Source organism: Rhodovulum sp. FJ3 (genome assembly GCF_032918305.1).
Lineage (GTDB): Bacteria > Pseudomonadota > Alphaproteobacteria > Rhodobacterales > Rhodobacteraceae > SAT37.
On the sequence record NZ_JAWJUU010000001.1, the window covers coordinates 1 to 115343 of the forward strand.

The 115343-nt window shown below is 61.3% G+C and carries 95 protein-coding genes, 1 tRNA gene and 2 pseudogenes (1 of these 98 running past the window's edge); 35 read left to right on the plus strand and 63 right to left on the minus strand.

What is annotated here, in order from left to right; genetic code table 11:
• The 9 genes and pseudogenes from R1W00_RS00005 to R1W00_RS00045 form a co-directional block, all read left to right on the plus strand.
• A pseudogene (locus R1W00_RS00005) lies at positions 1-546 on the plus strand (hypothetical protein); the annotation flags it as partial.
• Positions 543-941, plus strand: coding sequence for a pentapeptide repeat-containing protein (locus R1W00_RS00010; protein ID WP_317260660.1), 399 nt, complete (start codon positions 543-545; stop codon positions 939-941). The pseudogene R1W00_RS00005 and the gene R1W00_RS00010, both read left to right, overlap by 4 nt.
• A gap of 53 nt (positions 942-994) precedes the next feature.
• Positions 995-1258, plus strand: coding sequence for a hypothetical protein (locus tag R1W00_RS00015; protein ID WP_317260661.1), 264 nt, complete (start codon positions 995-997; stop codon positions 1256-1258).
• The gene (locus R1W00_RS00020) at positions 1258-1440 is read left to right on the plus strand and encodes a hypothetical protein (protein WP_317260662.1); all 183 of its coding nucleotides are present in this window, start codon (positions 1258-1260) and stop codon (positions 1438-1440) included. The genes R1W00_RS00015 and R1W00_RS00020 overlap by 1 nt, the downstream gene beginning before the upstream one ends.
• A gap of 416 nt (positions 1441-1856) precedes the next feature.
• Entirely contained in the window at positions 1857-2231 is a 375-nt protein-coding gene (locus R1W00_RS00025) for a hypothetical protein (RefSeq protein WP_317260663.1), read from the plus strand.
• A gap of 377 nt (positions 2232-2608) precedes the next feature.
• Positions 2609-3829: an NAD-dependent epimerase/dehydratase family protein gene (locus R1W00_RS00030; RefSeq protein WP_317260664.1), complete on the plus strand. Its 1221-nt coding sequence runs from the start codon at positions 2609-2611 to the stop codon at positions 3827-3829.
• A complete protein-coding gene (locus R1W00_RS00035; protein ID WP_317260665.1) occupies positions 3829-4638 on the plus strand; it encodes a glycosyltransferase in 810 nt (269 codons plus the stop codon). The genes R1W00_RS00030 and R1W00_RS00035 overlap by 1 nt, the downstream gene beginning before the upstream one ends.
• Positions 4632-5468 (plus strand): NAD(P)-dependent oxidoreductase, encoded by an 837-nt coding sequence (locus R1W00_RS00040; protein ID WP_317260666.1) that lies wholly within the window; start codon positions 4632-4634, stop codon positions 5466-5468. Before R1W00_RS00035 ends, R1W00_RS00040 begins: the two co-directional genes overlap by 7 nt.
• A 483-nt stretch (positions 5469-5951) precedes the next feature.
• Entirely contained in the window at positions 5952-11150 is a 5199-nt protein-coding gene (locus tag R1W00_RS00045; protein ID WP_317260667.1) for an Ig-like domain-containing protein, read from the plus strand.
• Positions 11151-11271: 121 nt separating this feature from the next.
• Here the strand turns inward: R1W00_RS00045 and R1W00_RS00050 are convergent.
• The 10 genes from R1W00_RS00050 to R1W00_RS00095 form a co-directional block, all read right to left on the minus strand.
• Positions 11272-11348: transfer RNA gene (locus R1W00_RS00050), tRNA-Arg, on the minus strand.
• A gap of 76 nt (positions 11349-11424) precedes the next feature.
• Positions 11425-12645, minus strand: a complete 1221-nt coding sequence (locus R1W00_RS00055; protein ID WP_317260668.1) for a cysteine desulfurase — start codon at positions 12643-12645, stop codon at positions 11425-11427.
• Between the two features lies 1 nt (position 12646).
• Positions 12647-13252 carry a YIP1 family protein gene (locus R1W00_RS00060; protein WP_317260669.1) on the minus strand — a complete coding sequence of 202 codons (606 nt, stop codon included), beginning with the start codon at positions 13250-13252 and terminating at the stop codon, positions 12647-12649.
• 12 nt (positions 13253-13264) lie between these two features.
• On the minus strand, positions 13265-13765 hold the full coding sequence (locus tag R1W00_RS00065; RefSeq protein WP_317260670.1) for a YIP1 family protein: 501 nt from the start codon (positions 13763-13765) through the stop codon (positions 13265-13267).
• Positions 13765-15057: a Fe-S cluster assembly protein SufD gene (gene sufD, locus R1W00_RS00070; RefSeq protein ID WP_317260671.1), complete on the minus strand. Its 1293-nt coding sequence runs from the start codon at positions 15055-15057 to the stop codon at positions 13765-13767. Before sufD ends, R1W00_RS00065 begins: the two co-directional genes overlap by 1 nt.
• A complete protein-coding gene (gene sufC / locus R1W00_RS00075) occupies positions 15057-15812 on the minus strand; it encodes a Fe-S cluster assembly ATPase SufC (protein WP_317260672.1) in 756 nt (251 codons plus the stop codon). Before sufC ends, sufD begins: the two co-directional genes overlap by 1 nt.
• 64 nt (positions 15813-15876) lie before the next feature.
• Positions 15877-16188: a YbjQ family protein gene (locus R1W00_RS00080; RefSeq protein ID WP_317260673.1), complete on the minus strand. Its 312-nt coding sequence runs from the start codon at positions 16186-16188 to the stop codon at positions 15877-15879.
• 78 nt (positions 16189-16266) lie between these two features.
• On the minus strand, positions 16267-17790 hold the full coding sequence (gene sufB / locus R1W00_RS00085) for a Fe-S cluster assembly protein SufB (protein WP_317260674.1): 1524 nt from the start codon (positions 17788-17790) through the stop codon (positions 16267-16269).
• Between the two features lie 59 nt (positions 17791-17849).
• Positions 17850-18893: a cysteine desulfurase family protein gene (locus R1W00_RS00090; protein ID WP_317260675.1), complete on the minus strand. Its 1044-nt coding sequence runs from the start codon at positions 18891-18893 to the stop codon at positions 17850-17852.
• Positions 18894-19355: an Rrf2 family transcriptional regulator gene (locus tag R1W00_RS00095; RefSeq protein WP_317260676.1), complete on the minus strand. Its 462-nt coding sequence runs from the start codon at positions 19353-19355 to the stop codon at positions 18894-18896.
• 156 nt (positions 19356-19511) lie between these two features.
• Between R1W00_RS00095 and R1W00_RS00100 the strand changes: the two genes are divergently transcribed.
• The 7 genes from R1W00_RS00100 (at position 19512) to typA (ending at position 25240) form a co-directional block, all read left to right on the plus strand.
• On the plus strand, positions 19512-20165 hold the full coding sequence (locus tag R1W00_RS00100; protein WP_317260677.1) for an alpha/beta hydrolase: 654 nt from the start codon (positions 19512-19514) through the stop codon (positions 20163-20165).
• Between the two features lie 6 nt (positions 20166-20171).
• Positions 20172-20408, plus strand: a complete 237-nt coding sequence (locus R1W00_RS00105) for a hypothetical protein (protein ID WP_317260678.1) — start codon at positions 20172-20174, stop codon at positions 20406-20408.
• 3 nt (positions 20409-20411) lie between these two features.
• Positions 20412-21002 (plus strand): HD domain-containing protein, encoded by a 591-nt coding sequence (locus R1W00_RS00110; RefSeq protein ID WP_317260679.1) that lies wholly within the window; start codon positions 20412-20414, stop codon positions 21000-21002.
• A gap of 101 nt (positions 21003-21103) precedes the next feature.
• Positions 21104-22318, plus strand: coding sequence for an NADP-dependent isocitrate dehydrogenase (locus R1W00_RS00115; RefSeq protein WP_317260680.1), 1215 nt, complete (start codon positions 21104-21106; stop codon positions 22316-22318).
• A gap of 84 nt (positions 22319-22402) precedes the next feature.
• Complete coding sequence (locus R1W00_RS00120; RefSeq protein ID WP_317260681.1) at positions 22403-23014, plus strand: YitT family protein; 612 nt, start codon at positions 22403-22405, stop codon at positions 23012-23014.
• A gap of 6 nt (positions 23015-23020) precedes the next feature.
• Positions 23021-23356 (plus strand): DMT family transporter, encoded by a 336-nt coding sequence (locus tag R1W00_RS00125; protein WP_317260682.1) that lies wholly within the window; start codon positions 23021-23023, stop codon positions 23354-23356.
• A gap of 63 nt (positions 23357-23419) precedes the next feature.
• Entirely contained in the window at positions 23420-25240 is a 1821-nt protein-coding gene (typA, locus tag R1W00_RS00130) for a translational GTPase TypA (RefSeq protein ID WP_317260683.1), read from the plus strand.
• A gap of 50 nt (positions 25241-25290) precedes the next feature.
• Here the strand turns inward: typA and R1W00_RS00135 are convergent, their stop codons facing one another.
• The 4 genes from R1W00_RS00135 to recA all read right to left on the minus strand — a co-directional run bounded on the left by R1W00_RS00135 (position 25291) and on the right by recA (position 30235).
• Positions 25291-25950: a DUF6928 family protein gene (locus R1W00_RS00135; protein WP_317260684.1), complete on the minus strand. Its 660-nt coding sequence runs from the start codon at positions 25948-25950 to the stop codon at positions 25291-25293.
• 133 nt (positions 25951-26083) lie between these two features.
• Positions 26084-26371: a DUF1330 domain-containing protein gene (locus R1W00_RS00140; RefSeq protein WP_317260685.1), complete on the minus strand. Its 288-nt coding sequence runs from the start codon at positions 26369-26371 to the stop codon at positions 26084-26086.
• Position 26372: 1 nt separating this feature from the next.
• Positions 26373-29036, minus strand: coding sequence for an alanine--tRNA ligase (gene alaS / locus R1W00_RS00145; protein ID WP_317260686.1), 2664 nt, complete (start codon positions 29034-29036; stop codon positions 26373-26375).
• A gap of 128 nt (positions 29037-29164) precedes the next feature.
• Entirely contained in the window at positions 29165-30235 is a 1071-nt protein-coding gene (gene recA / locus R1W00_RS00150) for a recombinase RecA (RefSeq protein WP_317260687.1), read from the minus strand.
• A 190-nt stretch (positions 30236-30425) separates the two neighbouring features.
• Here recA and R1W00_RS00155 point away from each other — a divergent pair, with 190 nt between their 5' ends.
• Positions 30426-31028 (plus strand): gamma-glutamyl kinase, encoded by a 603-nt coding sequence (locus R1W00_RS00155; RefSeq protein WP_317260688.1) that lies wholly within the window; start codon positions 30426-30428, stop codon positions 31026-31028.
• On the opposite strand, the gene R1W00_RS00160 is transcribed toward R1W00_RS00155, so the two are convergent.
• From R1W00_RS00160 to R1W00_RS00190, 7 genes are all read right to left on the minus strand, one after another.
• Positions 31025-33385 (minus strand): ATP-binding protein, encoded by a 2361-nt coding sequence (locus tag R1W00_RS00160; RefSeq protein ID WP_317260689.1) that lies wholly within the window; start codon positions 33383-33385, stop codon positions 31025-31027. The genes R1W00_RS00155 and R1W00_RS00160 overlap by 4 nt on opposite strands.
• 69 nt (positions 33386-33454) lie before the next feature.
• Positions 33455-34627, minus strand: a complete 1173-nt coding sequence (locus tag R1W00_RS00165; protein ID WP_317260690.1) for an RsmB/NOP family class I SAM-dependent RNA methyltransferase — start codon at positions 34625-34627, stop codon at positions 33455-33457.
• Positions 34628-34663: 36 nt separating this feature from the next.
• Complete coding sequence (locus R1W00_RS00170) at positions 34664-35755, minus strand: Hint domain-containing protein (RefSeq protein ID WP_317260691.1); 1092 nt, start codon at positions 35753-35755, stop codon at positions 34664-34666.
• Between the two features lie 135 nt (positions 35756-35890).
• Complete coding sequence (locus tag R1W00_RS00175; protein ID WP_317260692.1) at positions 35891-36283, minus strand: GFA family protein; 393 nt, start codon at positions 36281-36283, stop codon at positions 35891-35893.
• 204 nt (positions 36284-36487) lie between these two features.
• The gene (locus R1W00_RS00180; RefSeq protein WP_317260693.1) at positions 36488-37756 is read right to left on the minus strand and encodes a tyrosine-type recombinase/integrase; all 1269 of its coding nucleotides are present in this window, start codon (positions 37754-37756) and stop codon (positions 36488-36490) included.
• 52 nt (positions 37757-37808) lie between these two features.
• Positions 37809-38069, minus strand: coding sequence for a helix-turn-helix domain-containing protein (locus R1W00_RS00185; RefSeq protein ID WP_317260694.1), 261 nt, complete (start codon positions 38067-38069; stop codon positions 37809-37811).
• Between the two features lie 137 nt (positions 38070-38206).
• Positions 38207-38524 (minus strand): hypothetical protein, encoded by a 318-nt coding sequence (locus tag R1W00_RS00190; protein WP_317260695.1) that lies wholly within the window; start codon positions 38522-38524, stop codon positions 38207-38209.
• Between the two features lie 641 nt (positions 38525-39165).
• Between R1W00_RS00190 and R1W00_RS00195 the strand changes: the two genes are divergently transcribed.
• From R1W00_RS00195 to R1W00_RS00215, 5 genes and pseudogenes are all read left to right on the plus strand, one after another.
• Positions 39166-39987: a DUF6692 family protein gene (locus R1W00_RS00195; protein WP_317260696.1), complete on the plus strand. Its 822-nt coding sequence runs from the start codon at positions 39166-39168 to the stop codon at positions 39985-39987.
• A 10-nt stretch (positions 39988-39997) separates the two neighbouring features.
• Positions 39998-40759, plus strand: a pseudogene (locus R1W00_RS00200) (MauE/DoxX family redox-associated membrane protein).
• Between the two features lie 79 nt (positions 40760-40838).
• On the plus strand, positions 40839-41171 hold the full coding sequence (locus tag R1W00_RS00205) for a hypothetical protein (protein ID WP_317260697.1): 333 nt from the start codon (positions 40839-40841) through the stop codon (positions 41169-41171).
• A gap of 85 nt (positions 41172-41256) precedes the next feature.
• Positions 41257-41685, plus strand: coding sequence for a c-type cytochrome (locus R1W00_RS00210; RefSeq protein WP_317260698.1), 429 nt, complete (start codon positions 41257-41259; stop codon positions 41683-41685).
• 1 nt (position 41686) lies between these two features.
• Positions 41687-43078, plus strand: a complete 1392-nt coding sequence (locus tag R1W00_RS00215; protein WP_317260699.1) for a multicopper oxidase family protein — start codon at positions 41687-41689, stop codon at positions 43076-43078.
• Positions 43079-43298: 220 nt separating this feature from the next.
• Here R1W00_RS00215 and R1W00_RS00220 read toward each other — a convergent pair whose 3' ends face one another.
• The gene (locus R1W00_RS00220; RefSeq protein ID WP_317260700.1) at positions 43299-44039 is read right to left on the minus strand and encodes an alpha/beta hydrolase; all 741 of its coding nucleotides are present in this window, start codon (positions 44037-44039) and stop codon (positions 43299-43301) included.
• 51 nt (positions 44040-44090) lie between these two features.
• Here R1W00_RS00220 and R1W00_RS00225 point away from each other — a divergent pair, with 51 nt between their 5' ends.
• Positions 44091-45023, plus strand: a complete 933-nt coding sequence (locus tag R1W00_RS00225; protein WP_317260701.1) for an IS5 family transposase — start codon at positions 44091-44093, stop codon at positions 45021-45023.
• Between the two features lie 57 nt (positions 45024-45080).
• Here R1W00_RS00225 and R1W00_RS00230 read toward each other — a convergent pair whose 3' ends face one another.
• The 4 genes from R1W00_RS00230 to R1W00_RS00245 form a co-directional block, all read right to left on the minus strand.
• Positions 45081-46415: a type VI secretion protein ImpB gene (locus R1W00_RS00230; protein WP_317260702.1), complete on the minus strand. Its 1335-nt coding sequence runs from the start codon at positions 46413-46415 to the stop codon at positions 45081-45083.
• Between the two features lie 563 nt (positions 46416-46978).
• Positions 46979-48433: an IMP dehydrogenase gene (gene guaB / locus R1W00_RS00235; RefSeq protein WP_317260703.1), complete on the minus strand. Its 1455-nt coding sequence runs from the start codon at positions 48431-48433 to the stop codon at positions 46979-46981.
• Positions 48434-48511: 78 nt separating this feature from the next.
• On the minus strand, positions 48512-49483 hold the full coding sequence (locus R1W00_RS00240) for a tellurium resistance protein (RefSeq protein ID WP_317260704.1): 972 nt from the start codon (positions 49481-49483) through the stop codon (positions 48512-48514).
• A gap of 69 nt (positions 49484-49552) precedes the next feature.
• A complete protein-coding gene (locus R1W00_RS00245; RefSeq protein ID WP_317260705.1) occupies positions 49553-50341 on the minus strand; it encodes an HpcH/HpaI aldolase/citrate lyase family protein in 789 nt (262 codons plus the stop codon).
• Positions 50342-50501: 160 nt separating this feature from the next.
• On the opposite strand from R1W00_RS00245, the gene R1W00_RS00250 reads away from it, so the two are divergent.
• The 3 genes from R1W00_RS00250 (at position 50502) to R1W00_RS00260 (ending at position 53993) form a co-directional block, all read left to right on the plus strand.
• Complete coding sequence (locus R1W00_RS00250) at positions 50502-51593, plus strand: carboxynorspermidine decarboxylase (RefSeq protein WP_317261581.1); 1092 nt, start codon at positions 50502-50504, stop codon at positions 51591-51593.
• A 48-nt stretch (positions 51594-51641) separates the two neighbouring features.
• Entirely contained in the window at positions 51642-52886 is a 1245-nt protein-coding gene (locus R1W00_RS00255; RefSeq protein WP_317260706.1) for a saccharopine dehydrogenase family protein, read from the plus strand.
• 147 nt (positions 52887-53033) lie between these two features.
• Positions 53034-53993, plus strand: a complete 960-nt coding sequence (locus R1W00_RS00260) for an ROK family protein (RefSeq protein WP_317260707.1) — start codon at positions 53034-53036, stop codon at positions 53991-53993.
• A gap of 65 nt (positions 53994-54058) precedes the next feature.
• Here R1W00_RS00260 and R1W00_RS00265 read toward each other — a convergent pair whose 3' ends face one another.
• Positions 54059-55024, minus strand: coding sequence for a hypothetical protein (locus R1W00_RS00265; protein ID WP_317260708.1), 966 nt, complete (start codon positions 55022-55024; stop codon positions 54059-54061).
• A gap of 174 nt (positions 55025-55198) precedes the next feature.
• On the opposite strand from R1W00_RS00265, the gene R1W00_RS00270 reads away from it, so the two are divergent.
• Positions 55199-55777: a sulfotransferase family protein gene (locus tag R1W00_RS00270; RefSeq protein WP_317260709.1), complete on the plus strand. Its 579-nt coding sequence runs from the start codon at positions 55199-55201 to the stop codon at positions 55775-55777.
• A 75-nt stretch (positions 55778-55852) separates the two neighbouring features.
• On the opposite strand, the gene R1W00_RS00275 is transcribed toward R1W00_RS00270, so the two are convergent.
• The gene (locus tag R1W00_RS00275) at positions 55853-59095 is read right to left on the minus strand and encodes an HlyD family secretion protein (RefSeq protein ID WP_317260710.1); all 3243 of its coding nucleotides are present in this window, start codon (positions 59093-59095) and stop codon (positions 55853-55855) included.
• A gap of 373 nt (positions 59096-59468) precedes the next feature.
• Between R1W00_RS00275 and R1W00_RS00280 the strand changes: the two genes are divergently transcribed.
• The gene (locus R1W00_RS00280; RefSeq protein WP_317260711.1) at positions 59469-60410 is read left to right on the plus strand and encodes a hypothetical protein; all 942 of its coding nucleotides are present in this window, start codon (positions 59469-59471) and stop codon (positions 60408-60410) included.
• Between the two features lie 78 nt (positions 60411-60488).
• Here the strand turns inward: R1W00_RS00280 and R1W00_RS00285 are convergent, their stop codons facing one another.
• From R1W00_RS00285 to R1W00_RS00295, 3 genes are all read right to left on the minus strand, one after another.
• Positions 60489-61445 (minus strand): sulfotransferase, encoded by a 957-nt coding sequence (locus R1W00_RS00285; RefSeq protein ID WP_317260712.1) that lies wholly within the window; start codon positions 61443-61445, stop codon positions 60489-60491.
• Between the two features lie 157 nt (positions 61446-61602).
• On the minus strand, positions 61603-62532 hold the full coding sequence (locus tag R1W00_RS00290; RefSeq protein WP_317260713.1) for a sulfotransferase: 930 nt from the start codon (positions 62530-62532) through the stop codon (positions 61603-61605).
• A gap of 5 nt (positions 62533-62537) precedes the next feature.
• Positions 62538-63293, minus strand: coding sequence for a hypothetical protein (locus R1W00_RS00295; RefSeq protein ID WP_317260714.1), 756 nt, complete (start codon positions 63291-63293; stop codon positions 62538-62540).
• 337 nt (positions 63294-63630) lie between these two features.
• On the opposite strand from R1W00_RS00295, the gene R1W00_RS00300 reads away from it, so the two are divergent.
• Together R1W00_RS00300 and R1W00_RS00305 are read left to right on the plus strand one after the other, a co-directional pair.
• Positions 63631-64422: an SDR family oxidoreductase gene (locus R1W00_RS00300; protein ID WP_317260715.1), complete on the plus strand. Its 792-nt coding sequence runs from the start codon at positions 63631-63633 to the stop codon at positions 64420-64422.
• Between the two features lie 180 nt (positions 64423-64602).
• Positions 64603-65622 carry a hypothetical protein gene (locus tag R1W00_RS00305; RefSeq protein ID WP_317260716.1) on the plus strand — a complete coding sequence of 340 codons (1020 nt, stop codon included), beginning with the start codon at positions 64603-64605 and terminating at the stop codon, positions 65620-65622.
• Positions 65623-65682: 60 nt separating this feature from the next.
• Here R1W00_RS00305 and R1W00_RS00310 read toward each other — a convergent pair whose 3' ends face one another.
• From R1W00_RS00310 to R1W00_RS00350, 9 genes are all read right to left on the minus strand, one after another.
• Positions 65683-67563: an NAD-dependent epimerase/dehydratase family protein gene (locus R1W00_RS00310; protein ID WP_317260717.1), complete on the minus strand. Its 1881-nt coding sequence runs from the start codon at positions 67561-67563 to the stop codon at positions 65683-65685.
• Between the two features lie 60 nt (positions 67564-67623).
• Positions 67624-68583, minus strand: coding sequence for an NAD(P)-dependent oxidoreductase (locus tag R1W00_RS00315; RefSeq protein WP_317260718.1), 960 nt, complete (start codon positions 68581-68583; stop codon positions 67624-67626).
• A 64-nt stretch (positions 68584-68647) separates the two neighbouring features.
• Entirely contained in the window at positions 68648-70084 is a 1437-nt protein-coding gene (locus R1W00_RS00320; RefSeq protein ID WP_317260719.1) for a tetratricopeptide repeat protein, read from the minus strand.
• Between the two features lie 57 nt (positions 70085-70141).
• A complete protein-coding gene (locus tag R1W00_RS00325) occupies positions 70142-72709 on the minus strand; it encodes an NAD-dependent epimerase/dehydratase family protein (RefSeq protein WP_317260720.1) in 2568 nt (855 codons plus the stop codon).
• A gap of 81 nt (positions 72710-72790) precedes the next feature.
• Entirely contained in the window at positions 72791-73699 is a 909-nt protein-coding gene (locus tag R1W00_RS00330) for an alpha/beta hydrolase (RefSeq protein ID WP_317260721.1), read from the minus strand.
• A 12-nt stretch (positions 73700-73711) separates the two neighbouring features.
• Positions 73712-75313, minus strand: a complete 1602-nt coding sequence (locus tag R1W00_RS00335; RefSeq protein ID WP_317260722.1) for an alkaline phosphatase family protein — start codon at positions 75311-75313, stop codon at positions 73712-73714.
• A gap of 15 nt (positions 75314-75328) precedes the next feature.
• Entirely contained in the window at positions 75329-75616 is a 288-nt protein-coding gene (locus R1W00_RS00340; protein WP_317260723.1) for a phosphopantetheine-binding protein, read from the minus strand.
• Positions 75617-75635: 19 nt separating this feature from the next.
• On the minus strand, positions 75636-80405 hold the full coding sequence (locus tag R1W00_RS00345) for a polyketide synthase (RefSeq protein WP_317260724.1): 4770 nt from the start codon (positions 80403-80405) through the stop codon (positions 75636-75638).
• Positions 80406-80434: 29 nt separating this feature from the next.
• Entirely contained in the window at positions 80435-88399 is a 7965-nt protein-coding gene (locus R1W00_RS00350) for an SDR family NAD(P)-dependent oxidoreductase (RefSeq protein ID WP_317260725.1), read from the minus strand.
• Between the two features lie 830 nt (positions 88400-89229).
• Here R1W00_RS00350 and R1W00_RS00355 point away from each other — a divergent pair.
• From R1W00_RS00355 to R1W00_RS00375, 5 genes are all read left to right on the plus strand, one after another.
• The gene (locus R1W00_RS00355) at positions 89230-89964 is read left to right on the plus strand and encodes an AzlC family ABC transporter permease (protein ID WP_410901506.1); all 735 of its coding nucleotides are present in this window, start codon (positions 89230-89232) and stop codon (positions 89962-89964) included.
• A complete protein-coding gene (locus tag R1W00_RS00360; protein WP_317260727.1) occupies positions 89961-90290 on the plus strand; it encodes an AzlD domain-containing protein in 330 nt (109 codons plus the stop codon). The genes R1W00_RS00355 and R1W00_RS00360 overlap by 4 nt, the downstream gene beginning before the upstream one ends.
• Positions 90291-90367: 77 nt before the next feature.
• Entirely contained in the window at positions 90368-91744 is a 1377-nt protein-coding gene (locus R1W00_RS00365; protein ID WP_410901520.1) for an FAD-binding oxidoreductase, read from the plus strand.
• 7 nt (positions 91745-91751) lie between these two features.
• Positions 91752-92381 (plus strand): GntR family transcriptional regulator, encoded by a 630-nt coding sequence (locus R1W00_RS00370; protein WP_317260729.1) that lies wholly within the window; start codon positions 91752-91754, stop codon positions 92379-92381.
• Positions 92382-92395: 14 nt separating this feature from the next.
• A complete protein-coding gene (locus R1W00_RS00375; protein WP_317260730.1) occupies positions 92396-93238 on the plus strand; it encodes a fumarylacetoacetate hydrolase family protein in 843 nt (280 codons plus the stop codon).
• A gap of 21 nt (positions 93239-93259) precedes the next feature.
• Here the strand turns inward: R1W00_RS00375 and R1W00_RS00380 are convergent, their stop codons facing one another.
• The 23 genes from R1W00_RS00380 to pxpB all read right to left on the minus strand — a co-directional run.
• Positions 93260-94429: a pyridoxal phosphate-dependent aminotransferase gene (locus R1W00_RS00380; protein WP_317260731.1), complete on the minus strand. Its 1170-nt coding sequence runs from the start codon at positions 94427-94429 to the stop codon at positions 93260-93262.
• An 87-nt stretch (positions 94430-94516) separates the two neighbouring features.
• Positions 94517-95335, minus strand: coding sequence for a shikimate dehydrogenase (gene aroE, locus R1W00_RS00385; protein WP_317260732.1), 819 nt, complete (start codon positions 95333-95335; stop codon positions 94517-94519).
• 83 nt (positions 95336-95418) lie between these two features.
• Entirely contained in the window at positions 95419-96459 is a 1041-nt protein-coding gene (gene hypE, locus R1W00_RS00390; RefSeq protein ID WP_317260733.1) for a hydrogenase expression/formation protein HypE, read from the minus strand.
• Complete coding sequence (gene hypD / locus R1W00_RS00395) at positions 96456-97598, minus strand: hydrogenase formation protein HypD (protein WP_317260734.1); 1143 nt, start codon at positions 97596-97598, stop codon at positions 96456-96458. Before hypD ends, hypE begins: the two co-directional genes overlap by 4 nt.
• Positions 97595-97891, minus strand: a complete 297-nt coding sequence (locus R1W00_RS00400; protein WP_317260735.1) for a HypC/HybG/HupF family hydrogenase formation chaperone — start codon at positions 97889-97891, stop codon at positions 97595-97597. Before R1W00_RS00400 ends, hypD begins: the two co-directional genes overlap by 4 nt.
• Before the next feature lie 2 nt (positions 97892-97893).
• On the minus strand, positions 97894-99381 hold the full coding sequence (locus tag R1W00_RS00405; RefSeq protein WP_317260736.1) for a sigma-54 dependent transcriptional regulator: 1488 nt from the start codon (positions 99379-99381) through the stop codon (positions 97894-97896).
• 2 nt (positions 99382-99383) lie between these two features.
• Positions 99384-100247 (minus strand): hydrogenase nickel incorporation protein HypB, encoded by an 864-nt coding sequence (gene hypB, locus R1W00_RS00410; protein WP_317260737.1) that lies wholly within the window; start codon positions 100245-100247, stop codon positions 99384-99386.
• Positions 100247-100588, minus strand: coding sequence for a hydrogenase maturation nickel metallochaperone HypA (gene hypA / locus R1W00_RS00415; RefSeq protein ID WP_317260738.1), 342 nt, complete (start codon positions 100586-100588; stop codon positions 100247-100249). The genes hypB and hypA overlap by 1 nt, the downstream gene beginning before the upstream one ends.
• Complete coding sequence (locus R1W00_RS00420; protein ID WP_317260739.1) at positions 100581-101456, minus strand: hydrogenase expression/formation protein HupK; 876 nt, start codon at positions 101454-101456, stop codon at positions 100581-100583. The genes hypA and R1W00_RS00420 overlap by 8 nt, the downstream gene beginning before the upstream one ends.
• Entirely contained in the window at positions 101456-102295 is an 840-nt protein-coding gene (hybE, locus tag R1W00_RS00425; protein ID WP_317260740.1) for a [NiFe]-hydrogenase assembly chaperone HybE, read from the minus strand. Before hybE ends, R1W00_RS00420 begins: the two co-directional genes overlap by 1 nt.
• Positions 102292-103131: a hydrogenase expression/formation protein gene (locus R1W00_RS00430; RefSeq protein ID WP_317260741.1), complete on the minus strand. Its 840-nt coding sequence runs from the start codon at positions 103129-103131 to the stop codon at positions 102292-102294. The genes hybE and R1W00_RS00430 overlap by 4 nt, the downstream gene beginning before the upstream one ends.
• Before the next feature lie 27 nt (positions 103132-103158).
• A complete protein-coding gene (locus R1W00_RS00435) occupies positions 103159-103542 on the minus strand; it encodes a hydrogenase accessory protein (RefSeq protein ID WP_317260742.1) in 384 nt (127 codons plus the stop codon).
• Between the two features lie 26 nt (positions 103543-103568).
• On the minus strand, positions 103569-103889 hold the full coding sequence (locus tag R1W00_RS00440) for a HypC/HybG/HupF family hydrogenase formation chaperone (protein WP_317260743.1): 321 nt from the start codon (positions 103887-103889) through the stop codon (positions 103569-103571).
• Position 103890: 1 nt separating this feature from the next.
• Positions 103891-104496 carry a HyaD/HybD family hydrogenase maturation endopeptidase gene (locus R1W00_RS00445; RefSeq protein WP_317260744.1) on the minus strand — a complete coding sequence of 202 codons (606 nt, stop codon included), beginning with the start codon at positions 104494-104496 and terminating at the stop codon, positions 103891-103893.
• A 278-nt stretch (positions 104497-104774) separates the two neighbouring features.
• Positions 104775-105551 (minus strand): Ni/Fe-hydrogenase, b-type cytochrome subunit, encoded by a 777-nt coding sequence (gene cybH / locus R1W00_RS00450; RefSeq protein WP_317260745.1) that lies wholly within the window; start codon positions 105549-105551, stop codon positions 104775-104777.
• A 3-nt stretch (positions 105552-105554) separates the two neighbouring features.
• Positions 105555-105743, minus strand: coding sequence for a hypothetical protein (locus R1W00_RS00455; protein ID WP_317260746.1), 189 nt, complete (start codon positions 105741-105743; stop codon positions 105555-105557).
• A gap of 10 nt (positions 105744-105753) precedes the next feature.
• Entirely contained in the window at positions 105754-107544 is a 1791-nt protein-coding gene (locus R1W00_RS00460; RefSeq protein ID WP_317260747.1) for a nickel-dependent hydrogenase large subunit, read from the minus strand.
• 3 nt (positions 107545-107547) lie between these two features.
• Entirely contained in the window at positions 107548-108642 is a 1095-nt protein-coding gene (locus R1W00_RS00465) for a hydrogenase small subunit (RefSeq protein ID WP_317260748.1), read from the minus strand.
• Positions 108643-108932: 290 nt separating this feature from the next.
• Entirely contained in the window at positions 108933-111161 is a 2229-nt protein-coding gene (gene hypF / locus R1W00_RS00470) for a carbamoyltransferase HypF (protein ID WP_317260749.1), read from the minus strand.
• A gap of 94 nt (positions 111162-111255) precedes the next feature.
• On the minus strand, positions 111256-112686 hold the full coding sequence (locus R1W00_RS00475; RefSeq protein WP_317260750.1) for a nickel-dependent hydrogenase large subunit: 1431 nt from the start codon (positions 112684-112686) through the stop codon (positions 111256-111258).
• Positions 112683-113675, minus strand: coding sequence for a HupU protein (locus R1W00_RS00480; RefSeq protein WP_317260751.1), 993 nt, complete (start codon positions 113673-113675; stop codon positions 112683-112685). The genes R1W00_RS00475 and R1W00_RS00480 overlap by 4 nt, the downstream gene beginning before the upstream one ends.
• Positions 113672-115033 (minus strand): sensor histidine kinase, encoded by a 1362-nt coding sequence (locus R1W00_RS00485; protein WP_317260752.1) that lies wholly within the window; start codon positions 115031-115033, stop codon positions 113672-113674. The genes R1W00_RS00480 and R1W00_RS00485 overlap by 4 nt, the downstream gene beginning before the upstream one ends.
• A 55-nt stretch (positions 115034-115088) precedes the next feature.
• Positions 115089-115343: the final stretch of a 5-oxoprolinase subunit PxpB gene (pxpB, locus tag R1W00_RS00490; RefSeq protein WP_317260753.1), read on the minus strand. 468 nt of this gene lie beyond the right edge of the window; only the last 255 of its 723 coding nucleotides appear in the window; its start codon lies beyond the right edge, outside the window; it ends in the stop codon at positions 115089-115091.

The following is a 115343-nucleotide window of genomic DNA, read 5'->3' on the forward strand; positions in this document are numbered from 1 at the left end:
TTCACGCCAGAACGGCTTGATCAATGGCTTGAAACCTATCCCATTGAAGACTTGGGTCTGCCTAACCATACTGGATCGCCCATCCCTGATGATCCGACCGACAGCATCATCTCTACACCGATCCCAGCAGAGGTGGGGCCGAATATTTTGGCCTCTGAGCGCACGCAGGAAGAGTTGGACGCCTTGGCAAGCGACCCCGCCAGAGGAGGCGTTATTAATGGAAAAACCGAACAAGAACGCAAGATTGGTCTTGGTGCCGAGGAAGCTGGTCTGATTGCAGGCCCCATTGTCCGCGATCCCACTGGTGCAGCTGAGTTTATTGATGCAGATGGTCAGGCCTGGGATGTGAAGGGCTTTCGCAGCGATTTCCCTGCCAGTGCTGGTGGCTTTGACATTGATAAGGACATCTCAAAGGTTGAGCGGGAGTCGGCGGCGGGTCACAATGTAATCATAGATACAGAAAACCTGAGCGAAGCAGACCTTGAAGCTCTTAGGAACGAAATTGAACGCCGAGGAATCTCAGACAGGGTGGGATACTGGCCATGACAAAGCTTGATCTTCAACAGCGCGTAGATGCGTTTAGCGATGGGCAGGGTCGGAACCTTGACCATGGAACTTTCCTTGAAGAGCTTGGATTGGACTTCAGAGATGTACTTCTTGATGATCGCAACCTGGCTGGTGCCGTGATACCCGGTTCGAACTTTTCCGGCATGGTTATGGAGAACGTTGATTTTTATGGCGCAAACTTGGGTGGTGCAAATTTCTCTGGGGCGGTCCTTAAGAATGTCGACTTCACGAAAGCGAATCTTGACAATGCCAATTTCACAAATGCCACAGTTGTTGGAGGTAGCTGGTTCAGAGCAACGTGCATAGGCGCGCAGGTTGTCGGGCTTACATTTTCCGGGACTAATCTGGAACGAACTTTCCCTCAGCTTTCGTAGCTTGATCGCCTGACGATTTCGGTCATGACTCACAGGTCACTCAGAACCTGGTGGTGGTCGAAGGGCCCAAAAACCCCGACTATTTGATCAACGGAGAGATTTACGATCACTACGCGCCCTCAAAGGACCGAGCCCGAAACATTTGGAGTGAAGTAAAAGGCAAAGTCGAAAAAGACCAGGCTGCAAACATCGTCATTGGCCTGCAAGATAGCAGCGTTGATGAAGACGCCCTTCGGCAACAATTTGAAAACTGGCCAATCGAAGGGCTTGGCGATGTGATAATCATCCGCTCTGACGGAACTATCGGGAGGCTGTGATGGCAATCGAGTATCATATTTACACCGATCTGGACATCCAAACGTTGAAGGGTCGAACCGAAGCCGCCGCCAAAAGTACGCAGTGCCTTTGGGAAGGTTGGTGGGTTAACGATGACTTGGGGCCGTTCCACGAGGAGATCATGGAAGATTACGGTGACCGAAAGGGCATAAAACGGCAATGAGATCGCGTCATTTCAAGGATCGCAGCGTTCAGGCGCGTGCCAAATTGCTTGAGTTTTTTGACTCTTTGCCTGGTCGAAAACTCATCCTGAACGGCGACAGCTTTGTCGATTTTCGCGAAGGCTGAGAGTGAGAGCCGCCATTGGACCAGCCGCGGCGAAAGCTCACTTTGTCCGCATTACAGACATTCACACCCCGCCCCTAGAAAACCAACAAACGGGCCGACCCCCGCCGCCCCGCCAACCGACATAAAACTTTTATCAAACCGTCACACTGTCCCCATCACAGCCCGGCCAGGACGATCCAAACAACAGATCAGATTGGGGTGTCCAATGAAAATCGCAGTATTGGGTGGAGACGGGTTTTGTGGCTGGCCCCTTTGAATTAGATAGAAGAGATTCGAGAAGAGGATTTTGATTTGTTGAAGTTTCGACTTATTGCCGCTTCGATGACGTTCGCCCTCATTATTGTCGGTATTGTAGCTCTCGCTTTTGTCGGTTCTGTAGCCCTTTTTGCCATTTCAAAAGCGGCTGGTGAGGGGGCTTTCGATTCGTGTAAATTTGAAACCGAAGAGCAGGCCATAACTGTTGCTCGACGGGAATTCGCTTATTCAGTTAAGAATAGCAAAGAGCTACAAGGGCACAGCTTTGAAGTCAGCGTGCTTCATTTTGGAATTAATCCCAAAGGCGACTACTCGGCACGGCTACTATTCAGGTCTATCGATTCGCCTGAAGTGGCACGAGATATGTTCATATTCGACGACTGCACTCAAGCCCAGACAAAGGTCAAGTAAGCCTCAATTTCTAACTCGTAGAGTTGGGCATGCAATAATGCCATCGTCTCATCTCTGTCGTTGCTGTCGGGTTGCGCTTGCAACTGTCTGACTTGTGGAGAGCAAGGATCAAAGTCGTGGGCACCACGGGACCAGAGCCACGCACAGATACAGTATCGGAGGCCGTAGCGGCGGGACGAGCCTAACCAAAAGCGTACGTTCGCTTATGGCAGTAAAGTCCCGCATTACCGACATGCCCCCCCGCCCCTAGAAAACCAACAAACGGGCCGCCCCCCGCCGCCCCGCCAACCGACATAAAACTTTTATCAAACCGTCACACTGCCCCCATCACAGCCCCGCTAGGACGATCCAGACAAGAGATCAGATTGGGGTGTCCAATGAAAATCGCAGTATTGGGTGGGGACGGGTTTTGTGGCTGGCCGACGTCGCTGCATCTGTCCGATCAGGGCCATGAGGTCCATATCATCGACAACCTGTCGCGGCGCTGGATCGACACGGAACTGGGCGTGCAATCCCTGACCCCGATGGATTCCATCCAAGAGCGCTGTCGTATCTGGAAAGAGATCAGCGGCGAGAGCATCCGCTTTCACCTGCTGGATCTGGCCAAGGATTACGACCGTCTGCGTCACTGGCTGGCCGAGTGTCGCCCCGATGCGATCATCCATTTCGCCGAACAGCGCGCCGCGCCCTATTCGATGAAATCGGACCACCACAAGGTCTATACGGTCAACAACAACGTCTCGGCGACGCATAACCTATTGACCGCGCTGGTCGAGACCGGCATCGACGCGCATCTGGTGCATCTGGGGACCATGGGCGTCTATGGTTACAGCAGCGTCGGCGCCGCCATCCCCGAGGGCTATCTGGACGTCGAGATCGAGAACCTGCAGGGCGAAAAGAAGGGGATGGAGATCCTCTATCCCACCCGTCCGGGCAGCGTCTATCACATGACCAAGTCGCTGGATCAGATCCTGTTCCAGTTCTACGCGCAGAACGACGGGCTTCGGATCACGGACCTGCATCAGGGCATCGTCTGGGGTACGCATACCGAACAGACGCGCCGGCATGAGCAGCTGATCAACCGGTTCGATTATGACGGCGATTACGGCACGGTTCTGAACCGGTTCCTGATCCAGGCGGCGATCAACTATCCCCTGACCGTGCATGGCACCGGCGGGCAAACCCGCGCGTTCATCCACCTGCAGGACACGGTGCGTTGTATCGAACTGGCCCTGTCGGATGCGCCCAAGGCGGGCGAGCGCGTCAAGATTTTCAACCAGATGACCGAAACCCACCGCGTACGCGATCTGGCCAATATGATCGCGGATCTGACCGGCGCGGAAATCGCGAACCTCCCGAACCCGCGCAAAGAGGCCGCCGAGAACGATCTGATCGTCAAGAACGACCATTTCCTTGATCTGGGCCTGAACCCGACGACGCTGGCCGATGGGTTGATGTCCGAGGTGGTCGAGGTCGCGCGCAAATACGCCCATCGCATCGACCGCAGCCGCGTACCGGCGGTCAGCGCATGGACCAAGGACATCGCCACACGGGTCAACCACGACCCCGAGGGGCGGCAGCTGCGCTCGGTCTCGTAATGGCGAATGATCTGCGCCGCGCCTGTGTGACCCTTGTGACGAATGACGACTTTGCGCTTGGGGCGCGGGCACTGGTGCGCTCGCTCGGCCATTCGGGCACGGGCGGCGATATTGTGGTGATGCATACGGCCGGTGTCGGGGCGGACGCCCTGCGCCCGCTGGCCGATCTGGGGGCGATCCTTCACCCTGTCGACCTGTTGCCGACCAGTGACGCGTTCAACGCCCGCCATGCGCGCGGGGCGCTGCACGGTGCGGCCCCGTTCACCAAGGGGACCAAGCCCGATTTCCACACGCCGTTGGACAATTTCGCCAAGCTGCGCCTGTGGCAATTGCCCTATGATCGGGTGGTGTTTCTGGATGCCGATACGCTGGTCCTGCGCCCGCTGGACCGGTTGTTCGACTATCCCGAATTCTGCGCCGCCCCGAATGTCTATGAGAGCGTCGCGGACTTTACCCGTATGAATTCCGGCGTCTTTACCGCGCGCCCGAACCCCGCGACGTTTGACCGGATGCTGGCCAAGTTGGACACGCCCGACGTGTTCTGGCGGCGCACCGATCAGACGTTTTTACAGGCGTTTTTCCCTGATTGGCACGGTCTGCCGGTCTATGACAATATGCTGCAATATGTGTGGTTTGCCATGCCTGACCTGTGGTCGTGGGAGCATATCCGCGTGCTGCATTTCCAGTACGAAAAGCCGTGGCAAGATCACGCCAAGGCGGATCAGCTGCGCCCGCTGATCGACCTGTGGCGCGCCTATGCCGGTGATGGCCCGATCCCCGATCTGTCCGACCTGCCCGCCCCATGCTGATCGCGCTGACGGGGGCAAGCGGCCTTGTCGGGGCGTTCATCCACCGCGATCTGGTGGCGGCGGGGCACCGTGTGGTGACCCTTGGCCGGTCAGGGGATGTGCGGTTTGAGCTTGGCGATCGTCCGGACCTTAGTGGCGTCAACGCCCTAATCCATTGCGCGTTTGACCATCTGCCCGGACGTTATCGCGGGGGTGAGGGCGACGATCCGGGCCGGTTCATCCGCCGCAATGTCGACGGGACCGCCGCGTTGTTCGAGGCCGCCCGCGATGCCCGCGTGGGCCGCATCGTGTTTTTGTCGACCCGCGCGGTCTATGGCGATTATCCGGCGGGGACAGTCTTGACGACCGCCCTGCCCCCGCGCCCCGATACCCTTTATGGACAGGTGAAATTACAGGGCGAACAGGCACTGGCGTCGCTGACCGGTCCCGCCCTATCGGGCCTGTCCTTGCGCGCGACGGGGGTCTATGGCCCCCCCGCCAAGGGTCAGCGCCACAAATGGGCCGATCTGTTTGACGATTTCCGCGCGGGTCGCCCGATCCCGCCCCGTCGCAGTACCGAGGTGCATGGCGACGACCTGTCCCGCGCGATCCGCCTGCTGTGGGATGCGGATGCCGCGTCGGGTGTGTGGAACGTGTCGGATTTCACGTTGGACCACCACGATCTGTTGGGCGAACTGGCGCGGGTTGAGCGGCTGCCCCACACCCCGCCGCCGCCCGCCACGAACGTGGTCAGCGCGATGGAGACCGCCCCCCTGCGCGAACTGGGCTGGACACCCGGTGGTCCCGCGCGCCTGTGGGCCGATCTGCCACGGCTAGCCACGGCGACCTGAAACGGATGCCCCACTGAGTCGCGCGCGACCTTTTTGCTGGCGATTCTGTCGTTCGATCGACAAAACTGTCTGTCCAGACTTTCCATCGCCTCACACAGATATGTGAATATGTGCCTGCTGTGCCGGTTTTGAGCTGGCGATATTTCCCATGAAAATAAGCCCGATCCGCGCTTGTTTCACCGGCCGCCTCACCAAGCACACACCCTTGCCACCTTTCTGCCACAATCAAAAGCGGGGGAAATCCGGCACGGGAATTATACTTTAGCTTACACGCATAACCTACTGTTTTGCATTGTAATATCAAAAGTTAACACTCTTACCATTCGGACAAATTCCACATAGAAACAGATCGTTTCCAGTCTGGAACCACTGACTTTCGCCCCCCAATTCTCACAGGCAGTTTACTCACGCTTCCGTGAGTGGCTGCGGTGATTTCTCACCGATACGTGGGCTGTACGGAGCATTTTCAACGGAGGGCACCCCATGGCCTCGGATAGTAATTCCACAGACACTTCGATTTCTGTCACCACGGCGACCGACCTGAACGCCGACATTCTCGAGACCCTCGAAGGTCTGAATGTCACGGGCGAAGAGACGCTGTTTGGTGACGCGACCCAATCTTTTACAAGCTTTGAACTGGACGCGCAGGACTCGATTATTGACGTCGAAACGCCGGGCGTTTTCGTGGACGCGGGCGACGGTTATGACGCCGTGAACGTCCAGAACGACCAAGGCGTCGATATCAGCGGCCTGTCGCGCTATTCCGCCCTTGGGCGTGAGTTGGGCGTGAGCAGCGACCAGACGGGGTTCGTCATTAACGAACGCGGCGCCACCGCGACCATTGGCGGCCAAGAGGTCACCGCGAACTACTTTAGCCTGTTTGAAAACAGCCTGACCCGTAGCGGCGAGCTGTTGTCCTCTACCGCCCTTGCAACCACGACGCAACTGGCCTCGGTCCTGTTGAACGTCGAGGCGATCCGCGCCACGGCCTTTAACGACCGCTATTTCGGCTATACCGAAGACGCCGATGTCTATCTGGGCGCGGGCGATGACTATCTGCGTTCGACCGGTGGCAACAAGACCATCTTTGGCGAAGACGGCGATGACACTGCCTATATCCGTGGCGGCTATGGCGCCTACTACGACGGCGGCGAGGATGACGATTTCGCCGATTTCTCGGGTGAGAAACAGGGCGTTCGCGTCGAAAACGTCGGTGTGTTCGGTGCGCTGGGACGTGAATTGGGCATCGGCAATGACGACCTTGCCTATTCGATCGCAAGCTCGTCCCGTCAGGTCGAATTCAACGGCGAACTGGTGTCGGCCAACCGCAGTACAATCAACAACAACGCCTCGCAAACCACCGGTCAGCAACTGTCGGATTCGGCCGTGGATACGGCATTGCAGTTCGGTCACTTGGCGCTGAACGTTGAAAAGGTGCGCGGCACGAAGTTCAACGACTCTTTTGTCGGCGGCAACTATGACGACCATTTCCAAGGCGGCGACGGCGACGATTACCTACAGGGTCGTCTGGGCGATGACACGCTGGACGGTGGGGCCGGTAACGACACGCTGATCCTTGAGGGCGGCGCGAAAACCATCATCGGCGGCGAAGGCACCGACACCCTGCGCATCACCTTGGCCGAAGGGAGCTATACCGTCTACGACAACGGCGACGGCACGGGCGATGTCACCATCATCGACAGCATCGGCGCGCGCAGCACCATTTCGGGCGTCGAATTTGCCCGCCTGAACGACGGCACCACGGTCGCTCTGCGCGATCTGGTCGTGGACGCCCCTCTGCCGCCCGCACCTCTGTTCCTTGAGGTCGAGGATGACCGCAGCAGCGTTCTGGAGGATGGCGAGGTTACGCTGAACGTTCTGGGCAATGACAGTGGCGACCGCATCAGCATCGTCTCGGTCGAAGACCCCGAAAACGGCAGCGTGTTCCTGAACGAGGATGGCACGATCACCTATCGTCCCGACGCCGATTTCTCGGGTTCCGAGACCTTTACCTACACCGCGCGCGACAATGATGGGGACCAGAAAACCGCGACCGTCACGGTCAGCGTCCAACAGGTCAACGACGCCCCCGTCGTGACCGTACCCCAAGGTGTCACCGTTCTGGCCAACACGCCGGGCGGCATCACCGTGGCCGAAATCGAGGCCACCGATGTCGAGGGCGACGCCCTGACCTTTGACATCGTGGGAGGCAATGACGACGGCCTGTTCGCGATTGACGAGACCTCGGGCACGGTCACCTTGGCCAATGGCGATGCGCTTGATCCGGCAGTTGATTACGCCATCGACATCGCGGTCAGCGACGGCGCGGCGACCACCGTGTCGACCCTGAACATCGACGTCACCGAAAGCGGCGTGAACTTCCCCTCGGCGGAGGAACTGATCGCGCAAACCGACCGCGCCTTCGGCGTCGACAACGGCTCGGGCTCAATCGGTTTGACGGGTGCGAACGACTATACGTCCGCCCTGCCCTTCCTGAACCTGATGAACGTCAGCCGTCCGGTCAACGCCCACGCGCCAGGTGAGTTCGGCAAGTACAACTACTATGAGCTGGACGAGATGGGCTATCTCGACGATAGCGGCTGGCCCACCGACATCCCCGAAGATGCGCCGACCCTTGGCTTTATCTTCTCGGATGTGATCGGGCGCGAAGGCACCTATGTGCTGCGCTATGAGGGCGAAGGCGAGATCAACCTTGCCCTTGACGCCGAAGTCATCAGCGAAAAGCCGGGCGAAATCGTGTTCCGCCACAACAGCGGCACCTTCGAGGTCCAGCTGACCGACACTGACCCCAACGACACGGGCGATTACATCCGCAACATCTCTATCGTCAAAGAGGAATATGTCGATCTCTATGACTCGGGCGCGATCTTTAACCCCGAGAGCCTTGAGCGCCTGCAGGACTTCCGCGAATTCCGCACCATGGCGTGGCAGCGCACGATCGAAAGCCCGATTGAAACGCTGGACGATCTGACCCGCGTGGACCACTCGACCTATGCCACGACCAGCGGCGTGCCGATTGAGGTTCTGGTCGCATTGTCGAATGAGGCAGGCACCGATCTGTGGCTGACCATCCCGACCAAGGCCAATGACGAGGTCGTCGATTACTATGCCGAATATGTGCGTGATAACCTTGACCCGAACCTGAAGGTCACGGTCGAATACGGCAACGAGCTGTGGAACAACGGCTATCAGGACACCCACGACCTGCGCGCCGAAGCGGTTGAGGTCTGGGGCGTCTCGCCCGAGGATCAGCCCGCCCACTCGGCCTATATCGCGTATAAGGCCACGCTGGTCGCGCAACGGTTCAACGCCGCATTCGACAAGGTTGAGGACGGCGATAAACCGCTGTTGCATCACACCTTGGGATCACAGGCCGCGCGCCCCGCGATCACGGAATACTATCTGGAATCCGAGGCATGGCAGATCAACGATCCCGATAGCTATGTCCCCGTGAACGAGACGTTCGATTCCATCGCGATTGCCACCTACTTTGGCGGCAACACGATCACCGACGACGAAGAGCGCGCCCTGTTGATTGAGGCGATCAACGATCCCAATGTCGATGCGAACGAGTATCTCTTTAACCTGCTACAGGACCCAGAATACGAGTTCTCGATCCCCTACACCGCTGAATTCCTCTATGAACAGCGCCGTTTGGCCGACCAATACGGTCTGGACCTGACGGATTATGAGGGCGGTGCGCACCTCTTGCACTTTGACAACACCGATCTGCCGCAAGACGTGGCCGAGAGCCTTGTCGACTTTTACGAGGGCTTTTATCGCAGCGACTTTATGCGCGTTCTGTTTGAACAAATCTGGGACGTCTGGCGTGAAATCGGCGATGGCGCATTCATGAACCACGGCAGCGTGGGCGAACCGTCGATCTATGGCTTCTTCAGCTTCCTATCGGATCTGGCCGACACCAGCCCCCGTGCGGAATTCCTGTACGAACAGAACGCCAACCAACCGGCATGGTGGGAAGATCGTGGCGGCGAGCATTTCCAACAGGGGATCATCGACACCGGCACCGCCGATGACGATCTTCTGATCGGGACGAACCAAGAGGACCATTTCGCAGGTGGTGAAGGCAACGACTTTATCATCGGCGGCAAGGGGGATGACGGCATCCACGGTGGCGCGGGCACTGACCGCGTGATCTTTAGCGGCGCGCGCGCCGACTATGCGATCTACCGTGAAGGCGAGACGGTCATCTTCCGTGGGCCTGATGGTCTGGATCGTGTGGTTGACGTCGAAATCGTCGAATTCCAGAGCGGTGAGGTCTTTGCCACAAACGATCTGGTCAAACCGGAAGGCAGCCAGAACATCGGCCCCGTCGCGGTGGATGATCAACTGACCATCAACGAGGACGCCCGCACCAACTTTACCACGCTGGAACTGACCCAGAACGACAGCGATGCCGACGGTGGCACCCTTGTCCTCGTCTCGGTCGAAGGCGCGGAACACGGTGTGATCCGTCTGCAAAACGACAACACGGTTCTCTACATCCCTGAAGAGGACTTTGTCGGGACAGATACCTTCACCTACACCGTGTCCGACGGCAACGACACCACCACCGCAACGGCGACCATCACCATTGTGAACCAGTTGGACGCGCCCGACGTGGTCAGCGAACATCTGGTGGTGTTCACACAGGACAGCGGCGTTGGCAAAGCGCTCTATCAGGTTCAGGCGTCCGATCTGGATGGCGACACCCTCAGCTATGCGATTGTGGGGGGCAACGACGACGGTCTGTTCACCATCGACGCGGAAACCGGTGTCATCAGCTCGACTGGCGTTCTGAAACCCGATGCGGCCGTGATCGCCGAGACGTACGATCTGACGGTAGCGGTGACGGATGGCACTTTCACCACCGAGAGCGCCATCACGATCGAGGTGCAGGATGACGCCAACATCCTGGTTGAGGAGGCACAGACCGGTCAGTTGCTGAACGGAGAAGAAGGTGCACACGACCTGTTGCAACTGACGGCCCAAGACGGCCAAGGACGCTATGTCGGTACGTTGAACCAGTTCAACGCGACTTACACCGATCTAGAGACCATCAACAACATCGACGACCTGTCGCCCTATGCCTACACCGTGTACACGCGCGGCTTTACCGGAGAGGTCGACGGCGAGGTGGTGACGGTCGACGGGTTGGTCGTGCGCTCGGGTCTGGAAACGGCGCTGCAATTCGGGAATGTCGTGACCAATGTCGAGGGGATCTCGGGCACCGAGTTCCGCGATGACATCTACGGCAACACCGGCGATGAACTCCTGCTGGGTCAAGGCGGCAATGACGTCCTGAGCGGCAGTGACGGCGATGACACCCTGAACGGCGGCATCGGCAACGATAGCCTGACGGGTGGCGCGGGCGCGGATACTTTCGTGATCGACGACATCAACAGCACCGACCGGATCAACGACTTCTCGGCGGAACAAGGCGACCAAATCGACATCAGCGCCCTGCTGTTGAACTACGATGCGGCCACCGATGATCTGACCGATTACGTCACGCTGGGCGTCAACCAGTTCAACCAGCAAACGATCGAGGTCAGCATCAATGGCGACGGCACCTTTACGGATGTCGCCCGCTTCCAGTCGACCGAATTCCGAACGACGCTGGACGAACTGTTGGACAGCGACAGCCTGTTCCTCGGCTAAACCCACTCACATGACCAACCAAAGGGGCGCTTCGGCGCCCCTTTTTCATGCACGCAGTCCAGATCAAACACAGAAGACCATCCCGCAAACGGGCCGCAACGATCAGAGATGATTGAGAAAGTGGCGCACCCGAAAGGATTCGAACCTTTGGCCTCTGCCTTCGGAGGGCAGCGCTCTATCCAGCTGAGCTACGGGTGCGTCTTGGCCCCGCTATACGACAAAGCGATTTGCCCTGCAAACGCTTTGTCGTCCTGTGCGGGGTTTGTGCGCGCGGTTACGCGAACAGGTCGTGGCAGAGTTCCAGCGCCTCCACCAAGGCGTCGACCTCGGCGGTGGTGTTGTACATCGCAAAGGACGCGCGGCAGGTGGCCGAGACGCCCAGATGCTCCATCAAAGGCCCCGCGCAATGATGCCCTGCACGCACTGCGACGCCCTTTTTATCAAGGACGGTCGAGATGTCATGCGCATGCGCAGCACCTTCGAGCGTAAAGGAGAAAATCGCCCCCTTGTTCGCCGCGTTCCCCTGCACGTTCAGCCAGTTCAGCCCATCCAGACGCGCGCGGGCATAGTCGGTCAACGCGCGCTCATGCGCGGCGATGTTGTCCATGCCCACATCCATCATATAGTTCAGCGCAACGCCCAACCCGATCGTCTGAACGATACCGGGCGTGCCGGCCTCGAACTTCATCGGCGGATCGTTATAGGTCACCGCGTCGCGGGTCACCTCACGGATCATGTCGCCCCCGCCCATGAACGGGCGCATCTCGGCCATGCGTTCCTTGCGGATATGGATCGCACCAGACCCCGACGGACCGTAGAGCTTGTGCCCCGTGATCGCGTAGAAATCCGCGCCCAGTTCATCGACATTGACCGCCATATGGACCGAGCCTTGGGACCCGTCGACCAGAACCGGCACGCCGCGTTCATGCGCGCCGTCAACGATGGTTTTGACGTCCACAACCGTGCCCAGAACGTTCGACATCTGGGTCACCGCGACCAATTTGGTGCGCGGCCCGATGGCGTCCAGAACCGCCTGAGGATCAAGGTTGCCGGTGGCGTCCACGTCCACCCATTTGAGGACAACGCCCTGACGTTCTCGCAGGAAATGCCACGGCACGATGTTGGCGTGATGCTCCATCACCGACAGGACGATCTCATCGCCCGCCTCAAACCGCGGCATGGCCCAGCCATAGGCGATCAGGTTGATGCCCTCGGTGGTGCCGCTGGTGAAAACGATCTCGTCCTCGTCCTTGGCCCCAAGGAACTTGGCCACGATCCCGCGCACGCCCTCGTATTTTTCGGTGGCGAGGTTCGACAGATAGTGCAGACCGCGGTGCACGTTGGCGTATTCCATCGAATAGGCCTGTGTGATCGCGTCGATCACCACCTGCGGTTTCTGCGCCGAGGCCCCGTTGTCCAGATAGACCAGCGGCTTGCCGTTCACCTCACGCGACAGGATAGGGAAATCCGCGCGGATTTTATCGACATCATACATGTTAGACCCCCAAGACAGACGACAGGCCCGTCACCGACAGTAGAATAATTATCAGAAAAATAAGAGCTATGCTCAGCATCAGGGCCGACACAATGATCCCGAACAGGACCTTTGCATAGGACTGAAATCCGTGCAGGACGGCGATGAACACCGTCATCAGCCAAACCAGAATACCGAGGCTGGCGAAGCTCACCAGTTTCGAGAGGATCTGCGACAACGGCAGCAGGATCAGTTCCGCCGCACCGAACAGCAATGACAGCACTTGCAGCCAAATCGTAATCTTCAGAGACCCATCCAAATCGCCGCTTCCGTCGCATCGGATCCCGATCAAGTGGATCGCGTGGACCGTCACAACGGTCGTGCCAAGAGATATGCCTGTGAAAATCAGTGGATTAACCACGACGAACGCCCAGACCGCGTGCCCTTGCAACAAAAATACATACGCAAACAGGGTTTGCAGTATCGCGACCAGCACGACGGCGAGGACCAAGGCCTGCCACAGAACCGGGCGCGGGACCTGTATCGCCAGAACACGCGCCGCCGCCTTGCGCGGTTCGCGCAGGGTTAAACTGGTCAGATCAATGAACAGGGTTTTCAGATCGGGCATCGGACCTTCGCGTTATTGGGCGGGTGACGCTGGGCCGAACTCGGCCTCACGCAGACCGAAGACCGAGAACACCAGAAACACCGCCAGACACAGACCCGAGACGAATGTCGCCTCGGCCCCCTGCCCCATAAACGCCTGAACCAGCCCGTTCAACAGCCACAGAGGCGACGACGCCAAAAAGGCCCAGAACAGACCCATCCGCGCCGTGAACCACGTTCCGCGACCGCCAAACAGACGGGCGATGATATGGGCCACGGCGGCAATGGCGTAAAACGCCAGCGGCACAAAAATGATCCACGCCCACAGGGCCCCGCTGACACGGGCGTCATAGGGGATACTGGGGTCCAGATAGGCCTCCCGCGACAGGCGCGGCAGTTGGGACACGAACACCAACAGGCATCCGACATACAGGATCACAAGCGCGCGGTCCTCGCGCACCGTGTCGCCGATCCGGCGCCGCATGACCTCACGCGGCGCCAGATAGGTGCGGACAATATCCCGCGAAACCGACATCAGCCCAGACGCCGGTCCATCCACGCCGCCAGACGGTCGCGGATTTGCTCGCCCAATGCCTCATCCGCGATTTCTTCAATCGCTTCGGCAAGAAAGGCCAGCGTCAGCAGGTTTTCCGCCTGTTTCTGCGGCACACCACGCGAGCGCAGGTAGAACAGCGCGGTTTCGTCAATCGCACCCGAGGTCGAGCCGTGCGAACAGGCCACGTCGTCGGCGTAGATTTCCAGTTCCGGCTTGGCCAGAAACTGGGCGTCGTCGTCCAACAGCAGGGATTGCGAAATCTGATACCCGTCGGTTTTCTGTGCGCCTTCTTTGACCAAGATCTTGCCTTGGAACACGCCGGTCGCCCCGTTACGCAGCACCTTTTTGAACACCTGACGGCTTTCACAGCGCTCGGCGTCATGGGTGATGAACACGGTATCGTCGTGCAGGAAGTTCGCGCCGTCGCCCATCGCCGCACCCGCCACATGGGCGCTTGCGTCATCACCGGTCAGTTCGATCACGACCTCATTGCGGGTCAGAACGCCGTTCGCGGTCAGGGTAAAGGATTTGAACAGGCTCTCGGTGCCCAGACGCGTAAAGATATGCGTCACAGCACGGCGTTCATGGTCACGGCCTTGGGCACGGACGTGGTGGAACGCGGCGCGGTCTGCGACCTCGACCTCCATCACCTTGTTGAAGCGCGCGGCGGCGGGGCCGTTCTCCAGAACGGTCAGTTCTGCGCCCTCTTCGACCTTGATCACATGGTGCAGGGTCGCGTCCGAGGCCGTGTCCTGATGCAGATAGACCAGACGCACGGGCTTTTCGGCCTTGGCCGTCGCACGGATCAACAAACCATCCGTCGCATAGGCCGTGTTCAGCGCGGCCAGAGGACGGGCCACCGGCGTCTGACCACGGGTTTCCAGAGCACCATACAGGTCCTTGGCCCAATGGATATCGGCCGCGCCGGCACCGGCCAGACGTTCGATTTCCACACCGGCCAGCGTCAGGTCGTCCGAGGCATCTGCATCGAACACACCGTCGACAAAAACGACCTTAACCGCATCGACGTCGTCGAAAATCGGGGTTTCGTCGCCCGCATCGAACACCGCCGCCGAGGCAGGATCGACCGAGACCAGATCGGTCGGGTTGGTGTATTTCCAGTACTCGTCGCGGCGGGTCGGCAGACCCATGTCGGCCACGCGGGCCACAGCCGCCGTGCGCGCCGCGCCCAGCCAGCCGTCACCGTCCACCGGGCCAAGCGCCGCCAGACGGGCATCCGTCGCGTCTTGCTTTACCTTGGGCAGCGCCATTAGTCGACCTCCGCCAGAATGTCGGCATAGCCGTTGTTTTCAACCTCAAGTGCCAGTTCGGGACCACCGGTTTTCACGATGCGACCCTTGGCCATGATGTGCACGACATCGGGTTTGATGTGGTCCAGCAGACGCTGATAGTGGGTGATCACAAGGAACCCACGACCCGCGTCACGCAGGGCGTTCACACCCTCGGACACCAGTTTCATCGCGTCTACGTCCAGCCCCGAGTCCGTCTCGTCCAAGATGCACATCTTGGGTTCCAGCATCGCCATCTGCAGGATCTCGTTGCGCTTTTTCTCACCGCCCGAGAAGCCGGTGTTGACGGGACGTTTCAGCATGTCGGCATCGATCTTCAGCGTCTTGGCCTTTTCGCGCACGACCTTCAGAAAGTCCGCCGCGCTCATCTCTTCTTCACCGCGCGCTTTGCGTTGGGCGTTCACGGCGGTGCGCAGGAAGGTCATGTTGCCCACACCCGGAATTTCGACCGGATATTGGAACGCAAGGAACAGACCGGCGGCGGCGCGCTCTTCGGCCTCCATCTCCAGCAGGTCCTCACCGGCCAGCGTGGCCGAGCCATCCGTGACCTCATAGCCGTCCTTGCCCGACAGGACATAGGACAGGGTCGATTTACCGGACCCGTTCGGGCCCATGATTGCGTGCACCTTGCCGGCCTCGACGGTCAGGTCGACACCTTTGAGGATCTGCTTGTCCTCTTCTTCAAGTTTGACGTGCAGGTTCTTGATTTCCAGCATTTTTCTTTCCCAATATTCCCTAAGGACGATCCGTTGAGCCGCCCCGATTGTTCCCTTGATGACGTCAGCCCAGTTGCACAGCCGTGCCCGAGGCCGACACCATCAGCATGTTGTTGATAACTTCGTAATCCAGATCGACGCCCACGATTGCATTGGCCCCAAGGGCGTGTGCACGGTCCTGCATTTCACCCAGCGCGGTTTCGCGCGCATCGGCCAGTTTCGCCTCATAGCTGCCTGCGCGACCGCCGATCACATCGGTGATCTGGGCAAAGATATCGCGTACGATATTCGCACCCATAATGGCCTCGCCCGTGACGATGCCCTTATATTCCGCGATCTGATAGCCCTCGACCGAGCCGGTGGTAGTGACGATCATGGCCGTAACTCCTCGGATTACTGTTGTGACTTCGTTGGCGTAGCAATCGCCGAACGGCACAGGTGCCGTTCGCCAATTTTAGCCGACCGACCCTTCCAGCGAGATCGCGACCAGCTGTTGTGCTTCCATCGCGAATTCCATCGGCAGCGCCTGAAGGACCTCTTTACAGAAGCCGTTCACGACCAGCGCGACGGCCTCTTCTTCGTCCATCCCGCGCGAGCGGCAATAGAACAGCTGATCATCATCCACCTTGGACGTGGTCGCCTCGTGTTCGACGCGGCTGCTGTTGTTCTTGACCTCGATATAGGGAACCGTGTGCGCCCCGCATTCCGACCCGATCAACAGGCTGTCACACTGGGTGTAGTTGCGGCTGTCCTTGGCCTTGGGGTGCATGGACACGAGACCACGATAGGTGTTCTGGGCCTTGCCCGCGCTGATCCCCTTGGAGACGATGCGCGATTTCGTGTTCTTGCCCAGATGGATCATCTTGGTGCCGGTGTCGGCCTGCTGCATGTTGTTGGTGATGGCGATCGAGTAGAACTCACCCTGACTGTCGTCCCCACGCAGGATGCAGGACGGGTATTTCCACGTCACCGCCGAGCCGGTTTCGACCTGCGTCCACATGACCTTGGCGCGGTCACCACGGCAATCGGCACGTTTGGTCACAAAGTTATAGATGCCGCCCTTGCCCTCTTCGTCACCGGGGAACCAGTTCTGAACGGTCGAATATTTGACCTCGGCATCTTCCTCGATCACGATCTCGACCACGGCGGCGTGCAGCTGGGCCGTGTCGCGTTGCGGGGCGGTACAGCCCTCAAGGTAGGACACATAAGAGCCCTTGTCCGCGATGATCAGCGTGCGCTCAAACTGGCCGGTGTTTTCCGCGTTGATGCGGAAATAGGTGGACAGTTCCATCGGGCAACGCACCCCCGGCGGGATGTAGACAAACGAGCCGTCCGAGAACACAGCCGAGTTCAGCGTGGCATAGAAGTTGTCCGACTGGGGCACGACGCTGCCCAGATATTTCTTGACCAGTTCGGGGTGCTCTTTGATCGCCTCGGAGATCGAGCAGAAGATCACACCGGCCTTTTTCAACTCGGCCTGAAAGGTGGTGCCGACCGAAACCGAGTCAAAAACCGCGTCCACCGCGACCTTGCGGCCTTCGGCGGGCATGTCCTCGGCGCCCTCAACACCTGCAAGGATCATCTGTTCCTTGAGAGGGATGCCCAGCTTTTCATAGGTCGCCAGCAGTTTGGGATCGACCTCGTCCAGCGACTTGGGCTTTTCCTCCATCGATTTCGGACGGGCATAGTAATACTGGTCCTGAAAATCGATCTCGGGATAGTTGACCATCGCCCAATCGGGTTCGTCCATCGACTGCCAGCGCTGAAACGCCTGCAGACGCCATTCGGTCATCCATTCGGGTTCTTCGTTTTTCTGCGAAATCAGGCGCACGATATCTTCGGACAGGCCCTTGGGGGCATATTCCATCTCGATTTCGGTTTCCCAGCCGTACTTGTACTTGCCGGCCATCGCGTTGACGGTTTCAACCGTCTCGCGATCGACGCCTTCGCGCACTTCGGTCTCTTTGACAGGTTCCATTCGCGTTTCCTTCCTACCGCCCGTGGTTCGGGCGCCTGTTCGTCTGTTCGTTGTTTCGTTCACGCCGCGCGGGCGCGGAATTTCTGATGTTGGCTCAGCCATGCTTTGGCGAACCGGTCGATGTCGTCGCGGGTCGTATCGGGCCCCAGAGACACGCGCAGCGCACCGGACGCTGCCGCCTCGTCAAAGCCCATGGCGCGCAGAACCGCACTGCTGCGCACCTTGCCCGAGGAACAGGCGGACCCTGCGGACACGGCAAAACCGGCCAAATCCATCTGCATCACTTGGGTTTCGCCCTTCCACCCCGGGGTGGTGAAATAGGTGGTGTTGGGCAGGCGGTTCGCCCCCGTCCCTACAAAAATAGTATCGGGTGCGCTCGCTGCAATGATCTGCTCTAGCGTATCGCGCAGGGCGCTGATCGGTTCCCACACCCCATTGGCCAGATCGCGCGCCGCCGCCTCGGCCGCCGCGCCAAAACCGGCGATGCCGATGACGTTCTCGGTGCCCGAGCGCCGCCCCATTTCCTGACCGCCGCCACGGATTTGCGCGGCGATATCGGTGCCGCGTTTCAAGACCAGTGCGCCAATCCCTTTGGGTCCGCCAAGCTTATGCGCAGACACCAAGGCCATGGTCGCGCCGGTCCAGTTGAACGCGACGGGAATTTTGCCAAAGGCCTGTGTGAGGTCGGACAGGTACAGACCCTGCGGCAGATCCTGAATCACACCGGTTTCGGAATTCGCCAATTGCAGGGTCGAGGTCGCCGGATCGGTCACGGTCACACGGCCATCACCGTCCACCGGCAGATCGGGCGTGATCCATGCGCCAACCGCGTCATGTTCGACCGCCGCGCCGTGAATGCCCTGCCCGTTCAGGGCAAGAGCCGCGCCCTCGGTCGCCGAGGACACGAACACCACATCCGCCCCATCCGCACCCAAGGCCGCCGCGACCTGACCGCGGGCCCGCTCGATCAGCGACTTGGCCGCACGCCCCTCGGCATGGACGCTGGACGGGTTGCCCGCCACATCCATGGCCGCGATCATCGCTTGCCGCGCCTCGGGGCGCAGCGGCGTCGTGGCGTTATGATCCAGATAGGTGCGGGTCATCTACGCCTCATCCACCACGGTGAACAGGGTCGGCACCGCCGGACAGGGGGCCAGATCGTTTTCGATCACATCCGACAGGCGGGTCTGATGCAAAAAGACATAGACATGGGCGCTTAGGCCTTCCCACAGACGGTTGGTCAGGGATTGCGCCTTACTGCCCGACATGCCACCGCTTGCGCCCGCGCCGGTGTGCATGGCCGACACGGTCTCATCCACCGCGCCAAGGATATCGGCCACACGGATTTCGGAGGGGTTGCGGGCAAGGCGATAGCCGCCCCCCGGACCACGTACCGATTCCACCAGTTCCGCGCGGCGCAGTTTCACGAACAGCTGTTCCAGATAGGGCAGTGAAATGCTCTGGCGTTTTGAAATCTCGGCCAAAGAGGTCAGCGCGCCCGCCGGTTGCAACGCCAGATCTGCCAGCGCAACCATTGCATACCGCCCTTTGGTACTGAGTTTCATATGTTTGCCTCTAGCAAAAGGTTGACTGAACGCGGGTGGCAGCTTAGTCAACAATCCACCCGAAACCGGCGCGAAACCGGACTTTAGAATTGTTCTAGGTTAACCGAGGGATTTAGTCAACAAATCCCTGCAAGCCGCACAACCGAAGAGACGCTTATGCCCGAGGTCATTTTTCCAGGCCCCGAAGGTCGGCTTGAAGGCCGCTATCATCCGCAAAAAGATCGTGACGCACCGATCGCCATTGTTCTGCATCCCCACCCGCAATTCGGCGGGACCATGAACAACAAGGTCGTCTATAACCTGCATTATGCGTTTTATAACATGGGCTTTACCGTGTTGCGCTTTAACTTTCGCGGGGTTGGTCGCAGCCAAGGCGAATACGATCAGGGCGTGGGCGAATTGTCGGATGCGGCATCGGCGCTGGATTACCTGCAGTCGATGAACAACAACGCGAAACATTGTTGGGTCGCAGGGTTCAGCTTTGGCGCGTGGATCGGGATGCAACTGTTGATGCGCCGCCCCGAGATCACGGGATTCGTTTCCGTCTCGCCGCCCGCGAACATGTACGACTTTAGCTTCCTCGCCCCCTGCCCCAGCTCGGGCCTGATCATCAACGGCTCGGCCGACCGCGTGGCCCCGCCCGCCGACACCCGTGCCTTGGTCGACAAGCTGCACGAACAAAAGGGCATCACCATCACCCATGAAGAGGTCGATGGCGCAGGGCACTTCTTTGAAGAGCCGCACATGGACACGATGATTGAATCGGTCGATACCTATGTGCGTCGCCGCATGACCGAAAACACGCGGTAAACCCTTATGAGCGTTGTCGAGGATCTGGCCGACGCATTGGCCAAAGACACGATTGCCGCCGCCGAGGCGATGGGCGATGACAATCTCATCGCGGACGTCGCCAACGTGATCGGCGCGCGCTCAACCACCGCCGAAGAGGCGTTCATGACGGCGGTGCGGATCCGCATCGCCGCCGCCAACGGGCGCAAATACCTCGAAGAGCGCATCCGCAAAGCCGCGGCCGAGCTCGAAAACAAAGCCTGACGCATGCAAGACAATCGACTGATCCGCCAACTGGAGTTTCTGACAGAGGTGGATCAGTTGAAATCCATCCTGCGCGCGTCCCGCCTTGCCGATAACTCCCGTCACGAAAATTCCGCCGAGCACAGCTGGCATGTGATCCTCTGTGCGCTGGTACTGGCCGATCAGGCGGGGCCGGATGTGTCCATCGACCGCGTGATCCGTATGTTGATCCTGCATGACATCGTGGAAATCGACGCCGGCGACGCCCCGATCCATGGCAGTCACGACGCCGAGGCACTTGCCGCCGCCGAAGTGGCCGCCGCCCAGCGTCTGTTCAACATCTTGCCAGCCGATCAGGCCACCCAGATGCGCGCCCTCTGGGATGAGTTCGAGGCGGCCGAGAGCGCGGATGCCATCTTTGCGAAATCCATCGACCGCGTGCAGCCCCTTTTGCTGAACCTTGCCAACGGCGGGGGCAGTTGGATCGACTACAACGTGTCCGAGGCCCAGATCGCAACCCGTGTGGGAACCAAAGTCGCCAAAGGCGCGCCACGGTTGTGGGAGCACATGCGCGCCCGTATCGCCGCATTTTTCGCCGGATCCGACGCGCCCTGAATTTTCTGTATACATTTGCATACATTTGCTTGGGCTAAAGCTGCGACTTTGGTACAAGACCTCATCGACTCAGCATTCAGCGCCAGAGACATGAGGTTGTGATGTCCAAGATCAAAGTTGAAAACCCGATCGTCGAGATGGACGGCGATGAGATGACCCGCATCATGTGGCAGTTCATCAAGGATAAGCTTATCCTGCCCTACCTTGATATCGACTTGCTCTATTACGACCTCGGGATCGAGGAACGCGACCGCACCGAGGATCAGATCACCATCGACGCCGCCGAAAAGACCAAAGAGGTCGGCGTGGCGGTGAAATGCGCCACCATCACCCCCGATGAGGCACGGGTTGAGGAATTCGGCCTGAAAAAGATGTGGCGCAGCCCCAACGGCACCATTCGCAACATCCTCGGCGGTGTGGTCTTCCGTCAGCCGATCATCTGTCGCAACGTGCCCCGCCTTGTCCCCGGCTGGACCAAGCCGATCGTGATCGGACGCCATGCGTTCGGCGATCAATACAAGGCCTCGGATATGAAATTCCCCGGCCCCGGCACGCTGACCATGAAATTCGTGGGCGAGGACGGCACCGAGATCGAACAAGAGGTCTATCAGGCCCCGTCGGCAGGCGTTTTCCTGTCGATGTACAACCTTGATCAGTCGATCATCGACTTTGCCCGTGCGTCGCTGAACTATGGCCTGTCGATTGGCTGGCCCGTGTATCTGTCGACCAAGAACACGATCCTGAAACAATACGACGGGCGTTTCCTTGAGCTGTTCCAGAAGGTCTATGAGGAAGAGTTCGAAGAGCGGTTCAAGGCCGCCGGTATCTGGTACGAACACCGCCTGATCGATGACATGGTCGCCTGTGCGATGAAATGGAACGGCGGGTTCGTCTGGGCCTGTAAGAACTATGACGGCGACGTGCAATCGGACACCGTGGCCCAAGGGTTCGGCTCGCTGGGTCTGATGACGTCCCAACTGCTGACCCCCGATGGAAAGATCATGGAGGCCGAGGCCGCCCACGGCACCGTCACCCGCCACTATCGCCAGCATCAGGCGGGTCAGGCGACCTCGACCAACTCGATCGCGTCGATCTTTGCGTGGACCGGCGGGTTGAAGCACCGCGCGAAACTGGACGGGAACGATCCCCTGATGAATTTTGCCAGCACGCTGGAAAAGGTCATCGTGGACACGGTCGAAAGCGGCTCGATGACCAAGGATCTGGCCCTGCTGGTCGGTCCTGATCAGGGGTGGCTGACGACCATGGGCTTCCTCGAAAAGATCGACGAGAACCTGAACAAGGCCTTGGTGGGCTAACCCCACCCCCGCGCGCCCCGACGAAACGGCTCGGGGCGCGCGATTTCGGCTGGACATTGGCGTATAGGGCGGCAAAGTCGGGCCATGCTGTTATCCTCCCCCCCCGAGCGGCACACGCTCCTAGATGACATTCAGGGCCTGTTGGTCGGCACCGGATTGGTCGCGCTGTCCGTGACCCTGTTGCGGGGCGCGGAATTGATCACGGGCCAGATCGCGGGCGCGTCCCTGATCCTTGGCTATGTGGGCGATTGGTCGTTCGGGACGTGGTTTTTCCTGTTGAACCTGCCGTTCTACGCGCTGGCCATTGTGCGGATGGGCTGGCGGTTCACGGTCAAAACATTCTGCGCGGTCGCCCTGTTGTCGCTGTTCACCGAATTGATGCCTGCGGCGATCACGTTTGAACATCTTTCACGGCCTGTCGCGGGCATTCTTGGCGGTCTGACCGCCGGTGCGGGCCTGCTTGCGCTGTTTCGCCACGGGGCAAGCCTTGGCGGGGTCGGGATTGTCGCCCTCTACCTGCAGGATCGGCACAATATTCGGGCAGGTGTCACGCAATTGATCTTTGATGCGGGGGTGTTTCTGGCCGCCGTCCTTTTGTTTGATCCCGAAACGGTGTTTTACTCACTGATCGGCGCGGTGGTTCTGAACATCATCATCGCCACCAACCATCGTCGGGACCGCTATATCGCGCGCTAGGTTCACATGCCCAAACACTATGTCTTTCTTTTCTTTGCGATTTTGACCGAAACCGTCGGCACGACCCTGTTGCCGCTGACGAACCAGTTCACGCGCTGGATCCCCACGGCGGGGGTCGCGGTGGCCTATGGGATTTCGTTCTATCTGCTGTCGAAAACCGTCCAACTGATGCCCGTGGGGATCATGTATGCGATCTGGTCGGGCCTTGGGATCGTGCTGATTGCGGTGATCGGGTTCTTTGCATTCGGGCAACGTCTGGACCTGCCAGCCATCGCCGGAATTGGCCTGATCCTTGCCGGAATCCTTGTGATTCACCTGTTTTCTGCATCTTCGATGCACTAAAGGCTGGCCTTTTCTGCGGTTGCACGCTATCGCCCGCGCAACCCTCCTGAAAAGGCATGACTTATGGAACTGCGCAACATCGCAATCATTGCACACGTTGACCACGGCAAAACGACGCTGGTTGACGAGCTGTTGAAACAATCCGGTGCGTTTCGCGAAAACCAGGCTGTGGCGGAACGCGCCATGGACAGCAACGATCTGGAACGTGAACGCGGCATCACCATTCTGGCCAAAGCGACCAGCGTGGAATGGAACAACCACCGTATCAACATCGTCGACACCCCCGGCCACGCCGATTTCGGTGGCGAGGTTGAGCGTATCCTGAGCATGGTTGACGGCGTTGTCCTGCTGGTTGACGCGGCTGAGGGCCCGATGCCCCAGACCAAATTCGTGACGTCCAAGGCCTTGGCCCTTGGCCTGCGCCCCATCGTGGTCGTGAACAAGGTCGACAAGCCCGACGGCGAACCCGACCGCGCGCTGGATGAGGTGTTCGACCTGTTCGCCAACCTCGGCGCAAACGACGAACAGCTGGACTTCCCGCATCTCTACGCGTCGGGCCGCACCGGTTGGGCCGACGATAGCCTCGAAGGTCCCCGCAAGGACCTGAGCGCGCTGTTCGATCTGGTCGTCAAGCACGTCCCTGCCCCCAAGCAGGTTGAAAAGCGCGACGAACCCTTCACCATGCTGGCGACCACGCTGGGCTCGGACCCGTTCATCGGTCGTCTTCTGACCGGTCGTGTGGAAACCGGCACCCTGAAAACCGGTGACTCGGTCAAGGCCCTGTCGCGCGACGGCAGCCTGATCGAGAACTTCCGCGTGACCAAGATCATGGCCTTCCGCGGTCTGGCACAACAGCCCATCGACGTCGCCGAAGCAGGCGATATCGTCTCGCTGGCCGGTATGGCCAAGGCGACCGTGGCCGACACGATCTGTGCGCCCCAAGTCACCGACGCCATCCCCGCCCAGCCGATCGATCCGCCCACCATCACCGTAACCTTTGGCATCAACGACAGCCCGCTGGCCGGTCGTGACGGCAAAAAGGTCCAATCGCGCGTTATCCGCGAACGCCTGATGAAAGAGGCCGAGCAAAACGTCGCCATCCGCATCACCGACACCCCCGGCGGCGAAGCGTTTGAGGTTGCCGGTCGCGGCGAACTTCAGATGGGCGTTCTGATCGAAAACATGCGCCGCGAAGGGTTCGAACTGTCGATCTCGCGTCCGCAGGTTCTGTTCCGCGACGAAGGCGGCCAGAAGATGGAACCGATCGAAGAAGTCACCATCGACGTGGATGACGAGTACTCGGGTGCCGTGATCGAGAAAATCACCGGCGCACGTAAGGGTGATCTGGTCGAGATGAAACCGGCCGGTGCGGGCAAAACCCGTATCATCGCGCATGTTCCGTCGCGCGGCCTGATCGGCTATCACGGCGAATTCCTGACCGACACGCGCGGCACCGGCGTTCTGAACCGTGTGTTCCACGAATGGGCCCCGTTCAAAGGTCCGATCCCCGGCCGTCGTGCGGGCGTTCTGATCTCGATGGAGGCCGGCGATGCCGTGGCCTATGCGCTATGGAACCTCGAAGAGCGTGGCCGCATGTTCATCGGTCCGCAGGCCAAGGTCTACACCGGCATGATCATCGGTGAGCACAGCCGCGACAACGACCTTGAGGTGAACCCGCTGAAGGGCAAAAAGCTGACCAACGTGCGCGCCTCGGGCTCGGACGACGCGGTCCGCCTGACCCCGCATATCGAGTTCTCGCTGGAAGAGGCGATTGCCTATATCGACGACGACGAACTGGTCGAAGTGACCCCGAACGTCATCCGTCTGCGCAAACGCTACCTTGACCCGCATGAGCGCAAACGCGCCTCACGCGCCGCAAGCTAAACACCAAAACGGGGCCCCCGCGGCCCCGTTTTTCGTTTCTGGGTCGGGGCTTAGCCGAACAACCCCTTGATCTTGCCCAATATCCCGCCGGATTTCGCCCTACCTATTTTGAACGACAGGATCGGGATATCTGCCGGATCACAGACCCATGTGTTCGGGTCACCCTCAAACCCGAACCCGACAGTCGCGGCCAAGGCCGCCTCGGACAGGTCCAGCGGGTGAAACGGCAATGGGTATTCGTCTTCGTCGTCCATCGCGAACTCACCGTTCCAGAACGGGGACTCAAACGGCATTGGCTGCCCGATGGTTTCTATGATGCCGTTATCCGGCGCCAAACTAAGCGACCGAACCAATTCACCGTTTTTCCACTGACTGATGGCACACCAATCGACCACGGAATGGGTGGCATGCACATAGGTTGTTTCAAATGCGGCCCCCGCAAGCATCGCCCGAGGGATATCGGATGGTTTGTCCTTGGCGAACCCTTCATGCGCAAGGATCACCAGATCGCCGTAAACGCCCGCACGGATTTCTCTTTTTCTGGGATCAAGGTCGAACAGCGTTGTTTCGCCGAGGTCCTCGACGCTCTGATCCGGGAACATCTCCGCCAAAAAGGCGCGTGTCGCCGCCACGTCCAACACCGGTGCATTGGCCAGAACCTGTTTCGGATCGCCGTTCGAAAACGCCGCGAACCATGCCTTTGCCCCCATTTCATCCCCCAATCGAAACACAACCTATGCGAATACTATGGGGCGCCGAAAATCGCGGCAAGTGACAAAGCCACAGAAAAGGGCCGCATCCGGTGGGGATGCGGCCCTATTGGCTCTCTGAAATCCGGTTGGATTATTCGGTGATCTCGACGATCACCAATTCGCGTTCGGACGCGCCGCGGGCGTGGTCCAATGCGGCCTGATATTCGTCGCTGTGATAGCAGGTCTCGGCAGCCTCAACCGAGGGAAAGCGCGCGACGACATTACGCGGACGCTCTTTGCCCTCAAGCTGAACGAAACGGCCACCACGGGCGATGAATTCACCGCCGTGTTTGGCAATCGCGGGGCCGGCCAGTTCGGCGTATTTGCCATAGGCGTCGGCGTCCGTGACGGTGACGTGTGCGATCCACAATGCGGGCATGTTACTCTCCTGCGATCAGGGTTTTGACAGCCGCGATGGCCGCCTCTGCGTTCTCGGCACTTGCGCCGCCGCCTTGGGCCATGTCGGGACGGCCACCGCCGCCCTTGCCACCCAGTTCGGCCACCGCCGTTCGCACCATATCAACGGCGGACAGACGGTCGGTCAGATCGCCGGTAACGCCTGCGGCCACCGCCGCCTTGCCACCCGTGTCCGCGATCAACAGAACCGCACCCGATCCCATGCGCGCCTTGTGCTCATCAATCAGGGGCGGCAGGTCCTTGCCCGACACGCCGCTGAGGACCTGCGCGAACAGTTTCAGACCGCCGACCTCAACCGGTTCGGGGCCTGCACCGCCCGCCGCACCACCGGCCATAGCCAGTTCACGGCGCAGTTGGGCGACCTCGTTGGCCAGCGATTTACGCTCATCCATCAGGGCCTTCACGCGATCCTCAACCTCGGCCGCAGGGGCCTTGAGGACGGTCGCAACCGCGGTCAAACGGGCCTCTTGCGTGGCGAGGTGATCCAATGCCGCCTGCCCCGTCAGGGCCTCAATCCGGCGCACGCCCGCGCTGGACGCGCTATCGCTGAGGACCACACAAAGACCGATATCGCCGGTTTGTTTGACGTGGGTGCCGCCGCAAAGTTCAATCGAATAGGTCTTGCCGTTCGAGCCCTTGCCGGTGTCCGCCGCGCCCATCGACACCACGCGGACCTCATCGCCGTATTTCTCGCCGAACAGGGCCTGCGCACCGATGGCGCGGGCGTCGTCGGGGGTCATGATACGGGTTTCGACCGGCGTGTTCTGACGGATGTAGTGATTGATCTCGGCCTCAACCTGCGTCAGCTCCTCCGCGCTGAGCGCTTTGGCGTGGCTAAAGTCGAACCGCAGACGATCCGCCGCGTTGAGCGAACCGCGCTGTGCCACGTGATCGCCAAGCGCATTGCGCAGCGCCTCATGCAGCAGGTGCGTGGCCGAGTGGTTGGCGCGAATGGCGCTGCGGCGGGCGTGATCGACCCGCAGTTCCAACGCATCGCCCACGTTCAGCGCGGATTTTTCTGCCACAACGCGGTGGGCAAACAGACCACCGGGCATTTTCTGGGTGTCGCTGACCGTGCCGGACCCGTCCGATTTCAGGAAGGTGCCGGTATCCCCGACCTGACCGCCCGATTCACCGTAAAACGGCGTTTGGTTCACGATCATCCAGCCCTCCTGGCCAACCTCCAGCGCCTTGACGGATTCCCCGTCAAGGACCAGCGCGACCACCTGACCTTCGGCCACTTCGGTGTCATAGCCCAAGAAATCGGTCGCGCCATGGGCGTCGGCCAGATCGAACCAGATCGCGGCGTCCTTGGTTTCGCCGGTGCCCGACCATGCGGCGCGGGCCTTTGCCTTTTGCTCGGCCATGGCGGCATCGAACCCGTCGGTGTCCACCGTGCGGCCCTTTTCACGCAGCGCGTCCTGCGTCAGGTCGAGAGGGAAGCCATAGGTATCGTAGAGCTTGAACGCCGCGGCACCGGGCAGCGGGGCCTCGTCGTCGAGACCAGACAGTTCGTCGTCCAGCAGGCGCAGACCACGGTCCAGCGTCTGTTTAAAACGGGTCTCTTCCAGCTTCAGTGTCTCTTCGATCATCGCCTGTGCACGGCCCAGTTCCGGATAGGCCGCGCCCATCTGTTGGACCAGCGCGGGCACCAGACGGTGCATCACCGGATCCTTGGCGCCCAAGAGGTGTGCGTGACGCATAGCGCGGCGCATGATGCGGCGCAGAACATAGCCGCGCCCCTCATTCGAGGGCATCACGCCATCGGCAATCAGGAACGAGGTCGAGCGCAAATGGTCGGCAATCACGCGGTGATGCACGTTGCCGGGGCCATCGGGGTCCTGACTGGTGGCATGTGCGCTGGCCTCGATCAGGCTGCGCATCAGGTCGGTGTCATAGTTGTCGTGCTTGCCCTGCAACAGCGCGCCGATCCGCTCCAGCCCCATGCCGGTGTCGATCGACTGCATATCCAACGCGCGCATCGAGCCATCTTCGAACTGTTCGTTCTGCATGAAAACGACGTTCCAGATTTCGATGAACCGGTCGCCGTCTTCCTCGGGCGAGCCCGGAGGGCCACCCCAAATGTGATCGCCGTGGTCATAGAAAATCTCGGTGCACGGACCACAGGGGCCGGTCGGGCCCATCTGCCAGAAGTTGTCCGAGGTGGCGATGCGGATGATGCGATCCTCGGGCACGCCGACCTTTTTCCAGATCTCGAACGCCTCGTCATCGGTGTGATAGACCGTGGTCAGCAACCGCTTGGGATCAATGTCGAAATCCTTGGTGATCAGTTCCCAAGCGAAGGGGATCGCCTCGGGTTTGAAATAGTCGCCAAAGCTAAAGTTGCCGAGCATCTCAAAGAACGTGTGGTGGCGCGCGGTATAGCCGACGTTGTCCAGATCGTTGTGCTTGCCGCCGGCGCGCACGCATTTCTGGGACGTGGTGGCGCGCACATAGTCGCGGGTCTCAACCCCCGTGAAACAGTTCTTAAACTGCACCATGCCCGAGTTCGTAAACATCAAGGTGGGGTCGTTGCGCGGCACAAGCGGGGAGCTATCCACCACTTGGTGACCATTGCGTTCAAAGAAGTTCAAAAAGGTCGAACGGATGTCGTTCAAGCTCGGCATATGTCTGGGCCTTTCCGTGGCGAAACAAACGGATCAACCTCGTTTATCGCCGTGGCGCGCCCCTGTCCACCGCAACAAAAAACCGGGGCCCGATTGGACCCCGGTTTTTCGCAATTCTGTGGGGCGGCTTAGCCCTCAAGCACGTCTTCGCCCGCCTCGCCCTGCATGTCGAAATCCAAACCGTGGGCCGCGCGAATCTTGTCCTCGATATCGTTGGCGATATCGGCGTTTTCCTTCAGGAAGGTCTTGGCGTTCTCACGCCCCTGCCCGATCCGCTCATCCCCGTAGGAATACCACGCGCCGGACTTCTCAACCACGCCGGCCTTGACCCCGAGGTCCAGCAACTCGCCGGTTTTCGAGATGCCTTCGCCGTACATGATGTCGAATTCCACCTGCTTGAACGGCGGGGCGACCTTATTCTTGACCACCTTGACGCGGGTGGCGTTGCCGACAACCTCATCACGGTCCTTGATCGCGCCAATGCGGCGGATATCGAGGCGTACCGAGCTATAGAACTTCAGCGCGTTACCACCGGTCGTCGTTTCGGGGCTGCCGAACATGACACCAATCTTCATCCGGATCTGGTTGATGAAGATAACCATACAATTGCTACGCGCGATCGAGCCGGTCAGCTTGCGCATGGCCTGGCTCATCAAACGGGCCTGCACGCCGACGTTGCTGTCGCCCATGTCGCCCTCAAGTTCCGATTTCGGCGTCAGCGCGGCCACCGAGTCCACGATCACCATGCTGACCGCGCCCGAGCGCACCAGCGTATCGGTAATTTCAAGCGCCTGTTCGCCGGTGTCGGGCTGCGAGATCAGCAGCTCATCCAGATCAACGCCCAGCTTCTTCGCGTATTGCGGATCCAGCGCGTGTTCGGCGTCCACGAACGCACAAATCCCGCCCTTTTTCTGTTCCTCGGCCACACAATGCAGCGTCAGCGTCGTCTTACCCGAGCTTTCGGGGCCGTAGATTTCGATGATCCGGCCCTTGGGCAGACCGCCGATCCCCAGCGCGATATCAAGGCCCAGAGAGCCGGTCGAGGTCGCCTCGATCTCGGCAATCGGGTTGTCCCCGCCCAGTTTCATAATGGACCCTTTACCGAACTGACGTTCGATTTGGGACAAGGCGGAATCGAGCGCCTTTTGCTTATCGGGATTACGTTTTTCTGCCATAGTCAAAAGATCTGCCGTCGCCATGAATTTGTTTCCTTATTCCACAACTGCCCGAAGGCGGCAATGCTGGGGATGTTCACGTCCTGTTCTGAATTGTATGAGACCAAAAAGAGAACATTTCAAGATAAATTTCTTAACCATTGTTCTATCGCCAATGGTTAACGACCGGTTTACACTGCGCGCGAAGGCGTGTTTTTAAGGGATTTTTTACACAATGATGGCGTTTTGGGCGGCAAAGCTGGTGTTTCTTTCGGTGCCAAAGACCGGAACGCACGCCTATATGGACGCGCTCGGGGACCGCGCGGATGTGGTGTTGCGCCACCCACAGAATCTGAAACACACGAACGCCCAACGCATGCGGAACAAACTCCTGCCCACCCTGTTTCAGGATCAGGCGGGCACCTTTGAAACGCTGGCCGTGATTCGAGAGCCAGTGGACTGGCTGGGCAGTTGGTATCGCTATCGCTCGCGTGACGCTCTAAACGGGAAGCCGAACTCGACGGCGGGCCGGTCGTTCAATGACTTTGTCGCGGCGCATCTGTCTGACGACCCGCCCGCGTGGGCCGTGGTTGGTTCTCAGGCGCGCTTTGTCAGTAACGGTCAGGGTGCGGTCATCGTGGACCACCTATTTACCTATGATCGCCAAGACGATCTGCGGGCATTCCTGTCTGCGCGTCTGGGATTTACCGTTCCCACCCCGCCCGCGCGCAATGTCTCTCCGGAGTTGGCCTTGGACCTATCGCCCGAGTTGGCGGCGCGCCTGCGGGACGAACGCGCAGCGGATTTCGCCGTCTACGCGCGGGCCAAGGGCGGTTAATGGATCTGACCACGCACCGTGCTGGTCAGTTCGGACAGGGAAAACGGTTTCGGCAGGAACACCGAATTCGGGATTTTCGCCTGATGGTCGGAAAAACTGTCCTCGGCATAGCCTGACACGAACACAACCTTGGTGTCGGGACGGGTCAGCAGGGCCTCGCGCACCCACGTCGGGCCGTCCTTGCCCGGCATCACGACGTCCGTAACAAAGACATCCACCGACAGGTCAGGGTCCTCCAGCGTGCTCAGCGCCTGTTCGGCATTTTCGGCCTCAATCACCGTGAACCCCCGCATCCTGAGCGCACGCGAGGCAAAGGCGCGCACCGGCGCCTCGTCCTCGACCAAGAGAACAACCCCTTCGGCCGCGCCGTCACTGTCGGGCAGTCTGGGGGGCGCAGGGTCGATCTTGGGTCGGTGCGGTACCACAGGTGGCATCGCAATCGGCGTTGGCGTGGGGGCGGCTTTATCAGGCGCCAAAGCGCGCCGCCCACCGCGATAGGACGGTAGGTACAGGGTGAAACAGGTCCCCTGATCCGGCGCACTGTCACAAAAGATAAATCCCCCCGTTTGCTTCACGATCCCATAGGCGGTGGACAGGCCGAGCCCCGTGCCCTCGCCGGTTTTCTTGGTGGTAAAGAAGGGCTCAAATATCTTTTGCTGCAACTCCTTAGGGATGCCTGTGCCCTGATCGGCGACTTTAACAATGGCATAATCCCCCGCAGGCACCTGCGTGCGGTCACGGCGCAAGGGTTCGGACAGGCTACAGAACCGCGTGTCGACCTTGATCTCGCCCCCATTCGGCATGGCATCGCGGGCATTCACCACAAGGTTCATGATCACCTGTTCCAGTTGCCGTTTGTCCGCGCGGATCAAGGGCAGGCCGGGATCGTGGCGCACGCTGAGCGTGGTTTTCTCGCCCACCAGACGGTTCAACAGATGGCTGAGCTCGCCAAGGGCGTCGCGCAGGTCAAGCACCTCGGGACGAAGGGTTTGCTTGCGCGAGAACGCCAAAAGTTGCCCGACCAAACTGGCCGCGCGATTGGCGTTCTGGGCGATCTGATCAATGTCGCCAAAGTCCGGATCACCCTTGTCATGCCGCATTAACAAAAGATCACAGTGACCTGATATTGCTGTCAAAAGGTTGTTAAAGTCATGCGCAACACCGCCGGCCAGTTGACCGATCGCCTGCATCTTTTGGCTTTGGACGATCTGCGCCTCTAGCGTCTTGAGCTCGGTGGCGTCCGTCAGGATCGCGACGACCTGCAACCCGTCGGGCGTCGCGACGCGGCTGAGGGCGACGCGCAAGAACACCTCTTTGTCGGGACGGCGCACATGCAGGACCTCGGCCGCGCTTGGGACGGTATCCATGGCGACGTCCATGAACCAATCCTGCAACGACCGCCCCAGCCCCTCAAACAAATCGGAGAGATCGCCCGCCGCCTCAACCGGACCCAGCATGTCGCGAGCGAGCTTGTTGATCGACTGAATCTCCCCTTCGGCGTCCAGCGTAATGATCCCGACCGGTAGGCCCTCTAACACGGACTCTGCGCCCGCGCTCTGTTCAGGCATTTGCGCGGGGATCAGATAGAGATCCTGACGCCCCGCCGCGCCCGTGACCACATGGACCTGCGCACTGACGCGACCTTGGGCGGGACTGTCGATTGTCACGCGCGCGCCGGCGCGGGCGACCTCTCCCAGACCGATATCGCGCAGGTGGCTGACGCGTTGACCGAACAGGTTCCGGGCCGCCGTATTCATGAACAAAACCGTGCCCTTACGTCCCACCGTTAACATGGGCAGACCGACCGCGGCGCTATCTGTCGGTGTCTCCGTCGTATCGGCCTCAACCCGCTCTTCAATCCGCCACAGGAATTGGCCCCGCCCGACGGATTGCACCCGCATCACCGCCGTGCGCGGGCCAAGGCGGCATTCATCCATGGCCGACCCGTCCTGTGCCGCACGTGTCTGCAAACGGTAGATAATGCCCTGCGGCTCAGGCGTCAGCGACGACAGCGCCCGCACCAGAGAGAGCGGCCCCTGCGCGAAAAACCGCGTTTGCGCCGCGACGTTGCCCCATGCGATACGGCCCACCTCATCCGTCAGCAGACAGGGCGCATGATCGCCCTCGACAAAGCGACGCAGAAAATATCGGGAAATCTGGCGCGCGGCGACCTTGGACAAGTAGATCAGGGCTAGGACGAGCACCGCCCCCGCGCCTGCGATCAGGGACAGACCAACGTGTCCGCCCAACACCCACGCCACCGCCACAAGGGCCGCGACCACAGCCAACAGAAGACCGGCGCGCAGGCCATCCGCCTCACGCCGGACACCGCTGGTCAAAATCTCGCTCGACGCCATGGGGGCCCTTTGTCTTTAGCACCTGATCACGTTGCGGTGCGCTTGGGACAAAGGATTGATTATAGGTCGTTAATTTTTGGTTAAGATCGCCACATAGAACCCGTCCCCACCATCCAGCGGGGTAAAAGCGCGGTCCTGCACCAGACGCCACGCGCCGGGGTGACGGTCCATAAACGCGCGGACCTGATCGCCGTTCTCGGCGTTCAGCATTGAGCAGGTCGCATAGGCCAGCGTCCCGCCTGCACGCACAAGGTCGGCGACCTCATCCATGATCCCCGCCTGTGTGCCCAGCAGGCCGTCCAGATCGGCGCGGCTGAGGGCCCATTTGCCCTGCGGGCTGCGCCGCCACGCGCCACTGCCCGAACAGGGCACATCGCACAGAACAAGGTCATAGGGCGCGGATTTGGTGACGGCGGCGCGATCCGGCATCAGGGCCACATCCACCCCCGCCCGCGCGGCGCGATCGGCCAGCGGCGCAAGACGGCGCGGCGCGGAATCATAGGCATAAAACCGCGCGGCCACCCGCCCCGCCATGGCCAGCGTTTTGCCCCCGCCACCGGCGCAATAGTCCAGCACACGCAGATCATCGACCAGCGGTAGTAGATCGACCACCGCCTGTGACGCGGCATCCTGTAGTTCGACCAGACCGATCTGATAGGCGGCGGAATTCTGCACCCGACGCGGATTGCCCGTCACCCGCAGGGCCGAGGGCGACAGATCGCACGGCTCGGCGGTGATCTCATCGCGGGCAAGACTGCGCAGGGCGTCGTTGACCGTCCCCTTGCGCAGGTTCACCCGCAGAAACACCGGCGCACGGTGGCGCAGGGCATCCATCACGGGGTCTAGGTTATCGCCAAGGCTGGCGCGCAGATCATCGAGCAGCCACTCTGGCGCGTCCAGACGTTCGCCATCGCTCAACTCAGGGGGCTGAAAACCGGCCTCATCGGCGCTGAGGGCCGTTGGGGCATAACCCTCGCCGGTAAACATGGTTGCAGGATCGGTGTCAGTGGCACGCAGGGACCCGATCATGATGCCCCGCCCCGTCATCGCACCGCCCAGCGCAGCGTAAGAGCGTTTACAGCGCAAACCGTCGAACACCAGATCACGGATCGCCGCGCGGTCCTTGGAGCCCGCGAACCGGTTCGACCGGCCCCAGTTGGTCAGAACCTGCTCGGCGCTCTCGCCTGTCAGAACCTGATCCAGAATGTCGATTGCCACTGCAATCCGCGCCGCCGGTGTCATCGCGTGCCCCTATTTGACTGTTGGCGCGGTTGTCTCCTATTGCGCTGGGGCGTGCAAGTCCTGCGTCTTATGGCCCTGCGTCTTTGGGCCCAGCGCACCGCCGTCCTGTGACAACAGCCCCGCCAGCACACGCGCCTCGGCCCCCGACAACACCGGACGGGCGATGGGGCCATAGGCGGTCATATCCCCAACCGCAGTGGCAAAGCGGTCAAACGCCCCCTGCCCCAGAATGTCGCGCGCCTGTGGTCCGGGGTAAAAGGTCTCAACCGCCATGTTATGGGCGGTGACGACCTCATGCTGGTTACAGGCGAAATGGACGTAATGGGCAACGGGACGCCGGACATAGGAAATGCCGTTCACCCCGACCAAGTCTTTGGCGCGCACCAGAACCTCGGGCGTATCGAAATAGAGGTCGATCAAGGGACCGCCGACCATCACCCGATGCTGCGGGGACAGTTCGACCAGCCGATCATTGCCCAGCGCCCCCACAGGGATGCGTACAGGCGCGTTTGGACCTTGGGCAGGCACGTGGCTGCTTGCGACCCAGCGGACGGTCTGTGGCCCGTGATCACGCGTCAGAACCGTATCGCCGACCTGCAACCGTTCCACACGCTTGGGGCCATCTGGCGTGTCGACCCGCGTACCGGCGGCGAAACAGACGAACGCCTGATCCACACCGGTGAGGGTCACACCGGTATAATCGACACCATTCCATGTGCCGAGTTGAATGTAGGTGACGTCGGAATAGATACCGGGCGGAATATCGTAATCCATGATCCGCACCGAATAGGTGCCATCGGTGAACAGGGTCACCACCATGTCGATATCGGTATAGGTGGTTCCGGCAATGGTGATCGTTCCATTGGTATAGAGGGCAACCTCGTCAGGGGTCAGAGTCGACGTTGGTCCAATCACATACTCGCCGGGATCGGTCCTGTACCCATCGTCAAAGTCATCGTCGTTGATGATACCGTCATGGTTGGCATCGCGCAGGATGACCTCGACATACCCCGCAGGGTCCACCACTAGCCCGTTCAACGACCCATCTAGGTTGTCTTCCGAGAATATCGAATAGCCCGGAGGGTTCGACGGGACGTACCACCCCCAACTGCTGACATCATTTGTCATGCCACGTGCACTCTTAAAAAACGTTATGCCCCGTTGTTCCAAACGGCAGAGTGCGCGCGGTGTTTAGCCATTATATGCAGGGAAAAACGAAAAAAATCCGACCCTTTGGGGTCGGCTTCGCAGATAGGGCCCCTATCAGGCGGGATGCCCCATAGATTGGGGCGCATCATCACAGATCTCGTACCACGCGGGCTTATCCGAAACGAACTCATGAAACTGGTTTGTCAGCCCGAGATCCCCATCCAGAGCATTTGCCGCGATGGGGAAACTGTCGTCCGGCGATAAGATCTCCCCCAGAGAGGTACCGCATGTCCCACAGAAACAGCGCCCATATTTAAACGGCGGTTGGGGATGGTAGGTCTGGACGTGCTCACGCCCGCTTAGCCATTCCAGATCCTGCCTTTTCACAAAGACGATCGTACTTGCCCCCGCCTTGCGACAGCGCGAGCAATGGCAGGTGCCCATCATGGTCGGCTTTGACAACAGGCGAAACGTCACCGCCCCGCAACAACAACTGCCGTTGATCATTCTGCATCCTCCTATGGCTTAGACGACGAGAACATAACATGAACACGCATGCGGTGACCAACAAAAAACGGGGACCGTTTGGCCCCCGTTCCTGTTCGTTATCCGGCGATCCTTACCCGATGCGGTAGTTCGGGCTTTCGCGGGTGATCTGGACGTCGTGGACGCGCATCACCATTGACGGATTATCACTGACTATCATTGTAATCATTTACTTTTTTCTCTCTCGTGCATCAGTCCCGCCGGATTTGAGCCGAGGTCTACACTCGTAAACGCCTGGATGGAAGGCCACCATTCGGCTTCCAAAACCTTCGCGACCTCGAGGACCGGAGCCAGTTTCCGACGCTTGTAAATCTCCGTCATCGGGCTGCCAGCGTCAAACAGTTGGCTTCTCGTCCGCTTCGTAATGTCGAAGTGGCCCATGACTGCAGAGATTGCAGCATCGCTCACGCGTTCGTCCAGCCAGTCTGCAAACGTCCGTCGGATCGAATACCAGTTGGCTGGCGTCGCGCCGGGTTCCAGATCTTTATCGATCCCCGCCCGAGCGACAAGGCGCTTGAACATCTGCGTCCAGTTTCGGGAACTGAGAGCGAGCGGTGTCGACTTGGCATGGATGAGGTATCCGTCCCCATGTTCAGCAACCAGCCGATCCAAGATGCGCCCCATCGGTCCAGTGATCGGCGCAATGGGCTTGCGCTTGTTCGTTTCGATACCGGCGCCGAGTAAGTCGATCACACCCAGATCTTGGTGGACGAATTCGCCGCGCAGATCAGCCACCGCGCCAATCCGGGCCCCGCACCCCAGATCAAGCAGGAGCAACTCCAGCACGTGAGGCCGCCGGCAAAGTTCGATCAACTTGCCGATCTCTTCGAAAGTGAGATACCGCCCCTTCGGATCGCGATCGGCCGGTGCTGTTGTGCCGGCAATCGTCGGCCTCCTTGGAGGATTATGCGCTGAAACGCCGTCGCTTTTGGCAATCGCACAAACTTCGATCGCGCTCGAGATGATGTCGTTAATTGTGTTGGGATGAAGGGGCTTCGGTTTTCGTGGTTCCCCCTTTCGGCCAGAGTATTTCCGCGGCGCGGTCGTGCCATCTTGGAGCGCTTTCACAAGGTCCCGCAAAGCTGGCCCCATCTTAGACATGCGGACCGACCAAAGATGTGGGCGGAAGTATAGCTCTCTACGGTTCTCCAGTAGCCTGAAACGGTTCTTTCCCAAGCTCGCTCGTTTCTCCTGCTCGAATGCGAGCCAGACCTCGCCGAATGTAGGATCACCATTGCTATCCGCACGAATGGTCTCAGAAGGATCAGTGATGACGCGAATGCGCTCTTTTGCGATGGTCTTTGCTTCTTCGAGCGTTTTAGCCCCGAGTTTTTCGGAGATTGTTTTCTTGGCGTGCGGATTCCACCAACGAAGATATAGCGATTTGCGATTTTCTACGATGGCGAAACGGCCGATTTTCTTGACTGTCTTCATGTTTAACAGCTCCATATGGATGAATTGGAATGGGGGGGGCGAGCGGCCGCCATCAGATGATGTCGAGCAGCGCATCCTGATGCGCTTTGGCGCGGCCGTTTAGCGGTTTGTATTTGGGTGCAGGAGCAGGTGGAGGTGCCTTCGTCGCCTCTGTTCGTCGAGCCGCGAGATAGGCATCGAGATCAGCGCGGCGATAGTAGATCCGGCCGTCTCGAATGAACGAAATCTGACCGTCCCTACGCCGACGCTGGAGCGTCTTCGTGCTGCGATTTAGGTATCGCGCTGCCTGCTTTTCGGTCATGATCTCATTCATGATCAGTAGCTCTGACCGTCGAAAAATTTCGGAAATCACGAAACCGTGATCGATATCCCGATCGGGTAAGGCGCTTAGGCAAGGATGTCATTTTGCAGTGGCGATGCAGGCCCCTTTGCGGGGCCTGCCTTTTCATCTCAAGCCGGAAGCCGAAACGACAAATCAGACAGCCGGGCCCCGTGCCAGCGCAAAGCAGCAAGCTGGTCTCCGGGAAGGTGTGCAGCTTCCATGAGGATTACCCGCATCGCCCGAAAAAGCCGGCCAAGTTGGCTTACGTCAGGCATGTCCTCCTCTTCGAAAATGCGACGGGTTTCACGGAGCAGATCCTCGCCATAATCTCCCCCAGCGATGCGAAGAATGCAGCGCAGGCTGGCGTCATTTGCGCGAACGAATTTCTGAGCGTCCTGAACTGCGCTTACGAAGCCGCCGAAGCGACGCGTTGTCATGTCATTCATGATTTGAACCTCCCTGCGCAGCGCGCGGCCAGCGGGCCGAGCTTTGAAAACTGCGCGGTTCAAGATTTCCGTCTTCGGCAGGGAGGTCGGCCGGGACGGTTCCGCTATGCTCTTTCGTGCGCCCTGAGCGTCGCGGTGGGCTGCCAACAACAACCTTCGGGCGGGGTCATTACTAAGCGGCTATTTTCCTTTCTGTTATCGGTCTTTCAGCTAACCTGGCTGGATCGCGCCTGCTGTTGCTCTCTTTCAGTAGAGCAAGACTACAAATCCTCCTTTCCCCCTCTATCGGCAGGCTGCTGATTGGGCGTGGTCTCACAGAGACGACCACGCGCAAACAGCCGTCCTGCCAATTCGCCCCGTTCTGGCTATCCCGTGCCCTGTCGTTATCGCGATTATTGCCAAGCAGCAGGTCTGTTCGGTGTGCGGTGCTATGCAGTTTACGGCGACTACGTCCAACACATGTCAGCGCGTCCTTGTCAGAGAGGCCCCACTCGAACGCGCATGGCGCCGTTCCATAGGCCGCCGAGGTCAGTTTCAGGCCAGCGCCCTCACGTCCCGCCTCGTCCAATCTGCATGAAGATTTTAGGGAACATCCACCCACTGGAAGGTTGTTAACCCAGTGTTACAGCTGGAGATCCTCGATGGCCTACACACGCTTTTTCCTGATGATCGCGACCTCGACGCTGCTGATGTTCGGTCTGATGTATCTGAACACTTACCTTGTCAGCCATGTTTTCTGGTCCGAAACACGCGCCTATATGGCTGTGGTCATGGGCGCGGTGATGGCCTTTGTAATGCTGGCCTTTATGCTGGGAATGTATAAGAACCGCAGTGCAAACATCGCCATCTTCGCGGGATCGATTGTCGTCTTCGCCGGGGCGCTGTGGCTTGTGCGCGGCCAGGCCACGGTGCAGGACCGTTCTTACATGCGCGCGATGATCCCGCATCATTCGATCGCGATTATGACGTCGTCGCGCGCCAACCTGACCGATCCTCGGGTGAGGGATCTGGCAGACAGCATCGTCTACGCTCAGGACAAAGAGATCGCCGAAATGCGGTATCTGCTGGCCAGCATCGCGGCCGATGGCGAGGCGCAGCCAAAGCCGGCCGCACCCGCACCGGAGCTAAAAGATGCCGCCGAGGCGCTATCAACTGAGGTGGTCCAAACCGTCGATCCAGAGTTTTTGACGGAGGATGACATCGAGAAGGTGTTCCCCGATGGCACCGACTGCCGCTTCACCTATACCCAGACAAGCCCGCCGGTCCTCGTCACCGGTCGTGACAGCGCGCTAATCCGGATCAGCGGCGACCTTATCCGGCTTGAGGCCGATGGCGATGGCTTTACTGCCGATCCGCTGACAGCGCGCGTCAACCGGAGCGACGAAAACCTTCAAGACCTGATCGTGACGGCCGGTCCCGACTATACCGCGGGTTTCCGCGGCCAATTTACCTGCGCAAGCTAAGGAGAATGAGATGCCCAAAGACACCAAGCAAACCGCGGCGCTCTACCGCATGGTCATGCCCGAGCATACCTGCCCCTTCGGCTTGAAGTCGAAACACCTGCTCGAAACCCATGGCTATGAGGTGGAAGACCACCACCTCAAGACCCGCGAAGAGACCGACGCATTCATGCGCGAACATGATGTGAAGACGACCCCGCAGACCTTTGTAAACGGCGAACGGGTCTGAGGCCACGACGAGCTGCGCATCTTTCTTGGGATCGATCCGCCAAAGGAGGAGCAAAGCGACACCAGTTACCGGCCGGTCATCGCGATCTTTTCTGTCTGCGCGCTGTTGGCGCTCGGCCTGGCGTGGCATCAGTATGGCACGGTTCTCACGTGGCAAAGCGTCATCTGGTTCATCTTGTTGTCGATGACGGTCTTGGCGATCCAGAAGCTCCAAGATGTGGAGCAGTTCTCGACCATGTTCCTGAATTACGACCTGCTCGCAAAACGGTGGGTGCCCTATGGCAAGCTCTATCCCTATGGCGAAGCACTGGCGGGCATCCTGATGACCGCAGGCGTGCTGCCTTGGATCTCGGCCCCGGTGGCGCTCTTCATCGGGACGATCGGCGCGGTGAGCGTGTTTAAGGCGGTCTACATCGACAAGCGTGAGCTTAAATGCGCCTGCGTCGGCGGTAACTCGAATGTGCCGCTTGGGTTCATCTCACTGACCGAAAACCTGATGATGATGTTCATGGGGATCTGGATGGGCATTCGTGCCTTCGCCGGGTAAGCTGAAGTGAGATTGTCTGCCGCAGTTGACCTTGCAAAGCGCACCGGGTCATAGTCCGGTCATTCACTCGAAGGTCACCATGCGGCATATCCTCGTCATCATCGCGCTGATCCTAACCGCCTGGGCCTTCCTGCCCGGCGCGGTGCAGGCGCATGACATGCCTCACTCACAGACGGGCGCAATGCCCATGCAAGGTGCCTGCGCTGATTGCCCGACCATGGAGGACATGGCGGGGCATGGCTCGGCGGTCGATTGCCATTACGGCGCGGGCTGCGGTCCGGCGGTTTATGCTTTGCCTGTTTTCCTGTCCTTCACATTGAACCCGGTGACGGTAGGCAACACACGTCCGCATGACATGATCGACCCGCGCTCCGTCTACCCCTCCCAAGACCTGCCCCCTCCCAGATCCTGACGGCATCAACGCCGCGACTGCGATGTCTATCGCAGTTCATTGATTTGGCTGGCCTTGATGGCCGAGACCTTCAGGATCACGAGATATGAACAAGACCATTCCCGCCGCCTTGGCCGTCATCGCCCTTGCAGGTGGCGCTTACTACCTTACCCGGCCCGATGCCCCGGCGCAAAGCGCAGCGCCCGCCGACGGCGAACCGCTCGTCTCGATCACGGTGCCCGAAACCTTGTCCGCTAACGCCACGATGGGCCAGCGGGCTTTCGACGCGACCTGTGCCGCCTGCCACGGGCCCGATGCGACGGGCCTCATGGGTTACGGCCCGCCACTGGTGCACAAAATCTACGAACCAAGCCACCACGGCGATATGGCTTTCGTCATGGCGGTTCAAAACGGTGTGCGCGCCCATCACTGGACGTTCGGAGACATGCCCGCGCAATCCGGTCTGACGCGCGCCGATGTCGGCGCGATCATCGCCTATATCCGCGAGCTGCAACGCGCGAATGGGATCAACTGACATGGCCGCACGCATGACACGACGCGCCTTCTGCGGCGCTTTGGCCGGAACCGCGGGGCTTGCCGCCCTGCCGCTGCGTGCGGCAGGCCCGCAAACACTGACCGCCCGCGTCGCCACCGCGCAGATCGCCCCGCCACACTACGCCGCGACCGAGGTCTGGAGCTATGACAACACCTTGCCTGGCCCCACCCTGCGGGTGCCACAGGGCGGGCGCGTGGTTCGCCGCCTGATAAACGACCTGCCGGTGCCGACCTCGATCCACTGGCACGGCATCCGCATCGAAAACGCGATGGACGGCGTGGCAGGTCTCACCCAGGAGGCCGTGCCGCCGGGGGGCACCTTTGACTACGACTTCACCGTGCCAGATGCCGGAACCTACTGGTATCACGCACATACCAACTCGTTCGAGCAAGTGGCGCGCGGACTTTCCGGCGCGCTAATCGTCGAAGAGGCTGAGGCGCCCGAGGTCGACCGGGATGCAGTGCTGGTCCTTGACGACTGGCTGCTGACCCCCGAGGACGCGCAATTCATGGAACCCTTCGGCCATCCGATGAGCCTCAGCCATGGCGGCCGGTTCGGCAACTTGCTGGGCACCAATGGGACTTTCGACTTCGCCCGTGACGTGAACGCGAACGCGCGCCTCCGGCTGCGTCTGATTAACGCGAGCAATGCCCGGATCTTCGTGCTGCAACTTGCGGGCCTTGATGGGTGGACCGTCGCGCTGGACGGCATGCCCCTGCCTGCGCCGGAGCCGGTCGCGGCAGAGCTGATCCTTGCTCCGGCGCAGCGCATCGATCTGATCGTCGATGTAACGGCGCAGGACGGCGACACCGCGGCGCTCCTCAGGCTCGACGATGATGACCAGTGGCGGCCCCAGGCGCGGTTCCCGGTCCATGGCAAAGCCTCTGCAACCCGGCGTGATCCCCCCTCAGCCCTGCCGCCAAACCCGCACATGACAGTGTCGGGGATCGACAGCGCCCGGCGGCTCGAGCTGGCGATGGAGGGCGGCGCTATGGGCCGGATGTCCGGCGCGATGATGCATGGTCGCTCCATGGGTTTTCGCGAAATGGCGCAGCAGGGCCAATTCTGGGCGCTGGCGGGCCAGGTCGGCATGACCGACACGCCTTTCGCCCAGCTCGACCGGGGCGAGACGGTCCGCGTCAAGCTGACCAACGACACCGCTTTTCCCCATGCCATGCACCTGCACGGGATGCACTTCCGTCAAGTGACCGAGGATGGCAGCCTCGGCCCGATGCGCGACACGATCCTCAGCTATCCAAACGCGCCGCTGGAGATCGCCTTCGTCGCCGACAATCCTGGACAATGGCTGTTTCACTGTCACATGCTCGGCCATGCGGCCTCGGGCATGACCACCTGGATCAATGTGAGCTGACCTTTTAGAAGGGCCAATCCTTGGCCACTCGTGTTTCCCCCCAAAGGCGATTGGCGACAACAGGCCGAAAAACCAAAAGGACGCGGGGCTGCCCAAATTCAGAAAAGCCGCCCGCGCCCTAAAAAACGCTCCACCAAAACCTTGGTGGAGCGTTCATTCTTCAGCGTTCAAGGCATCGGCGGGCGATCCGCCCTGCCCTTTTTCATAGATCGCAACGCGATCAGACGAGGTTCTGGTTGAAGAACGCCTCAAGCTTGTCGAAGGGGATGATGTCGACCTGGTCGTAGAGGTCGACGTGATCCGCACCGTCGATGATCATCAGCTCTTTCGGGCCAGCGGCTGCGGCCACCGCGTCTTCGGAGAAGTAACGCGAATGCGCCTCGGAGCCTGCGATGACCAGCATCGGACGCGGGGAGATCTCGTCGATATAAGTCAGCAGCGGCATGTTCATGAAGGACAGCGGGTTGGTCACGGTCCAGCCGTCGTTCGAGTTCACCGAACGGGGGTGATAACCGCGCTCGGGATCCTTGTAGTAGGCGTGATACATCTGGATCACAGGATCATCGATCCCGTCGAGGCTATCGGGCAGACCGCCCGCAAGCGCCGGGCTTTCCGAGGCCGCGTCTTCCCAGCGTTGACGGCTCATCGCCTCAAGGGCTTCGGCACGCTGTTCGTCGGTCAGGCTGTCGTAGTAGCCCTTCGCCATCACGCGCGACATGTCATACATCGAGGTCGTCGCGACAGCTTTCACGCGCTTGTCCGCAGCCACTGCGTTCAGCGCCATGCCACCAAAGCCGCAGATGCCGATGATGCCGATCCGTTCGCGGTCCACAGCGTCATGCAGACCGAGGAAATCGATCGCGGCCATGAAGTCTTCGGTGTTGATGTCCGGCGACGCGACGGAGCGCGGCTGGCCACCGCTCTCGCCCACGTAGGACGGATCGAAGGGGCGTTGTTGCACATATCGGTGAGAGGGATTCACCTCAGGAATCCTGATGGTTAGATCGATGGCATGCCAAAGCCTGCCAACACCCGCTACCGCACGACCAACTGGTCCGAGTATAACGCCTCCCTGAAGCGACGAGGATCGTTGTCCATCTGGTTCGATCCGGCAATGTCCTGGCAGGCAGACCGAAATGGCAAGCGTGGTCATCCCGAGACCTTCTCCGACTGCGCCATTCAGACCTGCCTGACGCTGAAAGTGCTGTTCGGCCTGCCGCTTCGCCAGACCGTCGGTCTGGTCGCAAGCCTGATCGAGATGGCCGGGCTGGACTGGCCCGTGCCGGATTATTCGACGCTGTGCCGCCGTCAGGCTCGGACTCAGGTGCAGATCCCGTATCGGCGCTCAGGCCAGCCTCTGAACCTGCTGATCGACAGCACCGGGATCCGCTTTCGAGGGGATGGAGAATGGCTTTCGCGCAAGCATGGCGCGACGCGCAGGCGCGAATGGCGCAAGGTTCATCTTGCGATGGACACCGCCACTGGCGATATTCGCGCGGTCGAGTTTACCTCCAGCCGCCAGGGCGACAGCCCGATCCTGCCGGAACTGCTGGCACAGATTCCGGCCAGCGAAGAGATAGAGACAGTCACGGCCGATGGCGCCTACGACACGCGCCGCTGCCATAACGCGATCCTCGAACATGGAGCGGAGCCGATCATACCGGTCCGTCGGAATGGCCGAGCATGGAAGCCGAATTGCCCTGCCGCGATCTCACGAAACGAAATCCTCCGGGCGACGCGATGTCTGGGGCGATCAATTTGGAAAAAATGGACCGGCTACCACGCGCGAAGTCGCGTCGAGGCCCAGATGAACCGTCTGAAGCTCTTAGGCGATCGGATCATGTCGCGAGATCCCGACCGTCAGACCGCCGAAATCCAGATCCGCATCGCCATCATGAACCGTTGCTCGGCCCTCGGACGGGCCGATATCGCAGCTGTGCAATAAGGCTGACAGGGAAAGGGCAAGATCATCCTTGCCTCCGATTAGCGCAACAAGGCCGTCTCAATAAGATAAAAACTGCGTCTCTTTGTCGGCTGTGGGCACTTCACTGAAATCGGCCTCGTCCGGGATCCGGCCAAAGGCGATCTTGGCGCCGACGTAGCCGCCCGCGATCTCGTCTTGCACGCCCAGAGACAGGGCGTTTGCCCCGTGTGACTGGCGCAGCCTGTCCATCAGGTCGCTGACTCTTTCCCATTTCTGCCGCGTGGCCTCATCCGCTCCCTCATCCAGCGCCCCGCCGAAAAGGTCGCCGGTGATCTCCGCATCGGTCACCACCCCCTGCAAGGTCACGCTGACCATACGCGGCGAGAAACGAACGCGACGCCGGGCCTCAGCCAGCCCCTTTGACAGAGAGCGGGTGAAGGTGCGGTCGTCGCGCGCGGCGGGAAAGCTATCGCGCCAATGCCATTGGGCATCCTCGGCGCCCCTGCCCGTTCGAAAGCTCAGCACCAGCTCGGTGGCTCGTAGACCATCGCGGCGCAACCTCCGGGCCGCGCTGAGCAGCAATTGCCGGGCGCAGGCCTCGACCTGATCCGGGCTGCGCCCGTCACGGGGCAGCACGCGACCGTGGCCATACATGCTTTTCTTCGTCTCAGGGCGCTCGGCGTGCAGGCCATGAAACTCGTTCCAGAACCGCTCGCCCTCGACATTGCCCCAGATCTTGCGCGCCTGCTTCGGGGCAAGACGCCATAGACCGTCGATATCGCGCACCCCTGCCGCCGCCAAGCGCGCCCCGATCCCTTTGGAGATGCCGGGCAAGTCGCTGAGCGGCAGGTGGGCCAGACAGCCCGGCAGCGCCTGAGCCTCAATCAGCGCAAAGCCATCCGGTTTGTTCATCTCGGCCCCGACCTTGGCCAAGAGTTCCGTGGGCGCCATGCCGATGGAGCAGGTGAGTGCAGGACTGAACGCCTGCGCCAAAGCCACCTTGATGCGATCCGCCAGCACCCTGCCCTGCGCGGCCTCGCTGGGCGACAGGTGGCAGACAACCTCGTCGATCGAGCGCACAGCCGCCACCGGAAGGATGCTGCCGATGACGGTCAGGATACGCTTGTGAAGTCGAACGTAGGCGTCATGGCGGGCGATCACGAAGATCATATCGGGGATCAGCGCTCGGGCGTCCCGGATCGAGGCGCCGGACTTCACACCGTGCGCCTTGGCCTCACGACTGACGGCGATGCAGCTGGTATGCGGGCTATCCAAAGGCACGACGCCCAAAGGACGCCCGCGCAGGCCGGTGTTGAAGTGCTGTTCGGCAGACGCGAAGAAGCTGTCGAAATCGAGATACAGGCGCTCGACCTTCGGCACTGCACCGGTCTCAATTTCCCAAGGCTTCGACATGGCGGCTCCCTTTCAGCATCGAAGCATAGATCAGCTCATAGCGCGTCCAGTTCAAGGACTGCTCAATAGAGCTGAGGCTTCACCGCAAGGCAAAGGGACGGCGTCTGGAAGCCCCAACTATTGGCCTTGGCAGCAGCTCATGAGACTTGCTGTGGCACGACTGTGAAATCTGCGTTGACGTGCAAGGCCCGCGTCTGATGGTTGTTCGTCCCGGACGCTCATCATCCCGAGCAGATGGTATAGCAAATGTTGATGGTAGGAGGCGCCTCGGGGGATCACGCAAGTCGAGCCGCGAGGGCCCGATTTACAGCATACACCGCTCAGAGGCGTCGCAGGTTCGAGCGCCTCCCTCTATCGTGAAGCATGAGAATTTTGACGAGGGCCTCGACGATCATGTCGACGCCCTCGTCCTGCATCAGTTCGACCCTAATGCTATCGCTTTTTGCATCAGCTGACTCACTGATGCAGAGTCCAGTTCAGGGTATGTTCCGGTCTGTTCCCCGGCCGTTCCAACTTTTTGCAGAAGCCCGGGGAGAAGACTATATCCCTTAGTAATCAGCCACTTAACCGATCCGGTAGTTGGGAGATTCTCGGGTGATTTGAACATCGTGCACGTGGCTCTCCTTGAGGCCCGCGCCGGTGATGCGCACAAAGCTACAGTTCTTGCGCATCTCTTCGACGGTGGCACAACCGGTATAGCCCATGGCCGCACGCAGACCGCCGACCAGTTGGTGCAGAACCGCGTTGGCCGAGCCTTTGTACGGAACCTGACCTTCGATGCCTTCGGGAACCAGCTTGTCGCTGGCGGCGTCCTTCTGGAAGTAGCGATCCGCACTGCCACGAGCCATCGCGCCAAGGCTGCCCATCCCGCGATAGGATTTGAACGAGCGGCCTTGGTACAGGATCACCTCACCCGGGCTTTCGTCCGTACCGGCGATCATGCTGCCCACCATGGCACAGGAGGCACCGGCGGCAATCGCCTTGGCAAAGTCGCCGCTGAACTTGATCCCGCCATCGGCGATGACCGGCACGTCACGTTCGTTCGCCGCCGCCGCACAGTCCATGACCGCCGTCAGCTGGGGCACACCCACACCGGCGACCATACGGGTCGTACAGATCGAGCCCGGGCCGATCCCGACCTTGACCGCATCCGCACCCGCATCAATCAGGGCACGGGTCGCGTCACCGGTGGCGACGTTGCCGGCGATGACCTGCAGCTCGTTGGACAGTTGTTTGGCGCGCTTGACGGCCTCGATCACACCGGCGGAATGGCCATGCGCGGTGTCGACCACCACGATATCCACACCCGCATCGACCAAGGCCTCGGTCCGCTCAAACCCGGAATCGCCCACCGAGGTCGCTGCGGCCACGCGCAGACGGCCCAGTTGGTCCTTACAGGCGGTGGGGTTCAGAACGGCCTGTTCGGTGTCCTTGAGCGTCAGAAGGCCCGTCAGCTTGCCCTGCCCGTCGGTCACCAGCAGCTTTTCGATGCGGCGTTCCTTCATCAGGGACTTGGCCTGATCCAGATCGGCGGGCTCGGTCAGCATTGCGAGGTTGTCGCGCGTCATCATCGCCTTGACCGGCGTGCTGTCCTCGGAGGCAAAGCGCATGTCGCGGTTGGTGACGATCCCGACGACCAGACCGCGCTCATCCACCACCGGAAAACCGGTGACGTTGTATTGCTCGGCCAGTGCCTTGGCATCGGCCAGTGTCTGATCGGGGCGCAGGGTGATCGGGTTATAGACGATCCCGCTCTCGAACCGTTTGACGTGACGCACAGCGGCCTGCTGTAGGTCGACACTCAGGTTCTTGTGGATCACGCCCATGCCACCGGCCTGTGCCATGGCGATGGCCATACGCGCCTCGGTGACGGTATCCATCGCCGAGCTCAGCAGGGGGATGTTCAGGTGGATCGATTTGGTCACACGGGTGCGCGTGTCCGCCGTGCTGGGCAGGACCGAGCTTGCCGCCGGAACCAGCAATACATCGTCGAAGGTAAGGGCCTCGCGAATCTCCATTGGGCGCTCCTTGGGAGTTTTCGTTTGGCGCTTCCCTATTTCATGGCTGGGGCAGAAAGAAAAGCCCTGATTGCGTGATCAGGCGCGCGCGGCGTTGGTTTTTAGCGCAAGGCCGCCTTTGGCCCATGCCTGAAACACCTTTGCCGCGATCACCGGCACGATCATCGTCGCGGCGACCAGCATCACCCCGCCGATCACGCGAAAGATCTCGGCGTGGCCCGAGGACGCCACCAACAAGGCCACCCCCGCATAGGCCGCCAGAGGAAAGGTGAACGCGCCCCACATCGGGCTGAACCCCGCCGCGGTCAGATAGCGCGCCTTGGCCACCATCAGGATCAAAAGACCGCTGGCCACAAAGAACAGAACGGCGGTGATGTTCCAGAGGCCCAGAATACCGGCCACCGTCCCCAACAGACACGCGGGCGCCAGATGGATCGCCAACAACGGGCGCAGCGGCGGCGGCACATCCTGGCGCAGGAACTGACGCAGGCTGAACGCCCAGATGAGGCCCGCAATGACGATCGACGCATAGAGGATTACCGTGCTGAACGTCACATAGCCCAAAGGCACACCGGCCAGCGGTGACACGATAAACCCGACGAAATGCAGGTGAAACACGGGCGTGATCGCGCGTTGTTCAGCCGGACCGGTCAGCAACAGGCGCGCCATCAGCACGACCAGAACGGCGTGCATCGTCAGACCCGCCCAATACAGGACATGCGCAACTCCAGGTGCCATCGGCACCAAGACCGCCGCCAACAGATAGACCGACAGGATCATCGCCGCGATCCCTGCCCGACCGGGCAGAACGCGCAGATCCTCAACCACCACACCCGGACGGCGCACGACCTTGGCCGCATAGGACACAAAGGCAAACAGGAACAGAACCGTCACCGCCCCAAGGATCAGATCAGCAATCCCATGGGGCAGATTGAACACCAGTTCGGCGCGCCGCCACGCAAGGCCAAGGCCGAACAGCCCAAACATCGGGGGAAAGATCGCGGGCGGTGTGTGCGCACCGAACCCTGCACGGGGTTGACCAAGACGCATAACATATTCCTTTTTCTGCAACTGTGCCGCGCGGGCCCACGGAATACGACGTGCGCAAGTGTCGCAGCCCTAGCGCGATGTGATCCCCATCGTCTCGCGCGCTTGTTGTGCCTGATGGCGCAACGTGTTGGCAAGCGCGACCAGATCACAAGTCACGGCCATAAATGTTACATCGCGCGCCGCTGCCCATGCCCAATTGTCCGGTGCCATGCCGATAAACCCCGACGCCTTGCCCGCCGCATGGATGCGTTTGATGGCCTGATCTATCGCCTCGGTCACGGCGGGCGCGGTGTTCTGGCCCAGATAGCCCATATCGGCGGCCAAATCGGCAGGGCCGATAAACACCGCATCCACCCCGTCCACACCGGCAATCGCGTCGATGTTGCGCAGGGCCTCGCGTGTTTCGACCTGCACGATCACCGCGATCTGTTGATCCGCCGTGCGGGTGTAATCGGAATACCCCCCATAGCCCGAGGCGCGCGCCACGCTGGCCCCCACCCCGCGCGTGCCCTTGGGCGGATAGCGGGTGGCGGCGACCACCGCGCGGGCCTGTTCGGCGGTATCGACCATCGGCACCAGAATGGATTGCGCCCCCAGATCCAGCACCTGTTTAATCACCCAGCGCGCATCGGTCGGCACCCGCACCACCGCGTCACATCCGCCCGCGCGCAGGGCAATCAACTGATCTCGGATCACGGTCACATCAAAGGGCCCGTGTTCCCCATCAATCACGCACCAGTCAAACCCGGACCCCGCCGCCATTTCGGCCACCGGACCACTGCCCAAGTTCAACCACGCGCCAAAGCTTTTGCGGCCAGCGGTCAGGTCCTGTTTCAAACGGTTCTCGGGTGCGGGCATGGCGGGTCCTCCTGTCTTGTGGGGCATTCCCCGTTTCGACCTATATCACGGGTCCGGAACTTCACAATTTATTACGGGTCCAACGGGTTCTTGTCCGGTGGAACCGTTTCCCCTATAGGCGGGTTTTCATTGGGACCGCCAACGGCAAGGCAGCGCTATGATTCAGACCCCTTACTACCTGATCGACAAATCCCGTCTGCGACAGAACATGGAGCAGATCGCGACCCTGCGCGAAACATCTGGCGCCAAGGCGTTGCTGGCGCTGAAATGTTTTGCCACGTGGTCGGTGTTCGACATGATGTCGGAATATATGGACGGCACGACGTCCAGTTCCCTGTTCGAGGTCAAGCTGGGCCGCGAAAAATTCCCCGGCGAAACCCACGCCTATTCCGTGGCGTGGGCCGATCACGAGATTGATGAGGTTCTGGCGAACTCGGACAAGGTGATTTTCAACACCGTCGGACAACTGACACGGTTTGGCGACGTCAGTAACGGCCACACCCGCGGTCTGCGCGTGAACCCCGGTGTGTCGACCAGCGGCTTTGACCTTGCCGACCCGTCCCGCCCGTTCAGCCGTCTGGGCGAACACGACCCCGCCAATATCGAACCGGTTCTGGACCGGATCAGCGGCTTCATGTTCCACAACAACTGTGAAAACGACGATTTCGACCGGTTCGACGAGATGCTGAACGGGATCGAGGCGCGCTTTGGCCATCTGATCCGCCAGATGAACTGGATCAGCCTTGGCGGCGGCATCCATTTCACCGGCGCGGACTATCCCCTGTCCCGTCTGGCCGAGCGGTTGAAACGCTTTGCCGGTGAGAACGAGGTTCAGGTCTATCTGGAACCCGGTGAGGCCGCGATCACGAACTCGACCACGCTGGAGGTGACCGTTCTGGACACGCTCTATAACGGCAAAAACCTTGCGATCGTGGACAGCAGCATCGAGGCGCATATGCTGGACCTGCTGATCTATCGCGAAAACGCCAAGATGGCACAGACCGGCCCGCACAACTGGATGATCTGCGGAAAATCCTGTCTGGCCGGTGATATCTTTGGCGAATTCGGCTTTCCCGAACCGGTAAAGGTCGGGGATCGTCTGTCGATGCAGGACGCCGCCGGATATACGATGGTGAAAAAGAATTGGTTCAATGGCGTGAAAATGCCCGCCATTGCCATACGTGAGACGGATGGAACCGAACGGTTGGTCCGTGACTTTGTTTATGAGGATTTCGTTGCCGCCCTGTCATAATGGGGGCGCACGTTGACGGGAAAACAGCACCCAAGGAGATCTCTTGAGTTGAAACAGAACGTTCTTATCATCGGCGCGGGTGGCGTCGCTCAGGTCGTGGCGCATAAATGCGCGCAAAACAACGATGTGCTGGGGGATATCCATATCGCCAGCCGGACGCTCTCGAAATGCGAAGCGATCCTTGAGTCGGTCCGTGAAAAGGGCGCGATGAAACAAGAGGGCGTTCTTGAGGCCCATCAGGTCGATGCGACGGATTCCGCCGCTGTGGCCGATCTGATCCGCAAAACCGGCGTGGACATCGTGATCAACGTCGGCACGGCGTTTGTGAACATGCATGTGCTGGACGGCTGTATCGAAACCGGTGCCGCCTATATCGACACGGCCATCCACGAAGAACCCGACAAGATCTGCGAAACCCCGCCGTGGTATGCGAACTATGAGTGGAAAAAACGCGATCTCTGTGCCGAAAAAGGCGTAACCGCGATCTTGGGCGCGGGCTTTGATCCGGGCGTGGTGAATGCCTATGCGCGCTTTGCCATCGACATGATGGATGAGGTCAAGTCGATCGACATCGTCGACATCAACGCGGGCAACCACGGCAAATACTTCGCGACAAACTTTGACCCCGAAATCAATTTCCGCGAATTCACCGGCACCGTCTATTACTGGGAAGACCAGACATGGAAAGAACTCTCCATGTTCGAGAGCGGCCGCGTCTGGGATTTGCCCGTCGTCGGCCCCTCGCAGGCCTATCAGTCCGGCCATGACGAGGTGCATTCGCTGGCCACCAACTACCCGCAGGCCGACGTGCGGTTCTGGATGGGTTTTGGCGATCACTATATCAACGTGTTCACCGTGCTGAAAAACATCGGCCTGCTGTCCGAACAACCCGTCATGACGGCCGAGGGTCAAGAGGTCGTGCCGCTGAAGGTGGTGAAGGCCTGTCTGCCCGACCCTGCTTCGTTGGCCCCTAATTATACTGGGAAAACCTGCATCGGCGATCTGGTCAAGGGCGTCAAAGACGGCGAAGAGATCGAGGTCTTCGTCTATAACGTTGCCGACCACAAGGACGCCTATAACGAGGTCGGCAGCCAAGGCATTTCCTACACCGCCGGTGTGCCGCCCGTTGCCGCCGCGATGCTGGTTGCGACCGGTGAATGGGACGCCAAAACGATGAAAAACGTTGAGGAACTGGACCCCAAACCGTTCTTCTCCATCCTTGATCGCATCGGCCTGCCCACCCGCAAACGCATCGGTGGCCTGCAGGGCGAAGATACGGCGTGGGACGCCTAAACATCTGGGGGGGCGGTCCGGTTGGGCCGCCCTTTTTCTTTGGGTCTCGACGTAAATATGCGCCTATTGAGCCGTTAACGCTAGCAACGGGCGCTGACTTCCTGTTATGAATGATGCGCTATCCCCTCGGGATTTGAAGTTTCTAGAATGGCAAAGCGCACCATGACCGACCGTCTGTTTCTTGTCGCCGATATCGGGGGAACCAACACCCGCGTGGCCCTTGGGTCCGGCGATGGTGTGGATTTGAACAGCGTTCGCAAGTTCAAGAATGCCGAGCACGCCGATCTGGAAACCATCTTGCGCGCCTATCTGGATGACGCGGGTGCGCCAGCATTGGCCGCGACCTGCATCGCGATGGCGGGCCCCGTGCGGGATAATCTGGGCACGATGACCAACCTGAACTGGACCATCGATGCGCGAACGATCGCACCGATCACCGGCGGACCGGTCACGGTCCTGAACGACCTACCTGCGCAGGGCTATGCCATTGATATATTGCCGGAAACGGCGTTCACGCCCCTGCGACAGGGCGCGGAAAATGGCGGCGGATCGCGGTTGGTCGTGGGCCTAGGAACGGGGTTCAATATCTCGACCGTGGTCGAAACCGACGCGGGACCGATCGCCACACCGGCCGAGGCGGGGCACGTGTCCCTGCCCGTCGAAACGACCGAGGATCTGGAACTGGCGACCTATCTGCGGGCGCATTTCGGGTTCGCCGCACTTGAGGACGCGTTGTCCGGTCGCGGCCTGTCGAACCTGCACGCATGGCACAGCGGCAGTCACAGCCGCCTACCCAGCGACACCATCATGGCGCGCCTTGCCGATGGAGACGCGGACGCGGCCAAGGCCATGGCGAGTTTTGCGCGACTGCTGGGGATCGGGGTTGGAAACCTTGCCCTGACGGTGCTGCCATATGGCGGGATTTACCTGTGTGGCGGCATGGCCCGCGCGGTCGCGCCCCACCTGATGGACAACGGGTTTGAAACTGCGTTCCAGAACAAGGGACGGTTCGGCGGTCTGTTAAAACAGTTCGGCATTTCGGTGATCAACGACGACTTCGCGGCCTTGCACGGCTGTTTCGCCTATTTGTCACAGGCCTCGGCCTAAACGCAAAACGGGCCCGACCATGTCGGACCCGCCTGCAAGATGGATCGGGCAAGCACCCGTAAATCTTAGGATTCTTCTTTCTTTTTGGCATCCTGACGCCAGTTGACCCAACCACCAGCCGGTGCCTTGGATTCTAGCGTCTCGGCGTCTTCGATGTTGTCGGGCTCTTTCGGGGCCAGACCGGCACCGAGGCCACCCTGTGCTGCACCGCCGCCTTGTTGACCGCCACCAAAGCCGCCACCTTGACCGCCGCCCATCATGCCGCCGCCAAAGCCGCCGCCCATGCCACCTTGACCACCGCCAAAGCCACCTTGGCCGCCGCCCATCATGCCGCCCATGCGCCCGCCGCCAAAGCCGCCGCCCATGCCGCCACCTTGGCCACCGCCCATGCCGCCCATCATGCCGCCAAAGCCGCCACCTTGACCGCCCTGACCGCCTTGGCGGTTCTGCATCATTGCGCGCATGAATGCCATGCGGCCGATCTGTTCACGGGACATACCGCCCATCATACCGCCGCCTTGGCCACCACCTTGGCCGCCGCCGCCCATCATGCCGCCGCCCATGCCACGACCCTGACCACCGCCAAAGCCGCCCATGCCGCCGCCTTGACCACCTTGGCCCTGACCGGCTTGGCCGCCACCAAAACGACCCTGACCACCGCCAAAGCCGCCGCCCATGCCGCCACCTTGACCGCCGCCCATCATACCGCCGCCAAAGCCACCGCCTTGGCCCTGACCACCCTGGCCACCACCAAAGCGACCCTGACCGCCGCCAAAGCCGCCGCCCATGCCGCCACCTTGACCACCGCCCATCATGCCGCCGCCGCGCTGACCGCCGCCCATCATGCCGCCACCAAAGCCGCCGCCCATGCCGCCTTGGCCTCCTTGACCGCCACCAAAGCGGCCTTGTCCGCCAGCACCGGCACCTTGACCCCCGCCAAAGTTACCGCCCTGACCGCCGCCAAAACGCCCTTGGCCGCCACCAAACCGGCCACCGAAACCGCCACCAGGTTTGTTGTTATCGTCAGCCATCCCCAAACTCCTATTCACCATAGAAAAACATTATCGCCGTAATACCCAAAACTGCCCAACTAAAAGGCAACACTTCGCTCTAGGTCATTGCATAAGCATTCCGACATATTCCGCAAAGCAACGCAACATGCGATAACGTTTATGAGAGTATTATAGCACAAGGTCTGTCATTTAATGGGCACTAGTAAGAATTTTGTTACGATCGTTTCCGGTCTGCCGCGCTCGGGCACGTCCATGATGATGCGCATGTTAGAGGCAGGCGGGATTTCACCCGTGGTAGATGGTGAACGAAAGGCGAATGCCGATAATCCAATGGGCTATTACGAGTTCGAACCGGTCAAGGCGTTGAAAGAGGATTCGTCCTGGGTCGCCGATTCGACCGGTCACGCGGTCAAGGTGATCTACAAGCTGGTCTATGATCTGCCCAACAACGTCCCCTATCGCATCGTGTTCATGCAGCGCGACATCGAAGAGGTCCTGTCCTCGCAGGAAAAGATGATGCGCCGCGACGGGCTGGACCCCGACACGATCGGGCGCGACCTGCTCTACAACCTGTTCCAGACCGATGTGATGGATTTCCGCCGCTGGGCCGAGGTGCAGGGCAACATCCAGATCATGTATGCCGATTACCGCCGCATGGTCGACGAACCCGAAGAGATGTCGCGCCACATCGCCGAGTTCTTGGACCAAGATCTAGACATTCAGGCAATGGCGTCCGTGGTCGATCCCGACCTCTATCGCAACCGCGCCTAAGCGCGCCCTGCCCCCCGAAACGACGAACGCCGCGCCCATCTGGACGCGGCGTTTTGTTTTCGGAGGCGACCGTCCTTAGGGGATCCAGCCCCAGACCTCGATCCGGAAGAACCGGTCGAACAGGCGGGTAAAGGCCTGCCACGCGTACATCTCATCCCCGTCGATTTTGGCAAAACCGGTCATGCCCGGACGGAAAAAGCCATTCTCGTTCTCGAACTGTGTCTTCACCCGCACCACGCGACCGAATTCCATGGTCTCGGCGGTGGGCACGATGGAAATCACCTTGCCGACCCGTTCGATGTCCGAATTGGCCCAAGCCTTGAGACGCACCTGATCGCCCACATTGACCAAACCGATGTCGGTTTCGGACACCAGAACCTCGGCCCGCGCGGTTTCGTGGTTCTCGATCTCGATGAACAGATCGCCCGCATCCATATATTTCCCGCGGATAAGGGACACGTTTTCCGTCACCACGCGGCCCGCGACGGGCGCTTTGATCTCGGTCGCCGCAAGCGAGGCGGTCGCGAACTGTAGATCCGCCTCAAGCCCCTTTACGTCCGCCTCGGCCATGCGAATGTCGGCCTCGGTCGCGGGCGCGCTGACCTTGGCCAGATTGGCCTCGGCGGTTTTCAGGTCCTGCTGGGCCGCCATATATTCCTTTTGATAGCGATCCGCCTCAGCCTCGGACATCGCGCCACGCTCAAGCAAGGTCATCGCACGGGTCGCCTGTGCCTCGCGATAGGGGATGTCTGCGGCGGCACCGGCCACCTGTTCTTGGGCCAGCGCGATATCTTCGGGCGCAGCGCCTGCAAGCAGTTTGTCCAGACGGGCCTGCGCCTTTTCCAGATTGTTCTGAACCGAGGCCACCTGATGCTTGGCGTTCAGGTCGGACAGTTTGGCCACCTGTTGACCGGCCTCGACCAGATCGCCCTCATCCACGTAAATCTCGATCAATTCCCCCGGAACGCGGGCGTTCACCGCCGTGCGCTGATCGGGCAGGATCGTGAAATCGCCGCCCACCTCATAGCCATAGGGCAGGAACGCGAGATAGGCCAAGGTGCTGAGCGCGGCCACAATGATCATCCGCGGGAACCAACGGCGGCGATGACGCTCGCCCGTGTTGCCCGCATAGACACCGGCCAAAGGTTGCTGGCGCGGGCGGTCCACGTCGAAATTGCCGCGCTTCATCAGGGCACCGCCCATGCCGCCGCCGCCCATTCCGCCGCCCATGCCACCCATGCGCGCGGCCATCATACCGCCACCCATGCCGCCCATGCCGCCGCCCATCATACCGCCGCCGCCCATGCCGCCCATCATGCCACCCATGCCACCGCCCATCATGCCGGCGAAACCGTCATCGTCTCCGGCGGGGGCTTGGGCGCGCGAGGCTTGGCGTTCGGCCAGACGCTCGGTCATCATTTGCTTCATCTTGCCTTTGCGGGCCTCTTTCTGACCCTTTTTCATGAGGCTCAGCCACAGCATGATCGCGCCCACGATCCCCACAAGGATCACAAGGCCCGCCCCGCCATAGCGCCCCTCAAGCGCGGTGGTCAGATGGATAAGCAACAGCGACAGGATCAATGCCGTCACCAAGGCCGAGCCGATCGCATAAAACGCAAAGGCCCATTTTTCGCGCGAGGTCGGTTCGGGCATGAACTGGGCAATCTGCTTGTTCGTGCCAAACACATAGTTATATGCGCGTTGACGCAGCAACGGCTGATCGAAATAGGTCGACATCCATTTATACCCGTCGCCCTGCATCAACGGGAACGCCCCGATCAGGAAGGTCAGCAGGGCAAAGCTCTCAACGATAATCGCGATATCGGGGATCATCGTCTGGCTCTGGCGGGTGATCGCCCAAACGACCGTGGCCGTGGCAAACAGGAACAGCTTGACCTTTAGACCGGCTGCATAAACCGCCAGCTTGCCCTCTTTTTCCAGCTTTTGAACGCCACTCAGGTCGATGGCAAAGCGCGGGATCACGAACAACAGGAACGTCAGACCCGCGTCATGGATTTTTGCCCCATGACGATGCGCCACGGTCGCCACCACAAGCCGACCGAAAAAGTTCACCGTCAGCAGCGAGATCAGCATAAAGCCGATGCGCGACACCGACTGGAACCCCGCAGAGACGCCCAGACCGAATTCGGACATCCGGTTGAACATGACCAAGGCCGCAAAGATCACCAACGGATAGAGCAGCCACTGCACATGCCGATACCAGCCGAACAGGTCGTTCAGCGTCTCCAGCATCCCCGTCGGATCGAACAGGCGGATCATCCCCGGGGGGGCTTTGTGCTCATCCCCGCCACGGTTGCGCGCGAATTTCACCTTACGGTTGGCGATACGCGGATCGGACAGGCGCGCACTCTCGTCCGCGGCGGCCTCATCAGGTTCCGGTGCCGCCTTGGCCTGATCGCTGTCGGGGGCCTCTGTGCTGGCAAAGGTGTCGGTCTTGGGCGCCTGTTGCGCGTTGTCCGTCTTGGCCTGATCTTTGGCGGCCTCGGGCGCGGCGGCCTCCGGTTCGGCCTTGGCCTTGGGCTTGGCGCTTTTCTTGGCGGGCTTGGCGGCGGCGGGGGTCGATTTCACCTCACGCAGGCGCGGACGGCGACGGAAACCACCACCGCCGAACACCATGCCCTCAAGCTCATTCAGGTCGGTGTCGCCACCGGCGTCATCCTCCTCCACAAGAGCATCATCAAGCGCCGTATCAAACGGCGACATCGTGTCATCGCCCTGCCCGTCTTCCGGCGGTTCTGACTTGAATGTCGCCTCATTCTCAGGAACGACAGTGACCGGCTTGTCAGATTTGGCCGTGTCGGGCGCAGGCGTGCTTGGGGCCGGTTTGGCGGCCTTGGGCTTGGTGGGCTCTTCCGCCTTGGCCTTGGCCTGTGCGGGCTTGACCGGCGTCGTTTTGGCCGGTGTGGGTTTGGTGGCTGCGCCCTTGACCTGTTCGGGGGTCGGCGAACCGGTGCCAGAGGCGTCCTTCACCTCGGCCTCATCCACGGCCTGCATGAAATTCGCGCTCACCATCTGGCGCGCAAAGCTTTCTACCGTGGCAGGACGCACCGCGCGTCCGAATTTCGTACTAAAGATCGCGGCAATCTCCTGCGGGGATTTACCACTGTCGAGCTGGTCCAGCAAAAAGCCGTCTTCAGGGCCGATCCGCAACAACCGCCCTGTTTCCCCATGCTTGAGAAAGCTCCAGCCTGCGTTCTTCTCTTCACCTGTCGTCCGCGAGACAGTCACCTTGGGGTGCAGACGATAGGATCCAGACTGGGACGCGCCGGTTTTGGCTGCGGCATTGCTCTTTTGCATCAAATCCACTCGCTCTTTCGACCAACGGGGTCGATACGTTTTGATCGCATAATTTTGATTTTTTCGCAATGAGTTGCACCAGATATGCCTCTTTTATCACAGGGGCGTTACAGGAAAACACCGCCCAAGCGACAGTTTGCCCATTGCACAGGCAAATGGCGCGTTTCTGCCGATCCCCCTCGAAATCCCGACAAATCCGTCAATTCCCCTTAAACCACGTGGTTTTTGAGCCATTTTCGCGCTATGGCAAAAGAGATCGCGACGGAAACCGGACGACGGCGCGTATCACGCTGACCGGAACCATACGGCGCGTGGCGGGTTGTCCCAAAGATACCGATCACGTTTTTTAGAGTTTGAGCAGGATACCAGTCCAATGAAACCAATCGCATCACGCCTTGCACGGGCCCTGACCCTCGGGATGAGCGGCCTTGCCCTGATCGCCGGGATGATCCTTGTGGCCCCGAGTGCCGCAGACGCCGGCGAACGGATGGAACGCAAAATCCGCATCGACGGGCGCGCGCGCGAATACACCGTCTTTATCCCCGATGGCGCAAGCGGCAAAGAAATGCCGGTCCTGATGGCATGGCACCCCGGCGGCGCGACCTCGGAATGGATGGAGGAAAACGGCCTCTTCCACGCCAAGGCGGGCGGCAACAACTTTATCGTCGTCTACCCCAACGGGTTCCGCCGCACCTTTAACGCCGAGGTCTGCTGCGGCCTTGCCGTGGAACGCGGCATCGACGACATCAAGTTCTTCCGCGCGATCATGTCCGATCTGGCCACCGTCACCCCCATCAAACCCAAAGCCTATGTGACCGGCTTTTCGAACGGCGCGATGATGAACTATCGTCTTGTGTGCGAAGTGCCTGAAATGATCGCCGCCGCCGCGCCCTTTGCGGGTGCGGCCCCGATGGACAACTGCAAAAGCGGTCAGGTCCCGATCATGCACCTGAATGGCGCCGAGGACACGGTGTCCCTGAACGGCGGTGAGCGTGAAACCAAAAGCAAATTCGGCGGCACCTCCAGCTATCTCACCCCCCCGACCGAGGCTCTGGCCGATATCGCATCGCGCAACGGCTGCTCCAGCAGCCAGTCGACCGTGCGCATCTCGGACATCGATTCCAACTGTAAATCCTACAGCAGCTGTGGAAACGACGACGTCCTGTTCTGTGTGATCCCGAACCTCGGCCATATCTGGCCCGGCGCACCGGAAAGCTCGGGCCGCCTGCTGGCGAAACTGGGCGACCGGTTCGGCCCCACCCGCCCCGACCTCAACGGGACCGAAGCGATCATCGACTTCTTTCTGGCGCACTAATCGCCAGAGCCACTAAAAACGCAAAACGCCCGCTTCTTGCGGGCGTTTTTCATTTTACCAACTGGCGCGGCGGCGGGGTTATTTATAGCCCATGGTCGCCGCGAACTGGATCGTCTCCTCGGGGATTTCGACCATGTCACGCTTCATCGTGATCAGCTTCTCCAGATCCTCGGGCGATTTCAGCTTCAGCTTGGGTTCCTTCAGAAAGTTCGGATTGTTCCCGAACCGTGCACCGCGCGGACCAAGGTTGGCATAGACCGAGCGTTCAGGATGGTGCAGCTCGGCCATGGATGCATCAGACGTGTCGAGGTTCAGAAACTCCAACACGCGCTTCATCTGCGGATCGAAATCGGTCAGAACATCCTCACCGCGCACGCGGATCGATTGCTCGGGCGGCAAATCGGCCAGAACGGCGGCAATGCCCTCATTCGCGGCATGCCAGATTTCGATCGGATCGGGTTGGCGTGCCAATCCCTGTTCTTCGTTCCGGAACAGACCCAATAAGACCTCGCCAAACATTCTCCAATCCGCAATGGATTTAATCCAGCTGGTCGGGTTGCGTGTCAGGTGAATGAACTTGGCGTTCGGATAGGCCTCGAGCAAGCGGAAGATATGGCGCGGCGAGGCGGTATAGGGCGGGCTCTGGTCCAACAGGATGCTGGGCGCGGACAGCTTGCGCAGTTCTTCAAACACATCGCGGATCGGCCAGTCCACGCGATCCACCAGCCATTGCTCGGCCTGCGCCACGGTCTGTTCGGTCTGACCGCCGAATTTCAACTGCGCCAACGTGCGCAGCAACCCGTCACGGAATGCACCGTTCAATTGCTGGTTCGCCGGCTGATAGGCCCAATCGTGGACGGTATCGCCCACAAACATGTTCAATTCAGGGACACCCATAATGCCCGGGTGTTGGCCAAGACAGCTGCCGAACACGGACGTAAAGCTCTTGGGAAGGGCGAGAATAAAAAGCGGCTCCGGCATATCGTTGCCAGTCGCCTGAGGCTCGATTTGGTTCATACCAACTTGATAATTCATAATTTGCCTGTGTGCGAGCAAAGCCGATGGCTTCACCCAAAAGTGAGTTTGCTGTGATAAAGAGCGGGCCTTTATACACGACGTATAACGACAAAGCCGAGTGACAACCTTGCGTCAGCTCAAATCGCGGAACAGGCCCCAGTGTCACGCGAACGTGTTACTGGTAGCCTAACTCGCGGGCAAATGTAAGGGCCTCGGGTGGCACATTCATGGCATCGGTCTGTATCTTAAGTAGACCTGGAAGTTGATCTACCGTCTTTAGTTTAAGACGCGGATCGCTCAGGAAATCGGGGTTATTGCCGCCCCGCGCACCGGGCGGCCCCCATCCGGCGAACACGGAATTTTCCGGATGCATCATCTCCTCGGTCTCGGCCGGACCCATCGACAGGCCAAGGAATTCCACCACGCGGCGCATAGCGGGCACTGTATCTGTGATAACCGTTTCGCCCTGCACGCGAATCCATTGATCGTCGGGCAGTTGGCTCAGCAGCCCCGCAATCCCCTCATGCGTGGCGTGCCAGATTTCGACGGGATCGGGTTTGCGCGACAGGCCCTGTTCCTCTTGGGCGTACATGTCCAGCAACACCGGACCGATCCGTTGCCAGCCCAGCATGGATTTCACCCACCCCGTCGGGTTGCGCACCAGATGGATGAACTTGGCATCCGGATAGGCGTCAAGAATGCGCAGGATATAGGCCGGCTTCATCGTGTAAATCGGGCTCTGATCCAACAGGATTTTCGGCGCACTCAGCGCGCGCAGATGTTCGAACACATCGCGGATCGGCCAGTTCTGGCGATCCACCAACCACTGTTCGGCGGCCTGCACGGTCTGGACCGTCTGCGCCCCGAATTGAAGTTGCGACAGCGTGCGCAACAACCCGTCGCGAAACACGTTAAACAGCACATCATTGGCCGGTTGATAGGCCCAATCATGCACCGTTTCGCCGACGAACATGTTCAACTCGGGCGTGCCCATGATCCCCGGATGCTGGCCCAGCATCCCGCCAAACACGGACGTATAGGTTTTCGGCAGGGCCAGCACAAAGACCGGCTGCGGGGCATCCGTTGCGGGGGTCAGCGCGTCCATGGCCATTACTTCAACCGCACCGCCGCATAGCCCAGCTCAATCGGGTCGGTCTGCCCCGAGGCGCGCAAATCTGCCGGACGCACCAGCGGCCCGTTGATCCGGTTTTCCAGATCGGGGTCACGGCGTTGCACCCACGCGGGCACGCGGAAATGGTTGCCCTGATGATAGATGGTCGAGCGCACGTTCGGGATATCCTCGATATAGCCCGATTGCGCCACGTCAATCGGATCACCCTGCCCGTAATAGACGTCGATCAGATCGGTTTTATGCCAGTTCTCTTCCATATAGGGGCGCAGGGATTGGTACGGATAGCCCTGATTGATCATGTTCTGAAAGTGATCAACCAAAGGCAGGAACCCCTGCTGGGTCGCGCGCTCGCTCTGCAGCATCGACGCCATATCGGTGACGGGCCCCAACAGGTGAATATCCGTGACGCCCAGTTCCAGCCCCCAAACCACCGTCGGGTGCGACCCGACCGAGCCCGACACGAAGGACACACGCTGTGGTGCCAGCTTATCGATCATATAGCGCAGGAATTCGACGTTCTCTTCAGGCGTGTCCGTGACGCCCTTGATCCCTTCCATGTACTGGGTGCTGGTGTGATCGCGCAGGAACAGTTTAGTCTGGCGGAACCGCTGGGAATATTCGGCAAAGTGGAACTGCTGATGCTCGGGACGGCCAAAGCCAGAGATGAACACCACCAGATGATCGGGATTGCCCTGCTCAATCGCGGCGCCCCAGCCAATCATTTCAACACTCATGCTACCCCCAAAACCATCGCCATGGCGCGCGGTGGCGCCGATAAAATACCATTGCGCCGCACCCGAACGGGACGGCCAGTTACCCCTAGGCAACCACAGGCATGGGGGTCTCTGCAAGCCTTTGCCTCACACCGCTGTGATATGGGCGACAGTTGTGCCCGAGGTGACACTGGATTGTTCACGCTGCGGCAAAACTGTGATGTATCCCAATGTTTTATGGGCCGAAGGTGCGGAAATCGGGGGCAAAGACTGGACGCATCAAACCCCTGCCCTTTAGAACGGAATGAGGCGTGACCCGGGCGATTCTGATCCGGGGGTAAAAGGGGATTGGTTCGGGATGACACCATTTTTGAACGGGGCCGTGGCCCTGATTACGGGGGCAAGCGACGGTCTGGGCGCGGCGACGGCGCGTCTGTTTGGTAAGGCGGGCGCGCGACTGGTCGTAACCGCACGCCGACAGGACCGGTTGGACACATTGGCGCGCGTGCTGGCCAACGACGGGGTTGAGGCCCTGCCGGTCGCCGCCGACCTGTCCAGCGACGCGGATGTCGCCGCCCTGACCAAGGCCGCAATCGACCGGTTCGGGCGCATTGATTTCGTCCTGAACATCGGCGGATCGGCGGGCGCCATCGGCACCAACCTGTGGGAGGTCACGCCGGAACAGTGGTCCGACATCCTCGCCGCGAATTCGACCGGTCCCTTCTACCTGATCCGGCATATCCTGCCCCATATGATGCAGGCGCAAACGGGGCGGATGTTGTTCCTGTCCTCGTCCGCGACCGTGCGTCCCGTGGCCAAAACCGGTGCCTATGCCGCCAGCAAGGCCGCCGTGAACGGGATGGTGCATACCTTGGCCTTGGAAATGGGCGGCCTGCCGATTGCGTTCAACGCGTTCAACCCCGGTCCCATCGACACGGCCACCTATCAGACCGTGACGACCTCCCTGAACCAGCCGCAACAGATGCGCGACATGCACCAATCCCCCGAAGAGGCGGCGGTCCTGCCGCTCTGGCTGTGCTCGCCCCAGACCTATGGCGTCAGCGGTGAGTTCATCCATTGGCGCGACCAAGACGTCTATCCCGCCGTGCGTCAATTCGGCGCGGAAATCGGCGTCAAGATGCGCCTCTAACGTGAAAACAACGCGCGAGTTCCGTTTGACTGCGTTCTCGCGCGCACATAGTGGGTGACTTTTCACCACCCCCCTCGATTTTGTCACTCGCGCGACAGTTGCGCCATGGGATCCTTGGTGACTGAACTTCCCTATTTTTATGCTCTCACCACTTAAACGAGTATAAAAGGGATAATCGCGATGCCACGTCTAAAACAAGCTGCGGCCGCGCTGGGTGCGGCGGCCTTGCTATCCGCCTGTAGCCCCCAAGGGGTTGGTGCTCTTGATGATCTGACGACAAGCACAACGAATGATGGCGGTTTACGCAAGCCGATCAGCCTGAACTACCCCCTCCAAACACGGTTTTTGTCGATTAACGGCCAGTTGCCGGTACCGCATATCGGCAGTTCCTGTCTGGCCAGCAGTCAACGGGTCGCGAATTCGATCATTTGCTTTAGCACAACCGGAACAACGCGGGTTCTGACAAGATCCTTTAAGTACGACGGCGGTGAAGATGGCGTAAAAGCGTACCGCGCAAGTCTGGAAGACCTACAGTTATCCGTCGCTCAGTTGATTGAGATCGAAGCGGCAAATAACCAAATGGAGAACGACCCAGACACGCCCCGACAGGACCTCATCGACAGCCAAAACGCGGCCAAGGCACTTGCAGATGAAGTGGCCGAAAAGTCCGCCGAGCTGGCTGAAAAGTCGACCGACCTAAACATTTTCGTCTTCCGCTGGACCGGAACAAGATCTGGAAATACAGGCGGAAGTTTGGGTGGAAGTTTCCTGTCTGGCTCGGCCGCCGCGGATAGTACGACTGGCGGGTTGGTGATCGTTGGCGGCCTTCATGTTTCGCAACTATTGATCGGCAATGACTTTGAAACCACTATCGGCACACAACCAGACGCCGCCAAGGTTGCGACATTGACGATGGCCGCCGATTACCTGCTGTACGCCGCCGACAGCAGCCTGAGTGCGGCGTTGGAGGCCAGTTTGGACACAGACCTAGAGGCGCTCAGCGAGAAACTAAGTCCGGAAACAAAGGTTGCCCTGCGCGCCTATGCCGCCATCAGTCAGGCCGAAGAGAACCAAGGGTTCTTCAAACGTCCGACCTACACCTACAGGGACTTCACAACGGGGTATCAAGACCAAGATCCGGGACAGGTCTTTTACGCCACACTGACCGATGTGGAGACCCTTAAAAAGTCGATCAAGTAACTAAAACGCGCCCCGATGGTTCATCAGGGCGCGTTTTTTGATGAGCAAATCGGGTGGCGATCAGGCCGGTTCGGCCTCTTGTCCGCCGGTGATTTTGGTGCCGGTGGTCTGTTCGATCACACCCTCGACATAGCGCCACAGTTTCAGCGCCAGCGGGCGGTCATAGGTCGCCTCGGACGATTGGGCGCGGTCGTTCTTGTCGAAATAATAGCCCGACGCGCCCGCGAATTCCGGTGCCATGGCGAGGTTGACCAGATAGCCCGCGCTTTCCAACGGCGAGATCATGTTCATCCGCATCCGGTCGCGCATCGCATTGCGCCGCTGCAATTGCTGCGGGCCAAGGTTCGACGTGTCCTGATCATCCTCGAACCGCCAGATTTCGGTGCGCACCGCCCCCGGCGAGACGACGTTGATGGTGACGTTGCTGCCCTGCATCAATTCGGCGAACAGGTAGGTCACCATGATCAATCCCGACTTGGCCTTGCCATAGACAGGGATCGCGCGATAGCTCAGCTCGGACTGCATATCCGCAAGGTCGAGGGCCGAGTTCTGGTGCGCCTCGGACGAGACGTTGATCACCCGCGCCTCCCCCTCGGCCGCGCGCAGCGGATCGGCCAACAGATGCGTCAGGTAGAACGGTGAAATCAGGTTCAGGGCCAGCGTGCGCTCAATTCCCTCAGACGTCACCTCACGCTCATTGAACACGGCACCGGCGTTGTTCAGCAGGATGTCGATCTGCGGGAATTCCTTGCACAGATCGGCGGCCAGATCGCGCACGGCAGACAGTTCCGACAGGTCGGCCTGTTTGAAGACACCAGGGGTGGTCTGGCTGTGTGAACCTAGTTCATCCATCAGGGCCTTGCCCGCCTCGGCACTACGCGCGACGGCGACCACTTTGGCCCCCAGTTTCGACAACAGGACGGCGGCAGATCGGCCAATACCGGCGGTCGCACCGGTGACGACGGCGACCTTACCGGCCAGCGGCTTTTCACCGGTCTCAATCGCCAGCAACGCGGCGGGCATCTGGAACTTGCGCGGATCGACCTTGCCCTCGGCGCGGCCCTTGTCCACAGCGGCCTGTGCCAGCGTGGACAACACCCCCCAAACGGGACGTTTTGCGCGGTAGTGCAACAGCGTCTGCGCCTTGCCCAGCGACAGAACCGGCGGCGCGGGGGGCGACGGCGGACGGACCTGAATTTCCTGTTGTTCGCAATCGGACAGGACCAGACGCAGACGGCGGAATTCCTGAAGCGCGACGTCAATCGTCACCGCCTGTTCGGAGGCGACGTTGAACGCGTGCCCCGCCGCACCGGGCGTGCGCAGGGCCATCATCACCGCATCGCCCAGATCAGAGGCCGCAATCGGGTGCAGACGGTCGCCATCCCATGTGGCCCCGCCCCCCTGCATCACCGACCATGCGCGGTCGATCAGATGGGTCTGATCGCGGTCAATCACCATCAACGGGCGCAACACGACGCATTCGACCTGATCGGCCACATCGCGCAGCGCGCTTTCCAGCGACAGGGCCGCCTGACGCACGGCCACATTGCCGCCCTCATCCCCGCCCAGCGGCGTGGTTTCGGTCACCATCCCGCGCACAAGCGCCTCGGGTGCGTAGACATGTGCCGAGCTGACCAGCACGATCCGCGCGACACCGGCCTTGACGGCGGCGGTGATCAGACCGGTGGTGCGTTTGACCTGTGCGTCGAAATCCGCGTCGCCCTGCACCGGTTCGCACAGCAACAGCGCGTCGATCCCGTCCAGAGCCTTGCCAAAGGCACCGGCCCGTTTCGGCCAGACCTTTCCCGTCACGCCACGGGGCAGCGCGGTCGCCTCGGCGTCCGATCCCACAATCCCCAAGACGTCCCAACGCAGATCCAGCAATTGCTCGATCACCCGCTGGCCGACATGTCCTGCAGCGTCACTGACAACAGCTCGCATGACAGTTCCTTCCGTAAACGCGCGCGCCCGTGTTCGGGTTCACGCAGTGTTAGTGTTACCCTAGTCCAGCATATAGGCGGGAATGTTCACCGCCGCTGAGGAGTAGAATTCAAGACGGCCCAAGACCTCGGCGATACAATGTTTGACGCCCACCTTGGGACGCCACCCCAGCGCGCGCAGCTTGCGCGGCTCGAACTTGGGGATGCCGATGTTGTTCTGGGCAGCGATCTCTGCATAGGGATTGTCGGTCTTTCCGACGTTCATGATATCCCAGATCAGCTTTTGCACATCGTAGATCGTGATCGGTTCCTCGCCCGCGACAAGGAAACTTTCGTTGCGCGCGCGCTCATCCTCACCGACCAGCATTGCCGCATGGCCGATGTCGCTGCCGTGGGTCCATTGCATCATGTCCCACATGCGGCGCTGCATATCGAGGTTCTGCTGGTTTTGCAGGATGCTGACCACCATGTTCTCGATGAACTGGCTTTTGCGGCCTGCAACCACCGTGGGACGCAGGATCGCGTATTCGATCTGATCCTTGGCGGCGGCCTCAAACACAATGTCCTCGGCGGCGATCAGGCTCTCGCCCAAGGCCGCCTGTTGCGGGTTGCCGTGGGCCATGCGCGGCGCATCGTCCAGAACCGGCCACAGGGCCGAGGACCGGTGCGGCGTATAGACGTTGTTCGAGCTGGCCATCACCAACCGTTTCACGCGCCCCGCACAGGCGTTCACCAGATTGCGGGTGCCCTCAACGTTGATGGCGTCCATGGTTTCGGGCTTCATCGCGGGGGGCGGGCTGACGACGGCGGTGTGATAGACGATATCCACGCCCTCGACCGCCTCGGCCAAGGCGATTTTATCCGACAATTGCCCCGGCACCATTTCGATCCGGTCACGGAAATTGATCCGGTGCATAGAGTCGGGCAAGGCAAACACACGCACATCGTGGTCTGTGGTCATCAACACCTCAAGGACGTATTGACCGATCGCACCCGAGGGGCCTGTGACAAGTACTTTCACGCAAATTCTCCGATAGTTCCGGCCCGCGGGGATGCGCGGACCGGACAGATCAATCGTTCAGGGCTTAGTTGTCGCCGCGACGACGGGCCATCATGGCACGCATGAAACCGGCACGCGGGTTCTGGTCGCCATCACCGCCACCTTGCATCATCGGGCCACCTTGGCCGCCCATGTTGCCACGGTTCTGGGCCATACGCTGACGCATGCGTTCGCGCATGTTGCCGTTGCCGGGGCCGCCTTCGCCGCCACCGCGCTGTTGGCGACGTTCGCGCAGACGTTCGCGCATCCCGCCCGAGCCACGGTTTTCGCGGCGGCTCTCGCGGCGGTCCTTGAACGAGTCCTTGTAGAGCTGAACCAGAGCTTCGCCCTCGGGGTTCTGCGCGGCCTTGGCGGCGTCGATCTCTTTGAGGATGTCCTCGCCGTTATCGTTGCGCTGAATCGCGGCGCGATAGCTCTCTTCAGCGGCCTTGAAGTTGCCCTCCATCGCGTAGGCATCACCGTACAGGCGCTGAACCATCGGGTTCGGGCGACCGTTGCGGCGCATCTTGCCAAGGATTTCGCGCGCTTCTTTCAGCTTTTTCTGCGGGATCAGCGACTGAACCAATGCGATCTGGGCCATGGCGTTCGGGCGGTCGCCACGGTTCTGGCGCATCGCGGCCATCGGGCCGTTGCCACCACCGGGACCACCGGCACCACCGCGACGGTTGGCCATCGGGCCTGCGCCACCTTCGGGACGGCTGCGCTTGGCCGTCAGGGCACGGCGGAACAGGCTTTCTGCACCGGTGTAGTCCTCTTTGGCCAGTTTAGCGCGGCCGCTGGTCATCAGCAGGCGCAGGTCGTTCGGGGCCGCCTTCAGCGCGCCGTCCAGAACCTTGGTTGCCTCATCCGTTTCGCCCAGTTGCGTGCAGATATTGGCCAGCATCACCGTCGCGCGCTGATCGCCCGGCTTGATCGCCAGAACCTGCTCCAGCTGCTCCTTGGCCTCTTCGCGGCGGCCTTCGCGGGCATAGATCGTGGCCAGCTGGCTGCGGACGCGGTCCGATTGCGGGTCAACACCCAGAGCACGTTCCAGAACCTCGATCGCCTCATCGGGCTTGTTCTGGCGTTGGTGCAGGCGGGCCAGACCGGTCAGGGCCTGCATCGAGGTCGGGTTCGCCTCAAGCGCCTTGTGATAGTTCGTTTCCGCGTATTCGGGGTTGTCGCCTTGCAGACCGGCGCGCGCCGCCAACAAGGGCGCCGTGCCATTTTCGGGGTCAACCGCCATGGCCTGTTCAAAATACGACGTCGCCTCTTCGAGACGGTTGTCGCGCATCAGCGACATGCCATAGGCCATAATGGCGCGGCTGTTTTGCGGGTCCTGATCGATCAGCATCTGCAGCTCGCCACGGGCCTCGTCGGTGCGACCCTCGTTCATCAAGCTGCGGATATAATTCATAGCCTGCTGGCCATCTTCGCCGCCGACCTGTTCAACATTGGGGATCCATTCGTCCGAATGTGCCATCTCTATCTCCCTCGTAAACTCCGCTCATCCCAGCGGGTAAAAAGTTACGTTTTACAATTAACCAACCGATGTAACCGAATTATCCTGCTCGGCACTGTCGTCATTTACCACATCTGGTTGAGATTTTTGCGCAAAATCTGCGCGGTAGACATCCGCACCAAAGGTCGTCGCCCCCGCCGTTTGCGGCGCGATTGGCAGTTTGCCTTCGGATTGGGCCTGTTCGATGATCTGGCGTAGACCTTCGGCAAAGGGCACGGACGGGTAGAAGCCCATCTTGTTCTTGCCCTTGCTGACATCGTACTGCTGAACATAGCGACGCCAGACGCGTGTGCGTTCGGGTTCCATGTCGTCGGGCGAGGCCTTGCCGATGTTGATACGGGTCATGCGGCCCATGTCGCGATAGCTGATCACATCGGGGCCTGCGACGTTGAACGTCTCGTTGCGGGCACCCTCGTGGAAACAGGCGCGCATGATCGCCTCGACCGTGTCGTCGATATGGACGAACTGGCGCGGCTGTACCCCGCCCTCGCCCTTGCCGAAATCGGGTTCGGGCGCGTTGCTGCGCACCATCGGATCGACCATCGGATCGCCAATCCCGTAAACCAGCGCGAACCGCAGGATCGCGTGATCATAGCCGTCCTTTTTGCCGTAATGGCGCACAAGGTTCTCGCCGCCGATCTTGGTCATCCCGTAATCGGCCAGATCGTGCCCCCCGTCCACGCGCAGGGCGTGGCTCTCATGGATGGGCCATTCCTTTTCGGTGAACTGGTTCTGATAGGCCGCGACCGAGCTACAGAAAACAAACCGTTTCAGCGCCTTTTGACCCGAGCACGCGCGGATCAGGGCATGGGTGCCCTCGACGTTGGTTTCGCGCAGATCCTCAAGCGTGCATGCCCCCGCCAGACGCGCGGCCATGTGCAGAACGATCCCTGCCCCATCGACCAGCTGTTCCAGCTTGTCCACATCGTCAAGCGTGCCCTCGATCACCTCAAGGTTCTCATGGGGCGGAATATCCCCCGTCGTTCCGGGCAGGGTCAGCAGGCGCATCGAATAGCCCGCCTTTAGCAACTCGGGCACCAGATGGCGACCGATGTAACCGGTGGCACCGGTGGCCGCGATATCGACCTTTTTGTTGGGGTCTTTTTCCGGCGCAGGCGGCACATAGGGCACGTGCGAGGGATCGCCGAGGAACACCTCGGTCCCGCCATCGGGGTTCTCGACATATTCCCAGCGCGAGGCGAATTTCGCGGGCGACTTGCCGCCAAACACGTTGGCGGTGCCCACGGCCAGACCCTTGGGCGTCGAAACCATCGTCCGACCACCATAGTTATAGGGGTTGTTCATGCCGTTGATCGTGACGGGCATCCAGTTGACGCCATCCTTGGTGCGCCACATCTCGAACCCGCCGCCGACTTCGGCCAGATGCTCATAGCTGAGACCGTTCAGCAGTTTCTTGGCGGTGGGCGACGGACGGTGGGCGTATTGCAGGAACACCGACCAATCGAAGGTCGTGGTGTAGAGCCACCCGTCATGCACGCACATGCGCCATGTATAGCCCGAAAAGATGTTATCGAACCCCGGCCCGATCCCCGACAGCGGGTATTTCATCCCATCAGGGGTTTCGCGCGGGTTACCGATCAACAGGTCCCAACTGCCATCGGGCCAGATGCGGATCACCTCACCCGCCGCCGGACCGACCAGATTGGTGCGATCATAGCCGCCGTTCTGGATCGAACTGCCGACGTAAAGGGCACCGTTGAATTCCACCATGCCCATGGCGATTTCCGACAACGGCCCGCGATAGGCCCCTTTATCGATCACCTTGCGCCATTGCAGCGGGCCATCGCCACAGGGCGGCGTGGTCCAGATCTGATAGCCTTCATAGTTGTTGAACGTGCCGGCGTAGAGCTGCCCGTTGGCAACCGTCATCATAAAGATGCCGTTGTTCGTCGGATCGCCGAAGCCGAGGTCACAGGCGACCTCCCAATTGCCGGGCTTGGGATCGTTCGAGCGCATCAAAACGCCCGTCCGGTTCGAGTTGAACTGGATCCCCTCGCCCGCGGGCGGCGCATAGAGATAGCCGTCGAACGCCACCAATTCGCGGAAGGTCGAGATGTTATCGTTGCCGATACCCGGCTCACACGCCGGTTCGAAATTCAACCCGTCCTCGGAGCGCAACACATGCGCCGCACAGCCGCGCAACACCGTCGACATGGTTGACGCATAGAGCATCGGTTTTTCGTCCGATTTGCCCTGAAACACGGTCATACCGCGATAGCCCAGATCGCGCGGGGCCGGTTCGCCGTGTTTGCCGGGGATCATGGGCGAGCGATACGCCATTTCCCATTCATCCGTTTCCGGCGTCCAGCGCCAGATCTGTCCTTGCATGTCCAGATCCTGCACCTTGGGCGGCACATCCACGGGCCACGGGTCCAGTGCGGGCGGATCAATCGGCGGGAAAAGTTTCAGCAGTTTGAAAGAGTTACGGGTCATCCCGCAATAGAGACGCCCCTCGTACCAGCCCATGCCATGGACATACGCGTTCGCCGGATCGCCGATACCGTTTTTTGCCAACTGCCGGAAATTTCCGGCGGTCATTGCCGGTCCCGCTGTCTTGTCTGTCACGCTCTGCTCTCCACCTCTTGCCTGCGATATGGCGGGGTTTTGGTCCCGCGCTCAGGCAACTTCCAATCTCTACCACGCCCCTTAGGGCAAACGTTGCACAGGGGTTTTGGCCACCTGCGCCTCAATCGGGGCCTCAAGCGCCCCTAAAAATGCGTCCGGTCGCAACAGCGGGAAATAATGCCCCGCCTTGGGCACCTCCATCGGGTGCGCGTCCGGTAAAACCTTGATCAACTCATCGCGACTTTCAAGGTAGCGGGAGCGCGCCCCATAGACCAGCTTTACCGGTCGTGTGACGCGACGCAACTTATCCCGCGTCAGACCCTCAGGGTCGCGGAATTCCGCGTGCGCGGGGGTGCGCTCCATCAACTCACGCCACCGGCGCATGGCCCGAGACGGGCGTTGCCGCCCGCCCCCGCCGGCCTGAAGCCCCGCAAACGCACCGGCACTGGCCGCCGCGCCGCCCATGGCGCCGGGATTGTCATCCTCGGCGTCCAGCAGTTCCTCAAAGAACCCCTGTGCCACGCGGGGCAATTCGCCCTGCACCTGAATGCCCCGTTTGGACAACCGCCCGCGCAGGGATTCCCACGCGGAATTGTCGTTCAACGGTGGCATTTCCTGTAGCGACGGCACCCATGCATCGGCCAGCGTCAGGTTCTCGATCTTGTCCGGCGCCTTGACCGCAAGGGCCAAAGCCACCGCGCCCCCGAAACTATGCCCTATGACATGCGCCTTTTCGATACCCAGATGCTCCATCAAGGCCGCAACATCCTCGGCCAGATCGCAGGCGCGATAGCCGTTGCCGGACATGGCCGAAAACCCGTGCCCGCGCAGATCCAATGCCGTCACACGGTGGTTTTCCGCAAGCTTGGGCGCCACGCGGAACCACCAAAAGGCGATGTTGCAAAACAGACCGTGGATCAGGACCACATCGGGGCCTTGACCGGTCTGTTGGAAGTGGATCACCTGCCCGCGCAGGGATGCTCTGGGCATAATCGCCGTCCCTTACAGGTACCCGAGCGATTTCAAACGCTCTTTGATCTGCGCCTGTGCCTCGGCGTCCAAAACGGTGCCGTCTTGCGTGCCGCTGCCCTGTTCGGTGTCGCTATAGCGCGGGGTGTTCTCGGCCAGATAAGCGTCCTCGAACGTGGCCTCGCACAGCTTGCCCTCCATCTCGGACGGGATGTCCAGACCCAGCGAATAGATCGCGGTCGGGGCCACGTCGGCGATATAGAGCGGTTCCAGCGCCTTGCCCTTGGCCATGCCCGGACCCGTGGCGACGAAAATCCCGTCGGGGTGGTGGGTGGCATAGGGCACCTGGCGGTCCTTGATCGGCTGATCCGCACGCAGCACCGAGAGGAAGCTGAAATCATGCAGCATCAGCGTCAGATCGGGCGCGCGGTCGCTATAGGCACCGGGGAAGGCGTCTTCGCGTTTGAACACGTGCTTGATCACCGGCATGCCCGTATCGGGGTCGGTGACGGCCAGCAGGTCGGCGATCAACTGATCGCGGAAGGCCTCGTATTCGCTGGGCGGAACGCCCGGTTCGCCCGGTGCGTTGGCCTTGCGGATAAAGATCGCGTTGGACGAGGACGACAGGGCATAGGCCTTGGTCTTGTCCCAGTTGATCAGCGTGCTGGCCTCGGTGTTTTCGTCCAGCGCCACGCGGCCCTGATCGTCCATCGGCGTGCCTTCGACCCAATCCAGCAGGCCCTGATGTTCCAGCCATGTGTTGGCATAGAAAATCCGGCGCCCCGACCGGGTGAACCCGTGATCGGACACGATCATGACCTGCGCCTGCGGGCCGGCCTTGTCGATCATTTTCTGAACGTAATCATCGACATCGCGATAGTACTGCAGCACCAGTTCGCGGGTCTTGTCCGCCTCGGGGCCGGTGTATTGATCGCGGGTTTCGGGGTCGATCAGGTGCCAGCACAGGTGCTGAATCCGGTCGACACCGTCAAACAGAACGGCGGTCAGTTCGGACGGTTCTTCCTCGATCAAGGTCATCAGGATTTCGAACCAGCGGCGCTCGCGCACGATGTGGAAGTTGACCCAATCCTCAAGCTGGTTTTCCGACAGACCCTGCACGGCCTTGCGTTCGTGCTGCCAGTCGGTGGACATCTCGGAGGCCTTAAAGACGCCCTTTTCCTTGAGCATCTTGAACACGGGGCGCGGGTGGATCGCACGGCCCAGATAGGACCACGGCACGTAACCCGGGATCACCACACCGTCGATCGGTTTCGCGGGGAAAGTCACCGGAAAGTTCAACGTGGTCGCGCGCATGCCGCCGTTGCTCGCGATTTGCCAAATCGTGGGCACCATCACATCCGACGAGGTCGCAAGCGTATAGGTCGGTTTCGACCCGTCGCGATCCACGCGGATAAAGTCAAAAATGCCATGCGCGCCGGGCGTGCGACCAGTGGTCATCGTCGTCCACGCGGGCGGCGTCAGCGGGTGAATGGTGGACCGCAGAATGCCCCGCGCGCCCTCTTTCATGATGCGCCCCAGATTGGGCATGATCCCCTGCTCAACCAACGGGTCGAGCATATCATAGGTCGCGCCGTCCAGCCCGATCAGCAGTGTTTTGACTTGTGTTTTACCCATAATACCAATCCCAGATTAAGCCGAAGCCTTTTGGCCCAGCTCAACAACCGATTTCAAAATATCATCAACGCTCATATCTTTGAGCAAACGGTCCTCATCACGGACCTTGCGGAACAGGGCATCGCCCAGACCGTAGTGCTGTTGCAGCTCGGAAATCAGATAGACCAAGCTGATCGATTCCATGCCCAGATCCAGAATTTTCGCATTCGGATCGAGGGTCTCATCCTCCAGATCCAGATCATCGGCCAGATCTTCGAAAATTTCCTGCAGAACGCTCATTGCGTCGTCGTATGTAATGGCCATCCCAAACCTCTTTCTGTGATCACCGGCCGGATTTCCGGCGTACTGCCAAAGCGGCGACCATCTGCTCGCCACTGTTTTCTACTGTGTTCACGAAAACAAGAGCACCGCTTGATTTTTCCGTGATCTCGAACGTTTCGGGGTCGGTTTGTGACGGCTCTGCCGCAAAGCGGGCAAAGTCGCCCAAACCCACACCAAATGATTTTGCCGCCGCCTCTTTGGCGCACCACATCCGCGTGATGAACAGGTCGCGCGCCGCGCCCTCGGGCTGGGCGGCGATATGGGCCTGCTCGGCGGGGGCAAAGGCGGTTGTGATGAATGCCTCGCCGCGCGGGGCGATGGTTTCGACGTCGATCCCGACCCCGTCATAAAGGTCCGCATCCGCCGCCGCCGCCAAGGCAAACTCGCCCTTATGGGTGATCGACACATGCGGCGCACTGCCCCATGTCGCGGGCCAGATCGCGCCAAGGCGCGGGCCGTCGTCCTCACCCGGCGCGATGACCGAGACGTCGGCGGGCAGGATCGCGCCCTTCAGGAACCGGACCGCGTCCTTGGCCGCCACGCGACCGCGCAGCCATTCCCATTTGCGTTTCGCCGTTGCATCGCTAAGGGCGGCCCAATCGGCGCGTTCCTCGGCCGACAGGGTCAGGTTCGCCAGAACCTTGGCCCAGATGCCGCCGCTGCCGTCCAACAAATCCGTGCTGATCCCGTCCAGACGCGTCAGGCGCACGCCCTCGGGCAGATCGCCAAAGGGCGTAATCGGGGCGGACATGCTGTTGTTTGCGGGGTCCAGACGCGCGCGATAGAAATTATCGGGCAGGTTGAACCGCTTGTCCCACCAGCCCTCAATCCGGCATTGCAGGCGCCCGTCCTCAGTCACCACGTCGATATAGCTGCGCATCTCGTCTTCGCCGACCAGCGCAATGCCACACCGGCACCGCGCCCGTTCGCCCGGACCAAGGGGCGCGCGGAAAATCTCGACCCGTTCGACGCGGAACGGGAAGATGTGGAACGCCTCGTCCAACATTTCCGCCGACCACACGCCGACCAATTGCCCCACCGCGTCCAGCGTGATCGCATCGGTTTCAAACCGCGGCGCGTTGGTGGTGGTCAGCAGGCCCTCAAACGGCATCCCGCGCAACACGCCCTCGGCCCCGTCGGTCGCGGCCATGTCCATGTTTTCAACGGCTTGCAGCTTGGGTCCATGGAACATGATGCGCGAATAAACATCGTCCAGCGTCCAGTGACAATCGCGTTTCGCGCCATAGGACATCGGGTCGGCCTTGGGCGCGGTTGGCAGCGCGGGGCGCAGTTCCACGTCAGCCTCAACCAGAATGGGGCGCAGTTTCGGCCCCTCGGCGTCGCGCAGGCGCACGCGGATCACGGTCGGATCGCCCTCGCCCTGCAATTCCGCCGTGGCCTCAACCGCCAGAACCGGTTTGTCCAGCGCCAGCCAGCGCGACGCGCGCACCTCGCGCATGCCGGTGACGACCAGATCGGGACGCAATGCCGCCGCCGCCTCGGCCAAAATCTCCATCGAGAAGGTCAGCGGCACGACCGCCAGACCCTCAATGTTCGGGTCCAGTTGCGAAATGCCCCGCCCGAACGAATGGTCCTTGAGGAACGGCGCGCTCTGGGTGTCAAACCGGATTTGCGCGGTCAGGCTGACGTTATCGGGCGACCGGTCAACCGAGGCCAGCAGCGGGAACCGCGTCCCCGCCGTCGGCGCAGCCACGGACGCAGGGGCCACGGGGGCCGTCGGCGCGGGGGCGGCGTCACTTGAATAGGCCCCGAAATAGGCCTGCATGATGTCGCCCTCGGTCGAGACGAACCGTTCCATCGTGTCGAAATAGGACGCGACGACAGCCTCAACGCCGGTCGGGGCCGGTGTCTGGTTCGGTGCGGGCACGGGATCGGGTTTCGGCGTGATCACCTCGGCCTTGGCCGGTTTCGGCGCGCGCTTGGGCATCTCGGTCAGTTCCATCGGCTGAATGCCCATTTTCAACACCTGCGGACGGCGCGGGCCCTTGGGTTCGGGGCGATCCACCAGTGGCGCGGCAATGGCCGACAGGTCGAAATCGACGCCCTCGACCGCCAGTTGGGCGGCGAAATGGTTGAACTGATCCAGCCCCGTGCGCCCCGCCGTGTCGACGGACAGCGACAGATGCGCGTCACGGCGCAGGATGTCGTCGACAAAGGACGCCAGATTGTTGCGCGGCCCGCATTCGACGAAAATCCGCGCGCCATCATCATGCATCTTGCGGATGGTTTCGGTGAACCGCACGCGCCCCGCCCATTGATCGGCGGTCAGTTTGCGGATCGCGTCGGGCGCATCGTCAAAGGTGCCGGTGCTCAGGCAGGAATACACCGGTGCCTCGGGCGCGGCGATCTCCATATCCTGCAGGAAGGTGTTCAGACGGTCGGTGAAGCCTTGGAACGCAGGACTGTGATAGGCGCGCTCAAACGGCAGAGCCTCGGCAAAGCCACCCAGTTCACCGGCGATCTTCAGAACCCAATCCCGCGCCTCGGGCGAATAGGCCGCGATGACCTTTTGGTTCGGGCAGTTGTCCATCGCCAGATAGACGTCGTCGCGAGTCGACAGATGTTCGTTCAGCTTGTCCCCATCGACCGCACCAATGGCGATCAGGGTGCCCCATGTGATCACCCCGTCGCCCGACATCACCTCATAGGCGTCGTTCAACGCGCGCATTTCCGATTGCAACTGTGCGGGATCGTCGCGCCGCGTCACACCGGCGGCGTAAAGGGCGCTGTATTCACCGGTCGAATGCCCGACCAGCATATCCGCCGACAGACCGATCTGATCATAAAGGGCGGCAACCGCTTGATTTGCAGCGAAAATCGCCTCGGGCCCGATGTCCATGCGCCAGATCGATTGGCCCTCGGACGCCTCGGTCGGCGGAGGGAAAAACACCTGACTGGGCAACAGGTTGCGCGGGTGATCCTTGAACGCGCCATCGACCAGATCGAACCAGCCGCGCATCACAGGAAAATGCAGCATCAATTCGCGCAGCATTCCGATATGCTGGCTGCCCTCACCGGGGAACATAAAGGCGACCTTGCCCTCACGGGCCAGAGGTTCGGCGGTCAGGTAAACACCCTTGCGGTCGCGCAGCTTGGTCTTGCCCTTGGCCAGACGGGCGGCGATTTTGTCCAGCTTTTCAACGGCATCCGCCACGGAGGTGGCCACCACGGCCCCACGCAGATCGCCGTCGCCCAGTTCGGCATTGGTGGCGCGGGCGATTTCGGACAGATCGGCGCCCTCAACCAGGCGCGCCTTGACCGCGTCGATGCGCGCCACCAGACCCGCCTGATCGGCGGCGTCAATCGCGATGACCTCACTGCTGCGGGTTAACAGGGGCGCGGGCTCAGCCGCGCCGGTATATTCCTCTAGCACCGCATGGGCGTTAATCCCGCCAAAGCCGAACGCGTTCACTCCCGCGCGGCGCGGCGTGTCTGCCCCGTGAATCCACGGGCGCGCCTCGGTGTTCAGATAGAACGGCGACTGGTCCAGACCCAGTTTCGGGTTCGGCGTATCGACCAGCGTCGGCGGCAAGGTTTTGTGATAAAGCGCCATCGCGGTTTTGATCAGACCCGCCGATCCCGACGCAGGCAAACAATGCCCGATCATGGATTTCACGGCCCCAAGGGCGCAATCGGGCGCGGTGCTGCTGCGGCCCCCGAATTGGGCCGACAGGGCCTCAACCTCGGTCGCGTCGCCGACGGAGGTCGCGGTGCCATGCGCCTCAATCAGACCGACGGTTTTCGGGTCGACATTGGCGTCCTCATAGGCGCGCGACAGGGCAAGGCCCTCGCCCTCAATCCGCGGGGCCAAAATGCCAAGCCCCTTGCCGTCCGAAGCGACCCCGACCCCACGCACCAGCGCATAGATACGATCGCCCGCGGCCTCGGCGTCCGACAGACGCTTGATACAGAGCAGACCCACGCCCTCACCCAACAGCGTGCCATCGGCCTCTTCGGAAAATGGCTTGATCGAGCCCTTTTTGCTAAGCGCCTCAAGCTGGCAGAAAATCTGATAGATCGGCGCAGGTGTGGAGGCATGCACGCCCCCCACAATCGCCATGTCACACCGCCCGTCACGCAGGTCCACAACCCCGCGTTCCAGCGCGATCAGGGACGAGGCACAGGCCGCATCGACAATGTAATTCGTGCCACGGAAATCCAGACGGTTCGAAATCCGCCCCGTCACAAGGTTCGGCACCAGCGCGGGCGCAATTTCCGCGTTGAACGGCGGCAGCGATGCCTTGAGGGTCTTTTTCACCTCGGCCAGCTCTTCTGGCGCGGTGTCGGGGTGCAGCTGTTTCAGGATTTGCAAAAACCGGTCGACCATGATCCCGTGCTGCACCACGCTGGTAAAACCGCGGTTGATATAGGTCCCGCGCCCTAGGATCACCGCCACACGGTCGCCGGGCACGGGGCGTTGATCGAACCCTGCGTCCTCAATCGCGTTGGCCGCCATTTCCAGCGCCAGAAACTGATCCGGTTCACCGCCGTTGATCGCGGTCGGCATCACCCCGTGGCGCAACGGATCGAAGGTCGCCAGATCGCCAAGGAACCCGCCCTTGGTCGTGTAAACGCGGTCGTTTTCGGAACTGTCAGGGTCCAGAAACAGGTCGCCGTGCCAATCGGCGGGCGCCTCGTCCACCGCATCCACACGGTCGAGGATGTTTTTCCAAAACGTATCCTTGTCGGGCGCCTTGGGATAGACGCCCGCCATGCCAACAATGGCAATCGGTTCGTGGTCTGCAGTCATCTGTTCGTCGTTCTGTCCAATGGACCCCGTCATTCCGCCGCCTCACGCGACCGGTCAGTCGCGTAGGTGGTGCGGTAGAGTTCATCGTCGTCTTCCCACGGGCCACGGCCCCAAACGACCTCGGGTTGGGTGTCGTCGCTGTGGGTGATTTCGAACGTGCAGGCCTGAACGCCCAGTTCCGGCGGGATCGGTTCGATCCGCATCTCGGCGAACTGCGCCTTGATCTCGTCGTTGACCATGCCGCCGCTGTCCCACGGGCCCCAGCTTGTCGCCTTGATCACACCGGGCCAGCGCGCGTTAAGAAGGCGCGCCAGTTTCGACACGGTTTCATTCGCCGCGCCGTAATCGCCCTGCCCGCGGTTGCCAAACCGCCCCGCGACCGAGGTGAAGAACACCGCGAATTTCAACGTCTCGGGGTTCAGCGCACGGGTCAGCGTAAACGCGCTCTCGGTCTTGGTGCGCATCACGCGATCAAAACTGTCGACCTCTTTGTCGAGGACCAGCTTGTCCTCAATCACACCCGCACCATGCAGCACGCCGTCGATTTTGCCATAGCGCGTGGTGACATCCCCGATCAGCGCGGCAAAGCCCGCATCATCGCGCACGTCGCATTGCAGATACTCGACCTCGGCGCCCAAGGCCGTCAGTTGCGCCATCGCATCGCGGATTTCGCGCGCTTTGATGACACCCCAGAACTCGGCCTCGACCGCTTTGGGGTTCAGGGGCTGACCGCTTTCCTTAGCTGCCGTGATCAAGGCTGCCTTGATCTGTTTCTCATCCGTGATCCCCGCGACATGGGCGGGTTCACTGCCCACCGGCACGGGGGACGATCCCAGCAGGACAAAGCGCAGTTTCGCGCGTTTCGCCATGTCACGGGTGATCTTGGCGGTGATCCCGCGCGCGCCACCGGTGACCAGAACCACATCGCCATCGACCAACGGATTCGCACCCGCGCCTGCCGTCGGAACCTTGATCAGTTCCGCAAACAGACCCACACGGCCGCCTGCCCCATGGCCGATCTCGGTCAGGCCATCGCGGCGACCGCCCTCGGCCATCAGGATTTCGGCCCGCGTCGCCGGTGTGATCTCAGCCGCGAAATCGACCGCGCGGCAATGGGCATGCTCCCATTCCTTGGCCACGGTTTTCAACAGTCCGGGCGCGCCGCCATCGGCAGGGCTCAGAACCCCCGCCCCGTCAAAGCCAAACGCGCCGCCCATGGCCGTGGCGCACATCACCACGCCATCGCCGCGCTCGGAAATCACCGGACCCAGCGCGTTCAGCAGGCTATAGAACCCACGCGTCGCGCGATCGACAGAGGCGGTCCATTCGGCCCGTTCCATCGCATCGAAATCGGTCGTCTCGGCCAAGGGCGCACAGTGGATCAGACCGGCCACATTCGTGCCCAGTTGCGCCACGGTCGCGCGCAGGGCCGCGTCATCGGACATCTGTGCGGGGGGGATCAAGGTGACCTCACCGCCTTGGGTGATGATCGCGCCGGCCACGTCGCCGGCCACGCCGGTTTCATCGTCGGTCAGAACATAGGTCGCGCCAGGCGTGACCCAGACCTGCGCCTCGGGGTAATCCAGAGCACGGGGAGCCATCACAAACCGCGCGGGCCAATCGGCAAACTCGGGCAGATCGGCGGCGGGCGTGCTGTCCACAGCGGCCAGCGGCGTCATCGCCACAGGCGCGGTGCCGGTGAATTGCTCGGCGACCTCCATGAACTTGGCGACGATGCCACGCACCGTTTTTTCGCGGGATACGGGACCCATCTGTTCGCGCGCGGCCTCACCCGCGTCGGCCAGAAGATCGCCGCGCAACGCGCCAAGGATTTCGACGCGCTTGATGCTGTCGATGCCAAGATCGGCCTCTAGGTTCAGGTCGAGGTCCAGCATATCCGTCGGATAGCCGGTCCGGTCCGAAATCAGGGTCAACAGGGCCGATGTTACGCCGTCCTCGGACAGGCCAACGTGGGCCGGTGCCGAGGCTGCAACGGGGGCCGCAGCAACCGATGCGGCGGCGGCGGTCGGCGCGAATTGCTCGGCGACCGCCATGAACTTGGCGACGATCCCGCGCACGGTTTTTTCGCGGCTGACGGGGCCCATCTGTTCGCGCGCGGCCTCACCCGCGTCGGCCAACAGATCACCGCGCAGCGCGCCAAGGATTTCAACCCGCTTGATGCTATCGATGCCAAGGTCGGCCTCAAGGTTCAGGTCGAGGTCCAACATATCGGTCGGATAACCGGTCCGATCCGAGATCAGCGTCAACAGGGCCGAGGTCACACCATCCTCGGACAGGCCAACGGGGGCCGGTGCCGAGGTTGCGGCGGGGGCCGCAGCAACCTGTGCGGCGGCGGTTGGTGCGAATTGCTCGGCGACCTCCATGAACTTGGCGACGATGCCACGCACGGTTTTCTCGCGGGATACGGGGCCCATCTGTTCGCGCGCGGCCTCACCCGCGTCGGCCAGCAAATCACCGCGCAGCGCGCCAAGGATTTCAACCCGCTTGATGCTGTCGATCCCCAAATCGGCCTCAAGGTTCAGATCGAGATCCAGCATATCGGTCGGATAACCCGTCCGATCCGAGATCAGTGCCAGCAAGGCGTTGGTCACCCCATCCTCGGACAGGCCAACGGGGGCTGGCGCGGCCACGGGGGCCGCGACCGGTGCAGGCGCGGGGTCCACCGCAACGGGCGCAGGTGCCGGAGCAGGCGCGGCAACAGGGGCCGGAGCCGCAACCGGAGCCGCAGCAACAGGCGTCGAAACCGGCGCGGGCGCCGCGGCGGGCATCGGCATGCCGGCGGGCAATTCCTGACCGCTGGTCCCCAGCCAATTCATCATCACCGCGCGGTTGTTTTCCAAAAACTGCGCCATCAATTCCTGATGGCGGCGCATGATGTCATCGGACACAGGTCCCGACACGGGCGCGCCCTGAGCGCGCGCCACAGGCGTTGCGGGGGCCGCCGTCGCAGCCGGTGCAGGGGCCGCAGCGGCCGGTTGGGCCACAGGTGCGGCGGGCGCGGGACGTTCGGGTTGGGACACGGGATCCTCTTCAATTCGGGCAGCAAAACCACGGCGCGCCGGTTGCCCGTCAATCGGGCGGGCGTTGGCCGCATCAATCATCCATTTCATCGCACGACGCGGATCGGGGGCCTCGCTGAGGTCCCAGGTTTTCACGTCGATCTTGGCCTCCACACGGCCTTCAAACACCCGCGCAAGGTTCAGCGGCAGACCCGCCGCCATGGCCCCACCCAAGAGGCAGAGCAGCTGTTGCGCGCCGGGGCGACCTTTCATATCAGCGCTCAGCGACAGGTGTTCACGATCCCCCAAAATACGGTCGGACAGGCGCGCCAGAACGGCCCCCGGCCCGATCTCAAGGAACAGGCGCACGCCGCGTTCATAAAGGGCCTCAATCCCGCCGGTGAAATTCACCGGATCGGTCAGGTGGCTGGCCAGTTGGGCGCGCACGCTGTCGGCGTTATCGCCATAGGGCGCGGCGGTGGCGTTGCCGATTACGGGCAACGCAGGCGCGGAAATGGCGGCAGCGTCCAGAGCACCGGCCAACAGGTCCTTGGCGGGCGCAACACAATCGGAATGGAACCCACAGGCCACCGGCAGACGTTTCGCCGCCAGACCGGCCTGCTCTAGCACGGGCAGGACCGCCTCAATCGCGGGGGTGGGTCCGGCAATCACGGTCTGTTCAGGCGCATTCATGTTCGCCAGAGTCACACCCGAATTATCGGGCAGCGCGGCGGAAACCGCCTGTGGCCCCGCGTTGACGGCGGCCATCGCGCCAAGGTCATCGCCACCGGCGCGGATGATCGCATCGCCGCGCGCATGGGCCAGATGAACCAACGTATCGGCATCAAACGCCCCCGCCGCATGCAGGGCCGTGTATTCGCCATAGGAATGACCAATCGTGGCCGAGGCCGACAGGCCCATATCGCGCAGCAATTCATGCAGGGCGACCGACACCGCGCCAATCGCGGGTTGGGCCACATCCGTGCGTTTCAGCGCCTCAACCTGACGGGCCTTTTCCGCCTCATCCAGCGTCGGGCGCGGGTAGATCAGATCACCCAGCGGTTCGGGCGTTTTGTCCATCAGCGCGATCGAGGCGTCTTCGATCACCTCGCGCACCTCGGGGAAGAGCATCGCCAGATCGCCCGCCATGCCCGGATATTGCGAGCCCTGACCGGGGAAGAGGAACGCCACCTGATCAGCGTTCAGCGCAGGTTCACCGGCATAGAACGCGCCCATCGGGTCCAGCTGCGACAGGGCCTCACCGCCCTGCTCAATCATATCAATCGCGCGAAGGATACGGGATGCGGCGTCGCCCATCGACGGGGCCACAATCGCGAAACGCGCACCGGCGGCGGCATCATATTGATCTGCCAAAGCGGCGGCGACATCGGCCGCGCGCACGGACGCAGGCGCGGACGCCATGGCCGTCGCGGCGGCGCGCAACGCGTCCTGCAACGCGGGTTTATCGGCGGCGGAAAACAGATAGAGCTCATGCGTCCAGTTCTTGCGCAGGGGGCTGCGATGTTGGGGCAGATAGCCGCCGTCATATTCCTCAAGCACGGCGTGGAAGTTCGTCCCGCCAAAGCCGAACGCACTCACCCCCGCGCGGCGCGGGGTCTGGCCGTAATTCATCCACGGGCGCGCCTCGGTCACCACGTAAAACGGGCTCTCGGGGAAGTTCGCGCCAGGGTTCGGCGTTTCCACATGCAGGGTCGAGGGCAACACACGGGTATGCAGCGCGGTTGCGACCTTGATCATACCGGCGCAACCGGCGGCGGCCTTGGTGTGGCCGATCATGGATTTGACCGAGCCCACGCCGCAGAACTGTTTATCGTCGCGGAAATCGGCGAAGGTCTTGGAAAGGCTCTGGATTTCGGTGCGGTCACCGACCACGGTTCCGGTGCCATGCGCCTCAACCAGACCGACGGTCGCGGGCGACACGCCGGCGCGTTGATAGGCGCGGATCAGGGCGGTTTCCTGTCCTTCGGGACGCGGCGCGGTCAGCGACAGATCCTTGCCATCCGACGATCCCCCGACCCCGCGCAGCACGGCGTAGATGCGGTCGCCATCGGCCTCGGCCTGATCCATCTTGCGCAGGACCAGCATCGCCAGGCCCTCAGAAATCGCGATCCCGTCGGCGCCCGCGTCAAACGTGCGGCAGCGACCGCGTTGCGACAGGGCGCGGGTTTTCGAGAAGGCCAAGAAATCGAACGGATTCTGGAAACTGTCCGCCCCACCGACAACCGCCATGTCCGAGGTGCCGTTTTCGATCTCACGCGCGGCCATCATGACGGCGGCAAGGGACGAGCCACAGGCCGCATCGACGGTAAAGTTCACCCCGCCAAGGTCAAACCGGTTCGCAACCCGCCCCGCAATGACGTTCAACAGAATGCCCGGGAAGCTATCCTCGGTCCATTCGGGCAGGCGCGCCTCGGCGGTTTCGGTCATGCCGCCGTTGATCGCCGGCATGGACGAGCGCACGGCATAGCGTTGCCCCAGCGGCCCCGCACCACCGCCCACCCCGATGATCACCGAGGTGCGCTTGCGCAATTCCGGATCGGCGATATGGCCATCCTTGAAGCCCGCGTTTTCCAAGGCCTCACGCACGGTTTCCAGCGCCAACAGTTGCAGCGGCTCAATCGAGGGCATGGAGTTGGGCGGAATGCCGTATTTGATCGGGTCGAATTCCATCTCATCAAGGAACCCGCCCCAACGCGAATAAATCTTGTCCGGCGCGTCACGGTTTTCGTCGTAATACCGGCGCCAGTCCCAACGACGCTCGGGCACTTCTTCGATCGCGTCGATGCGGTCCAGAATGTTTTCCCAATAGGCGTTAAAATTCGCGGCCTTGGGCAGTTTGGTCCCGAAACCGGTGATGGCGATATTCGCGCCCGGCCCCTCAGCAATGACCGGCGCGACGCGCGGCTCGGCCACGGCGCGGTCCAGCACCGCACCCGAGGCGACGCAAATCCCGTCATGCAGATCGGCAATCGTGGTCGCCTGATCATGCAGGTTCGCCACCTGCCCGATCATGTAAACGCCCAGACGTTTTTGATCCTCATCCGAGACGGCGATCAGGCGCGGCGCGCCGTCAACCTTGCCGAACTCGGGGTTGCGATCCATGCCCTTGGACGCGATGCGCGACCGGCCCACGTTGAATTCCTCAAGCGCGTCCTTGATCGCGTCGGGGTCCATGTCCTGTCCACGCAGGTCGGCCTTGACCGAAAAGAACTCATCCACAATCGGGCTTTCAACCACGCGGGTCGCGTGACCGGGGCCGGATTCAAGCAGCATGGTGCGTGAAGATTTCAGCGCAAGCTGTTGATATGTAGGAAGAACCGCGCCCGCCTCAATCGCCTCTTTGGTCAGGATATAGGCGGTGCCGACGACCACGCCGATCTTGGCACCGCGCGCGGCCAACTCGGCACCCAACGCCGAGACCATCGCGCCCGACACGTCGTCATGAACGCCACCGGCAAACAGGATTTCACAGTCGATATCGCCCGTCGGACCATAGTGATCCAGAATGGCATCGACCGCCTGCTGCCACAAAACGGCGGATGTCCGCGGACCCACGTGGCCACCGCATTCACGGCCCTCAAAGATGAAACGACGCGTGCCGCTTTCCAAAAACAGGCTGACCAGCCCCGGCGACGGGACGTGCAGATAGGTCGGAATGCCCTGTTTTTCCAGCGACAGCGCCTGATCCGGACGCCCGCCCGCAATCAGGGCGAAATCCGGTTTGTGTTCCAGAATGACATCCGTCTGCTCGGCGCGTAGGTCGTCATCCACAAACCCAAGGATGCCAACACCCCACGGCGCATCGCCCACCTTGGCCTTGGTCGCGGCCAGCAGGTCCGACGCCGCGTCCTTGCGCATCAGGGCCAGTGCCAAGAACGGCAGTGCGCCGCCATCGGCCACGGCCTTGGCGAACTCTGCGGTGTCAGACACGCGGGTCATCGGCCCCTGAATGATCGGGAAACGGGTGCCGTTTGACGCGGCCAGCGCGCTGTTTTCCGATAGCGGTTTCGTCTCTTGCGCCAGTGCTACCAGTTCACCCGACTTGCGCGCAATCGCGTCCAGAGCCGCGCCAACACGGCCATAGGTTTTCGCAAACCGGTCGGCGAATGCGGCGTCCTGCCCGACCAGCCAGACGCTGGTCTCGGGCGCAGTCGGATCAACGGCGGCGTCCAGTTCCCGCAAGAAGGTCGCCGGATCGGATCCGGGAATATCATGGGCCTGCAACGCCTGCGCGGCCTTGTGATCGGCGCGCCAGAACACGCGGGTCGCAACGCCCACATCATGGCCCAACAGGTTGGTTTCGGACCCGTCCATGCGCGAAATCGCGCGGGCAATCGGGGCCGGCGTGGCGGCCTCGGGCATCAGGGCCAGTTGCCAATCCAGAACAACGCCCTGTGCCCCCGCAACGCGCAGCGCAGCCGCCGAATGCGGACCGACACCGCCCATGGCGATCACCGGCAGGGTCGTCTCGCGCACCATGCGCTGGGTCAGCAACAGCGAGGTCTCATCGCCGACGCGCCCGCCCGCCTCGTGACCCTTGGCGATCACGCCACTCACGCCTGCGTGCTCAACCGCAGACAGCGCCGTGGCGTCGGTCAGTTCGACCCAAATCTCGGCATCGGGGTTCAGGGTGCGGATATGGGCAACCGCACCATCCAGTGCAGAATCATCGTCCAGAATCAGCGCGACAACCGGCAAATCCGCCAGAATCGTCAGATCGGCGGGCAGCAAACTCTCAACCGCACCGGCCCGCAGTTTGACGCCCCACGATCCGCGCGCATGTTTTGCAAGACGAAGGATTTCGCGCCGCACAGCCCCGTCCGAGGCGCGCGAAAATTCCAGATTGAGCAAACCCGTGTGTCCGGCACGGCTTGCCGCAATCGCCACGTGCGAAGACAAATCATTCGCGAGGCTGGTTCCGAAAATGCGGAAACTGCGGCTTGGTGTACCCATTATAAACTCCTGAACTTGCCCAATTTTCCGGCAAACCCTGCGGCATAACCGGGCAAAAACCTCTAACCCTACAACGCAATCACGACACGGTGTCGGGCGGTCAATTCATGACCGTTTCCTGCCCGATAACGCCTGACGTGATCCCCATTTTTCCGGCCAAACTCATGATCACTGTTTTGTGAGCTTTGACCAGCTAAGACCCTGCTTCTGTTACCTTTACCTTACCGCCCTGCCCATGTGGCGGTCACACTTAGAACTCAACGAGACCACAAGGTCATATTTAGCATAGCAATCACATGGAAGTGTAACAAGTTGTATGGCCTTTTTGTGGCGCGGGCCCTTTTTGCAGAAATGCGCCCAATTATGAGGCACCTCTCCGTGGGTGTCTGCACGCGGAATGACCAAGTTTTGTTAGCCTTCCCATTTGCACCCCCTGTCGCGGCGCACCCAAAAGGGTACAGACACCGGGACCATCGGGCAAACAAGTCAATCACTTGTCTGTGTATCACGTATTTTACACTTTAACGAATTTTCTGTCGCAAACAGCGACCTTTCACTCACGTTAGCGGGATTTCTGAGAGAGGTTTGTCAATCGACCGACAAACTTGGGCGGCTTCCTCTGTCCACTTGGCCACATTTCGCCGACGCAGCATTTCCGCCACATGTCCCCTGCCCGCGGAATTTGCCCGATATCGCCTGCACACCGATCTGTGCATTAACGCGCTTGGCCATGGACGCGCTTGACAGTAGGTTGGCCATATTGACGCACTCTGATCGCCCGCACCCGTCAAAGGCACGGGTTTTCAATGCGTTAGACCAAACACCCATGGATGAGACCAATGGACCGCTCCACCTCTGCCGCGTTTTGGCGCGGCTTGCTTGATGTTTTGCCCTTTCTGCTGATCGTCGTGCCCTTTGCGGTTCTGTTCGGCGTGGTCGCGCGTGACGCGGGTCTGAACCTGTTCGAAGCGATGAGCATGTCGGTCCTTGTGATCGCCGGTGCGTCCCAATTCACCGCGCTGGCCCTGATGCAGGATAACGCGCCGATCCTGATCACCGTGGCGACGGCACTGGCGGTGAACCTGCGGATGGCGATGTATTCGGCGGCCTTGGTGCCCCATGTGGGCAAGGCCCGCCTCGGCACCCGCGCGTTGATTTCCTACCTGATGGTCGATCAGGCCTTTGCCGTCGCAGTCAAGAAATACGAAGAAACCCCCAGCATGACCCTGCCTGAAAAGCTGGCCTATTATTTCGGGTGCATGTCGATGCTGGCGCCGCTTTGGTACCTCTTTTCCCTGATCGGGGCCTTGGTGGGTCAGGCGATTCCGGCGGAACTGTCGCTCGATTTCGCGATGCCGGTGTGCTTCATCGCCCTGACCGCCCCCCTGTTGCGCAGCGCGCCGCATGTGGTCGCGGCGATTGTGTCGGTTGTGATGGCTGTGGCGTTTGCATGGTTGCCGTGGAACCTCGGTCTGTTGGTTGCCGCCGCCCTTGCCATGATCGCGGGCGCGCAGACCGAACTGTACCTCAACCGCAAACGCGCCGCCCAAGAGGTGACGGTATGATTGACACCACCACCTTCTGGACCGTCACCCTCCTGATGGCGATTGGCACGTTTCTGATCCGGTTTTCGTTTCTCGGCATCCTTGGCGGACGGGAATTGCCCGCGTGGCTGATGCTGCACCTGAAATACGTGGCCGTGGCGGTGTTTCCCGCCCTGATCACGCCGATGGTGATCTGGCCGGACGCCACGGGCGGCGCGATTGACCCTGCCCGCCTGATCGCGGCGGCGGCGGCGTTTCTTATCGGCTGGCGCTTTTCGGTTTACGGCGCGATTTTCGCGGGGATGGGGACGCTTTACCTAATGCAGTTCGTCTTGGGCGCGTTCTAAGCCTCTGTTAGGGCTTGCACATCGGGGGTCAGACCGGTTAGGGCCAAATGGTATACCATTTGACGACCGAGGCCCCCATGACCATTCCCGCCGCGCTGGACGCTTTGTCCGCCCTTTTGTCCGACCGTCTGGACACCGGCACCGCCCTACGTGAGCAACACGGCCAGAATGAGGGCTATTTCCCGATCACGCCCCCCGATGCGGTCGCCTATCCGATCAACACCGAGGAAGTCTCGGCGATCATGCGCATCTGCCACGAACACGGCTGTCCGGTGGTGGCCTATGGCACGGGCACCTCGCTTGAGGGGCATCAACTGGCCATTTACGGTGGGATCGCGTTGAACTTCGCCAAGATGAACAAGGTTCTGGCGATCAATGCCGAGGACATGGATGCAGTCGTCCAACCGGGCATCACGCGTGAGGACCTGAACACCGAGTTGCGCACCACCGGCCTGTTCTTTCCGGTCGATCCGGGCGCGAATGCCTCCATCGGCGGGATGGCGGCCACGCGGGCCAGCGGCACCACCGCCGTGCGCTATGGCACGATGCGCGAAAACGTTCTGGCGCTTGAGGCGGTTCTTGCCGATGGCACCGTCATCCGCACCGGCACCCGCGCGCGCAAATCCAGCGCGGGCTATGACCTGACCCACCTGTTGGTCGGGTCCGAGGGGACGCTGGCCATCATCACCGAACTGACCGTCAGGTTGCAGGGCCAGCCCGAAGCGACCTCGGCCGCAACCTGTTGTTTTGAAACCGTGGATGACGCGGTCAACACGGTGATCGCCACGATCCAGACCGGCGTTCCCATGGCGCGGATCGAACTGATCGACCCCATGATGGTGCGCGGGTTCAACGTCTATAACGGCAGTGACCTGCCCGAAAAACCGCATCTGTTTGTGGAATTCCACGGCTCGGAAACCGGCGTGGGGGAACAGGCCGAAACCTTTGGCGAGATCGCCGAGGGCTTTGGCGCCACCGATTTCAAATGGGCCACCAAGACCGAGGACCGCAACGCCCTTTGGCGGATGCGCCATCAGGCGCACCATGCGGCGGGGTCCCTGGAACCGGGCAAGCGGACCCTGACCACCGACGTCTGTGTGCCGATTTCCCGTCTGGCCGAGGCCGTGGGCAAGGCCGCCGAGGACAGCAAGGCGATGGGCCTGACGTGTGTGATCTTGGGCCATGTGGGCGACGGCAATTTCCACACCGGCATCCGGTTTGACCCCGATAACGCGGATGAACGCGCCCGCGCCATGGCGTTTAGCGCGCAGTTGAACGAACAGGCCATCGCCCTTGGCGGCACCATCACGGGCGAGCACGGCATCGGCATCGGCAAGATGAAATACATGCAGGCCCAGCACGGCCACGGCGTCGATGTCATGCGCACGATCAAGGTGGCGATGGACCCGACCAACATCCTGAACCCGGGCAAGATCCTGCCCCCTGCCGCCTGAGGTGCCGATGGCCGATCACACCCTTGCCGACCAGATCGCCGATCAACTGCGCCGCGACATCCTGCGGGGCAAGCTGAACCCCGGGGACCCGATCAAGGAACGCGACAACGCCGCCGAAATGGGGGTCAGCCGCACCCCCATGCGTGAGGCGATCCGCATTCTGGCCAAAGAGGGTCTGGTCACCCTGCGCCCCGCCCGCAGCCCCGTCATCGCCGCGCCCAGTGCCGCCGCCATCCGTGACCACCTAGAGGTGCTGATCGCGCTGGAAATCCTGTCGGGCCGTCTGGCCTGTGCGCGCGCCAGCAGCGACGAGATCGACGCCATCGCCCTGATCCACGACGAACTGGTCGATGGCTATGACGATATGGACCCGCTGGAGGCGTTTGAGCTGGACATGCGGTTTCACCGCGCAATCGCGGCGGCGGCGCATAATGACGCCCTGATCCACACGCATTCGGCCTATCTGGCGCGGATGTGGCGGGCGCGGTTTCTGGCGGCGCAATCGCGGCGCAACCGCGACCGCGTCCTTGGCCATCACGGCGAAATCGTCACCGCCCTGCGCGCCCGCGACGCCGAGGCCATCGCCCGCACAATCGAAACCCATCTGTCCGACCTGATGTCGGCCATTGATACTTAACCTGAGGGAAACGCATGAAACTTCTCCGCTATGGCCCCGCCGGTCAAGAACGCCCTGCCCTGATGGATGCGGACGGGATTGTCCGTGATCTGTCCGCCCATGTCAGTGATTTTGCAGGCGACACCGTCACCACCGCCGCCCTGTCGAAACTGGCCGAGATCGCCCCGACCACCCTGCCCCCCGTGGACAATCCGGGCCGGATCGGATCGCCGGTTGCGCGTGTGCCGAACTTTTTCTGCGTCGGTCTGAACTATGCCAAACACGCGGCAGAGTCGGGCATGGACCTGCCCACCGAACCGATCCTGTTCTCCAAGGCCGCCTCGGCCCTGTCCGGTCCCAACGACCCGATCATCCTGCCCCGCGGGTCGGTGAAATCGGATTGGGAGGTAGAGCTTGGCATCGTCATCGGCGCCCCCGCCCATTACGTATCCGAGGCCGACGCCCTGTCCTATGTCGCGGGTTATTGCACCATCAACGACGTGTCCGAGCGCGAATACCAGATTGAGCGCGGCGGCCAATGGATCAAGGGCAAATCCGCCCCCACCTATGGCCCCGTCGGCCCCTATCTGGTCACACCGGATGAGGTGGGCGATCCCCAGAACCTCGACCTGTCGCTGTCCCTGAACGGTGAGATCGTGCAGAACTCGAACACGTCTGACATGATCTTTGGCGTGGCGGAAATCATTTCCTACATGTCGCGGTTCATGCTGCTGCAACCCGGTGACGTGATTGCGACCGGCACGCCCTCGGGCGTGGGCATGGGCATGTCGCCGCAACGGTTCCTGCGCGCGGGCGATGTGGTTGAGCTTGAGGTCATCGGCCTTGGCCGTCAGCGCCAAGAGGTGCGCGCGTCCTGATCCCTTGCGCGGGCCTGTCCCTCAGGCCCGCAGCAAATCGGCGATCCGGTCCAGCGCACGTTCGATGTTGGCTAGGCTATTGGCATAGGAAAACCGCACAAAGCCCTCGCCCATGGCACCGAAACTGGTGCCCGCAACGGTCGCGACATGGCCCTTGGTCAGGAACAAATCCTGTGCCTCGCGCGCGGACATCCCTGTGCCGGAAATGTTCGGAAACGCATAAAACGCCCCCGCCGCATCGGCGCAGCGCACACCGGGCAGATCGTTCAGACCCGCGACGATGAACTGACGACGGCGGTCGAACTCGGCGACCATCTCATGTACCGCATCCATCGGGCCGGTCAGCGCGGCCAGACCCGCGAATTGCGCGGACGCATTCACACAGGAATGATCGTTGATGCACAGGCGCGTCACCTGCTCCACCAATTGATCCGGCCAGACCGCATAGCCCAACCGCCAGCCCGTCATCGCATAGGTTTTCGACCACCCGTCCAGCACGATCAGACGATCGCGGATTTCGGGATATTGTAGCAGGCTGACATGCTCGCGCCCGCCATAGAGCATCTGGCTATAGATTTCGTCCGACATCAGGGCGACATGCGGGTGGTCCTGCAAACCTGCGACCAACGCGTCAATCTCGGCCTTTGGCGTCACGCCGCCGGTGGGGTTGGCAGGGCTGTTGATGATGATCAAACGGGTGTTTTCGGTGATCTGCGACAGAACCTTTTCGGCGGAAAAGGCAAACCCCTGATCCTCGGACAACTCAATCGGCACGGGCGTTGCGCCGGCGTATTTGATCACCGATTCATAGATCGGAAAGCCGGGGTTGGGATACATGATCTCAGCCCCCGGTTCGCCGAACATCAGGACGGCAAAGAACATCGTTGGCTTGCCCCCCGGCACGACCACGACATTGTCGGGATGTACCGGTGCGCCGTGGCGGGCTTCCAGATCCTGCGCGACCGCCTCACGCAACTGGGGCAGACCGTTCGCGGGGGTATAGCCGTGATGCCCGTCGGCCAGCGCCTTGATCCCCGCCTGAACGATATGATCGGGGGTTTTGAAATCCGGCTGACCGATGCCAAGGTTGATGATGTCATGCCCCTGTGCGGCAAGCGCATTGGCGCGCGCCAGAACCTCAAACGCGCTTTCGGTGCCCAGACGCGACATGGATGCGGCCAGTTTCAACATGCGAAAATCCCCCCGTTCAAATCGGCAATGCCCGATGTATCGCCGATAAAACGGGGAAATGGTATACCGAAATGACCAATACGGGGATCAGTCCAGAGGGACCTCAATCGCCTTGATCACCGGCGGCGTGTCGGGGCGCACGCCGCGCCACCACAAAAACGCCTCGGCCGCCTGTTCGACCAGCATCCCCGCCCCATCGACGACCTGCGCCACGCCAAGGTCTCGCGCGGCCGCAAGAAATGGCGTCAGACCTTTGCCATAGACCATGTCATAGGCCAGCGTCACGCCCTCAAACGCACTGTCCGGCAGGGGCAGTCGATGACCACTTAGCCCGGTTGAGGTGGCGTTGATGATGACGTCAAATCCACCCGCCACATCGTCATAGGCACAGCCGGTGATCGGCCCGTGCGCGCTCAGACGTTCGGCAATCGCGCGGGCCTTACCGACGGATCGGTTCGCGATGACCAGTTCGCTCACCCCCGCCTGCGCCAAGGGAAGCGCCGCGCCACGCGCCGCACCGCCCGCACCGGCGATCAGAACCCGCTTGCCCGCCAAGGGGGTGTTCAGGTTGACCTCAATATCGCGCAGCAAGCCGATCCCGTCGAAATTCTCGGCCACGATGCGCCCGTCGATCACCGACAGGCAATTGGCCGCACCGGTCAGGGCCGCGCCCTCACGCAACTCATCAGCCATTTCATAGGCATCGACCTTGAACGGGATGGTGATGTTGATCCCCAGGCCACCGGCGTCAAAGAAATCGCGCGCCGCATCGGCAAAGCCGTTCAACGGGGCCGAAAAGGCCTCATAGCTCATGTCCTGACCGGTTTGCGCGGCAAAGGCCTGATGAATGACAGGCGATTTGGAATGGGCAATCGGGTTGCCGAAAACGGCATAACGGTCGGTCATAGGATCAAACCTTGGCGCAAAACAAACGTGTCACGGACCCAAATCCGCGCAGGGCGGGGTTAAACCACCCTGCGCGCAATTGATCAACAGATACGCGGCAGTTGTTCGCCAACCAGCATATCGACGATGCGCGCGCCCCCGAACAGGGTGCGCATGGTGACGCGACCGGCCTCACCCGCGTGGGCGCGCCCGATCACAACCGCATCGCGGCCTGCATCCGTGGCACGCATCGCGGCCAGTGCGGCGTCGGCCTCATCCGCCGGAACGAAGACAACCAACGTGCCCTCATTCGCCAGATAGAGCGGATCAAGGCCCAGAATTTCGCACACGCCCTTGACCTCGGGCCGTAGGGGCAGTGCGGTTTCCTCAATCTCGATGGCCAGTTTCGCGGCCTCTGCCATCTCGTTCAGGGCCGAGGCCACGCCGCCACGGGTCGCATCGCGCGCCGCGCGGGTGTTCGGTGCGGCGGCCAGAACCGTCTGCATCAGATGGCCCAGACCCTGACAATCCGACACGATATCGGTGCTCAGCGCCATGTCGCCCCGCGCCGCCAGAATGGCCGCCCCGTGATCGCCCAGAACGCCGTTCACAATCGCCACATCACCCGGTTGGATCAGATCGGCAGACAGGTGGACATCGGGCGCAATCACGCCCACACCCGCCGTCGTCACGAACACCTTATCCGCGCTGCCGCGCCCGACGACCTTGGTGTCGCCGGTGACGATACGCACGCCAGCCTTGTCGGCCTCGGCCTTCATGCTGGCGACAATGCGTTCAAGCAAGGCAATCTCGGTGCCCTCTTCGATGATGAACGCCGCCGACAGCCACAGGGGTTTCGCGCCCCCCACGGCCAGATCGTTGACCGTGCCACAGACCGCGATTTTGCCGATGTCGCCACCCGGAAATTCAATCGGATCAACGACAAAGCTATCCGTGGTGAACGCCAGACGCGCGCCCGTCTCCTGAATGGCATCGTTCATCAGACGCGCCTGATCCTCCATCGAGGCGGGTTCGAACACGGATGTGAACACATGTTCAATTAAATCGCGCATCGCCTTGCCCCCGCCCCCATGGGACAGGGTCACCCGTTGATCGCGCAGCTTGGGTCGGGACATCATGTTCATTCCGCCACCTCGGACACGCGCGCGCCACCGTATTGATAATAGGCGGCACAGGCGCCCTCGGAACTGACCATCAGCGCGCCCAGCGGCATTTCCGGCGTACAACCCTTGCCGAATTGCGGACAGGCCACGGGCTTGATCCGGCCGGTCATCACCTGACCACAGGCACAGCCCTCAGGCTCCTCAACATGGCGTGGACCCGCACCATAGCCTATGCCGAACTTCTCCTCGGCGTCATGCGCGCGGTATTTCTCACGAATGCGCAGACCGCTGACGTCGATCTCGCCCAAACCGCGCCATTCAAACGACGGGCGGGTTTCATAGACGTCTTCAATCGCCGCAATCGACACGGGGTTGCCGTGATCGGGCACCACGCGGGAATATTGGTTTTCAATCTCGGCGCGGCCATCGCGGATTTGTTCCAGCACCATCAAAACCGATTGCAACAGGTCCAGCGGCTCAAACCCCGCCACGACCAACGGCTTGCCGTAATCGCGCGCGATGAACTGATAGGGTTCGATCCCGATCACCATCGACACGTGGCCCGGCCCGACAAACCCGTCAAGGATCATATGCGGATCGTCCAGCAGCGCCTTGAGGGGCGGCGGCACCGTGATGTGGTTACAGAAGACGGTGAAATTGGTCAGACCTTCGCGCGCGGCCTGTTGGATCGACAGCGCGGTCGAGGGCGTTGTGGTCTCAAACCCAAGGCCAAAGAACACGACCTCCCGATCGGGATTGCGCCGCGCCAGTTCCAGCGCGTCCAGAGGTGAATAGACCATGCGGATGTCCGCGCCGTCCGCCTTGGCCTGTAGCAGGCTCTTGCGTGTGCCGGGCACGCGCATCGCGTCACCAAAGGTGGTGAAAATCACCTCGGGGCGTTCGGCCAATTGCACGCATTCGTCCACACGGCTGATCGGTAGAACACAGACGGGACAGCCCGGACCGTGAATGAATTCAATGCCTTCGGGCGTCAGTTTGTCCAAGCCATAGCGGAAAATCGCATGCGTGTGCCCGCCGCAGATTTCCATGATGTAGACCGGTTTTTCCTTGGTCGCGCCGATCTGATCGACGACGGCACCGATGCGGTCCAACAGGGCCTTGGCGGCCTTGGGATCGCGAAATTCGTCTGCGTATTTCATGCCTCTGCCCCCTCCTTCATGGCCTCTTGACCGGCGGCCATCGCCTCAAGCTCTTCTTGCACCTCGCCCAACGCATGCAGCGCCTCAAGGGTCGCGGCCGCCTCGTCCTCGTCGATGCGGCTCATGGCGAAACCGACGTGGATCAACGCCCATGCGCCGATCAAATCCGTCAACGGGCCGTCGGCGATACAGGCGACGCTGACCTCGCGGCGCACGCCCGACACGTCGGCCATGGCCATCAGGCGGCTTTCGTCCGTGATTTCAACGATTTGCCCAGGGATGCCCAAACACATGCCTATTCCTCCTCATCATCGGCGCCTGCCGAGGCGCGACTTGGTTCCGCAATGCCATAGCGGTCGATTTTCGCCCGCAGGCCGACCCGCGACAGGCCAAGTTCATTGGCCGCGCGGCTTTTGTTCCATTTCAGACGGGTCAGGGTTTCGCGCAGGATGCGCATCTCGATCTGTTCAACCCGATCCTTCAGCGTCCCCTCACCGACCAGAACGGTGTCCAGACGTTCATCCGTCCCCTCATCCCCCGGTGCGGCCTGTAGGATGTGGCGCGAGATCAGTTCGGGACCCAGAATGCTGGCCTGACTAAAGATCAGCATGCGCACCATCTCGTTTTCCAACTCGCGCAGGTTGCCGGGCCAGTCGTAGTTCTCAAGGAACTTGACCGCATCGTCGGACAGACCATGCACGGGTTTGCCGTGGGTCGAGGCCGCGTCGAACAACAGGCTCTGGGCCAACAAGGGCACATCGCACCGCCGCGCCCGCAGCGAGGGCACCGCCAGAACCGCCATCGACAGCGCATAGTAGAGATCGCTGCGGAACGCTCCGCGCGCGACCTCTAGGCGCAGGTCCTTGGACGAACCGGTCAACAAGCGCACATCGGATCGCAGCACCTCATGCCCGCCGACGGGCCGGAAACTGCCGTCCCGCGCGAAGCGCATCAGCGCCAGTTGCAAGCGCGGGCTGAGGTCCGCGATCCCGTTGATGAACAACGTTCCGCGATCCGCCTTTTGCAGCAACCCGACCTTGTTCGTCTGGATGCCCTGCACCGCCCCGCGCCGCGCGCCGAACAGTTCCAGTTCAAGGATCTCGTCCTCAACCCCGATACAGTTGATCTCGTGAAACGGCCGATCCGAGCGCAACGAGCCGTAATGCATCGCCCGCGCCAGCGCGGTTTTCCCCGTCCCCGGCTCGCCCGAAATCAGGACTGGCACGTCAAAGCTTGCGAATTGGCGGGCCTGCGCGATCACCGCATTCATCGGCGAATTGGGACCGCGCAGCACGTTTTCGAACCCCAAGCCCTCGCGCAGCGCCTTGCGTTGCTCTTCGAGCTTGGTTTCCACGTTGCGCGACAGATACCGCATCTCCAGTGACAGCCGTTCGTGATCGCGGTTCAACCGGAACAGATCGGCCGCGTTTTTCGCCGCCATGACCAGTTGATCGGGATGCCACGGTTTCGTCAGGAACTGATAGATGCCCGCGTCATTGATCGCAGAGATCATATCGCTGGTCTCGGTATAGCCGGTGATGATGACGCGGATGGTTTCGGGCCACCGGTCGCGCACCTCGGTCAGGAATTCGACCCCGCTGCGCCCCGGCATCCGCTGGTCGCAAAAGATCACCTGCACGAAATGCTCTTCCATGATCTTGGTTGCCTCATCCGCGTTCAATGCGGTCAGACAGTCAAAATCATCCTCCAGCGCCATGCGCATCGCCTGCAGCGAATGCGCCTCGTCATCGACCAACAGGATGCTTGGCAACGGGTCGGACATGGTTATTCCGCCGCCTGCGCATTCGATTTCGCCGCAAGGTTCGTGCGCAGCCACGCCAGCCAGTCCTGCATGCCCTCGCCCGTGCGGGCCGAAACGCGGATCACCTCAATCGTGGGGTTCACGCGGCGCAGGTTGGTTTCATAGAGGTCCAGATCAATGTCGCAATGCGGTGCCAGATCGACCTTGTTCAACAGGGCCACCCGCGCGGCGGTGAACATATCGGGGTATTTCAACGGCTTATCTTCGCCCTCGGTCACCGACAGGATCGCGATCTTGCAATCCTCACCCAGATCAAAGGCCGCCGGACAGACAAGGTTGCCGACGTTTTCGATAAACAGGATCGAGCCCGCCTGAAGGTCCAGATGCTCCATCGCGTGGCCGACCATATGGCCGTCCAGATGACAGCCCTTGCCGGTGTTGACCTGAACCGCAGGGGCACCGGTCGCACGGATGCGGTCGGCGTCATTGGCGGTCTGCTGGTCGCCCTCGATCACGGCCAGCGGTTGATCGCCAAGCGCCTCAATCGTTTTGCACAGCAGGGTCGTTTTCCCCGAACCCGGCGAGGACACAAGGTTCACCGCCAGAATGCCACGCCCGCCCAGAACCGCGCGGTTCGCATCGGCATAGCGGTCGTTTTTCGCCAAGATGTCGGTCTCGATCTCAATCAACCGGTCCTGCGTCATACCGGGCACTTCGGTGCCGGCGGGACCTTGGCCGAAATGGATGTCGCCGCCGTGGAGATGGTGGTGATCATGGTGATGATGATGATGCCCGTGGCTATGATCATGGGAATGATCGTGCCCGTGATCATGGTTATGGGCGTTGCCCTCGACGCTTCCGGTTCCGCATCCGCATACAGTGCACATCAGACCACCTCCAAATCTTTGATCCGCATTTCGTCACCGGCGGTCGGCATCAATTTGCCCCCGCCGCAGGTCGGACAGGGATCCAACCTGTCCTGAATTTCCACCTCGGCCACGCAATCATAGCACATGGCCCGCCCCGGCAGGTCGATCATGATCAGCTTGGCCCCCTCGGCCACACTGCCGCGCATGACGACGTCAAAGGCGAATTCCAGCGCGGGTTTTTCCACGCCCGAGAACCGGCCGATTTCCACACGCACGGTCTTGATCGCCTTGATCTCGTGCTTGGCGGCCTGATCCTCGATGACTGTGCGAATACCCTCGCACAGGGACATCTCATGCATCCTCCAACCCCTTTATCGTCAGTGGCACACAGGGATCCATCAGTGCCAGCGCCAGCGGCGCCAGTCCACGTTGCCCATTGGACAGGCTGTCCATGGTCTGATCAATCGCGCCGCCCGTTGCCAGCATATGATCGGTGGGCGTGATGCGCGAAAACGCGGTGACACGCCCACCGTCGGTGCGCGCCCGCACCGCATAAACCCCGCGCGCTGCGGGAACAATTGCCACGCCATCCGCGCCCATGCGCATCACGGGCACCGTGCCAATCAATGCCGATTGCACGTCCAGCACCCGCGCCACGGCCCGCCACAGGGGGGCACGACCGTGCGTCTGCGCAATATGCGTCAGGACCGGATGATCCGCGTGACGCAGCGCGGGGGAATTTTCGACCGCGCCTGTGTCCATGACCGTGGCGTCGGTCACATCATTCAGGCCGCTTACCGCCGCCACACCAGGCGCGAACCGGTCATTGATCGCGCGCAAAACCGGCGCAACCCCTTGATCGGACGCCAGAAACGCCTGAAACCCCGCGACCGTGTCCGGAAACGCCCCCGCATCGCCAAACATGGCACGGCGCGGGGCCTGCATGTCGGGGCGTGTGGGTGTCAGGCCCAGCATCTGCGGCCACATCACACACAGGCGCATCATGCCCTCGCGCAGGATTTCCTCGGCGATGCCATCCATGCTTGCCGGACGATCAAACGCCAGACGCAGCGCGGTTTCCTGCGCCGCGCGGCACAGGTTAAAGATACGGGGCAAGGTCGCGATCACCTCATCCACGTCACGCCCCAGCACCAGCCGTTCAATCGGCACCGGTGCCGGACGCGTGACCGTCAGACGGTCCATCGCGATGGCCTGCCCCGTGGTCATCAGCCCGCCTCGCCCTGCGGTGCGGCCTCTGCCCCCTCGGACAGACCACCGGTGATCACCTGACGGCGCGTCGGGGTGGCGTCGATCGGGGCCTCATCGGCCTCTGCCTCGGCGGCGGCGGCGGCTTCGGCCTCTTCGACGGCGGCGACCTCGGCCTCACGCGTGGCGCGGATATCGGCGCTGCGGTCGGTTTCGGCGCGGTGTTCCTCTTGGAAGAGGGCCACCATCACCGCCGCCGCAACATCCACGGCCTGCGCTTGGGTTTTGAAATCGTTCATCGGCGAGAACAGCGAGCAGGCCTTATAGCCCCCCACCATTTCACGCGAGTTATGGATGAACTCATATTCGCCCGACGGGAAGGACATGTATTCCTTTTCCCCCGCCTTCAGGTCCGACCAATCCTCACCCTCGGCGGGCAGTTGGATCAGGTTCATGAACCATGGCGAAATCAGCACGCCCAACGGACGCCCGTCGACCATCTGAAACCCGACGGCCTGAACGTGCAACAGCTTGTTCACCAAGGGCACATCGCGCATTTTGCCGTGCCAGACCTCATTGAAATCGGAGACCAGCAATTCGGTGCGCCGCTCGATGATCGAGGCCTCAATCACGCTCTGCGCGCCGGGGTCCTCGGACACAAGGAACTGTTCCTTGGGCGCATCGCAATTGGGGCATTTCCAATCGTCAGGCAGGTCCAGAAACGCGGTGCCCGGCAGAACCTGACGGGTGTCATCGCCCTCGGCCGGATCGTAGGGCGTCCAGCAGATTTTGCACTCCATGATGGCCTGTGCGCTGATCTTGTCATTGGCGCCCAGAAACGAGCCCTCAAAGCCGCTCATCGGATGGCCTCCAGAACTTCGACCAGACGCTCACCGCTGTCTTGCAGGTCCTCGCTTGCGGCCTCGACCACGGCAGGCAGGGTGGTGATTTCGAACGTGTCCAAAATCAGCGTGTCCATCGAGTTAAAGAACTGGACCCGCCACACATGATCCAGCGCGGTCGCGGTCACACGGCAGTTGCCATAGCCGCGCGACAGCATCGTGACCGAGCCCTCGCCCAGTGCCTCATCCAGCCAGACCAGATCGGCCTCGGTGTGGGGCAACAGGGTCAGGTTGATCACATGCGCCTCGGCGGAGGGATCAAAGTTCGCGGATTTGTCCAGCATTTCCACCAAAAGGGGCGGTGCGTTCACCACCTGCGCGTTCTTGGGCGCATCGTGGCCTTGGCCCGCGCGCTTGGCGACAAAGGCACGGTCGCGGGACAGTTGCGGCACCGGACCGACCTCAATCGCGTCCATGTCGGCGCTGCTCAGGACCCAGACGCCTGCAAAGACGCTTTCCTGTGCGGCGACGGCGGGGACGCCCTGCATGCGGATCGATACCTCGCCCTGCCCCATGGTTTCGGCGATCAGGGCGCGGTTGGCGGTGTCCAGTTCGCGCAGGTCGAATTGCACGTTCGGCATGCCTTGGGCGACCGACAGACAGGCCGCCGAAATCTCGGCCAGCATCCCCAGCGCGGGCGCCAGTTCGGGCGAGGCCTCGACCTCGGGGATGTGGTGCGAATAGGACCGCATGTCCTGCGGCATTTGCAGATACTGCAGTTCTGCGCCGTCCTCTTCGGGCGGTTGCGAGCCCGGACCATAGCCGGTGGGCGGTAGGTGAAAGTTGCTTACCATCTGTGTTCCCTCTCCCTGATGTGGCGCTTATTCGGCGGCGACGGGCATTGACAGGATTTGCGTGATGCGCGCGACGTATTCGTCCCAGTCGCGCACCTTGGCGATGCCGCTGACGAACTGGCCATCGCGGTAAAACAGCAGGCTGGGGGTTTTCAGAACCTTGACCCCTTCGCGCAGCTTGGTTTCCACGGCGTCACCGGCCACGGCGCAGTCGAACTTGCCCTGAAACGCCATTTTCAGTTCCGGCAGGATCACCGCCACATCGGCGGTTTCCAGATTGCGTGCCGCATCGCCCGGAATGAAAATCACATGGGCGCCGTCGCGGCGGGTGAATTCGGTGATGTCGTTTTCGTTGTCCAGAACCGGCCAGCCGAATTCGGTGGTCAGTCGGTCAATCAATGGGTGTGTCATTGGTTGCGTCTCCCTAATCTGTGTGCTCAGCCGGTGCTGCGCCCTGCGGCGGCAGCGGCGGCGAGATGTGGCGGTAGTTGCGGCCCGCGGGCCTCAAGGTCGGCGAAAGCATCCCCAAGCTCATCGCCCTGCATCAGCGCGCGCAGACCATCCAGCGCCTTGCTGATGTTGTGCGCCTCGGCCTCGGTGATTTCTTCGCGCGCGGCCCCAAGAAACGTCAGAACCCACGCCCCCACCGGCACGGGGCCGGTCAGCGACAGGTCGATCAATTCCTCGGTCCGGCCATCGGTGGCGCGGGCGGCGATCCCGTCCACCGACAGGATCTGCATCGGAACCCCAACGCACATGTCAGGCGCTCTCGGGGAAGAAACGGTCGTCGCCCGTGCGACAGGCCTCTTCCTCGCTGGGACGCCCGTCTTCATAGGCGCTGCGCAGGATCGACGCATCGGCCAGCAGGCTCTGGTCGGCGCGGCCTTCGCTATGCGCCACACCCCAGTCATCAAGAATGCCGAGCGCGACTTTGATCGCGGGATCGATCTGTGCGGCCACGATGTCGCGCAGGCCCCCGCCGTAATCCTCAAGCTCTTCGGGCTGACAGCCGATCAGGACCATGGTTTCGGGGCAATAGCCCATCAGTTGCGCCGTCGCGATCACGTCCTGAAAACCGGTCTGGTGCAGGCTCATCTTTTTGGCGCCCATGAACGAGGGAACCTCGTCGTTGTGCACGATCTTCATCTCGCCCGGTTGCAGGCCGTAATCGACCGCATCGAACACGATCATGCGCGATGCCTCTTCGAGGAAGGGCAGCAGGTACAGCCCCTGTGTCCCCCCATCCAGCAAACGTACATTGTCATCGAAACTGCGCAGTTCGGACAGACGCTCGACGCAACGCACGCCAAAGCCTTCGTCTGCCCACAGGACATTGCCGATCCCAAGGATCAGTGTCTCAGCCATATTTTCCTCCCTACCCGGTCTTTATTTCGGCATGCGGCTTTCCGCATTGGGTACAGAGTGACAATATCCCTGCCAGTTTAGAGCATGACAGAAAATTAACACCTGAGAGTCAGTTTTGGCATGCCTTTGAATACAATGCGTTTTTACCCCTTTTGCGACCTATACGGGCATAGGTATGTGAAAGGATGATAACCACTTTTCCACATTTTCGGAAACCAAAATGACAAAAGGCGCACCGAGCGGTGCGCCTTTTGCCTAATTTAGCGACTGATTCAGTCTTACTCGGGGCTGTCGTCCTTGAACGTCCGGTGACCCGAAATCATGGTCGAAACCATCGACTGACGGCTCATGATGTCCTCGCGGATGGCCGCGTAGATGTGGACGATCATAAAGACCACGATGAACCACATGCCCAGATGGTGGTAGGTGTGCAGGATCTGCGTGTTCCCCACCAAACCGATCAACCAGCCCATGACCTGATCAGGGAGCGAACCCTGACCTGCGCCTTCGGCATAGAGCGCCCAACCGGTCAGCAGCATGAACGTGGTGCCCAACGTCATAAAGAAGAACATCGCGATCTGTGCCAGCGGGTTGTGACCCACGTATTTCTTGGGCTGCTTTTCGATAAACATGTACCAGCGCAGCTCAAAGAACACCTCTTGCCACCAGTGTTTGTTCAGGATCGGAACATAGAACAGCTGGCGCGCGTGGTGGTTGCCGACAAAGGCCCAATAGATACGGGCAAAGAACCCGACCGTCAGGATCTGGGCCGCAGCAAAGTGCGCGAACCGGATATAGCCCATGACGAACTGATGGGTCGCCTCGGCAAAGTTCATGGTGGGCAGCGGGCTGGCGATGAACCACCCCGTTACGCACAGGACCAGAATACAGGCCGCATTCACCCAGTGCCACAGACGGACCGGCCATTCGTAAACGAACACAGAGGTCCGTTTACGGATGCTTTCGATATCGTCCGCCGTTGCGTCACCCGTCAATTGCGCGGTCGGCAGCGGCTCAACACCGGGGTTTGGAACGTGAATCGTGTCCTCGGCCATGGCTCACTCCTTGCGGCGCAGAGTGCGCAGCCCAAAGAGAGCGCCCGCAAGGGCCAGAACGCCAACGCCGTGCAGCGGCGACAACAGCCAGTGCGCAACCCCGTTGCCCAGCACCGGATCATGTCCGGTGTGAGCCATTACGGGAGCGGCGGCCAGCGATGCAAAAGTTACAGCAAACGCAAGTTTCTTCATGGTGGCCTCCTTAGCGCACTTTTACGTTGGACAGCTCTTCACCGTCCGGCGACATCACGTGGGTCGAACAGGCCAAGCAGGGGTCAAAGCTGTGCAGGGTGCGCAGGATTTCGACCGGCTCGTCAGGACGCTCCATCGGGGTGTTCATCAGGCTGGCCTCAAACGCACCGATGTTGCCTTTGGTGTCCCGCGGGCTGCCGTTCCAAGTGGTGGGAACAACGCACTGATAGTTCTCAATGCGGCCGTCCTTGATCTTGATCCAGTGACCCAGAGCACCGCGCGGTGCCTCGGTCATGCCAACGCCCTTGGCTTCTTTCGGCCAGGTCGAGGGATCCCACTTTTCAATGTTGGCGGTGCTTTCGTCGCCGTTCTTGATGTTGGTCACCAGCTTGTCAAAGAAGTGCTTTTGCAAGCGGCCACAGTATTCGCTCTCCAATGCACGCGCAGCCGTCCGGCCCAGCGTCGAGAACAGCGCATCAACGGGCAGGTTCATGCGGCCAAGGAAGCCGTCGACCTGATCCTTGATGTCTTCGTGACCTTTGGCATAGCCCACGATGTAGCGGGCCAGCGGGCCAACTTCCATCGCGTTCCCACGCCAGCGCGGTGCCTTGATCCAAGAGTATTTCGCGGCTTCGTCCAGCTCTTTGATGTTGGTCTTGGTGCCTTTGGCGTTCGGACCCAGTTCAAAGTTCGGCTCGGTGATACCATCCCACGGGTGCAGACCCTTGCCAGCCTCACCATAGGTGTACCACGAGTGATCCACGTATTCCTGAACCTGCTCGGGGTCGCGCGGATCAACATCGTGAACTTCGTTCATGTTGCCGTTGATGATCGCGCCACGCGGCAGGTGCAGCTGCTCGGGGCTAAAGTCGTTCGGGTTCTCGGGGATATCGCCATAGGCAAGACATGCCTTGGACGACAGACCGCCCCCATAGAGCCAGTTCTTGTAGAAGCTGCCGATGGCGGCAACGTCGGGCAGGTACACGTTCTTGTTGAACTCGATACATTTGTCGATGATCGAGCTGACAAGGTTCAGGCGTTCCATGTTGATCGCGCCAACCGCACCGGTCGAGTGCACGTTGATCGGGCACGGAACACCGCCCACCAGCCAGTTCGGGTGCGGGTTCTTACCGCCAAAGATCGTGTGGACCTTGACGATTTCTTTTTGCAGATCCAGCGCCTCAAGATAGTGGGTCGTCGCCATCAGGTCCGCCTCGGGCGGCAACAGATAGGCGGGGTTGTCCCAATAGCCGTTCTTGAACAGGCCCAGCTGACCGCTCTCGACGAATTTCTTCAGACGGTTTTGCACGTCACGGAAATACCCCGGCGAGCTGAGCGGGTGGTTCGGGCTGACCTTTTGCTGCAGTTCCGAGGTCGCCTTGGGGTCAGCGCGCAGAGCGTTGACCGGGTTCACCCAGTCCAGAGCGTGCAGGTGATAGAAATGCACGACGTGATCGTGGATTTCGAGGTTCAGCTGCATCATGTTCCGGATGCTGTTGGCGTTGTCGGGAATGGTGATCCCCAACGCGTCCTCAACCGCACGAACCGAGGTCAGAGCGTGCGTACCGGTGCAAACGCCACAGATGCGCTCGGTAAAGGCCCAAGCATCACGCGGGTCACGACCCTTGAGGATCACCTCAAGACCGCGCCACATCGTGCCGGTCGAAACCGCGTTACGGATCACGTTGTTCTCGTCAACGTTCACTTCGCAACGCATGTGCCCCTCGATACGGGTCACGGGGTCAACGACGATACGTCGGCCCGTGTTGTCGAGGTCAAAGCCGTTCGGCGTTACTGTCATGGCTTATGCCTCCTCTTTGCTCGGCGCGGATTGTGTTTTCTTTTGCGCCGCCTTCAGCGCGGATACGGCGGCATGTGCGGCCACACCGGCCCCCACGACACCAGCGGCAGCAAGGCCGACCTCATCCGCGTTTTTCTCGACCCCGAATTGGGTCAGATCGGTCACCCGATCATAGAAGCTGCCCTGATCCCAGAACCCGTCTTCGGAACAGCCGATACAGCCGTGGCCCGATTGGATGGGGAAGGACACGCCTTCGTTCCAGCGTACGGTCGAACAGGCGTTGTACGTGGTCGGGCCCTTACAGCCCATCTTGTACAGGCAGTAGCCTTTGCGCGCGTTCTCGTCGTCCCATGCCTCGACGAACTGACCGGCGTCAAAGTGCGGACGGCGGTAGCATTTGTCGTGGATACGCTGGGAATAGAACATCGCCGGACGGCCCTGACGGTCCAGTTCGGGCAGACGGTCAAACGTCAGCATATAGGTGATCACGCCGGTCATCACCTCGGCGATCGGCGGACAGCCAGGCACCTTGATGATCGGTTTGTCGGTGATGACCTTGTGCACGGGCGTGGCTTGGGTCGGGTTCGGCTTGGCGGCCTGAACACAGCCATAGGACGCACAGGCCCCCCAGCTGATGATCGCCTTGGCGTCTTTGGCCGCATGGCGCAGCTTTTCGACAAAGGGCTTACCGCCGGTGATGCAGAACATCCCGTCTTCGTTCAGGGGCGGGTTGCCCTCAACGGCGAGGATGTAGTTGCCTTTGTATTTCTCGATGGTCTCTTCAAACGCGGCCTCGGCAGCGTGACCAGCAGCGGCCATCAGAGTGTCATCGTAATCAAGGCTGATCATCGACAGAACCACATCCTTGGCCAGCGGGTGGGCCGAGCGGATAAAGCTCTCGGAACAACAGGTACATTCCAGACCATGGACCCAGATCACCGGCGTACGCGGCTTGGTTTCCATGGCATGGGCAATTTTCGGCACAAAGCTGGGCGAAAGGCCCAGAGCTGCCGCTGTCAGCGAACAGTATTTCATGAAGCTGCGACGGGTGATCCCCTGGCGTCGCATGACATCATAGAAGGTTTCAATCTGGCTCAATGCTGGCCCTCCCCAATGCGGTTTCCCGTTCGGGATGCAAATGCATACATCCGTACAGGATGCAGTAAGCCACCGGAGCGCCCTGAATCGCAAAACTATGATGCAAGTTTTGGCGAAATTAAAATTGGTCTTTAAATCAGGATGTTACGGGGATTTCAGACAGCCTGACGCGGATGTGACCGGATGGGTTGCAACCGGCTTTGCACCCTTGTGGTCAATGGCTTTTCACCTGCGACAAATACTGCACTGCGGCAATTGCGCCGGACCCTCGCGTGGTTCGTTTGCGACGCCTAAAGGCACCGCGCCGCCGCGATCACCGCCTGCCCAAGGGCCAAACTACCATCATTGGCGGGCGTTTTTTCATGGAGCATGACGATGGTGTCCGACATGGCTTCAATCACCATATTCAACAGCACCCTGTTCTGGAAACACCCGCCCGACAGAACAACCGCTTCGGCCCTGCTGCTGACCAACGCTCTCAGGGCGGCAACCCCAAAACCCCGCGCCACCCACAGATGAAACGCATAGGCCAGATCGGCGTCCTTGGCCCCCGCCGCGCGCTGGGTCACGATGTGGCGGATCATCTCGGACGGATACAACCCCTCAAAGGGCGTCGCGACACGCCTGAGATCGGATGAGCGCGCCAGCGCCTCCAGACGCATCGCCGCCTCCCCCTCATAACTCTGCCCATCGGGACAAATCCCAAGGATCGCCGCAACTGCATCAAACAACCGCCCCACACTCGACGACATCGGCGCATTCACACCCCGCTCTGCCGCCATCCGCGCCATGGCCAGCGGTTTATCCCCGAACAACCGGTCGGCCTCCTGCGCCAGACCCGCCTGATCCAACCGCGCCAGCGCATTGCGCCACGGCTCGCGCGCGGCCATATCCCCCCCGATCAGGGGCGCAGGTTTCAAATACTCAAACCGGTCAAACCCGTGGTAATCGCCGATCAGAACCTCGCCCCCCCACAGGGTTCCATCCGCGCCCAAACCGGTCCCGTCGAGGATCAGCCCGACCACCTTGCCGCCATCTAGGGGCCAGCCTTTCTCTGCCATACAGGCCGCCAGATGCGCATGGTGATGCTGCACCTCTTCCAGCCGCAAACCCTCCCGATCCGCCCGCGCCCGCCCGTGCTTGGTCGCGCGGTATTCGGGGTGCAGATCGACCGCCACAACCTCGGGCCGGTGATCGAACAGGGCCGCGTAATCCGCATCCGCCTCGAGAAAGGCATCCCACGTCAGGGCCTCATCCAGCTCGCCCAGATGATGCCCCAGCAACGCCTGCCCGTTCTTGATCAGACAGATCGCCGATTTCATCTGCCCGCCATAGGCCACCACCTGCGGTGCGCCCTCAAACCCCGGGGGCAGCGGGATCGTCCCCGGCACCTGCCCCCGCGCACGACGGAGCACCATCCGCCCCCACCGCATCAGGCCCTCGACACTATCATCCAACCGGCGCGCAATATCGCGGTCGTGCATGACGAACCCGTCGACAATCGGGGCCAGCTTCTCGCGCGCCTCTTGGTTGCCGATCACCTGCGGCTCGCCCGACAGATTGCCCGAGGTCATCACCAACGGCCCGCCCACGGCACGGATCAACAGATGGTGCAGCGGCGTATAGGGCAGCATCCACCCCACCATCCCCTGCCCCGGCGCGATCCCGTCTGGCAGGCGCGCCTCGCCCTCCTCCAGCACCACAATCGGCGCCGCCGGATCGCAAAGCGCCTCCCGGCCCCAGGCATTTATCAGCGCATAGCGCTCAATCGTCTCCATTTCCGCCATGACGGCCAAGGGCTTTGCGGGCCGGTGCTTGCGCGCCCGCAACGTGGCAATCGCCTCGGCGTTCAGCGCATCACAGACCAGATGAAACCCGCCGATCCCCTTGACGGCCAAGATCTGTCCCGCCCGCAACCGCGCCGCCGCCTCGGCAATCGGATCATCCCCGCCCTCGGGCTCCACCCAAACACGCGGACCACACTCGGCACAGGCCACGGGTTGTGCATGGAACCGTCGGTCGGCGGGATCCTCATACTCCGCACGGCACGCCTCACACATGGGAAAGCGCGCCATACTGGTCATCGCCCGATCATAGGGTAGACCCGAAATGATCGAAAACCGCGGGCCACAATGGGTGCAATTGGCAAACGGGTACCCAAACCGGCGATCACCGGCATCCATCACCTCGCCCAAACAGGCCTCGCACACCGCCGCATCCGGCGTCACCCGCGTCTCTGCCCCCGCGCCGCCACTGGCGACAATCTCGAACGGCCCCGCGAACGCGCCCTCTACCTCGACCACCTCAACCGCATCCACCCGCGCCAAGGGCGGCGCCTCAGCGGTAATCGCCACAATAAACGCATCGACCTGTCCGCCAGAGGCCCCGATCAACACCCCCTCGGCGTCATTCTTGACCCAACCGGACACCCCGAACCGGCGCGCAATCCCCCAGACAAAGGGGCGAAAGCCCACGCCCTGCACCTGCCCGCGCACACGGATTTCCACGGCCCCGCTCATCCGCGCGCCTCTTCAGCTTGGTCAAAATACTCGGGGGGGGGCCGCAGGCGGGGGGCAGCGCCCCCCAGCACGACCAGACAAACGCGCACCGCCATCAATGCACCGTACAAACCATACAGGGGTCGAAACTGCGCACGATGTGCTGAACCGACAGGGGGGTATCTTCGCCCTCTTGCACCACCGCCCCAACCAAGGCCGCCTCGACCGGCCCCGCCACACCACCCGCATCGCGGGGGCTGAAATTCCACGTGGTGGGCGCAACGATCTGATAGCTGCTGATGACACCGCCCTCGATCCGGATCCAATGCCCCAGCGCCCCGCGCGCTGCCTCGACCAGACCGACGCCTTCGCCCTCACGGGGCAATTCGACCCGATCCATGAACCGCGCCTCGGGGTGGATGTCGGCCAACAGGCGCTCCATCTCGATCTGTGTCAGGGCCAGCTCCAACAACCGCCCGCCAACACGTCCGACCACCCCGCCGCGCCGCGCAAGGTCGCGGGCCAGCGGATGACCGACCACAACCTGCCGCGCCAGCGCGCCGGTCTCAAACACCTGCCCGTTCAGGCGCGGCGCCTTGCACCAGCTATAGGCGTCCTCGCGCATGTCCTCATCGGGCAATGTCTCGCCCCGTTCGGGATGGGCGCCCTCGCCCAGAACCCATGCGTGGCTGTGATCCTCAACCATGCCCGTCAGGTCCAGCGGCGACAAAACACCGTTGTCCCATTGCCCCGAGGCAAACAGCGGCCCGTCATTGGTCGGATAGGCCCCGAAGGACAGATACCGCCCCTGCCCGCATCCATAGTCAGCCAGACCCAAATCCCGCGCGACCGTGGCAAACAGACCCGCATCGCCACGATCCCAGTTCAGGAACGCCTCTTCCGAGCTCAGGGCGGCAAACTCCTCAACCCCCGCGCCGAACACGGTGTCCTCCAGATACCGGCGGAATGCGCGCAGGCTGGCCCCGATGCGTACCTTGTCGCGCGCGCTCGGGGCGCGGGTCACGCCGCCTGGCTGAATGGCCAAGGTATGGGGCCACTTACCGCCCAGCATCCCGACAATATGCAACAGTTGCGCGCGCGCCTCGGTCGCTTGGCGCAGGGCCGAGCCCTCAATCGCCGTGAACCGGCGCACCACCTGATCGTGCCACGCGCGCCCCTGATAGCCTATGCGCGCGAAATCGGGCATGAAGAACAGGTTGAAATGCACCAGATGGTCGGACACGTTTTCAACCGCGTGCAACAAGGCCGCCACCCGCGCCCCGTCGGGCGGGGGCATCACACCGGCGGCGTCGGCCAAGGCACGCGCGGCGGCGGCGGATTGGCTGATCGAGCAAATCCCGCAAATGCGCGGCGTAATGGTCAGCGCATCGCGCGGCCCCTTGCCCAGCAACATCCGCTCAAACCCGCGAAACAGGGGCGAATTCACAAAGGCCGAGGCCACGCGCCCCTCGGCCACATCCAGACGGATTTCCAGATCGCCCTCAACACGGTTAAAGGGTCCGACCAGCAGCTGGGTTTCGCTCATGACTTGGGCTTTCGCAAGGTGGGGGGCACCGAAATGCGGTCGGCAGTGGCGTTGACGCCGATCCGGTGGGGTGTTGCGGCCTTGGACAGGCTGGCCAGCGTCATGAACCATGCCTTGGGCATGTCGGACGGCAGCCCCACGGGGATGCCCGCGAATTTCGGCGTTTCTGTAAACCCGTGGCCGGGTTCCTCAAATTCAGGCGCGGTACAGTTGATGCAGGGGTATCCGGCGCGGGTGCAACTGCCCTCGCCGTTCCATGTGCGGATGTTGCAATCGCCCACGGCTTGGGTCCCGACACAGCCCAGATGCTCCATCATACAGCCCATTTCGGACAGGTTGGTCGCGCTGGCCTTATATTCATAGAACTCGTTTTTCGGACAGGCGTGATGGACCAGATGATCGGCGTAAAACCGTGGCCGCCCATAGCCGTCCAGTGCGTCTGGCGTCATCTCACCGGCGGCCAGCAACATCAACGTCTCGGTCACCCAATCGGGATGCGTGGGACAGCCCGCGACGTTGATCACCGGCATCCCGCCCGTGGACAGGAATTCAGCGGGCAAGGCCCCGCCCCGATGCGCGCCGTCATATTGCACGCCAATCGCGTCCGACGGATTTTCCCCCGCCGAAGTCACGCCGCCATAGGTCGCGCAGGTGCCCACGGCCACCACATATTTCGCCCGTTTGGACAGGGCCCGCACCCAGTCCAGCATGGACCGTCCGGTCCCCGCAAGGATGTGATAGCGCCCCGTCCCGTTCGGCCCGCGCACGATAGACCCCTCGATGCACAGGATGTCGAGCTCTTGCTCGCCCGCCTCGATCGCCTCGAGCATCCGGCGCACCGGCGCGCCGGTCATTTCACTGAGGGACGGATGCCACAGGAACGACAACCCCGCCCCGTCCAACAGGTCCATCACGTTCGGGTCCTCGGCACAGAGCAGCGACATCGTACACCCGCCACAGCCCGCCGATTGCAGCCACAGAATATTCATCGCACGGCTCCCGTAGCAGGGTCCGCATCAGGTCCCGCATTCGGCAAGACCATCCGGAAACAGGCCCCGCCCAAACGGCCGCCTTCGCCCAGTGACAGGGTGCCGCCGTGCTCTTCAACGATCTTGTGTGAAATGGACAATCCCAAACCGGTCCCCTTGCCGACGTCCTTGGTGGTGAAAAACGGATCAAAGATAGTCGTCGCGATCTCGGGCGGAACACCGGGCCCGTTGTCGCAGACCGTCACAATCGCCTGATCGCCCGCCGTTTCAAAGGTGATATCGACCGCCGGACTATCCTGACCCTGCATCGCGTCGACCGCGTTTTGAACAAGGTTCATGATAACCTGTTGAATATGGCCCGGACGCCCGAACACCATGCATTCCGCGTCCCCGTGATAGGACAGGTCGAACTCGGATTTCTCACCCCGCGCGACCCAGTTGGTGGCGATCTGGGCGACCTTGGCGATGTCAAAGCGCGACATCTCTCCCGCGCCCTCGGCGGAGAGACGGCGCAGGTCCTCAACAATATCACGCACGCGTTCCGCCCCGTCGCGCGCGCCTTCAATCGCCAGACGCATGTTTTTCAATTCGCGGTCCAGTTTCAATGACTTACGCAGTTCAATCAGGTCCTGTCGCGAGGCGCCTTTTTGCACCTTGTCGAAATAGGTTTCAAACCGCGAGGCGTATTTTTCCATCGCATGGGCGTTGGCGTAGACAAAGCTGATCGGGTTGTTCAACTCATGCGCCACACCGGCCAACAGACGCCCGAGCGAGGCCAGCTTTTCGTTGCGGACCAGATGGATTTGCGTGGCCTTGAGAGCGTCGTGGCTTTGGGCCAGTTCGGAATAGGCGCGGCGCAGTTCGCCCATGGGCCGACCGGTCAGAACCGCGCCCGTCGGTTTGCGCCGCCGGTCCAGACGGGGCGAGACGCGGATTTCCACCGCCTCGGGGCCGTTTGGCGTGGTCAACTCGGCCTCGACCGTGACCTCATGGCGTTCCTGGATGGCGCGGCCAAGGGCCTGCATCAGGCGCTCTTGCTCGGCCCCCTCGAAAAAGGCCGAGATCGGACAGCCGGTCAGATGCGCGACATCCAGTTCCAGCGCGCGGCACAGCGAAGTGCTTGCATCCGCAATCGACCCGTCCTTGTCCACGACCACCAAAAAGTCGCTGATCGAGCCCATGATCGACGCAGTAAAGGTGCGCAGCGCCTGCAGTTCGATATTCTGCGCCTCTAGCCGTTCCTGATAATCCACCAGTTCGGCGTAGGTCTTGTCCACGGCCTGTAGAACGTCGCCCCAAACGGTGTCGTCCATATCGCCGGTCATGCCGGTAAAGGGATTGTCGAATTTGGGCTGCATGGTGGTCCTCTTTCGGGGATGATAGCGGGCAATCCCGCCCCCGAAAAGGGGCCGCTTAGGGGGCGGACAAAACGCGCGGCTCGGGGGCGAATTTGGTGCGCGCCATCTGGCGGCCATCGGCCGCGCTTACGGCATAGAACCGCACCCGATCGCCCGCCCGCATCAGGATCGGGTCGTCGCGGGTTTGATCCAGCAGACAAACCGGCGTCTGCCCGATATAGCGCCACCCCGACGGGCCCGCCGCCGATGTGACCGCCGCCTGCCGCCCGCCAATGCCGACCGCGCCTGCCTCGACCCGCGGACGGGGCAC

Excerpts from the sequence above, each read along its gene's own strand:
- R1W00_RS00335 (WP_317260722.1), bottom strand. The coding sequence starts at position 75,313 with ATGGGTAAAACACAAGTCAAAACACTGCTGATCGGGCTGGACGGCGCG.
- R1W00_RS00420 (WP_317260739.1), bottom strand. The coding sequence starts at position 101,456 with ATGACCACGGGGCAGGCCATCGCGATGGACCGTCTGACGGTCACGCGT.
- R1W00_RS00080 (WP_317260673.1), bottom strand. The coding sequence starts at position 16,188 with ATGATCGTCACTACCACCGGCTCGGTCGAGGGCTATCAGATCGCGGAA.
- R1W00_RS00300 (WP_317260715.1), top strand. The coding sequence starts at position 63,631 with ATGACACCATTTTTGAACGGGGCCGTGGCCCTGATTACGGGGGCAAGC.
- R1W00_RS00485 (WP_317260752.1), bottom strand. The coding sequence starts at position 115,033 with ATGCAGCCCAAATTCGACAATCCCTTTACCGGCATGACCGGCGATATG.
- guaB (WP_317260703.1), bottom strand. The coding sequence starts at position 48,433 with ATGGAGATTCGCGAGGCCCTTACCTTCGACGATGTATTGCTGGTTCCG.
- cybH (WP_317260745.1), bottom strand. The coding sequence starts at position 105,551 with ATGGCCGAGGACACGATTCACGTTCCAAACCCCGGTGTTGAGCCGCTG.
- R1W00_RS00280 (WP_317260711.1), top strand. The coding sequence starts at position 59,469 with ATGAAACCAATCGCATCACGCCTTGCACGGGCCCTGACCCTCGGGATG.
- sufD (WP_317260671.1), bottom strand. The coding sequence starts at position 15,057 with ATGGCGCTGCCCAAGGTAAAGCAAGACGCGACGGATGCCCGTCTGGCG.
- hypB (WP_317260737.1), bottom strand. The coding sequence starts at position 100,247 with ATGTGCACTGTATGCGGATGCGGAACCGGAAGCGTCGAGGGCAACGCC.
- R1W00_RS00100 (WP_317260677.1), top strand. The coding sequence starts at position 19,512 with ATGCCCGAGGTCATTTTTCCAGGCCCCGAAGGTCGGCTTGAAGGCCGC.
- R1W00_RS00340 (WP_317260723.1), bottom strand. The coding sequence starts at position 75,616 with ATGGCCATTACATACGACGACGCAATGAGCGTTCTGCAGGAAATTTTC.
- R1W00_RS00120 (WP_317260681.1), top strand. The coding sequence starts at position 22,403 with ATGCTGTTATCCTCCCCCCCCGAGCGGCACACGCTCCTAGATGACATT.
- R1W00_RS00020 (WP_317260662.1), top strand. The coding sequence starts at position 1,258 with ATGGCAATCGAGTATCATATTTACACCGATCTGGACATCCAAACGTTG.
- R1W00_RS00455 (WP_317260746.1), bottom strand. The coding sequence starts at position 105,743 with ATGAAGAAACTTGCGTTTGCTGTAACTTTTGCATCGCTGGCCGCCGCT.
- R1W00_RS00175 (WP_317260692.1), bottom strand. The coding sequence starts at position 36,283 with ATGATCAACGGCAGTTGTTGTTGCGGGGCGGTGACGTTTCGCCTGTTG.
- hybE (WP_317260740.1), bottom strand. The coding sequence starts at position 102,295 with ATGAGCGGCTTTGAGGGCTCGTTTCTGGGCGCCAATGACAAGATCAGC.
- R1W00_RS00305 (WP_317260716.1), top strand. The coding sequence starts at position 64,603 with ATGCCACGTCTAAAACAAGCTGCGGCCGCGCTGGGTGCGGCGGCCTTG.
- R1W00_RS00380 (WP_317260731.1), bottom strand. The coding sequence starts at position 94,429 with ATGTTGAAACTGGCCGCATCCATGTCGCGTCTGGGCACCGAAAGCGCG.
- R1W00_RS00095 (WP_317260676.1), bottom strand. The coding sequence starts at position 19,355 with ATGAAACTCAGTACCAAAGGGCGGTATGCAATGGTTGCGCTGGCAGAT.
- sufC (WP_317260672.1), bottom strand. The coding sequence starts at position 15,812 with ATGCTGGAAATCAAGAACCTGCACGTCAAACTTGAAGAAGAGGACAAG.
- R1W00_RS00215 (WP_317260699.1), top strand. The coding sequence starts at position 41,687 with ATGGCCGCACGCATGACACGACGCGCCTTCTGCGGCGCTTTGGCCGGA.
- R1W00_RS00240 (WP_317260704.1), bottom strand. The coding sequence starts at position 49,483 with ATGCGTCTTGGTCAACCCCGTGCAGGGTTCGGTGCGCACACACCGCCC.
- sufB (WP_317260674.1), bottom strand. The coding sequence starts at position 17,790 with ATGGAACCTGTCAAAGAGACCGAAGTGCGCGAAGGCGTCGATCGCGAG.
- R1W00_RS00435 (WP_317260742.1), bottom strand. The coding sequence starts at position 103,542 with ATGACACACCCATTGATTGACCGACTGACCACCGAATTCGGCTGGCCG.
- R1W00_RS00290 (WP_317260713.1), bottom strand. The coding sequence starts at position 62,532 with ATGGACGCGCTGACCCCCGCAACGGATGCCCCGCAGCCGGTCTTTGTG.
- R1W00_RS00035 (WP_317260665.1), top strand. The coding sequence starts at position 3,829 with ATGGCGAATGATCTGCGCCGCGCCTGTGTGACCCTTGTGACGAATGAC.
- R1W00_RS00295 (WP_317260714.1), bottom strand. The coding sequence starts at position 63,293 with ATGAGTGTTGAAATGATTGGCTGGGGCGCCGCGATTGAGCAGGGCAAT.
- R1W00_RS00205 (WP_317260697.1), top strand. The coding sequence starts at position 40,839 with ATGCGGCATATCCTCGTCATCATCGCGCTGATCCTAACCGCCTGGGCC.
- R1W00_RS00400 (WP_317260735.1), bottom strand. The coding sequence starts at position 97,891 with ATGTGTTTGGGCATCCCTGGGCAAATCGTTGAAATCACGGACGAAAGC.
- R1W00_RS00405 (WP_317260736.1), bottom strand. The coding sequence starts at position 99,381 with ATGTCCGACCCGTTGCCAAGCATCCTGTTGGTCGATGACGAGGCGCAT.
- hypA (WP_317260738.1), bottom strand. The coding sequence starts at position 100,588 with ATGCATGAGATGTCCCTGTGCGAGGGTATTCGCACAGTCATCGAGGAT.
- R1W00_RS00180 (WP_317260693.1), bottom strand. The coding sequence starts at position 37,756 with ATGAAGACAGTCAAGAAAATCGGCCGTTTCGCCATCGTAGAAAATCGC.
- R1W00_RS00170 (WP_317260691.1), bottom strand. The coding sequence starts at position 35,755 with ATGACAAATGATGTCAGCAGTTGGGGGTGGTACGTCCCGTCGAACCCT.
- R1W00_RS00365 (WP_410901520.1), top strand. The coding sequence starts at position 90,368 with ATGACCATTCCCGCCGCGCTGGACGCTTTGTCCGCCCTTTTGTCCGAC.
- R1W00_RS00345 (WP_317260724.1), bottom strand. The coding sequence starts at position 80,405 with ATGACTGCAGACCACGAACCGATTGCCATTGTTGGCATGGCGGGCGTC.
- R1W00_RS00275 (WP_317260710.1), bottom strand. The coding sequence starts at position 59,095 with ATGCAAAAGAGCAATGCCGCAGCCAAAACCGGCGCGTCCCAGTCTGGA.
- R1W00_RS00260 (WP_317260707.1), top strand. The coding sequence starts at position 53,034 with ATGGCAAAGCGCACCATGACCGACCGTCTGTTTCTTGTCGCCGATATC.
- R1W00_RS00185 (WP_317260694.1), bottom strand. The coding sequence starts at position 38,069 with ATGAATGAGATCATGACCGAAAAGCAGGCAGCGCGATACCTAAATCGC.
- R1W00_RS00330 (WP_317260721.1), bottom strand. The coding sequence starts at position 73,699 with ATGCCCAGAGCATCCCTGCGCGGGCAGGTGATCCACTTCCAACAGACC.
- R1W00_RS00110 (WP_317260679.1), top strand. The coding sequence starts at position 20,412 with ATGCAAGACAATCGACTGATCCGCCAACTGGAGTTTCTGACAGAGGTG.
- R1W00_RS00030 (WP_317260664.1), top strand. The coding sequence starts at position 2,609 with ATGAAAATCGCAGTATTGGGTGGGGACGGGTTTTGTGGCTGGCCGACG.
- R1W00_RS00010 (WP_317260660.1), top strand. The coding sequence starts at position 543 with ATGACAAAGCTTGATCTTCAACAGCGCGTAGATGCGTTTAGCGATGGG.
- R1W00_RS00230 (WP_317260702.1), bottom strand. The coding sequence starts at position 46,415 with ATGTCGAAGCCTTGGGAAATTGAGACCGGTGCAGTGCCGAAGGTCGAG.
- R1W00_RS00195 (WP_317260696.1), top strand. The coding sequence starts at position 39,166 with ATGGCCTACACACGCTTTTTCCTGATGATCGCGACCTCGACGCTGCTG.
- alaS (WP_317260686.1), bottom strand. The coding sequence starts at position 29,036 with ATGCCGAGCTTGAACGACATCCGTTCGACCTTTTTGAACTTCTTTGAA.
- R1W00_RS00045 (WP_317260667.1), top strand. The coding sequence starts at position 5,952 with ATGGCCTCGGATAGTAATTCCACAGACACTTCGATTTCTGTCACCACG.
- R1W00_RS00115 (WP_317260680.1), top strand. The coding sequence starts at position 21,104 with ATGTCCAAGATCAAAGTTGAAAACCCGATCGTCGAGATGGACGGCGAT.
- R1W00_RS00355 (WP_410901506.1), top strand. The coding sequence starts at position 89,230 with ATGAGACCAATGGACCGCTCCACCTCTGCCGCGTTTTGGCGCGGCTTG.
- R1W00_RS00310 (WP_317260717.1), bottom strand. The coding sequence starts at position 67,563 with ATGCGAGCTGTTGTCAGTGACGCTGCAGGACATGTCGGCCAGCGGGTG.
- R1W00_RS00190 (WP_317260695.1), bottom strand. The coding sequence starts at position 38,524 with ATGAATGACATGACAACGCGTCGCTTCGGCGGCTTCGTAAGCGCAGTT.
- R1W00_RS00245 (WP_317260705.1), bottom strand. The coding sequence starts at position 50,341 with ATGCCCGCACCCGAGAACCGTTTGAAACAGGACCTGACCGCTGGCCGC.
- hypD (WP_317260734.1), bottom strand. The coding sequence starts at position 97,598 with ATGAAATACGCAGACGAATTTCGCGATCCCAAGGCCGCCAAGGCCCTG.
- R1W00_RS00210 (WP_317260698.1), top strand. The coding sequence starts at position 41,257 with ATGAACAAGACCATTCCCGCCGCCTTGGCCGTCATCGCCCTTGCAGGT.
- hypF (WP_317260749.1), bottom strand. The coding sequence starts at position 111,161 with ATGAGCGGGGCCGTGGAAATCCGTGTGCGCGGGCAGGTGCAGGGCGTG.
- R1W00_RS00440 (WP_317260743.1), bottom strand. The coding sequence starts at position 103,889 with ATGTGCGTTGGGGTTCCGATGCAGATCCTGTCGGTGGACGGGATCGCC.
- R1W00_RS00125 (WP_317260682.1), top strand. The coding sequence starts at position 23,021 with ATGCCCAAACACTATGTCTTTCTTTTCTTTGCGATTTTGACCGAAACC.
- R1W00_RS00370 (WP_317260729.1), top strand. The coding sequence starts at position 91,752 with ATGGCCGATCACACCCTTGCCGACCAGATCGCCGATCAACTGCGCCGC.
- typA (WP_317260683.1), top strand. The coding sequence starts at position 23,420 with ATGGAACTGCGCAACATCGCAATCATTGCACACGTTGACCACGGCAAA.
- R1W00_RS00350 (WP_317260725.1), bottom strand. The coding sequence starts at position 88,399 with ATGGGTACACCAAGCCGCAGTTTCCGCATTTTCGGAACCAGCCTCGCG.
- R1W00_RS00320 (WP_317260719.1), bottom strand. The coding sequence starts at position 70,084 with ATGGCACATTCGGACGAATGGATCCCCAATGTTGAACAGGTCGGCGGC.
- R1W00_RS00360 (WP_317260727.1), top strand. The coding sequence starts at position 89,961 with ATGATTGACACCACCACCTTCTGGACCGTCACCCTCCTGATGGCGATT.
- R1W00_RS00065 (WP_317260670.1), bottom strand. The coding sequence starts at position 13,765 with ATGTCGGTTTCGCGGGATATTGTCCGCACCTATCTGGCGCCGCGTGAG.
- R1W00_RS00475 (WP_317260750.1), bottom strand. The coding sequence starts at position 112,686 with ATGAGCGAAACCCAGCTGCTGGTCGGACCCTTTAACCGTGTTGAGGGC.
- R1W00_RS00055 (WP_317260668.1), bottom strand. The coding sequence starts at position 12,645 with ATGTATGATGTCGATAAAATCCGCGCGGATTTCCCTATCCTGTCGCGT.
- R1W00_RS00105 (WP_317260678.1), top strand. The coding sequence starts at position 20,172 with ATGAGCGTTGTCGAGGATCTGGCCGACGCATTGGCCAAAGACACGATT.
- R1W00_RS00040 (WP_317260666.1), top strand. The coding sequence starts at position 4,632 with ATGCTGATCGCGCTGACGGGGGCAAGCGGCCTTGTCGGGGCGTTCATC.
- R1W00_RS00430 (WP_317260741.1), bottom strand. The coding sequence starts at position 103,131 with ATGGTAAGCAACTTTCACCTACCGCCCACCGGCTATGGTCCGGGCTCG.
- aroE (WP_317260732.1), bottom strand. The coding sequence starts at position 95,335 with ATGACCGACCGTTATGCCGTTTTCGGCAACCCGATTGCCCATTCCAAA.
- recA (WP_317260687.1), bottom strand. The coding sequence starts at position 30,235 with ATGGCGACGGCAGATCTTTTGACTATGGCAGAAAAACGTAATCCCGAT.
- R1W00_RS00155 (WP_317260688.1), top strand. The coding sequence starts at position 30,426 with ATGATGGCGTTTTGGGCGGCAAAGCTGGTGTTTCTTTCGGTGCCAAAG.
- R1W00_RS00090 (WP_317260675.1), bottom strand. The coding sequence starts at position 18,893 with ATGACCCGCACCTATCTGGATCATAACGCCACGACGCCGCTGCGCCCC.
- R1W00_RS00480 (WP_317260751.1), bottom strand. The coding sequence starts at position 113,675 with ATGAATATTCTGTGGCTGCAATCGGCGGGCTGTGGCGGGTGTACGATG.
- R1W00_RS00225 (WP_317260701.1), top strand. The coding sequence starts at position 44,091 with ATGCCAAAGCCTGCCAACACCCGCTACCGCACGACCAACTGGTCCGAG.
- R1W00_RS00265 (WP_317260708.1), bottom strand. The coding sequence starts at position 55,024 with ATGGCTGACGATAACAACAAACCTGGTGGCGGTTTCGGTGGCCGGTTT.
- R1W00_RS00135 (WP_317260684.1), bottom strand. The coding sequence starts at position 25,950 with ATGGGGGCAAAGGCATGGTTCGCGGCGTTTTCGAACGGCGATCCGAAA.
- R1W00_RS00160 (WP_317260689.1), bottom strand. The coding sequence starts at position 33,385 with ATGGCGTCGAGCGAGATTTTGACCAGCGGTGTCCGGCGTGAGGCGGAT.
- R1W00_RS00270 (WP_317260709.1), top strand. The coding sequence starts at position 55,199 with ATGGGCACTAGTAAGAATTTTGTTACGATCGTTTCCGGTCTGCCGCGC.
- R1W00_RS00445 (WP_317260744.1), bottom strand. The coding sequence starts at position 104,496 with ATGGCTGAGACACTGATCCTTGGGATCGGCAATGTCCTGTGGGCAGAC.
- R1W00_RS00060 (WP_317260669.1), bottom strand. The coding sequence starts at position 13,252 with ATGCCCGATCTGAAAACCCTGTTCATTGATCTGACCAGTTTAACCCTG.
- R1W00_RS00285 (WP_317260712.1), bottom strand. The coding sequence starts at position 61,445 with ATGAATTATCAAGTTGGTATGAACCAAATCGAGCCTCAGGCGACTGGC.
- R1W00_RS00165 (WP_317260690.1), bottom strand. The coding sequence starts at position 34,627 with ATGACACCGGCGGCGCGGATTGCAGTGGCAATCGACATTCTGGATCAG.
- hypE (WP_317260733.1), bottom strand. The coding sequence starts at position 96,459 with ATGAACATGATGTCCCGACCCAAGCTGCGCGATCAACGGGTGACCCTG.
- R1W00_RS00375 (WP_317260730.1), top strand. The coding sequence starts at position 92,396 with ATGAAACTTCTCCGCTATGGCCCCGCCGGTCAAGAACGCCCTGCCCTG.
- R1W00_RS00140 (WP_317260685.1), bottom strand. The coding sequence starts at position 26,371 with ATGCCCGCATTGTGGATCGCACACGTCACCGTCACGGACGCCGACGCC.
- R1W00_RS00460 (WP_317260747.1), bottom strand. The coding sequence starts at position 107,544 with ATGACAGTAACGCCGAACGGCTTTGACCTCGACAACACGGGCCGACGT.